General features: G+C 59.8%; 111 protein-coding genes, 1 pseudogene and 1 riboswitch (1 of these 113 running past the window's edge). Of the genes and pseudogenes, 56 read left to right on the plus strand and 56 right to left on the minus strand.

What is annotated here, in order from left to right:
* Positions 1-891: the 3' portion of an enterobactin transporter EntS gene (entS, locus tag WCL58_RS03210; RefSeq protein ID WP_336850479.1), read on the plus strand. 393 nt of this gene lie to the left of the window's left edge; the window shows 891 of its 1,284 coding nt (coding positions 394-1,284); its start codon lies off the left edge, out of view; the stop codon is at positions 889-891.
* Between the two features lie 4 nt (positions 892-895).
* On the opposite strand, the gene WCL58_RS03215 is transcribed toward entS, so the two are convergent.
* Positions 896-1,255 carry a winged helix-turn-helix transcriptional regulator gene (locus WCL58_RS03215; RefSeq protein WP_025302868.1) on the minus strand — a complete coding sequence of 120 codons (360 nt, stop codon included), beginning with the start codon at positions 1,253-1,255 and terminating at the stop codon, positions 896-898.
* Positions 1,256-1,359: 104 nt separating this feature from the next.
* Between WCL58_RS03215 and WCL58_RS03220 the strand changes: the two genes are divergently transcribed.
* Entirely contained in the window at positions 1,360-1,914 is a 555-nt protein-coding gene (locus tag WCL58_RS03220) for an NAD(P)H-dependent oxidoreductase (protein ID WP_336850480.1), read from the plus strand.
* Between the two features lie 37 nt (positions 1,915-1,951).
* Here WCL58_RS03220 and WCL58_RS03225 read toward each other — a convergent pair whose 3' ends face one another.
* Positions 1,952-2,728 (minus strand): NAD(P)H-dependent oxidoreductase, encoded by a 777-nt coding sequence (locus WCL58_RS03225; protein ID WP_336850482.1) that lies wholly within the window; start codon positions 2,726-2,728, stop codon positions 1,952-1,954.
* Positions 2,729-2,812: 84 nt separating this feature from the next.
* Here WCL58_RS03225 and WCL58_RS03230 point away from each other — a divergent pair, with 84 nt between their 5' ends.
* The gene (locus WCL58_RS03230) at positions 2,813-3,706 is read left to right on the plus strand and encodes a LysR family transcriptional regulator (RefSeq protein WP_060418861.1); all 894 of its coding nucleotides are present in this window, start codon (positions 2,813-2,815) and stop codon (positions 3,704-3,706) included.
* A 13-nt stretch (positions 3,707-3,719) separates the two neighbouring features.
* On the opposite strand, the gene WCL58_RS03235 is transcribed toward WCL58_RS03230, so the two are convergent.
* From WCL58_RS03235 to WCL58_RS03250, 4 genes are all read right to left on the minus strand, one after another.
* Entirely contained in the window at positions 3,720-4,199 is a 480-nt protein-coding gene (locus tag WCL58_RS03235) for a GNAT family N-acetyltransferase (RefSeq protein WP_336850484.1), read from the minus strand.
* Between the two features lie 110 nt (positions 4,200-4,309).
* A complete protein-coding gene (locus tag WCL58_RS03240) occupies positions 4,310-4,471 on the minus strand; it encodes a hypothetical protein (protein WP_162838235.1) in 162 nt (53 codons plus the stop codon).
* A gap of 141 nt (positions 4,472-4,612) precedes the next feature.
* A complete protein-coding gene (locus WCL58_RS03245; protein WP_443004955.1) occupies positions 4,613-6,679 on the minus strand; it encodes a TonB-dependent copper receptor in 2,067 nt (688 codons plus the stop codon).
* Between the two features lie 224 nt (positions 6,680-6,903).
* Complete coding sequence (locus WCL58_RS03250; protein WP_336850485.1) at positions 6,904-7,305, minus strand: DUF2946 domain-containing protein; 402 nt, start codon at positions 7,303-7,305, stop codon at positions 6,904-6,906.
* Between the two features lie 230 nt (positions 7,306-7,535).
* Here WCL58_RS03250 and WCL58_RS03255 point away from each other — a divergent pair, with 230 nt between their 5' ends.
* Positions 7,536-8,144, plus strand: a complete 609-nt coding sequence (locus WCL58_RS03255; RefSeq protein ID WP_060418869.1) for a class I SAM-dependent DNA methyltransferase — start codon at positions 7,536-7,538, stop codon at positions 8,142-8,144.
* Positions 8,145-8,185: 41 nt separating this feature from the next.
* On the opposite strand, the gene WCL58_RS03260 is transcribed toward WCL58_RS03255, so the two are convergent.
* On the minus strand, positions 8,186-9,487 hold the full coding sequence (locus tag WCL58_RS03260) for a PQQ-dependent sugar dehydrogenase (protein WP_336850486.1): 1,302 nt from the start codon (positions 9,485-9,487) through the stop codon (positions 8,186-8,188).
* Between the two features lie 10 nt (positions 9,488-9,497).
* Positions 9,498-9,923 carry a DUF2231 domain-containing protein gene (locus WCL58_RS03265; protein ID WP_336850488.1) on the minus strand — a complete coding sequence of 142 codons (426 nt, stop codon included), beginning with the start codon at positions 9,921-9,923 and terminating at the stop codon, positions 9,498-9,500.
* 168 nt (positions 9,924-10,091) lie between these two features.
* On the opposite strand from WCL58_RS03265, the gene WCL58_RS03270 reads away from it, so the two are divergent.
* Positions 10,092-10,550, plus strand: a complete 459-nt coding sequence (locus WCL58_RS03270) for a YbaK/EbsC family protein (protein WP_048233970.1) — start codon at positions 10,092-10,094, stop codon at positions 10,548-10,550.
* Between the two features lie 85 nt (positions 10,551-10,635).
* On the opposite strand, the gene WCL58_RS03275 is transcribed toward WCL58_RS03270, so the two are convergent.
* Complete coding sequence (locus WCL58_RS03275; protein WP_060418875.1) at positions 10,636-11,013, minus strand: VOC family protein; 378 nt, start codon at positions 11,011-11,013, stop codon at positions 10,636-10,638.
* A gap of 121 nt (positions 11,014-11,134) precedes the next feature.
* On the opposite strand from WCL58_RS03275, the gene WCL58_RS03280 reads away from it, so the two are divergent.
* The gene (locus WCL58_RS03280; protein ID WP_157800467.1) at positions 11,135-11,374 is read left to right on the plus strand and encodes a hypothetical protein; all 240 of its coding nucleotides are present in this window, start codon (positions 11,135-11,137) and stop codon (positions 11,372-11,374) included.
* Between the two features lie 138 nt (positions 11,375-11,512).
* Positions 11,513-11,746 (plus strand): GrpB family protein, encoded by a 234-nt coding sequence (locus tag WCL58_RS03285; RefSeq protein WP_157800469.1) that lies wholly within the window; start codon positions 11,513-11,515, stop codon positions 11,744-11,746.
* Positions 11,747-11,922: 176 nt separating this feature from the next.
* Here the strand turns inward: WCL58_RS03285 and bla are convergent, their stop codons facing one another.
* The 4 genes from bla to WCL58_RS03305 all read right to left on the minus strand — a co-directional run bounded on the left by bla (position 11,923) and on the right by WCL58_RS03305 (position 15,010).
* Positions 11,923-12,780 (minus strand): class A beta-lactamase, encoded by an 858-nt coding sequence (bla, locus tag WCL58_RS03290; protein ID WP_070914323.1) that lies wholly within the window; start codon positions 12,778-12,780, stop codon positions 11,923-11,925.
* Between the two features lie 201 nt (positions 12,781-12,981).
* The gene (locus tag WCL58_RS03295) at positions 12,982-13,362 is read right to left on the minus strand and encodes a nuclear transport factor 2 family protein (protein WP_060439932.1); all 381 of its coding nucleotides are present in this window, start codon (positions 13,360-13,362) and stop codon (positions 12,982-12,984) included.
* 85 nt (positions 13,363-13,447) lie between these two features.
* A complete protein-coding gene (locus WCL58_RS03300; RefSeq protein ID WP_060418879.1) occupies positions 13,448-13,960 on the minus strand; it encodes a hypothetical protein in 513 nt (170 codons plus the stop codon).
* Positions 13,961-13,999: 39 nt separating this feature from the next.
* On the minus strand, positions 14,000-15,010 hold the full coding sequence (locus WCL58_RS03305) for a LacI family DNA-binding transcriptional regulator (RefSeq protein WP_336850493.1): 1,011 nt from the start codon (positions 15,008-15,010) through the stop codon (positions 14,000-14,002).
* A 317-nt stretch (positions 15,011-15,327) separates the two neighbouring features.
* On the opposite strand from WCL58_RS03305, the gene WCL58_RS03310 reads away from it, so the two are divergent.
* The 3 genes from WCL58_RS03310 (at position 15,328) to WCL58_RS03320 (ending at position 18,446) form a co-directional block, all read left to right on the plus strand.
* Positions 15,328-16,251, plus strand: a complete 924-nt coding sequence (locus tag WCL58_RS03310; RefSeq protein ID WP_336850494.1) for a substrate-binding domain-containing protein — start codon at positions 15,328-15,330, stop codon at positions 16,249-16,251.
* A gap of 67 nt (positions 16,252-16,318) precedes the next feature.
* Positions 16,319-17,494, plus strand: coding sequence for a Gfo/Idh/MocA family protein (locus tag WCL58_RS03315; protein WP_060418885.1), 1,176 nt, complete (start codon positions 16,319-16,321; stop codon positions 17,492-17,494).
* Positions 17,495-17,504: 10 nt separating this feature from the next.
* Complete coding sequence (locus WCL58_RS03320; protein ID WP_070914331.1) at positions 17,505-18,446, plus strand: sugar phosphate isomerase/epimerase family protein; 942 nt, start codon at positions 17,505-17,507, stop codon at positions 18,444-18,446.
* Between the two features lie 36 nt (positions 18,447-18,482).
* Here the strand turns inward: WCL58_RS03320 and WCL58_RS03325 are convergent, their stop codons facing one another.
* Positions 18,483-19,415 (minus strand): AraC family transcriptional regulator, encoded by a 933-nt coding sequence (locus WCL58_RS03325; RefSeq protein WP_060418889.1) that lies wholly within the window; start codon positions 19,413-19,415, stop codon positions 18,483-18,485.
* A 166-nt stretch (positions 19,416-19,581) separates the two neighbouring features.
* On the opposite strand from WCL58_RS03325, the gene WCL58_RS03330 reads away from it, so the two are divergent.
* The 7 genes from WCL58_RS03330 (at position 19,582) to WCL58_RS03360 (ending at position 26,046) form a co-directional block, all read left to right on the plus strand.
* On the plus strand, positions 19,582-20,604 hold the full coding sequence (locus WCL58_RS03330; protein ID WP_319856982.1) for an MBL fold metallo-hydrolase: 1,023 nt from the start codon (positions 19,582-19,584) through the stop codon (positions 20,602-20,604).
* Positions 20,605-20,636: 32 nt separating this feature from the next.
* Positions 20,637-21,503: an oxidoreductase gene (locus WCL58_RS03335; RefSeq protein WP_336850496.1), complete on the plus strand. Its 867-nt coding sequence runs from the start codon at positions 20,637-20,639 to the stop codon at positions 21,501-21,503.
* Positions 21,504-21,530: 27 nt separating this feature from the next.
* Positions 21,531-22,391 carry an oxidoreductase gene (locus tag WCL58_RS03340; protein WP_043147473.1) on the plus strand — a complete coding sequence of 287 codons (861 nt, stop codon included), beginning with the start codon at positions 21,531-21,533 and terminating at the stop codon, positions 22,389-22,391.
* 156 nt (positions 22,392-22,547) lie between these two features.
* Positions 22,548-23,012 (plus strand): MarR family winged helix-turn-helix transcriptional regulator, encoded by a 465-nt coding sequence (locus tag WCL58_RS03345; RefSeq protein ID WP_336850498.1) that lies wholly within the window; start codon positions 22,548-22,550, stop codon positions 23,010-23,012.
* On the plus strand, positions 23,009-24,946 hold the full coding sequence (locus tag WCL58_RS03350; RefSeq protein ID WP_336850499.1) for an FUSC family protein: 1,938 nt from the start codon (positions 23,009-23,011) through the stop codon (positions 24,944-24,946). The genes WCL58_RS03345 and WCL58_RS03350 overlap by 4 nt, the downstream gene beginning before the upstream one ends.
* 1 nt (position 24,947) lies before the next feature.
* The gene (locus tag WCL58_RS03355; protein ID WP_336850500.1) at positions 24,948-25,160 is read left to right on the plus strand and encodes a DUF1656 domain-containing protein; all 213 of its coding nucleotides are present in this window, start codon (positions 24,948-24,950) and stop codon (positions 25,158-25,160) included.
* Positions 25,161-25,167: 7 nt separating this feature from the next.
* Positions 25,168-26,046: an efflux RND transporter periplasmic adaptor subunit gene (locus tag WCL58_RS03360; RefSeq protein WP_102984678.1), complete on the plus strand. Its 879-nt coding sequence runs from the start codon at positions 25,168-25,170 to the stop codon at positions 26,044-26,046.
* A gap of 26 nt (positions 26,047-26,072) precedes the next feature.
* On the opposite strand, the gene WCL58_RS03365 is transcribed toward WCL58_RS03360, so the two are convergent.
* Positions 26,073-27,158, minus strand: a complete 1,086-nt coding sequence (locus tag WCL58_RS03365) for an NAD(P)-dependent alcohol dehydrogenase (protein WP_049199629.1) — start codon at positions 27,156-27,158, stop codon at positions 26,073-26,075.
* Positions 27,159-27,472: 314 nt separating this feature from the next.
* On the opposite strand from WCL58_RS03365, the gene WCL58_RS03370 reads away from it, so the two are divergent.
* Positions 27,473-27,886: an energy transducer TonB gene (locus WCL58_RS03370; protein WP_336850501.1), complete on the plus strand. Its 414-nt coding sequence runs from the start codon at positions 27,473-27,475 to the stop codon at positions 27,884-27,886.
* A gap of 56 nt (positions 27,887-27,942) precedes the next feature.
* Here the strand turns inward: WCL58_RS03370 and WCL58_RS03375 are convergent, their stop codons facing one another.
* From WCL58_RS03375 to WCL58_RS03395, 5 genes are all read right to left on the minus strand, one after another.
* On the minus strand, positions 27,943-29,478 hold the full coding sequence (locus WCL58_RS03375; RefSeq protein WP_336850503.1) for a phospholipase D family protein: 1,536 nt from the start codon (positions 29,476-29,478) through the stop codon (positions 27,943-27,945).
* A gap of 86 nt (positions 29,479-29,564) precedes the next feature.
* Positions 29,565-30,356: an AraC family transcriptional regulator gene (locus tag WCL58_RS03380; RefSeq protein ID WP_070914368.1), complete on the minus strand. Its 792-nt coding sequence runs from the start codon at positions 30,354-30,356 to the stop codon at positions 29,565-29,567.
* Between the two features lie 357 nt (positions 30,357-30,713).
* Positions 30,714-31,031 (minus strand): cupin domain-containing protein, encoded by a 318-nt coding sequence (locus WCL58_RS03385; protein ID WP_038871643.1) that lies wholly within the window; start codon positions 31,029-31,031, stop codon positions 30,714-30,716.
* A gap of 237 nt (positions 31,032-31,268) precedes the next feature.
* The gene (locus WCL58_RS03390; protein WP_336850504.1) at positions 31,269-32,291 is read right to left on the minus strand and encodes an NAD(P)/FAD-dependent oxidoreductase; all 1,023 of its coding nucleotides are present in this window, start codon (positions 32,289-32,291) and stop codon (positions 31,269-31,271) included.
* 21 nt (positions 32,292-32,312) lie between these two features.
* Positions 32,313-33,485, minus strand: a complete 1,173-nt coding sequence (locus tag WCL58_RS03395) for an MFS transporter (protein ID WP_336850505.1) — start codon at positions 33,483-33,485, stop codon at positions 32,313-32,315.
* A gap of 181 nt (positions 33,486-33,666) precedes the next feature.
* On the opposite strand from WCL58_RS03395, the gene WCL58_RS03400 reads away from it, so the two are divergent.
* Positions 33,667-34,536 (plus strand): LysR substrate-binding domain-containing protein, encoded by an 870-nt coding sequence (locus WCL58_RS03400; protein WP_100395794.1) that lies wholly within the window; start codon positions 33,667-33,669, stop codon positions 34,534-34,536.
* A 12-nt stretch (positions 34,537-34,548) separates the two neighbouring features.
* Here WCL58_RS03400 and WCL58_RS03405 read toward each other — a convergent pair whose 3' ends face one another.
* The 3 genes from WCL58_RS03405 to WCL58_RS03415 all read right to left on the minus strand — a co-directional run bounded on the left by WCL58_RS03405 (position 34,549) and on the right by WCL58_RS03415 (position 37,808).
* On the minus strand, positions 34,549-34,956 hold the full coding sequence (locus WCL58_RS03405; RefSeq protein ID WP_060418907.1) for a DUF2000 family protein: 408 nt from the start codon (positions 34,954-34,956) through the stop codon (positions 34,549-34,551).
* Positions 34,957-35,008: 52 nt separating this feature from the next.
* Entirely contained in the window at positions 35,009-35,857 is an 849-nt protein-coding gene (locus WCL58_RS03410; RefSeq protein ID WP_100395796.1) for an AraC family transcriptional regulator, read from the minus strand.
* Positions 35,858-35,927: 70 nt separating this feature from the next.
* Positions 35,928-37,808, minus strand: coding sequence for a diguanylate cyclase domain-containing protein (locus tag WCL58_RS03415; protein WP_169318423.1), 1,881 nt, complete (start codon positions 37,806-37,808; stop codon positions 35,928-35,930).
* Between the two features lie 181 nt (positions 37,809-37,989).
* Positions 37,990-38,065: riboswitch (Fluoride riboswitch) on the plus strand.
* A gap of 40 nt (positions 38,066-38,105) precedes the next feature.
* Between WCL58_RS03415 and WCL58_RS03420 the strand changes: the two genes are divergently transcribed.
* From WCL58_RS03420 to eno, 3 genes are read left to right on the plus strand one after another with little or no spacing between them, the layout of a single operon-like run.
* On the plus strand, positions 38,106-39,071 hold the full coding sequence (locus tag WCL58_RS03420) for a DHHA2 domain-containing protein (protein WP_336850508.1): 966 nt from the start codon (positions 38,106-38,108) through the stop codon (positions 39,069-39,071).
* 3 nt (positions 39,072-39,074) lie between these two features.
* Positions 39,075-39,503 (plus strand): universal stress protein, encoded by a 429-nt coding sequence (locus tag WCL58_RS03425; protein ID WP_046687045.1) that lies wholly within the window; start codon positions 39,075-39,077, stop codon positions 39,501-39,503.
* A gap of 16 nt (positions 39,504-39,519) precedes the next feature.
* Positions 39,520-40,803, plus strand: coding sequence for a phosphopyruvate hydratase (gene eno, locus WCL58_RS03430; protein ID WP_060418913.1), 1,284 nt, complete (start codon positions 39,520-39,522; stop codon positions 40,801-40,803).
* Here the strand turns inward: eno and WCL58_RS03435 are convergent.
* Positions 40,790-41,212 (minus strand): MerR family transcriptional regulator, encoded by a 423-nt coding sequence (locus tag WCL58_RS03435; protein WP_060418915.1) that lies wholly within the window; start codon positions 41,210-41,212, stop codon positions 40,790-40,792. The genes eno and WCL58_RS03435 overlap by 14 nt on opposite strands.
* 72 nt (positions 41,213-41,284) lie before the next feature.
* Here WCL58_RS03435 and WCL58_RS03440 point away from each other — a divergent pair, with 72 nt between their 5' ends.
* From WCL58_RS03440 to pqqF, 11 genes are all read left to right on the plus strand, one after another.
* Complete coding sequence (locus WCL58_RS03440; RefSeq protein WP_060439950.1) at positions 41,285-42,505, plus strand: NADH:flavin oxidoreductase/NADH oxidase family protein; 1,221 nt, start codon at positions 41,285-41,287, stop codon at positions 42,503-42,505.
* A 505-nt stretch (positions 42,506-43,010) separates the two neighbouring features.
* A complete protein-coding gene (locus WCL58_RS03445) occupies positions 43,011-44,393 on the plus strand; it encodes a diaminobutyrate--2-oxoglutarate transaminase (RefSeq protein ID WP_336850511.1) in 1,383 nt (460 codons plus the stop codon).
* Positions 44,394-44,411: 18 nt separating this feature from the next.
* The gene (locus tag WCL58_RS03450) at positions 44,412-45,881 is read left to right on the plus strand and encodes a pyridoxal phosphate-dependent decarboxylase family protein (protein ID WP_033638493.1); all 1,470 of its coding nucleotides are present in this window, start codon (positions 44,412-44,414) and stop codon (positions 45,879-45,881) included.
* 141 nt (positions 45,882-46,022) lie between these two features.
* Positions 46,023-46,949 (plus strand): LysR family transcriptional regulator, encoded by a 927-nt coding sequence (locus WCL58_RS03455; protein WP_060418919.1) that lies wholly within the window; start codon positions 46,023-46,025, stop codon positions 46,947-46,949.
* Between the two features lie 133 nt (positions 46,950-47,082).
* Complete coding sequence (locus tag WCL58_RS03460; RefSeq protein ID WP_087762829.1) at positions 47,083-48,132, plus strand: dipeptidase; 1,050 nt, start codon at positions 47,083-47,085, stop codon at positions 48,130-48,132.
* A gap of 117 nt (positions 48,133-48,249) precedes the next feature.
* The gene (gene pqqA / locus WCL58_RS03465) at positions 48,250-48,327 is read left to right on the plus strand and encodes a pyrroloquinoline quinone precursor peptide PqqA (protein ID WP_004937827.1); all 78 of its coding nucleotides are present in this window, start codon (positions 48,250-48,252) and stop codon (positions 48,325-48,327) included.
* Positions 48,328-48,385: 58 nt separating this feature from the next.
* Positions 48,386-49,297 (plus strand): pyrroloquinoline quinone biosynthesis protein PqqB, encoded by a 912-nt coding sequence (gene pqqB / locus WCL58_RS03470; protein WP_060418923.1) that lies wholly within the window; start codon positions 48,386-48,388, stop codon positions 49,295-49,297.
* Between the two features lie 9 nt (positions 49,298-49,306).
* Positions 49,307-50,062, plus strand: coding sequence for a pyrroloquinoline-quinone synthase PqqC (gene pqqC / locus WCL58_RS03475; RefSeq protein WP_336850514.1), 756 nt, complete (start codon positions 49,307-49,309; stop codon positions 50,060-50,062).
* Positions 50,062-50,340: a pyrroloquinoline quinone biosynthesis peptide chaperone PqqD gene (gene pqqD / locus WCL58_RS03480; RefSeq protein WP_016927749.1), complete on the plus strand. Its 279-nt coding sequence runs from the start codon at positions 50,062-50,064 to the stop codon at positions 50,338-50,340. The genes pqqC and pqqD overlap by 1 nt, the downstream gene beginning before the upstream one ends.
* Positions 50,333-51,469 (plus strand): pyrroloquinoline quinone biosynthesis protein PqqE, encoded by a 1,137-nt coding sequence (gene pqqE, locus WCL58_RS03485; RefSeq protein WP_060439955.1) that lies wholly within the window; start codon positions 50,333-50,335, stop codon positions 51,467-51,469. Before pqqD ends, pqqE begins: the two co-directional genes overlap by 8 nt.
* 2 nt (positions 51,470-51,471) lie before the next feature.
* The gene (pqqF, locus tag WCL58_RS03490) at positions 51,472-53,784 is read left to right on the plus strand and encodes a pyrroloquinoline quinone biosynthesis protein PqqF (protein ID WP_336850516.1); all 2,313 of its coding nucleotides are present in this window, start codon (positions 51,472-51,474) and stop codon (positions 53,782-53,784) included.
* A 406-nt stretch (positions 53,785-54,190) separates the two neighbouring features.
* Here pqqF and WCL58_RS03495 read toward each other — a convergent pair whose 3' ends face one another.
* The 6 genes from WCL58_RS03495 to WCL58_RS03520 form a co-directional block, all read right to left on the minus strand.
* Positions 54,191-55,576: a purine-cytosine permease family protein gene (locus WCL58_RS03495; protein WP_060418931.1), complete on the minus strand. Its 1,386-nt coding sequence runs from the start codon at positions 55,574-55,576 to the stop codon at positions 54,191-54,193.
* Positions 55,577-55,727: 151 nt separating this feature from the next.
* Positions 55,728-57,194 carry an aldehyde dehydrogenase gene (locus tag WCL58_RS03500; RefSeq protein ID WP_180548598.1) on the minus strand — a complete coding sequence of 489 codons (1,467 nt, stop codon included), beginning with the start codon at positions 57,192-57,194 and terminating at the stop codon, positions 55,728-55,730.
* 11 nt (positions 57,195-57,205) lie between these two features.
* Positions 57,206-58,243 carry an LLM class flavin-dependent oxidoreductase gene (locus tag WCL58_RS03505; RefSeq protein ID WP_049199552.1) on the minus strand — a complete coding sequence of 346 codons (1,038 nt, stop codon included), beginning with the start codon at positions 58,241-58,243 and terminating at the stop codon, positions 57,206-57,208.
* 19 nt (positions 58,244-58,262) lie between these two features.
* On the minus strand, positions 58,263-59,192 hold the full coding sequence (locus tag WCL58_RS03510) for a flavin reductase family protein (RefSeq protein ID WP_336850519.1): 930 nt from the start codon (positions 59,190-59,192) through the stop codon (positions 58,263-58,265).
* Positions 59,179-60,006: an alpha/beta fold hydrolase gene (locus WCL58_RS03515; protein WP_197779313.1), complete on the minus strand. Its 828-nt coding sequence runs from the start codon at positions 60,004-60,006 to the stop codon at positions 59,179-59,181. Before WCL58_RS03515 ends, WCL58_RS03510 begins: the two co-directional genes overlap by 14 nt.
* Positions 59,978-60,580: an amino acid synthesis family protein gene (locus tag WCL58_RS03520; protein ID WP_033648297.1), complete on the minus strand. Its 603-nt coding sequence runs from the start codon at positions 60,578-60,580 to the stop codon at positions 59,978-59,980. The genes WCL58_RS03515 and WCL58_RS03520 overlap by 29 nt, the downstream gene beginning before the upstream one ends.
* Before the next feature lie 338 nt (positions 60,581-60,918).
* Between WCL58_RS03520 and WCL58_RS03525 the strand changes: the two genes are divergently transcribed.
* Both WCL58_RS03525 and WCL58_RS03530 read left to right on the plus strand, forming a co-directional pair.
* Positions 60,919-61,713, plus strand: coding sequence for a GntR family transcriptional regulator (locus tag WCL58_RS03525; RefSeq protein WP_204275777.1), 795 nt, complete (start codon positions 60,919-60,921; stop codon positions 61,711-61,713).
* Between the two features lies 1 nt (position 61,714).
* A complete protein-coding gene (locus WCL58_RS03530; protein ID WP_060418938.1) occupies positions 61,715-62,011 on the plus strand; it encodes a DUF1330 domain-containing protein in 297 nt (98 codons plus the stop codon).
* Positions 62,012-62,085: 74 nt separating this feature from the next.
* Here the strand turns inward: WCL58_RS03530 and WCL58_RS03535 are convergent, their stop codons facing one another.
* On the minus strand, positions 62,086-62,400 hold the full coding sequence (locus WCL58_RS03535) for an AprI/Inh family metalloprotease inhibitor (RefSeq protein ID WP_060418940.1): 315 nt from the start codon (positions 62,398-62,400) through the stop codon (positions 62,086-62,088).
* 98 nt (positions 62,401-62,498) lie between these two features.
* The gene (locus WCL58_RS03540; protein ID WP_336850521.1) at positions 62,499-63,938 is read right to left on the minus strand and encodes a serralysin family metalloprotease; all 1,440 of its coding nucleotides are present in this window, start codon (positions 63,936-63,938) and stop codon (positions 62,499-62,501) included.
* Between the two features lie 933 nt (positions 63,939-64,871).
* Here WCL58_RS03540 and WCL58_RS03545 point away from each other — a divergent pair.
* Positions 64,872-66,965, plus strand: coding sequence for a putative bifunctional diguanylate cyclase/phosphodiesterase (locus WCL58_RS03545; protein WP_159318018.1), 2,094 nt, complete (start codon positions 64,872-64,874; stop codon positions 66,963-66,965).
* Here WCL58_RS03545 and WCL58_RS03550 read toward each other — a convergent pair.
* Positions 66,962-68,157: pseudogene (locus WCL58_RS03550) on the minus strand (MFS transporter). The gene WCL58_RS03545 and the pseudogene WCL58_RS03550 sit on opposite strands and share 4 nt — an antisense overlap.
* 149 nt (positions 68,158-68,306) lie before the next feature.
* Between WCL58_RS03550 and WCL58_RS03555 the strand changes: the two are divergent.
* Positions 68,307-69,224 (plus strand): ABC transporter substrate-binding protein, encoded by a 918-nt coding sequence (locus WCL58_RS03555; RefSeq protein ID WP_102984707.1) that lies wholly within the window; start codon positions 68,307-68,309, stop codon positions 69,222-69,224.
* A gap of 55 nt (positions 69,225-69,279) precedes the next feature.
* Here WCL58_RS03555 and WCL58_RS03560 read toward each other — a convergent pair whose 3' ends face one another.
* Entirely contained in the window at positions 69,280-71,058 is a 1,779-nt protein-coding gene (locus tag WCL58_RS03560; protein WP_197756553.1) for a sigma-54-dependent Fis family transcriptional regulator, read from the minus strand.
* Positions 71,059-71,333: 275 nt separating this feature from the next.
* Between WCL58_RS03560 and exaC the strand changes: the two genes are divergently transcribed.
* Complete coding sequence (gene exaC, locus WCL58_RS03565; protein WP_060418971.1) at positions 71,334-72,854, plus strand: acetaldehyde dehydrogenase ExaC; 1,521 nt, start codon at positions 71,334-71,336, stop codon at positions 72,852-72,854.
* Positions 72,855-72,921: 67 nt separating this feature from the next.
* Here the strand turns inward: exaC and adhP are convergent, their stop codons facing one another.
* The 3 genes from adhP to WCL58_RS03580 form a co-directional block, all read right to left on the minus strand.
* On the minus strand, positions 72,922-73,938 hold the full coding sequence (gene adhP, locus WCL58_RS03570; RefSeq protein WP_004928541.1) for an alcohol dehydrogenase AdhP: 1,017 nt from the start codon (positions 73,936-73,938) through the stop codon (positions 72,922-72,924).
* 196 nt (positions 73,939-74,134) lie between these two features.
* Positions 74,135-75,424, minus strand: coding sequence for a bifunctional sulfur transferase/dioxygenase Blh (gene blh, locus WCL58_RS03575; RefSeq protein WP_060418973.1), 1,290 nt, complete (start codon positions 75,422-75,424; stop codon positions 74,135-74,137).
* 17 nt (positions 75,425-75,441) lie between these two features.
* Positions 75,442-76,227 carry a sulfite exporter TauE/SafE family protein gene (locus WCL58_RS03580; protein ID WP_336850522.1) on the minus strand — a complete coding sequence of 262 codons (786 nt, stop codon included), beginning with the start codon at positions 76,225-76,227 and terminating at the stop codon, positions 75,442-75,444.
* Positions 76,228-76,418: 191 nt separating this feature from the next.
* Between WCL58_RS03580 and WCL58_RS03585 the strand changes: the two genes are divergently transcribed.
* Together WCL58_RS03585 and WCL58_RS03590 are read left to right on the plus strand one after the other, a co-directional pair.
* Positions 76,419-77,786 carry an NAD(P)/FAD-dependent oxidoreductase gene (locus WCL58_RS03585; RefSeq protein ID WP_336850523.1) on the plus strand — a complete coding sequence of 456 codons (1,368 nt, stop codon included), beginning with the start codon at positions 76,419-76,421 and terminating at the stop codon, positions 77,784-77,786.
* Complete coding sequence (locus tag WCL58_RS03590) at positions 77,783-78,076, plus strand: SelT/SelW/SelH family protein (RefSeq protein WP_004928553.1); 294 nt, start codon at positions 77,783-77,785, stop codon at positions 78,074-78,076. Before WCL58_RS03585 ends, WCL58_RS03590 begins: the two co-directional genes overlap by 4 nt.
* Before the next feature lie 22 nt (positions 78,077-78,098).
* Here the strand turns inward: WCL58_RS03590 and WCL58_RS03595 are convergent, their stop codons facing one another.
* Positions 78,099-78,755, minus strand: coding sequence for a CPBP family intramembrane glutamic endopeptidase (locus WCL58_RS03595; RefSeq protein ID WP_336850525.1), 657 nt, complete (start codon positions 78,753-78,755; stop codon positions 78,099-78,101).
* A 215-nt stretch (positions 78,756-78,970) separates the two neighbouring features.
* Here WCL58_RS03595 and WCL58_RS03600 point away from each other — a divergent pair, with 215 nt between their 5' ends.
* The 6 genes from WCL58_RS03600 (at position 78,971) to WCL58_RS03625 (ending at position 82,286) form a co-directional block, all read left to right on the plus strand.
* Positions 78,971-79,465: a TIGR00645 family protein gene (locus WCL58_RS03600; RefSeq protein WP_033648490.1), complete on the plus strand. Its 495-nt coding sequence runs from the start codon at positions 78,971-78,973 to the stop codon at positions 79,463-79,465.
* 189 nt (positions 79,466-79,654) lie between these two features.
* Positions 79,655-80,110 carry a 3-hydroxyacyl-ACP dehydratase FabZ gene (gene fabZ, locus WCL58_RS03605; protein WP_038873003.1) on the plus strand — a complete coding sequence of 152 codons (456 nt, stop codon included), beginning with the start codon at positions 79,655-79,657 and terminating at the stop codon, positions 80,108-80,110.
* Positions 80,111-80,140: 30 nt separating this feature from the next.
* Positions 80,141-80,929, plus strand: coding sequence for a spermidine synthase (locus tag WCL58_RS03610; protein ID WP_336850527.1), 789 nt, complete (start codon positions 80,141-80,143; stop codon positions 80,927-80,929).
* 79 nt (positions 80,930-81,008) lie between these two features.
* Complete coding sequence (locus WCL58_RS03615; RefSeq protein WP_038872997.1) at positions 81,009-81,203, plus strand: ribbon-helix-helix domain-containing protein; 195 nt, start codon at positions 81,009-81,011, stop codon at positions 81,201-81,203.
* Between the two features lie 142 nt (positions 81,204-81,345).
* Complete coding sequence (locus tag WCL58_RS03620) at positions 81,346-81,747, plus strand: VOC family protein (RefSeq protein ID WP_048321551.1); 402 nt, start codon at positions 81,346-81,348, stop codon at positions 81,745-81,747.
* Positions 81,747-82,286 carry a dihydrofolate reductase family protein gene (locus WCL58_RS03625; RefSeq protein ID WP_336850529.1) on the plus strand — a complete coding sequence of 180 codons (540 nt, stop codon included), beginning with the start codon at positions 81,747-81,749 and terminating at the stop codon, positions 82,284-82,286. Before WCL58_RS03620 ends, WCL58_RS03625 begins: the two co-directional genes overlap by 1 nt.
* Here WCL58_RS03625 and WCL58_RS03630 read toward each other — a convergent pair.
* The 3 genes from WCL58_RS03630 to WCL58_RS03640 all read right to left on the minus strand — a co-directional run bounded on the left by WCL58_RS03630 (position 82,271) and on the right by WCL58_RS03640 (position 85,608).
* A complete protein-coding gene (locus WCL58_RS03630; protein ID WP_102984711.1) occupies positions 82,271-83,665 on the minus strand; it encodes an MFS transporter in 1,395 nt (464 codons plus the stop codon). The genes WCL58_RS03625 and WCL58_RS03630 overlap by 16 nt on opposite strands.
* A 113-nt stretch (positions 83,666-83,778) precedes the next feature.
* On the minus strand, positions 83,779-84,846 hold the full coding sequence (locus WCL58_RS03635) for an oxidoreductase (protein ID WP_102984712.1): 1,068 nt from the start codon (positions 84,844-84,846) through the stop codon (positions 83,779-83,781).
* A gap of 12 nt (positions 84,847-84,858) precedes the next feature.
* Positions 84,859-85,608, minus strand: a complete 750-nt coding sequence (locus WCL58_RS03640; RefSeq protein WP_336850531.1) for a DeoR/GlpR family DNA-binding transcription regulator — start codon at positions 85,606-85,608, stop codon at positions 84,859-84,861.
* A gap of 147 nt (positions 85,609-85,755) precedes the next feature.
* On the opposite strand from WCL58_RS03640, the gene WCL58_RS03645 reads away from it, so the two are divergent.
* Complete coding sequence (locus tag WCL58_RS03645) at positions 85,756-86,631, plus strand: alpha/beta hydrolase (protein ID WP_336850533.1); 876 nt, start codon at positions 85,756-85,758, stop codon at positions 86,629-86,631.
* Here the strand turns inward: WCL58_RS03645 and WCL58_RS03650 are convergent.
* The gene (locus WCL58_RS03650) at positions 86,558-87,775 is read right to left on the minus strand and encodes an MFS transporter (RefSeq protein WP_336850535.1); all 1,218 of its coding nucleotides are present in this window, start codon (positions 87,773-87,775) and stop codon (positions 86,558-86,560) included. The genes WCL58_RS03645 and WCL58_RS03650 overlap by 74 nt on opposite strands.
* Positions 87,766-88,932 (minus strand): serine hydrolase domain-containing protein, encoded by a 1,167-nt coding sequence (locus WCL58_RS03655; protein WP_087762843.1) that lies wholly within the window; start codon positions 88,930-88,932, stop codon positions 87,766-87,768. The genes WCL58_RS03650 and WCL58_RS03655 overlap by 10 nt, the downstream gene beginning before the upstream one ends.
* A gap of 121 nt (positions 88,933-89,053) precedes the next feature.
* Here WCL58_RS03655 and WCL58_RS03660 point away from each other — a divergent pair, with 121 nt between their 5' ends.
* Complete coding sequence (locus tag WCL58_RS03660; RefSeq protein WP_180548585.1) at positions 89,054-89,941, plus strand: LysR family transcriptional regulator; 888 nt, start codon at positions 89,054-89,056, stop codon at positions 89,939-89,941.
* An 83-nt stretch (positions 89,942-90,024) separates the two neighbouring features.
* Here the strand turns inward: WCL58_RS03660 and WCL58_RS03665 are convergent, their stop codons facing one another.
* From WCL58_RS03665 to WCL58_RS03675, 3 genes are all read right to left on the minus strand, one after another.
* Positions 90,025-90,159, minus strand: coding sequence for an AcrZ family multidrug efflux pump-associated protein (locus WCL58_RS03665; RefSeq protein ID WP_033643027.1), 135 nt, complete (start codon positions 90,157-90,159; stop codon positions 90,025-90,027).
* Between the two features lie 193 nt (positions 90,160-90,352).
* Positions 90,353-90,823 (minus strand): Rrf2 family transcriptional regulator, encoded by a 471-nt coding sequence (locus WCL58_RS03670; protein WP_048321542.1) that lies wholly within the window; start codon positions 90,821-90,823, stop codon positions 90,353-90,355.
* A gap of 131 nt (positions 90,824-90,954) precedes the next feature.
* Positions 90,955-91,350: a DUF427 domain-containing protein gene (locus tag WCL58_RS03675; RefSeq protein ID WP_180548584.1), complete on the minus strand. Its 396-nt coding sequence runs from the start codon at positions 91,348-91,350 to the stop codon at positions 90,955-90,957.
* 231 nt (positions 91,351-91,581) lie between these two features.
* Here WCL58_RS03675 and osmB point away from each other — a divergent pair, with 231 nt between their 5' ends.
* The gene (osmB, locus tag WCL58_RS03680; protein ID WP_004940700.1) at positions 91,582-91,794 is read left to right on the plus strand and encodes an osmotically-inducible lipoprotein OsmB; all 213 of its coding nucleotides are present in this window, start codon (positions 91,582-91,584) and stop codon (positions 91,792-91,794) included.
* A gap of 155 nt (positions 91,795-91,949) precedes the next feature.
* Here the strand turns inward: osmB and WCL58_RS03685 are convergent, their stop codons facing one another.
* On the minus strand, positions 91,950-93,494 hold the full coding sequence (locus tag WCL58_RS03685; protein ID WP_336850554.1) for a methyl-accepting chemotaxis protein: 1,545 nt from the start codon (positions 93,492-93,494) through the stop codon (positions 91,950-91,952).
* 413 nt (positions 93,495-93,907) lie between these two features.
* Here WCL58_RS03685 and WCL58_RS03690 point away from each other — a divergent pair, with 413 nt between their 5' ends.
* From WCL58_RS03690 to WCL58_RS03700, 3 genes are all read left to right on the plus strand, one after another.
* Entirely contained in the window at positions 93,908-95,146 is a 1,239-nt protein-coding gene (locus WCL58_RS03690; RefSeq protein ID WP_336850537.1) for a hypothetical protein, read from the plus strand.
* Between the two features lie 49 nt (positions 95,147-95,195).
* Complete coding sequence (locus WCL58_RS03695) at positions 95,196-95,591, plus strand: polyketide cyclase (protein ID WP_060439980.1); 396 nt, start codon at positions 95,196-95,198, stop codon at positions 95,589-95,591.
* A gap of 226 nt (positions 95,592-95,817) precedes the next feature.
* Positions 95,818-96,021 carry a hypothetical protein gene (locus WCL58_RS03700; protein WP_223294866.1) on the plus strand — a complete coding sequence of 68 codons (204 nt, stop codon included), beginning with the start codon at positions 95,818-95,820 and terminating at the stop codon, positions 96,019-96,021.
* Positions 96,022-96,093: 72 nt separating this feature from the next.
* Here the strand turns inward: WCL58_RS03700 and WCL58_RS03705 are convergent, their stop codons facing one another.
* Together WCL58_RS03705 and mrdA are read right to left on the minus strand one after the other, a co-directional pair.
* Positions 96,094-97,812, minus strand: coding sequence for a penicillin-binding transpeptidase domain-containing protein (locus tag WCL58_RS03705; protein WP_038875183.1), 1,719 nt, complete (start codon positions 97,810-97,812; stop codon positions 96,094-96,096).
* 107 nt (positions 97,813-97,919) lie between these two features.
* Positions 97,920-99,845, minus strand: a complete 1,926-nt coding sequence (mrdA, locus tag WCL58_RS03710) for a penicillin-binding protein 2 (RefSeq protein WP_336850538.1) — start codon at positions 99,843-99,845, stop codon at positions 97,920-97,922.
* Between the two features lie 294 nt (positions 99,846-100,139).
* On the opposite strand from mrdA, the gene WCL58_RS03715 reads away from it, so the two are divergent.
* Complete coding sequence (locus WCL58_RS03715; RefSeq protein WP_141959174.1) at positions 100,140-100,421, plus strand: YjcB family protein; 282 nt, start codon at positions 100,140-100,142, stop codon at positions 100,419-100,421.
* 37 nt (positions 100,422-100,458) lie between these two features.
* Here WCL58_RS03715 and WCL58_RS03720 read toward each other — a convergent pair whose 3' ends face one another.
* Positions 100,459-100,908: a MarR family winged helix-turn-helix transcriptional regulator gene (locus tag WCL58_RS03720; RefSeq protein WP_141959172.1), complete on the minus strand. Its 450-nt coding sequence runs from the start codon at positions 100,906-100,908 to the stop codon at positions 100,459-100,461.
* Positions 100,909-101,159: 251 nt separating this feature from the next.
* Here WCL58_RS03720 and WCL58_RS03725 point away from each other — a divergent pair, with 251 nt between their 5' ends.
* Positions 101,160-102,359 carry a multidrug efflux MFS transporter gene (locus tag WCL58_RS03725; protein WP_060439983.1) on the plus strand — a complete coding sequence of 400 codons (1,200 nt, stop codon included), beginning with the start codon at positions 101,160-101,162 and terminating at the stop codon, positions 102,357-102,359.
* A 171-nt stretch (positions 102,360-102,530) separates the two neighbouring features.
* Here WCL58_RS03725 and WCL58_RS03730 read toward each other — a convergent pair whose 3' ends face one another.
* The 4 genes from WCL58_RS03730 to WCL58_RS03745 form a co-directional block, all read right to left on the minus strand.
* On the minus strand, positions 102,531-103,022 hold the full coding sequence (locus tag WCL58_RS03730) for a nuclear transport factor 2 family protein (RefSeq protein WP_060419002.1): 492 nt from the start codon (positions 103,020-103,022) through the stop codon (positions 102,531-102,533).
* A 9-nt stretch (positions 103,023-103,031) separates the two neighbouring features.
* Positions 103,032-103,484, minus strand: a complete 453-nt coding sequence (locus WCL58_RS03735; RefSeq protein WP_204275775.1) for a MoaF-related domain-containing protein — start codon at positions 103,482-103,484, stop codon at positions 103,032-103,034.
* Between the two features lie 310 nt (positions 103,485-103,794).
* Complete coding sequence (locus tag WCL58_RS03740; RefSeq protein ID WP_084827828.1) at positions 103,795-104,229, minus strand: glyoxalase; 435 nt, start codon at positions 104,227-104,229, stop codon at positions 103,795-103,797.
* 17 nt (positions 104,230-104,246) lie between these two features.
* Entirely contained in the window at positions 104,247-105,116 is an 870-nt protein-coding gene (locus tag WCL58_RS03745; protein ID WP_089185950.1) for a helix-turn-helix domain-containing protein, read from the minus strand.
* Positions 105,117-105,297: 181 nt separating this feature from the next.
* Between WCL58_RS03745 and WCL58_RS03750 the strand changes: the two genes are divergently transcribed.
* Positions 105,298-106,215, plus strand: coding sequence for a DMT family transporter (locus WCL58_RS03750; protein ID WP_070915567.1), 918 nt, complete (start codon positions 105,298-105,300; stop codon positions 106,213-106,215).
* Positions 106,216-106,269: 54 nt separating this feature from the next.
* Entirely contained in the window at positions 106,270-107,166 is an 897-nt protein-coding gene (locus WCL58_RS03755) for a PhzF family phenazine biosynthesis protein (RefSeq protein WP_141959171.1), read from the plus strand.
* A gap of 355 nt (positions 107,167-107,521) precedes the next feature.
* Here WCL58_RS03755 and WCL58_RS03760 read toward each other — a convergent pair whose 3' ends face one another.
* Together WCL58_RS03760 and WCL58_RS03765 are read right to left on the minus strand one after the other, a co-directional pair.
* Positions 107,522-107,992: an Imm26 family immunity protein gene (locus WCL58_RS03760; protein ID WP_228011804.1), complete on the minus strand. Its 471-nt coding sequence runs from the start codon at positions 107,990-107,992 to the stop codon at positions 107,522-107,524.
* Positions 107,992-108,755: RHS repeat-associated core domain-containing protein (locus WCL58_RS03765; RefSeq protein ID WP_336850541.1), on the minus strand; the 764-nt coding region annotated here is incomplete at its 5' end. The genes WCL58_RS03760 and WCL58_RS03765, both read right to left, overlap by 1 nt.

Here is a 108,755-nt window from a genome sequence, read left to right on the forward strand (position 1 = left end):
ATGGCGGTGATCCCGCTGCTGGTCGGGCGCGAAAACCTGGCGGCGGCGGGGGCCTTGAGTATGGTGACGGTGCGCATCGGCGCGATCCTGGCGCCGGCGCTGGGCGGGATTATCATCGTGTTCGGCGGCGTGGGGCTGGCGTTCGCCGTGGCCGCCGCCGGGACGCTGGGCACCCTGATCCCGCTGGTGCGCCTGCCGACGCTGTTGCCGCAGCAGCAGGAGCCGGAACACCCGCTGCGCGCGCTCGCCAGCGGCTTCCAGTTTGTCTGGCGCAATAAGGTGGTGGGGTCGGTGGTGTTGCTGGGGATGCTGATGAGCATCGTCGGCGCCGTCAGGGTGCTGTTCCCGGCGCTGGCGCAGGACGCTTACCACGTCGGCGCGTCCTCTATCGGCCTGATGTATTCCGCGGTGCCGCTCGGCGCGATGCTGGGCGCGCTGACCAGCGGCTGGGTGGGGCGATACGCTCGTCCCGGCGTACTGATCCTGGTCGCCGCCATCGTCGCGTTTACCGCTATCGCTTCGCTGGGGCTGTTCAGCCACCTGGCGCCGGCGCTGCTGGCGCTGGTGTGCTACGGCTACGCCAATGCCATCGCCTCGCTCCTGCAATTCATGCTGATCCAGAGCAACACACCGGATCATCTGCTGGGGCGGGTGAACAGCCTCGGCACCGCGCAGGACGTAACCGGCGATTCGATCGGCGCGCTGGGGCTCGGCGTACTGGGCAGGGTGTTTACTCCGTTGATGAGCGTGCTGTCGTTCGGCGCATTCGCCGCCGTGCTCGGCGTGCTGGTGGCCTTCAGCGTGCGCACGCTGCGCCAGTGCCGGCCGGCGGACGCGTTGGTCGAGCACGATGAGCCCGCTGCGGCAACCTCAGCGGCGGCAGACAACTAACCCCTCACGGCACCGGCTGTTCCGGCCGGTGCTGCTCCCCCCAGTTGCACATCATGTCGATCACCGGGATCAGCGAACGCCCGCGCTCGGACAGGCTGTACTCCACCTTGGGCGGGATCTGCGGATACTCCTTTCTCACCACCAGGCGATCTTTTTCCAGCTCTTTGAGCGTCGAACTCAGCGTTTTGTACGAAATGGTGCCGATGCAGCGCTGCAGCTCGTTGAACCGCAATACCGGCTTATACAACGCCAGCCAGTAGAGAATAATCATTTTATATTTGCCGTTGATCACCGACAACGTATAGCCATAGCCGGTGTCTTCGAGGCTGATGCCCGTTGGGCTGCAGTGGGATTCGGCGGTCATTAGGTACTTTCTCCAGGGTAAGTATGTGTCGCGAGTGTGCGTATTTTACATTGTTCCAGCATAACCTATGATGCGCCGATAGACACCTGACTGGAGAAATCGATATGAAAACCTTGGTGGTGGTGACCCATCCCGATATGGCGAACTCGGTGGTCAACAAACGCTGGCTGGAGGAGCTGCGGCGCTATCCGGAGCGGTATACCGTGCACGAACTGCATCAGGCCTATCCGGATTGGCAGATCGACGTCGCCCAAGAGCAGCGGCTGATTGAAGCCCATGACAACCTCGTGCTGCAGTTCCCGATTTTCTGGTTCAGCAGCCCGCCGCTGCTGAAAAAATGGCTGGACGACGTGCTCACCTACGGCTGGGCCTACGGTTCCCGCAGCGGCTACAAGATGCAAAACAAGAAGCTGGCGTTGGCGGTCACGGCGGGGGTGCGTGCAGAGGATTATGCGCGCGACGGGCGCTATCGTTATTCGCTGGAGGAAATCTTCCGGCCGTTTGAAGTCACCGCCGGCTACGTGCGGGCCGACTATGCCTCGTTCTTCGCCTTTTACGGCAAGGAGGCCGCGTCGGACGGGACGGTGGAGCCGCTGCAATCCCACGAATTGGATCGCAGCGCGCAAGGCTACCAGGCATTTCTCGCCGCCCTGAATTAACGCCGCGCCCCGGATGCGCCCGGGCGTGCGCATCCGGCTACTCGATGTGAACGCCGAAACCGTCTTGCCCCGGCGCGAGATGCGCTTTCAGCGTCAGCTGCGGGATCAGATAGTCACCGGCGTTCTGCCGCCGAAAGCGGATTGGCTCGGCGTTCCGCAGATTATCCAGCCGCTGCCCGAGCTGCTCGCACAGGGCGGCAAAGCGTTCTTCATCGGTTTTGCCGGCGCGGTAGGTGACGAACGGCGGCAGCACCTCGAACCCTGGGTAGTGCAGCATGCCGTGCTGGATCGGGAACAGGATATCGTCGATCGGCCCGTTGATGCCGCGCGGGGCGTAATGAGACTCCCAGCCGCCGGCGGTGACGATCAGCATCGCCCGTTTGCCCGCCAGCGTCCCCTCGCCGTAACGGTCACCCCAATGGGTGTCGGAATGCTCACCCACGCCGTAGGCAAAACCATAGGCATAGACACGCTCTACCCAGCCTTTGAGGATCGCCGGCATCGAGAACCACCACAGCGGAAACTGCAGCAGCACCGCGTCCGCCCAGCGCAATTTTTGCTGCTCCCGTTCGATATCGGCGCTCTGTATGCCGTTGGCGAACGCGCGCTGCGAATCCAGCGAAGGATCGAAACGAGCCGTTGCCGGGCCTTCCAGACTGTCGTCAGCGTCGAGCGCCGCTTTCCACTTCATGGCGTACAGGTCGGACACCTGTACCTGATGGCCGGCCTGCGTCAGGCGTTCAACGGCGAAGTTTTTCAGTGAGCCGGTCAGCGACAGCGGCTCCGGGTGGGCGTAAACAATCAGCACATTCATAACAGCTCTCCTTGGTGTGAGAGCTGCAGGTTAGGGCGTTAGTCGGTATATTAGAAATGAATTACCGTTATTCCAGGTATAACTATGAATAATTTAAGGCGGCTGGATCTCAACCTGCTGGTGACGCTCGACGCGCTGCTGGCGGAGCACAACGTCACGCGCGCGGCACAGCGGCTCAATTTCTCCCAGCCGGCGGTCAGTGTGCATCTCGCCAAACTGCGGGCGATCTTTGACGATCCGCTGCTGTTGCCCGGCCCGCGCGGCATGCGTCCGACCGCCAGAGCGGAACAGCTGCGGGAACCGTTACGTCAGGCATTGGCAGCGCTCGAGTTGGCGGTGACGCCGGCGACGCCGTTCGATCCCGCCGTGGCGACCGATACCTGGCGCGTGGCCGCCTTTGACTACGGCGAATCCACCATCGTGCTGCCGGCGCTGAACGGTTTACGCACGGCGGCGCCCGGCACCCGGCTGGCGGTGCTGGAGATCGCCCCGGCGCGCCTCGCCAAACGGGCGGAGCAAGGGGAAATCGACCTGGCATTTCATACCCGAGAAGGTGCGCCATCCGGCCTGCGGCAGCGCACGCTGTTTAGCGAACGCTATGTGCTGGTGGGCCGGGTCGGCCACCCCAAGCTGCATGCCAGGCTGACGCCGGCGCAATTTTGCCAATTGGAGCAGGTGATGGTCTCGCCGGACGGCGGCGGGTTCTATGGCATGACCGACAGGGCGTTGGCGGACGTGGGGCTGACGCGGCGGGTGGTGCTTTCCGTGCCACATTTTCTGTTCGTTATCTCGGTGCTGACGCAGTCCGATTTGGTGGCGATGCTGCCGGAGCGGCTGGTGCGCAACCAGCCTTTATTACAACGGCTCGAGCCGCCGCTGGCGGTGCCGGGCTTTGAAATGACCATGCTGTGGCACGAACGATCGCACCGGGATCCCGCTCACCGGTGGCTGCGCGAACATATCGTGCGTTCAGTGTGAGCGGGTTGGTGGGTTAAAGGGAGAAGCGTTTTTTGACTCTGTCGATCGGCGTGCCATCGCTGAGCGGCACCTGCGGCAAACGGTCGTAATCGCGAAAGCCCATTTTGTGATAGTAGGCGAGGCCACCGACGTTATCCGCCCGAATGGTGGCGTTGATGTGCTTGAAACCGTGCGACTTCGCCGCCGCTAATGTGGCAGGGAACAACGCACTGCCGACGCCGCGCACCTTCGGCGACAGGCGGGAGAAGGTGGCAATATCTGCGGTATCGGGCGGCAGGGCATCATCTGCGCTCAGCGCCTGGAAGCCCACCAACAGCCCATCCACCTCCGCGACCTGGCAGCTCAGCGCATTGCTGCCGCTGATGAACCATTCGCTGAATTCGGCGGGGGTGAGGGGTGTTTCTATCGCCGTCGTGCCGCCGGCGGCGATCACGTCATTCAATAACTGCGTCAGGGCTTCAGCGTCTTGCGGGGTTACCGTTCTGATCTTCATTGCGTTGCTATCTCCTATGATGAATCGGCTGGAACCATCGAAAGAAGATAGACGCAGGCGTCCGATAATGAAATATCGGAACGTGCCGGACCAAAAGACAGTGAGGGGAATTACATGAACAGGAAGCGGTCGGCCAGCGGAACCCCACGTTCGAGGCGCGGCGGCAACGCGTCGTCGCGATCGTCAGGCTGAGCAGCCTGCGGCGCGGCGTCTTCGGCTTTTTCAATCATCAGCTCGCCGAGCAGGGCCAGAAAACGAGTGAGCTTTTGCATATTCCCTCCGGATCCTTGATTAGATTGAGAGTGATACTAATCGCCGCTCAACCGAATGGGAAAAACTTAAAACTCATATCCTAAGAACCGGATCGCATATCGCCTGACCGGGCGACGGTTGCCCATCGCCCGGTGTACGGTTTAGAAGGTGACGTTAACCTTGGCCCACAGGGTGCGGCCCGGTTCATTCACCGCGCTATTGGCCGAATACCCGAAGGCGCTGTTGCCCGCCAGGTTGAGGTGTTCGCTGTAGGTCTTGTTCAGGATGTTATCCAGACCGGCGCTCAGCTTGACGTTCTTATTCACCTTGTAGGCGGCGTTGGCGGAAAGCACGCCGAAGCCGGCGCTTTCGGAAAAGTCTTTGCCTACCACGTTGCCTTCGTTGATCGCCACGCGGTGTTGGCTGCTGACCAAACGCCACAGGCCGGTGCCGCTCCAGTCGCCGTACTCATAGGTGAGCCCCAGACGCGCCTCCAGCGGCGGGATCTGCGGCAGCGGCCGGCCATCGCTGGTGTTTTTGCCCCAGGAGTAGGCCAGGCTGGCGTCGGTTTTCCAGTGCTCGCTCAGCTGGTAACCCATGCCCATTTCACCGCCCATGATGTTGGCGTTGACGTTATCGGCCTGGCTGAGACGCGCGTTGTGCGGATCGTATTTGAACAGGATGAAATCATCGACGCGGCCCACGTAAGCGGAAACCCAGCCGTTGAAGCGTTTGCCGTTGTACTGCGCGCCGATGTCGAGCTGCGTGGTTTTTTCGCTCTTGACGCTGGAGAACGGATCCTTGCTGCCGTTCGGGCCGAGCTTCGGCGAGAACAGCTCCCAATAATCCGGGAAGCGCTCGGTATAACCGACGCCGGCATACAGCATCAGCGGCAGGTCGGCCAACGTATGCTCAAGACGCATAAAGCCGCTCGGCAGGGTATCCGAACGTTCCCCGTCGCTGCCGCTGCGGAAATTCTCCACCAGGGTGCGGTCAAGACGCGCGCCGCCGATCAGTTTATCCTGTTCGCTGGTGGACCAGGTCAGTTCACTGAAGGCGCCGTAGCTGTTGAACTGGGCGTCTTTTTCCCAGCTGCCGCGGCTCATGCTGCGATGGGTGTTGGTTTGGGTGTCCAGGCCGCTTTCAAGCTTCACGTCCTGCCACTGCCAGGTGCCCATCACGCGGCCGCCGACGGTGCGGCGATCGAGCTGCATCGTCATGCCGGAGGACATCATGTGCCCGCCGTGGCCGCCCATGTTCATAGCGCCATGGCCCCCGTGGCCACCCATGCCGCCGCTGCCCGGCGAGCGCAGGGTAACGTTGTCCATCACGTGGTTGGCGTAGTTGTAGTAGACCTGCGCTTCCAGCTTATCCAGCACCTCGCCGATGTTGGATTTTTCCACTCGCATGCCCAGGCTTTCGCGCTTGAACTGCGAACCGTCCATGCTGCGGCCGGCATAGCGCGCTTCGCCGTTGCCGCGGCCCATGGTCACTTCCAGCAGCGTGTCGTTGCCCGGCGTCCAGCCGAGCGCCAGATCGCCATTCCACTTGTCCCAGCGTGACGGCACGCGCGTATTCGTTCCGTCCTGATAGTCGTTGGAGCGGGATTTGTTGGCCATCACCCGCAGGTAGCCTTGTTCGGCACCGAGGCTGGCGTCGATATTCTCGTCCCAGCGGCCGTTGGAGCCGGTCAGTACGCTGGCGCTGCCCTTGATGCCCGGCTTGTCGAAGCGCGGGCGCTCGCGCTCGAAACGCACCGTGCCCGCCGACGATCCCGGCCCCCACAGCACCGTCTGCGGCCCCTTGGTGATGGTCAACAGATCGAAGCTTTCCGGCGAGATGTAAGAGGTCGGCGCATCCATCCGCGATGGGCAGGCGCCCAGCATTTCCGAACCGTCGGTGAGGATCTTCAACCGCGAACCGAACATGCCGCGGAACACCGGATCGCCGTTGGTGCCGCCGTTGCGGATTTGCGAAAAGCCGGGGATGGTTTTCAGGTAGTCCGAACCGTCGCTGGCCGGCACCGGCTGGCGCGGGGTTTTCGGCGAGGTGACGATGGTCAACGGGGAGTAGAGCGGCGCGGTGACGGTGATCACGTCGCCATCATTAACCTGTGCGTCGGTAGGGTGCTGATGCGCCTGCGCCGCGTGGCCGGCCAGCAGGAACAGCGGCATGGCGGTGGTGATGGCGCGGGTAACGGCGTTCTTTTTATAAGTCGGTTTAAACATCATCTTTCCTTAAGCTAACTCTTTTCCGTTCTTGGCCGTGGGATTATTCAGGCGTGGGGCGGCCTGGCGAAAATCACCATCGGAAAATACGGGGTTAATTCCATCAACGTGGAAATAACCGGATTAATAATGTCGTCTCGGTGATTAACCGTTGGGCGAATTAATTCCGCCGGGTTGAAGCGATCAACGGCAATACAGAGAACGGCAATGGGCTTATTGTTAAATCAGAGGAAAGAGACGGGGGGCGCGCGCGGCTGTAATTCGGTGTGAACGATGTGGGCAAACAGGGGAACGAGATAGTGAATCGGCGGCGGGCGCGAAGCCAGCGACTGGGACCAGAACAGCGGGGCGTGGCTCACGTCCAGCAGCGGCGCGTGCAGCAACAGCACGCAGTAGCCGCAGGCGCTGTCGTCCATCATCATCGCCATGTTGTGATGGCCGCCGCCGTGCTGCATCAGCGGCTGTGCGGCTTTTTCAGGCTCAGGCGGCGGCGAGTGCATCCCGTGATGCATCGGCATCTCCATGCCGCAATCCGCCATGACGGTCGTCCCAGCACTTCCGGCGCGTACATGCTCCAGGGATCGCGAGACCACCGGCGCAATGAACAACATCAGAATGGCAAACATCCCTAACCAGGCGGCGGCCCGATGTCGCGATGCAGAGCGCTGAATTAACGACACAATCAACCTAAAAAAAGGGTTAACACAGGGTAGGGAATTGTACTGGTTTATGTCGAAATGTTAAAACCTTTTATTTCTGGTCAACGGTCTGTTGATGAATATATTATCGAATAAGCGCTTTAATTCTGACCAAAGGCTATTTTTTTTGCGCCAATCACGTGACGGGGACAATATTAATGACGGAAAAACTGGCGAGCACCATTATCCCACTTTATGACGAACATGCCGCCGCCTGGGAACGCCTCAGACCCACCACGCTGTTTGAACGGCCGTGGCTCGATCGCTTTTTGCAGCTCACCCCGGCCAATGCGCGGCTGCTGGATCTCGGCTGCGGCAATGGCGCGCCGATCGCCGCCTATTTTATCGAACAGGGGTATCGGGTCACCGGCGTCGACGGTGCGCAGGCGATGATCGCGCGCTGCCGGCAGCGTTTTCCTCAGCAGGAGTGGCGACAAATGGATATGCGCCAGCTGGATTTGGCGACGAAGTTCGACGGCCTGCTGGCCTGGGACAGCTTCTTTCATCTGGCGCGCAACGATCAGCGCCGCATGTTTCCGCTGTTCAGACGGCATGCCGGGCCGCACGCCGCACTGATGTTCACCAGCGGCCCAGCCGACGGCGTGGCGATCGGCAGCTTCGAAGGCCAGCCGCTGTTTCACGCCAGCCTGGCGCCGGAGGAGTACAGACGTTTATTGCAGGAGAACGGCTTCCGCGTGGTCGACCATGTGGTGGAAGATCCCGCCTGCGGGGGAAGAACGGTCTGGTTGGCGCAGGGTGTTGAGTGACAATGTCACGGGCAGATCCCCCAAGAACCTGCCCGTTAACGTTATTGAGCGCTGACGCGCCAAACGGTGTTGCCCACGTCATCCGCAATCAGCAGGGCGCCGGCCTTGTCGACCGTTAATCCTACCGGTGCGCCATAAAGTTTCTTCTCGTCGTCGGAGACAAAGCCGGTGACCACCGCTTTGAGTTTGCCGACCGGTTTGCCTTGCTCAAACGCCACGTAGCTGACCCGGTAGCCGTTCAGCGGCGAGCGATCCCAGCTGCCGTGCTCACTGACAAAGGCGCCGCCGCGATACTCGGCCGGCAGTACGTTCGCGGTATAGAACAGCAGCCCCAGCGGCGCGACGTGCGAGCTGAGGGCGTAGTCCGGCTTGATGGCTTTCGCCACCCGGTCCGGCCGCGCCGGCTGCACCCGCCGATCGACGTGCTGGCCGAAATAGCTGTAAGGCCAGCCGTAGAAGCCGCCGTCCTGCACCGAGGTCAGGTAGTCCGGCACCAGATCGGCGCCGATTTCGTCACGCTCGTTGACGATGGCCCACAGCTTGCCGCTGTGCGGTTCCCACTGCAGCCCGGTTGGGTTGCGCAGGCCGCTGGCGAAGACGCGGCTGGCGCCAGAGGCGGTGTCCACTTCCAGCACGGCGGCGCGCCGGTACTCTACGGCCAGGCCGTTTTCGGTGATGTTGCTGTTGGAACCGACGCCGACATACAGCTTTTTACCGTCCGGGCTGGCCAGCAGGGCCTTGGTCCAGTGGTGGTTGATGGTGTCCGGCAGATCGGCCAGCTCTTTACCCGCATCGCTGATGCGCGTTTCGCCCGGCTGATAGGCGTACTGCATGATGTTGCCGGTGTTGGCCACGTACAGGGTGTTGCCAATCAGCTGGACGCCGAACGGGGAATCGAGCCCCTCGAGGAAAACATGCTTTTCCCAGCTACCGTCGACGGTTGGACGCAGCAGGGTGATGCGGTTACCGCCTTTGCCCCCTTTACCGGACTGGCCTTTCACCAGCCCGGCGATCAGCTGCTTGGGCGTGCTCACCGCCTCCGTACCCGGCCCGTTGGCTTCCACCACCAGGACATCGCCATTCGGCAGTGTAAGCAGCTGGCGCGGATGCAGCAAACCGTCCGCCACCTTATCGATTTTCAAACCCTCGGCCACTTTCGGCATCTGGTTCTGTTGCCAGCCGACGCCCTTTGGCACCTGCATCGGCGGCATCAGGAAGTCTTGCGCCGCCGGCAACATCGGATCCGGCCCCATTTGTTGTTCCGGCGAAATGACGGCGCTGTTATCGCAGCCGGCCAGCGCCAGCACGGCGGAAAGCGCAATCGCGGTGGATGATAGCCTCATGAAAACCTCCTTATTTTGCGCGGGCGCCCACGGCCAGCAGAATGTTGGCGAGGCTCAGCAGCGCGACCACGATCGCAGACAGCACCAGGCCTTGCGGCACCACGGCATACGCATCCCGGCTATGCACGAAAGCGTTAATGATGGCGAGAACGATGGCGATCAGATTCAACCAGAAATGGAGCTTGACCGGTGAGCCCTGCAGCCGGCCGCTACCGAACCACACCTGAACCAGGTTAATCAGCCGGGGAATAATGGCAAAAACCAGGCCGATGGCGATCAGCCAGCTGGCACCATTGACCCACTGAATATTCGCCGTGCAGTCATAGATGATGTCGAAAATCAGCGCCGCGGTGAAAAATCCGTAGGGGAGCGGATTGAGCCATTCATAGACGGCCACCGCGGCCGCTGAAGGCCTTGCTGTGGTTTGCGTTGTCATGCAGGTATCTCCATGAAAAATGATAGGTAAAAAAGGCGTAGGCCCCTTAAAGCTTTGTTCAGATTCACCGATTTGAACAATTTTGATTCTCATTTTTAGCATGCGATGTTAAAACCTGAACCCTCACTGCGGCATTATCAATGGCTTAGCAACATCGGGAGAAAGGGCATGAGTATAGAGCGCGTTCAGCGATTTCTGGCCGAGCACGCCCCGGAAACGGCGGTGACGGTGCTCACAAAGAATACCGCCACGGTGGCGCTGGCGGCGGAAGCCTTTGGCGTGGAGAGCGGACAGATCGCCAAGACGCTGTCGTTTCGCGTGAACGATGGCGTGGTGCTGTTGGTGATGGCGGGAACCGCCAGAATCGACAACAAGAAGTACAAACAATTCTTCGGCGTAAAGGCGCGCATGCTGCCGGCGGAGGAAGTGGAGGCGCTGACCGGCTATCCGCCCGGTGGCGTTTGCCCCTTTGCCGCACCGGCAGCGGTGAGAATTTACTGCGATCGCAGCCTGTGCAGCTACGGTGAAGTGCTTCCGGCAGGTGGCAGCGATAACTCAGGCGTGAGAATTGCGCCACAACGCCTGGCCAGCATCACCGGAGCAGAGTGGATTGACGTGACGGGGTAACGTTAAGTGACGGCGTCACAATTGCATTATGTTAAATTCAATGTGTTAACTCGTGATTAATATACTGTTTTAACTGGAAAAATCACTAGCTCATCGGGTTATGGCAAACCGCTTCGATATTGTGGCCATCCGGGGCGATCACAAATGCCGCATAGTAGTGGGCATGGTAATTGGGCCGTAAACCGGGTGCGCCATTGTCTATGCCGCCGGCATTTAGCGCAGCGTGGTAGAACGCATCGACCTGTTCACGGCTGCTTGCGGCAAATGCCAGGTGCAGGTGTGCCGGCTTTTCATCGGTTTGAAACAGGCACAATGACACGTTACCCCGATCGGGACAAAGTTCGACGCCATAGCCGGGCTCGCCTTCGGCAACGATCTTTACGCCCAGCGGCGCCAGCGCATTGAGGAAAAACGCTTTGCTAAGGGCAAAGTCGCTGACGCCAAATTTCACATGGTCAAACATGGAGAGGCTCCTGGAGCATGGAAGAATATTCCCATTCAGTATAGCCAACGCCGTGGTGGGCGCCGAAAGCGATACAAACGCACGCCAATGCGTATTTAGCATACAAATAGTGCCCGTTTAAGTGACGCGTTTGGGAGAAATCTGCAGTATCTTAGCCGCCACGTTTTATCAGATTTCACGTAGCGCGATCAAAAAAGCAGGGGATTTCTGGCCAATATCGGCAGGTATGCGCCTTAGAAAATCATGTCCGGTCATCATTACTGAAACGGGAAATGGCGCACGCAGCATCATGGTCGAGGGCTATGAGACGCAGTGGCTGGAACGTTATCAAGATGAAGCGTTGAAACTACGCGAGATGTAGGCTGGCGTATTAACGGCAATTCATCATATCGGTAGTACAGCAGTGCCAAACCAACGATTGATATCTTGCTGGAGATTGAAAGCCTGGCGGCGTTGGATGGTGTGAATGACAAGATGCATGATATGAGATCTACGCCGCGTGGCGAGAACAGCATTACTGGCAGGCGTTGCTGCAGCAAGTGAACAGGCGATCAAACAGTTGGCGTTCAGAGATTTTCTGCGCAAGCATCATGGTATTGCTGAGCAACACAAACACCAGGCAGCAGAAGACCGTCGGCAAAACCCGGCGGCTTATGGCCGGTTGAAAAACGAATTAGTTCAGCGGCATGAGCAGCCGGCGCCGGCATGGCTAGCCACAGGAGAAAGCCCATGAATCAGGCCCGGACGGCAGAATCCACATATCACCACCTTGGTGCGCATAATGTATATTATGTTAAATTAAACCTGATGAATGCTAACCGCCATGGCGTGGAGCTTTCCTGAGTACGTAACTCTCTGCTGCTTATCGGGGCTCTTCCATAGAACCCCTAACCTCTTACTACTATCCTCTTAGTGGCTAAGGTATTCGTCAAATATATGCGAACCTAAAGTACGGATCACCGCTGAGCGTTCATCCAAAGAGGTATCCGCTTTTCTCACATAGATGCTGATGAATACAGGATCATGATTATTTGACCAGACCATCGACGTTATCCCTCTGACACCATAATCACTTGCACCTGACCTATCGGCGATTTTCCATCCTTTAGGAAGAGACGCTCTAAGCATATTATCAGCGACTTTGTTATTGACCATCCATTCTTTCAATTGCGCTTTTGATGCATCGCTGAGAACTTCGCCGGTCAAAATTTTCTTGATACTCTTGCTCATCGCATCAGGAGTCGTTGTATCTCGCAAATCATCCACGGGATTGACCGTCAATTCTGGCTCATATCGGTCAGAGCGAGTAACCGTATCTCCTATAGATCTCATAAATTCGGTCAGAGCTTCTGGTCCTCCACCCGAAAAAATAGCAAAATTAGCTGCTGTATTATCACTGTATTCATTGGCCGCTTTGCAAGCTTGCTCAAGCGTAAATGGCTTGTTCATATAATCTTTAGCAACGGGTGAATAGGTCACAATATTTTTTTCAGTCACTACCATAGAATGATTTAATGAAAGCTTCTTTGCATCAACCTTTGCCAGGACATTGGCACAAGCAATTGATTTAACTGTGCTATCTAAAGGAAAGCGTTGGTTTCCATTTATAGAAATCGTTTTATCATCTGAAGATAGAATTGACAACCCTACCTTCCAGCCCTCTTTTTCGTACTGTTTAACTTGATCTTGTAAAGTCAAAGCAAAAGCAGAGGGTGCCATAGGCATGCTTAATACCAATGTGGCAAATATTGTAAGTCGCAATTTCATAGCAAACCTTTTATAGTCAATGTTTATATAATGAAATTATTCCAGCATAAATATAAGGTTTAATTTATGCAGGGTTTTGTTTTTCCTCATGATTATATTTTATTTTTTATGGTTAACAAATGATGATAATTTTTAGTAGCCTATAGAAAAACTTATAGCGTGAGTTAAATGACTCCATTCGATCAGCTTTTTAAACTCTGCTCAATCCTCTGCCGGCGTACCTTGATGAAAGCGCATCTGCCAACCCGCCTTTTCCGTCAGCAGCCAAATCGATGAGCGTTCAGTGCAACGAACGGCGCGGCCCTGCGCATCACGCTGAAAACTTTTGTACGTTAGCAACACGGCGCCTTCACTGATTTTCGCCAGCTTAAAACCTTCGGCGAAAATTGGCTGATAATCCGTTTCCATCTCCAGCGCCGCAACGGTTTGGCATTTGTCATAACGTAGGCCTGAACGACCAATCTCTTCAAAGTCTTCATGCAACAATGCCGCGACATGTTTCGGATCGCAGCGCGTTGTTGGCTGGTGCAGTTCAACCTCAAGCGCCTGAATTTGGCTAAGCCACTGTGCAAAATGGGTCAAAATGCCCTCCTTTTTGATCGCGCTACGTGAAATCTGGCAAACTTCGGCAGTCAATCTACATCTGAATGACACTCGTGAAACCTGACTATTCCCAGGATTCCTTCTCATAGGGTTTTTGCCAGTTTTTTTCCGTGACGGGCACCAGTTCCCCGTTGAACGTATAGGTACAACAGCGGCATCTCACCGGCACATCTTCTGCGGTGAATGCCGGGTTCACTTTCTGCAGTATCCCGTGCTCATCTATGCATAGCCCGCTGTAATAGCTCGACTCACCACAGCAGACATAGCTCTGCCAGTTTTTACGGTGCAGCGCCACCAGGTAAAAAATAGGTGCTTCTTTATCCAACCGACTAACCGCTTCGCTGTGCACTTCACTCCAGGGTTGGCCCACTTTACTGAGCAAAAATTGAAATAGCGGCGTGTAATCCATGCCATGTTGTATCCGCCCATGCATGCTTTCACGCAGCGGCAACTGCTCATCATCCAGCTGTTTGCTATGCCGTTCCCAGCGGTACTCACCACCGCTGGCTATGGGCCCTCTGGATGTCACGCTTTCTCTTCTATAGAGTTTTTTCTTTCTATCTCGATGTGCTCTCATCAAGCCTCAATAGTGACATTGTCACACAAAAAGAAATCCTTACGCCGGTTTCCCAGCCAAATGCGACCGCCGAACCCGCAACTCTCCGTGCCGCCAGGCGCCGTCTGCCGTGGCGCGATTGTCGATCAGGCGATTCAAAGCCTCCTCGACCAGCCGGTCGATGCGTTGGCTGTAGCTGGTCAGCGCCCAATTGGCTGAGCCGGCTTCATCGATATCGTCGAAACCGACCACGGCCATCGCGGACGACGGCGCCGTTTGCCTGAGCGCTTCGAGCGCCCCCAGCGCCAACACGTCGTTCTCGCAGAACAGCGCCTCAACCCGCTCGCTTTCCGGCGTTGCCTGCAGGTATTCGCTCATCAGCTGGAAACCGCGTTGGCGATCGTAGTGGCCGGCGGTGAGCACCCGATCCAACTGAAAGCCGGCAGCCATCAGTTTGTCGCGGTAGCCTTCCATGCGCAGCAAATGGCTGCTTTGCGTGTCCGGCCCCTTCATGTAGCCAAAGCGCCGATGCCCTTGTTCTATCAGCAACTCAGCGATCTCTTCGCCGGCGCGGTAACCGTCGATATTGACCACATCAATGTGTTCACTTTCCGTATTGCGGCACACCTGCACCAGCGGGATCTGATGCAGGTCTTGCGCGATCGCCGCCCACTCTTGGGTTAACACCGTCGCCAGGAACAAAATGCCATCGACCTGCAGCTGATCGGCCATCGCCATCACCGCCCGGTAGTTTTCCCCGGCGGTGATGTTCAGCAGCAGCGCCATATAGCCGCGGGTTTGCAGCTGTTTGGTGACCATATCGAGCATCATCATCGAATGCGGGTTCTTCATCTCGTCGATGGCCACGCCGATGATTTGCGTGCGTTTTTGCGACAGGCTGCGCGCCAGCAGGTTTGGCCGATAGCCCAACTCGGCCGCCGCCGCCAGTACGCTTTCACGCGCGCTGTCCGAGATCGACGCGCCGGGCGTAAAGGCGCGCGATACCGTCCATTTAGAGACGCCGGCCTTTTCGGCGACGTCGCTGGCGGTGGCTTTGTGGTGTTTTATCATGGTTGCGTCGATCCCGGCTTCGATGAAGTCAAACTATACCCTGCTCGCTCAGATCCCCTAAGCGCCCGTCGGCATTCCTGCTGCAATTATGTCCCGTTTTTGCACCCGATTGCAATTTGTTGTGCAACCGGGTGCAAAAGGTAAAGAGTTTGTGATCGTCCACGCTGTTTTCACCTTTCCCCAGTTGACCGAATTTTATCCATAGCCAACATTCACGGTGGCATTCAGAGACTCATCGCCGTCTTGTCTCTTGTTTTGCACCCGGTTGCAAATACACTGCTTTAACACAACACCTCTCATCTCGACAGGATACCGTAATGAAAAAAACCAGACTGCTGTTGATGTTAGCCTGCTCGCTGTTTGTCGTGACCGCCCAGGCCAAGACCTACCAGGTCGGCGTGGCGCTGGCCAACTTCGATCTCAACTTCGTCTCCATCCTGCGCAGCCAAATGGCACGAGAACTGGCTGCGCAGCAGCTGCAGGGCCAGTTCGTCGATGCCAAGGGCGATGTCGCCCTGCAGGTGCAGCAGGTAGACGATCTGATTAATCAGGGCGTGGATGCCATTATCCTCAACCCGGTCGATACGCAAGGCGTCCAGCCGATGATAGCGGCCGCCCAACGTGCCGCGATCCCCCTCATCTTCGTCAACCGCAAACCCGAAGTGCCGCTGACCGGCGCGACGGCCTACGTCGGCTCCGACTCGGCGCTCAGCGGCCGCCTGCAGATGGAGGCGCTGGCGAAAAAAATGAATTACCGCGGCAACGTGGCGATCCTGATGGGCGCCCTCTCCAACGAAGAAACCCGCGAACGTACCCGTGCGGTAGAGGCGGTAATCGCCACACACAAAGACATGAAAGTGGTAGAGAAACAGACCGCCAAATGGCAGCGCAATGAAGCGGTCGACGTGGTTTCCGGCTGGTTGCTGAACGGCACGCCGATCGATGCGATCGCCGCCAACAACGATGAAATGGCCATCGGCGCGATCATGGCGCTGAAGCAGGCCAAAAAGAATGGCGTGCTGGTCGCCGGTATCGACGGCACGCCAGACGGCCTGCAATTTATCAAAAGCGGCGACCTGGCGGTGACCATTTTCCAGGATGCCAAAGCCCAAGCGATCGGCGCGGTGAAAGTGACCCGAGCGATGTTGGATCACACTAAAACCGAGCCTTACAACTGGGTGCCTTATGCCGCCGTGACGCGAGAAAACTACCCGCAATTTGCACAGATGAACCAGAAATAAACCGTTGCCACTCTCTTTTTCAACCCATTTTGCACCCGAGTGCAAAACCACAGTATCAGGAGTCAGCATGTTAAATGGTGAAAGAAGCATCCCTCGCCCGCTGCGTTGGGCGATGATCGGCGGCGGCCGCCTCAGCCAGGTGGGCTACAAGCACCGTTCCGGCGCACTGCGCGACAACACCGCTTATCGGCTGGTTGCCGGCGCTTTTGATATCGACGCAGCGCGCGGACGTGAGTTTGGCGTCAACCTCGGCGTGCCCGCCGAACGCTGCTATGACAACTATCAACAGCTGCTGGATCAAGAAGCCGACCGCGAAGATGGCGTTGAGGTGGTGACCATCGCCACCCCCAACGGCACCCATTATGCAATCACGCGCGCCGCGCTGAATGCTGGCCTGCATGTCATCTGCGAAAAGCCGCTGTTCTTCACCACGGCGGAGGCGAGAGAAATCAAGGCGCTGGCGGCGGAGAAAGGCCTGATCGTCGGCGTAACTTACGGCTTCTCCGGCCATCCGCTGCTGATGCAGATGCGCGCCATGATTGCGAACGGCGACATCGGCGAAATACGCATGGTCGAATTGCAATACACCCACGGTTTCAATGCCAACGAAAGCGCGGACACGTTCGAGGCGCAAAAGTGGCGCGTCGATCCGAAAATCGCTGGCCCCTCTTTTGTGCTGGGCGACATCTCCACCCATACCTTCTACATCTCGCAGTTGGTGATGCCCGATATGAAGATTGCCTCCCTGCTGTGCGATCGCCAGAGCTTTATTCCTTCTCGCGCCCCGCTGGAAGACAACGCCATGGTGCTGATGCACTACGAAAACGGCGCCGTCGGCCGCATGTGGGCCTCCGCCGTCAATGCAGGCGCAATGGACAGCCAAAGCATCCGCGTGGTGGGCTCGCTCGCCAGCCTGCAGTGGAGCGACGCTGCCCCCGGCGAATTGCGCCATGAGATCCAGGGGCGGCCCAACCAAACGCTGCACCACGGCATGCCCTATCTGGACGACAGCGCCCTGGCCGAAGAGCGGCTCGGTGCGCTGCATACCGAAGGGCTGGCCGAATCCTGGGCCAATATCTACCTCAAGTTCGCCATCGCCATCAGCGCCAGCCAGCGCGGCGATCGGCAGACGCTGGCCACGCTGATCTATCCGGATATCGACGCCGGATTGGAAGGCGTGCGCTGGATTGAAAACTGCGTTCGCTCCGCCGACAACGGCGCCACCTGGGTTAATTACCAATAAGGAAAGCACCATGAAACTTTCATTCTGTACCGACAGCCTGGGTCATTTACCCTTCGAGCAGATGCTGGATCGGCTGCTGGAGCTGGGGGTGAGCGGCGTGGAAATGACCACCGGCGGCTGGTCTCCGGCGCCCCATCTGGATACCGACGATCTGCTGGCTAACCCCGCCAAACGCCGGCAGCTGCAGCAGGCGCTGGCCAGCCGCGGCATGGAAATCGCCGCGCTCAACGTCTCCGGCAATCCGCTCGATCCCGGCGAACTGGGGCAACGCCATCAGCGCCAAACCGACAATACGCTGGAGCTGGCCGGGCTGCTGGGGGTGAAAAAGATCGTTATGATGAGCGGCCTGCCCCCGGCCAGCCCGCATGACACCATTCCCAACTGGATCACCTATACCGTCAGCTGGCCGCCGACGGTGAAAAACTGTCTGGACTATCAATGGAATGAAGTGGCAATCCCCTATTGGCAGGCGCTGGTCGCTCGGGCCAAAGCGTGCGGCGTCGAGCGCTTTGCGCTGGAAAACTTCAGCGCCATGCTGGTGTGGAACCCGGAAACGCTGTTCCGGCTGCGCGAGGCCGTTGGCCCGATGGTGGGCCTGAACCTCGATCCCAGCCACCTGATCTGGATGGGTGCGGATCCCATCGCGGTGGCCCGCGCCCTCGGCCCCGCCATTCACCATGTGCACGGCAAAGACGTGCGCCTTGAGCGCGGCGTCGTTGAGGTTAACGGACTGCTGGAGACCAAACCGATCGACGACGTGGCCCGCCGCGCCTGGAACTATGTCGCCGTCGGCTGCGGCCGGGATCTGCAGTGGTGGAAGGCGTTCTTCTCGGTGGTGCGCATGATGGGCTACAACGACTGGGTGTCGCTGGAAATGGAAGACCTGACCATGTCGGTCGATGCCGGCATCGTTTCCTCCGTTCAGGCGCTGCAGCAGAGCATCAGCCAGTAAAGCCAGGCGCGGCGGTCACGGCCGCTGCGCCCCCTTTCACTCCGGTTCACTCGCCCCGGCCGGCATTTGCCGCCGATACTGCGACGGCGACTGCGCCATCACCCGTTTGAAGGCGGTGCTGAACGCGCTTTCCGAGCCGTATCCCAACGAGTAGGCGATCGACGCGACGTTTTCTTTACCGGCCCGCAGGCGATCTGCCGCCTGCAGCATACGCCAACGCGAGAGGTATTCCATGGCGGTGCTGCCAACCAGCCCTTTGAAACGTTGAGCGAATACGGTGCGGGAAATGCCGGCGATGCGGGCCAGCTCTTCCAGCGTCCAGTTGCGCGCCGGCTCGGCGTGCATGGCGGCGATCGCCAGGCTGATCTGGCGGTCGGTCAGCGCCAGAAACCAACCTTTCGGCAGCCCATGGGCCGTTTCGAGGAACTGGCGAAACACCTGCACCAGCATCAAGTGCGCCAGGTGGGTCGACATCAGCGCACCGCCGAGCTGCGGGTGACGCAACTCGTTCGTCCACTGTTCGAGCGTCCAGCGCAAAACGCCCGCCTGGCTCGAGGCTTTGGGGATGTTGATGATCGGCGGCAGCGCATCAAACAGCAGCGCCGCATGCTGGCCGGAAAAACCGAAACGCCCGCTGATCAAAAAGACCTCGCCACCGCCGTTATGCACGGCGATGCCGTCGCGCGTCGCCTCGGCCATGATCTGCTCCCCTCCCTGCGGCGGCAACGCCGGATCGGACGCGACCCTGAAGCGCCGCCGACTGTTCAGCAAAAAGCAGTCCCCTTCGCGGAAATGGATCGGCTGCGTCAGATCGTCGGTCATGCCCCAGCAGGCGCCGCGCATCACCGCCGTGAATTTGATGCCTTCATGAGGGGGAAACTCGAACGACCAGTCCCCGGCGGCGTCGAAACCGGCGTAAAACTGGTTTTGGGGTTGCAGCAGCGACAACACGTCTGACAGCGGGTCCATGATGAAATCCGTACTCTTGATAAACAAACAAGTACTTTAGCGCATGGATCGTCCGTCCCTCAAGGCTTATTCTTGACGACAAGTTTTATCGCGTCGTGCGGGCAAAGGCGACCTGAACCGCGCCGCTGCCCGAATCATCCATTGCTGTGCTGAGGGAATTCTGACTTTGAGCCGTTGTTCCAAATTGCGCCCGACATCGGGCGGCTATGCTTCATCGCCACAATGGCGCGATCGGCGCTTTAACAATCAGCGGCCGCCGGCGCCGGGTGATCTGCCCGAGTCCACCCTGCGCGTGTGGTGGGACGTATTTTTCAACAAACCCAAAGGCACGGTGCCGGCGACGCCGGTGCCGATTCAGCGCCTGTCGCGCGCCGAGCTTGAAGCGGCACCCGATCGTAGCCTGTACCGTCTGGGGCATTCCACGGTGTTGCTCAAGCTGCGCGGCCAATGGTGGCTGACCGATCCGGTGTTCTCCGAGCGGGCCTCGCCGCTGCCGTTCGCCGGGCCAAAACGCTTTCACGCGCCGCCGATCGCGATCGAGGAGCTGCCGCCGATCCGCGCCGTGATCCTCTCGCACGATCATTACGACCATCTGGACCGGGCCGCCATTCGGGCGCTGGACGGCAAGGTGGGCCAGTTCGTCGCACCGCTCGGCGTGGGCGATCGCCTGGCGGCCTGGGGCGTGGCGCCGGAAAAAATCCGCCAGTTCGACTGGTGGCAAGGCACGGAAATCGACGGCCTGCGGCTGACGGCTACCCCGGCCCAGCACTTTTCGGGCCGGAGCCTGACCGACGGCAACCGCACGCTGTGGTGTTCCTGGGTGATTGAAGACGATGAGCTGCGGATGTTCTTCAGCGGCGACAGCGGCTATTTCACCGGTTATGCCGAGATTGGCCGCCGTTTTGGCCCCTTTGACCTGACGCTGATGGAAACCGGCGCCTACGACAAACGCTGGCCCTATGTGCATATGCACCCTCAGCAAACCGTGCAGGCGCATCGGGATTTGCTCGGCCGCTGGCTGCTGCCGATCCATAACGGCACCTTCGATCTGGCGATGCACGCCTGGCAAGACCCGTTCGACCAGGTACTGCGCCATGCCGCTCCCTTTAGCGTGCAGGTCGCGACGCCGATGATCGGCGAACGTGTCGATATCGTTCGGCCGCACCCCGGCAGCCGTTGGTGGCGCTAAGCGCCGTTTTATTTATTCGCAGGAAACCTGAAATGAACAATGACCATAAAGTGTGGCTGATCACCGGCGCCTCGTCGGGCCTGGGCAAAGCCCTGGCGGAAGCGGCCATCGCCAACGGCGATCGGGTGGTGGTGACCGCCCGCCGTCTCGACCGCCTGCAGGCGCTGGCTAAGGGCCAGGAGGATCGCGTGCTGCCTTTGGCGGTGGACGTCACGGATGCCGCCGCGCGCGATAAGGCGGTCGCCGATACCCTGGCGCGGTTCGGCCGCATCGACGTGCTGGCCAACCTGGCCGGGCGCGGTGTAGCCGGCGCCTGCGAAGAGTTCAGCCTCGAACAGCTGCGCGAGCAGATGGAGCTGAATTTCTTTGCGGCGGCGGAGATGACCCGCGCCGTGCTGCCGCAGATGCGGCGCCAGGGCAGCGGCAACGTGATCACCGTAAGCAGCATCGCCGGTCTGGTGGCGATGAACGCCGCCGGCCCCTATTGCGCGGCGAAGTTTGCCCTCGAAGGCTGGACGGAGTCGCTGGCCATCGAGGCCAGGCCGCTGGGGATCCACGTGACCCTGGTCGAGCCCGGCGCCTTCCGCACCGAATTCGCCGGCGACGTGAACATGCGGCCGACGCAGCGCATCGAGGCCTACCGCCCGTCGATTGCACCGTTTGAAACCTACCTGGCGCAGTCCGCCGGCCGACAGATGGGCGATCCCGCCAAAGCGGCGCAGCGCATGCTGGAGTTGATCACTCTCACGGCCCCGCCGGTGCGCCTGATGCTGGGGCGCGACGCTTACGCCATGTGGGACACCACCCTCGCCAAACGCCAGCAGGAGCTTAACGCCTGGCGCGAACGGGGTGAAGACACCGCCTTTGATGGCGCAGAACTCACTGAAATTCAACTGTAACTCTCCACGATAACGAGGAATCTCGATATGAACAAAACCTGGTTTATTACAGGCGCATCTTCCGGCTTCGGCCAGGCTTTGGCTGAAGCCGTGCTGGCCAAGGGCGACAACGTGGTGCTCACCGCCCGCCGCCTGGCGCCGCTGCAGGCGATCGCCGCCGGCCACGGCGAACGCGCGCTGGCTCTGCAGCTGGATGTGACCGATCCTGCGGCGCGCGCCGCCGCCCTGAAGAAGACCGTAGAAACCTTCGGCCGCCTCGACGTACTGGCCAACATCGCCGGCGCCGGTTCTTACGGGGCGCTGGAAGAGTTCACTTCCGAACAGATCCGCGCCCAGATGGAGCTGAACTTCTTCGCGGCCGCCGAGCTGTCGCGTGAAGTGCTGCCGCAGATGCGTGCTCAACGGTCCGGCCATATTCTCAATCTGACCAGCATCGCCGGCCTGGTGGCCTTCCCCGGCAGCGGCCTGTACAACGCCACCAAATTCGCGTTGGAAGGGTTTACCGAAGCGCTGCACCACGAGGTCAAGCCGCTGGGGATCCACGTCACGCTGATCGAGCCGGGCGCCTTCCGTACCGGTTTCGCCAGCAGCGCCGCCATGAAGGCCGAACGCGAAATCGCGGCCTATGCGCCACTGGATGCCGGCATGGTGGAGTATTACCGCACGCAGAACGGCAAACAGATGGGCGATCCGGTTAAGGGCGCTCGCGTGATCGTCGATATGGTGGCCAGCGCCACCCCGCCGGTGCGTTTGATGCTCGGTAAGGACGCGTATCAGCTGTGGGACAGCGCGGTAGCCTCCCGCAGCCGCGATCTGGCGCCGTGGCGTGAACGCGGTGAAGATACGGCCTTCCCCGGCGCTGCGATGAATCCCGTTCAGGCGCTGTAATACCCACCTTTCAAACGGGCTGCCTATGTAGCCCGTTTGTTTTATGTGACGTCGTCACGTATGTCTTACCTTTTGTTTCTCAGTCGAGCGTTCAAAACTAATTGCCAAAGCAACTGTTGCCATTTAACCTATATACACTGTTTGCCGAGGTATCCCATGTCATCGAAAGAAAAATCCCTCTATGCCCTCACCAACGCCCTGCAACCGGTTCGCCGGGTGTGGAAACAGGCTGCGACGCTGGCGATCGCCAAATCCGGCATCTCCATGTCGTTGGCTACCGTCGTGGTTCTGGTGCATCGCAATCCGCAGGGCATCAATCAGCGCAACCTGGCGGAAGAAGTCGGCGTCAATCCCGGTGCGCTGGTGCGTCTGTTGGATCAGGCCGCCGCGTTAGGCTTCCTCGAGCGGCAGGAGTCGGCCGGCGATCGTCGGTTTAAAACCCTGCGCATTCTGCCCGCCGGCGCCGAATTGGCCAAAAAGGTCGAAACCGCGGCCGATAAGCTGCGAGTCGAGCTGATGCACGACGTGCCGTTGGAAGATATTGAAACCGCCACGCGCATTCTGCGCCTGTTTGAAGAGCGCGCAGGCCACTATCTGCAACAGGCCGGCAATGAGCCATGAAAATCGGTAAACCGCAGCTGCAGTATGCCGCGAAACTGTTTATTTCCGCCATGCTGGCCTTCGCGCTGGCGGAAAGCATCGGCCTGCAAAATCCCTATTGGGCGATGGTGACCTGCTGCGTGCTGAGCAATCCGGTCAGCGGCGCCGTACGCGCCCGTGCCACCTACCGTTTTTGCGGCACGCTGTTCGCCGGCGTGCTGACGCTGGGCCTTTCGGCCTGGCTTAGCAACACGCCGGTGCTGTTGATCGTCGCCGCTGGGCTGTCATCGTCACTGATGCTGGGCCTCTCCTATCTCGATCGCACGCCACGCGCTTACTTTTTCCATCTGGGCGCCATCACCATGATGCTGGTCGCCATCGCCTACATCAATCACCCGGACACGATGTTCACTATGGTCGTCACGCGGGTGACGGAGATCTGCCTGGGTATTTTGGCGGTGACGCTGGTAGACAGCGTGCTGTTCCCATCGTCGCTGGCGCCGGTGTTGCGCACGCGGCTGAAAGGCTGGCTGGCTGACCTGGCGCGTTGGCAGGAGGACAGCCTCGACGGCAAGGGCAGCGACGCCCAGGCCGACGCGGACCGTATCCGTTTGCTGGGCGACATCGCCTCGTTCAATCAGATGATGACCACCCTTGGCTATGACAGTTCGGTCGATAAGCCCACCCGTCAGGCGGCGATTTCGATACAGCAACGCGTACTGCAAATCGTGCCGCTGCTCTCGGCCATCGGCAGCAGCATCGCCGCACTGCCGGTCGGCCTGCGCCCCCGCCTGCAGCCGTGGCTGAATGAGGTCCGGCGGCAGGCCGTTGAACCCGCACCGCACGCTGCGCCCTCGGTAAGCTTGTTGCCGCCTGCGGCGTCGCTGTCGCCGTGGGAAACGCTGATCGTCGACGAGCTGGCTGAACAGGTTGAGCAGTGGTTAACTCTGTGGGCCGAGGTACAGCAGTTGAACGCATTCCTGGACGGCGAGCCGCTGCCCGCGGCGCTGCAGGCGCAGATGATGCGCAGCCGCGTCTTCTCGCCGCCGCCGGATATCGGCATGGCGGTGCGCATGTTCGCCGGAATTTTGACGACCTACGCCCTGCTGTGCGGCCTCTGGTATTTCACCGGCTGGGAACAGGGCGCCAATATGGTGCTGATGGGGATCGTGGCCATCGCCTTCTTCGGCGCCGGCGACAATCCCGGTGCCACCATCGCCACTTTTGGCCGCTTCGCCGCTATCGCTATGGCCCTCGGCGCCCTGCTCAGCTATGTGCTGCTGCCGCTGGCCGGGGATTACGGCAGTTTCCTGATCGTGATGGGACTGTTTTTGCTGCCGCTCGGCGTGTGGGCGGCGAGCAACCCGCTGGCAACGTTGGCGATCGCCCTGTCGCTCAGCAACGTCAACTTTCAGGGGCACTATGCGCCGAACAATATGGGGCTGTATCTGGAAAGCACTACCGGCACGCTGATCGGCGTCTATTTCGCATTCCTGTGCGCCGCGCTGTTCCGCCGCTGGGGCACCGATCAGGTGGTGGCGCGGCTGATGCGGCAGGATGCGCAAGAGATGCTGCGCCTCAATCGCCACGTCACGGAGCGCGACTTACAGCGCTATCAGGCCCGCGCGTTGGATCGCATCACCGCGCTGGGTAGCCGCCTGGTCGCCGTTGGGCAAGCCGATCGCAGCCCACAGCTGTTGATGCGCTTAAAAACCGCTATCGACCTGATTCGTCTGCAGCAGGCCGGCGCTCTCAGCCCTGGCGCTTCGCCGAACGCCGGTCTGCCGGCGGCGTTCCGCCAACTTTCTCTGCACGCTGAGGCCCCCTCCGCGCTGCTGGGCCAGATCGACGTCGGTCTGCAACAGGCCTGGCGGCAGAACGATCGGCGCGCGCTGCGGCCGCTTACCCGGCTACGGCTGCTGCACTTCCCCACGGCTTTGCACTGGAATCCCTGACATGATCGGTGAAATCAACATTGACGGCGTGTTCATCTCGCCCTTGCTGCTGTGCCTGGTGTGCGCATTCTTCTCGCGCATGGCGCTTTCCTGGGCGCTCAGCGCGGTAGGCGTCTATCGCTGGGTCGCGCAGCGCCCGCTGTTCGACACTGCCCTGTTTCTTATTCTGGCCGGGCTGTTTTTCCACGGCCTGAAATGGCTTACCACCCCCTGAGGACCCCATGTTTCGTGAACGTACCCTTGTTCTGCTGCGCCCCGCGCTGACCCTGATTGCCGTTTTGATCGCGGCAGGCGTGCTGTGGCAGCTTTATCTCTATTACACCTATGCCCCGCAAACGCGCGACGGCAAGATCCGCGCCGACGTGGTGCCGCTGGCCACGGATGTTTCCGGCAAGGTGGACGCCGTGCACATTCACGACAACCAGGTGGTGCATAAAGGGCAGCTGCTGCTCAGCCTGGACAAAGTACGGCTGCGCAATGCGCTGGATCAGGCCGAGGCCGCCGTGGAACGCGCCAACGTCCAGTTGGCGTCATCCCAGCGCGAAAACCGGCGCTATCAGGCGCTGCAGTCGGCTATTTCACAGCAGGAACGCGACAATCGCCGCGATGCCCAATCGCTGGCGAAGGCCAATCTGGATCAGGCCCTGGCGGATCGGGCGCTGGCGCGCATCAACCTGCAGCGCGCCGATCTCTATGCGCCGGTGGATGGCGTGATCACCAACTTCTCCCTGCGCCCCGGCGCTTACGCGACCGCCGGTCAGCCGATCATGGCGTTGGTGGATTCCAACAGTTTCTACATCGCCGGATACTTCGAAGAGACCAAGCTGGGCCGCATCCAGAACGGTGACAAGGTGGTGATCCGCATCATGGGGGAACGGCAGCCGCTCTATGGCCACGTCGACGGGCTTTCCGCCGGCATCAACGACAGCGAGCGCACCACCGCCGCCGGCAATCTGCTCGCCAACGTCAACCCGACATTCAGCTGGATCCGTCTGGCGCAGCGCATCCCGGTGCGCATCGCGATCGACACCATTCCCCACGGCGTCGAGCTGATCGCCGGCCGCACGGCGACGGTTAGTCTCAAGGATAACGGGGAATAATCTGCCGTTAACCGTATCGATGCACTTTATGGCGTGATGGCCAACTTAATCACGCCATCGCGTTTCTCCGCGAACAACGAGTAGGCCTCTGCGATATTCTCCAGCCGGAAGCGATGCGTCACGAACGGCGTGAGATCCAACCCACCATGCTGGATCACGTTCATCATTCTGCGCATCCGCTCCTTACCGCCCGGGCACAATGCCGTGCGAATAGTATGATCGCCCAGCCCATAGGCAAGCGCACTCACCGGCAGATGGAGGTCTTCGCTATAAACGCCAAGGCTGGATAAGGTGCCGCCGGGTTTTAACACCCGCAGCGCCTGATTAAAGGTGGTTTGCGTTCCCAAACACTCTATGCTGGCGTCCACACCCCGCCCGCCGGTAAGCCTGAAGATCTCCTCAACCGCATCGTGTTCCTTGTAATTCAGCAGGACGTTTGCCCCCATCTCGCCCGCCATTTTCAGCTTTTCGGGGGAACTGCTGACGGCAATGATCAGGCTGGCGCCTTGCAAACGCGCCCCGGCGGTGGCACATAATCCGATCGGCCCCTGGGCGAAAATGGCCACCGTATCGCCAATTTTAATGTTGGCATTTTCCGCACCTTTAAATCCGGTAGACATCACATCCGGACACATCAGCACCTGTTCATCGGTCAGCGCATCAGGGATTAACGCCAGATTTGCTTCGGCATCGGGTACCAACACATACTCAGCCTGCGTGCCATCGATAACATTGCCAAAACGCCACCCCGCCGTCGCTTTGTATCCGTGGCAACGGCATTCCGGCAAATAGGCACCGTCCTGAGCGGGAAAACCATCCTGGCAGGCATAGGACGTAAACGAGGGACAAATGGCGCCGGCCAGCGCTCGCTGCCCTTCTTTAAAACCTTTAACATTGCTCCCGAGCTTTTCGATAATCCCGACCGGTTCATGGCCCACGGTCAACCCGTGAGGCACGGCATATTCGCCCTTGAGAATATGAATATCGGTACCGCAAATTGTCGTCGTGGTTATTTTAAGCAAGGCATCATTGGGGCCGGGAGAAGGGATCGGTTTTTCAATGAGTTCTATTCTCCCCCTTTCGATAAAGGCGGCGGCTTTCATCATGCGCATGGTGGAAGACCCTTTGGTTTCTGTCGAGGTGATTACAAGAAAGAATAACCCAAGCGGTTATTTTTTCTATTTTAATACCTTGTAAAATAATCACTACCACCAATAATTCCAAGAGTGAAGTAAAATGAGGAATATAATTAACCGAAGAATTAACCCACCCCGGAAAACTATTTACCCTCATATTTTCGAATAGAGCATCGCTTAAGAAAAGAATGGTTAACACCCTAGCGAAAGCTGCATAATTTCTCTTCCTAAATACCCTGCGCTCAGCGAAAATATACGTTATCTGATTGATAAAACATGCAGGAAACGCCATGTCACGATTCACCCTCATCCCGCTGAGCCTGGCACTTGCCGGCTGCGCGCCATTGCAACCTGATGGCTGTGAAAAAGCCAGTGCGATGAACGATTGCGTCTATGCCTGGCGTGCAGGCAGCAATGTTCCAACGGTAAAGCAACCGCCTAACCTGGGATGCGACGGACAAGTCTTTTATGAGCGGCCATACTATTCTGCCTCTGCGAAGGCTGAAAAACGTGAAGGCGAAGTGAGCGCAACGTTTGATGTTGATGATAAGGGTAAAGCCAGAAATATCGTGCTAACGGGCACACCGGAGTTCTATCGCGACGCCAAAAGCGCTATCGCACGCAGCTGCTGGATACCAGGCAGCGTTAATGAAACGGCGTTGTTTACTTTTAAACTCTCTGGTGATGCTGAAGCCAACCGATAGCGTAGGATAGGTTCCTTTGCAACGGTTGACTCAACGGGTGGCGGCATTCGCTGCCGTTACAGCATCCACTCGATCGGCAGCCAGCCGGCCACGGTGAGAATAATGCGTTTTACCCAGCCGGCGCCGGGCTCTTGCTGATGCACCTCGGTGTGGCCGTCTTCGAAGGCTTCTTTCCACACCATTTTGCCCTCGGGCGTCAATACCGGGCGGTAGGCGGCGTACTCGAGCGGGCCATCAAACAGTTGGCGAGTGTCGGCCGCCAGCGTCGGGCTGTCGATCAAGAAGCCCATTTCGCAGTTCAGGTGCGCCGAGCGCGGATCGAAATTGAACGAACCGATAAACACCCGCTTATCATCGATGGCGAAGGTTTTCGCGTGCAGCGCCGCGCCGGACAGCCCCAGCGGCTTGAGTTCCTTGCGCCCGGTCGGTTGACCGGCGCGCAGCTTCAGCTCGAACAGTTCGACGCCCGCCTGCAGCAGCTCACGCCGGTATTTGGCGTAGCCGGCATGCACCACCAGCACGTCGGTGGTGTTCATCGCGTTGGTCAGCACGCGTATGGACTTCCCCTGTTTGGCAAGCGATTCAAAGAAGCTCGCCCCTTCCCGCCCCGGCACGAAATAGGCGGAAACCAGATCCAGCTGCCGGCCGACGCCGCCGATGATCTTGCCGAGCTGCGTCACCATCAACCGATCGCGCGACGCCTTGCCCAGCCCTTTCGCCGGATCGTCGGCCACCAGCTCTACCTGGGTGAATTCCGGCTGGACGGCGCCATCGCGAAAGCGCACCGCGCTGGTTTCCAGCTGCACCGCCAATTTGCGGGCCCGTTCGCTGCTTTCGGTCGCGGTGGCCTGCGTCAGGAAGGCAGAAAGATTACCTTTGCCCCGGATAATTTGCTCAACGCCGAACACCGACGCGCTGTTCCAGTAGCGATCGAACACCTCGGCCGTTTCTGCCACTACGCTGCCGACGCTCAGCACGTCGAGATCGAGGAAATAGTTTTCGTCGCCGACCTGGAAATACTCGTCGCCAATGTTGCGACCGCCGATGATCGCCACGGCGCCGTCGACAATGTAAGACTTGTTATGCATGCGGCGGTTCATACGCATAAAGTCAAAGGCGTAGCCGGCCAACTTCGGCGTGCGCACGGTTGATGGGTTGAACAGGCGGATCTCGACGTTTTCCTGGTCGTTCAGCGCCGCCAGGGTCTCGTCCATGGCGACGCCGTTATCGTCCAGCAGCAGCCGCACGCGCACGCCGCGTTGGGCGGCGTCATACAGGGTTTTCAGCAGGATCTGCCCGGAGGTGTCGTTATGCCAGATGTAGTACTGGGCGTCGATCGACCTTTCCGCCATCCGCGCCAACGCCAGGCGGCTGGCGAACGCATCGTGCCCGCTGGCCAGCGGCACCACGCCGCTCAGGCCTGGATGCGCCGCCATCAGTTCGGCGGCCCGCGCCGGTAACTGGGCGGCAGGATCCGCCGGCAACGCCGCCTGCGGCAGACGCTGGGAAATATCCGGCAAACGAAAGAGGACTCTTGCCGCAATAATGGCGATCGTCACGGCGAGAATCAGATACACGACAATTTTTATCACGGGAAGCGGCCTCGGAGGTTGACTGCTTTGCTTTATACGTCATTAGGTTGCTTCAATCTATAGGAGAAGCGCGCTATGCCATAAGGCTATAGCGTAAAGCGCGAAGGCGAAACGCCAAACAGTTTTTTGAACGCCACCGAATAGGCGCTGTGGCTCTCGTAACCGCTTTCGAAGGCGGCATGGATGATCGAGTTGCCGGCCAACAGCAGCGGAATGGACGACAGCAGCCGCAGGCGCTGTTTCCACTGGCCGAAGGTGATGCCGGTTTGTTGAGTGAAATGACGCTGGAAGGTTTTCGCGCTGATCGACAGTGAATCGGCCCAGGCCTCAATGCCGCGATCGTCGGCCGGCGTGATGACCAACAGCCGGCAAATCTCGGCCATTCTCGCCTCTGCCGGCCAAGGCAAATGCAGCGCCAGCTGCGGCTGCAGGCTCAGCTCCTCAAGGAACAACGCTCTGAGCAGCGTATTGCGTTTGGTCTCCGCCCCTTCGGGCGCCAGCGTCGCCAGCTGAGCGATCAGTTCTCGCAGCAGCGGTGATACCTGCAATACGCCGTCGCGCAGCGGCAAACGCGCGGCGGTGACTTCATCAACCAAAATCCCGTAAACGCAAATGTTACTCTGCATGACCAGCTGATGTTCTACCCCCGGCCGCAGCCAGACCGCGGTGGTGGGCGGCACGATCCAGCGCCCGCTGCTCGCCTCGACCGCCATAACGCCCTGCTGCGAATAGAGCAAATGGCTGCGTTTATGCGAGTGGTAAGGAATGACAAAGCCCGCCGGATAGTGTTTCACCAGCCCTGTCACCTCGAACGAGGAGTTTTCGTGGCTGCTGAGGTCGATGCGTTTCGTTTCGGCGTTGTCGACTTCGAATCCCATGGTCATTTGTCCCTTTTGATAACGCGAATGTCTTTTATTTGATAGAGGCGCCGCATGATCCTCCATATAGTGACGTTCTCGCAAGCCACACCAGGGGCCTTATGCGAAGAAACTCACTATTTACACCAAAATTTCATCGTTCTGCGTAAAACCAAGGCGATGACGTTGCGCATGCGCTGCGCGATGGCGGCTCGTTGCGGGGGCGACGTGGCCGAAAGTGGTGGAAAGGGAAAGCGCGGTGGCTTAAATCAGGAGGTAGACGCATCAATCAGCAGGTAGCTCAGCCAGGGGGGCGGCTTAATGCTGCTGGGATAGGGAGAGCGCCTAGGCTCTCCTCTATCCATTCGTGTTATCACCTCAACGGGCCAACTCGGCGCCGTCCAGCTCGGAAATCGCCAGACAAATCACTTCAGTAATGGCCTGTACCGTATAGGCGGTATTGGCAGGGATGATTAACATCTCATGGGGTTGCAACGTCTGATCGTCAACCTTCAGTTCACCGCTCAGCACCATCAGTTTCACCCACCCCGGATGAAAACGCGCCGGTTGTCGGCTGCCCGCATCCAACTTCAGCAACGCCGTATGGCCAGGCGTCTCCCGTTTCAAAATATGAAAACGCACCCCATCGTAAGGCATGTTTTCGTAATGCAGTGACGCCAGTGTTCTCTTATGCATGGTAAGTGTCCTCGTGACCTGTGAGTAGCTGCTCCGCCTTCGGTCGCCATAAAAACGATTGGCGGCTGTCCCTACCGAAAGCACAGGCTCGCAGCCTCTTGGCGAACGGATTTAACTGTCGTACTTGCAGCGGCCCGACCGACCGCCGTTTCATGCCCAACCTGCCTCAGGCATGCTACTAAATATATAAGAGCCTCGCCGACGGCGCAAAAAACCGCTGCCAGGTTGAGCGTATATTCATTTCCCGTCGTCAAATCGCTCGGGGCGATAAGCGTGCGGAATGGCAGGATTGACGCCATAAAGCAGCTCGTCGCTGACCAGCCGGCCAAGCGTTGGCGCGCACATCACTGCCGGGTGCATCACCGCCACATAGAGCCGGGTAGCGCCCAGTGGCCCGATGATGGGATAACCGTCGCGCGGCCGGGGCCGCATCCCCACCGAACACGCCTGCAGTTGCAAGGGTGCCGTATCCGGCAGGCGGTTTTTTATCGCCGATTGCGCGTCGTTTTCCACCCGTTTAACGTCCCCCTCCGGCGGGTAATCCTCCGCCGCCAGCAGATCGCCGTTTTGCGTATGGCGCACTTCAACGTCATCGCCCGCAATCAGCGTGTTCACTGCCAGCGCCGCCGCACGATAGCGTAACAGAATCGCCGGCGACGCCTCGATCGGCAGCGAGAACCCACTGCCATCCAGCAGCGCGGAGATTCCCGTGCCGCAGGCGAGCACCACCCGTTCGGCGGCAATCGCGCCTTCCTCGGTAACGATGCCGATTATCTGCCCTTCTTCACGCAAAAATCCGGTGACGGTTCGCCCCAGGAGCAACTCCCCACCCCACGCGCTAACGCACTCGAGCAGCCGCTGTGTCACTTCTTGCGGATCGACGGCGCCGTCACGCGCCGCAAAATAGGCTTGGCTATCGGGCTGCCTGAGCCCCGGTTCCAGCGCGTTCACCTCGGCGGAGGGCAAAAGCCGATTGTCGGGGTTTTGCGTCGCCGGCGCCTGGCCATAGCTGAGCGCGCCGGACCAATTCACCCAGAGATCCGGGATCTCCTGCGCCAGGCGCATCCAGTCAGCGACGATCTCGCGCCGCAGAAACGCGTCGGGAGCGCCCTCAGGCACGCCTTCGCTGATCCAGCCAAACGAGCTGCCTGTGGCCCCCGCCGCGGGATGCGCCTGCTCAACGACGACAACGTGCTGCCCCTGGCGCGCGAGATGATAGGCGACCGATGCCCCGACAATCCCGGCACCCACGATAACCATGCATGATGATGTTCCATTCATTTAATGATGTCCGTACCTCGTTTCAAGTGCTGCCGCCAGACAGGCTACTCCACCGCCGCAGGCCAATACGGCATAAGACGTGCCCCAGCTCTGGGTGGTATCCATCACGACGCCAAAGGATAAAGGGGCGAACGAACCGATGCCGAACCCCAGCAGCGATCGCCAGCCCATCACGCTACCGAGCTGTTGCGGCGGCACGTTGTCCGCCATCGCGGCCGACAGCACGCCGGAGTCGCCGAGGATGAAGAAACTGCCGATGCTGACGGCCAGCAGCGTCCAGCCCGGCCCCCAGTTCGCCGACCACCCCATCAGCAGCGATCCCAACGCGCCGGCGGCGCCCATAAACATCAGCACCGATGCACGGTTAAAATAGTCGGAAACGGTGCCGACAATCAGCGTGGCAACCATGCCGGCCAGGTGGATCACCGCCGCGACGATCAATCCGGCGCTGAGCGGATCCAGAGAGAAACCGCTCAACGCCTCGCTGACCAGGCTGGGCGCCCAGGCCCAGTTACCGAGCAGTTCCCAGCTGTGGGCGATATACCCGACCAGCAACAGCAGGGTCGCATAGGTGATAGCATAGCTTTCACGTTTCGTCTGCCTCCCCAGCGTACGCGGCTGCGGTTCCCGATAACCGACCAGGGCCAACGAACCGGCCAGCGCCCCCAGCAACGCACCGGCGGCACACAGGGAGAACGCCACGCCGGCCCCCCAGCGCATGGCGCTCCAACCGGCGATGAAAACCGACAGAAAATACCCCAACGAACTGGCCGCCAGCATCATGCCGATGGCGTAACCGCGCCGGGCCGGGCCGTTCATCCCCATCGCCAGCAGCAGCGCCGGCGTATAGGCGCCGCCCTGCGTCAGGCCGACGAAGGCCATCAACACCAGCGCGCCGGCATAAGAATGGGCAAACACGGCGAACAGCATCAGCGCAGCGGCGCCCAGCCAGGAAAACAGCAGGTAAACCCGGTGCGCCCCCAGCGAATCACACCACCAGGAAGCCACCAGCAGCGCCAGCGCGTTGGTCAGGCTAAATACCGTTTGCACCGTACCGGCGGAGGCGGCGTCGAGCTGCCACTCGCTTCTGATGGTCGGCAGTGCACCGGCGAACATCATGGTGCCCAGGCAGAGGCCGGCCCGGCTCACGCAAAGCAGAAAGAAAGCTCGCATCTCAGCGCCGTCTCCCTGCCCATCGAAGGGTGAGGATAATTCGACTAACACGAACGACAGACGGGGAAAATCGCTGCATGACACACTCGGAAAACCGGGAAAGATGCGTGATAATAGTGAGAAAAATCAACGGCTGACAAACGATCTTTCCTCGCTCATTTGGTTGAGCTAGACTCAACCAATGAAAAAAATTCACTCCCTGCCGCACCTGTCCGCTTTCGAAGCCGCCGCCCGCCTTGGCAGCTTCAGCGCCGCTGCGGATGAGCTGTTTCTCACCACCGGCGCGGTCAGCCGCCACATTCGCAGCCTGGAAGAACAGCTGGGTATCACACTGTTTTATCGCGGACACAAGTCCGTGCGGCTGACGCAGGCCGGCGAGAATTTCTCCCGCACCGCGTCCCGGGTGATAAGCGAACTGTATGCTGCGGAAAGCGCACTGAAAGCGAGCGCCGGCCGGCAGCGGCTGGTGGTGCACAGCCTGCCGACGTTCACCATGCACTGGCTGATGCCGAAGCTGGCGGCGTTCAATGAGATTCATCCGGAGGTCGCGATTGATATCACCACCAGCACAGGGGCCGTCGATCGCAATACGCCGTTTGATCTGGCGATCCGGCGCGATCCTGCGCACTTCTCCGGGCTGAAAGCGATCCCTTTTCTGCAGGAAGAGAGCCTGTTGGTCTGCAGCCAGAGCTACTTGCGCGCCATGCCGGTCAGTGCGCCCGGCACGCTGGCCGGGCATACCGCCATCCGTATCCGCGCCCGTGAGGATTTATGGCACAGCTGGCTGAATACCTACCCGACGGCGTTGGACGCCTCGCCGGCGCCGCTCACGCTCGACCATACCTTCGCCGCCATTCAGGCGGCCGAGGACGGCCTGGGGCTGGCCGTCGTGCCTTACCTGTTCTGCGCCAAGCATCTGTCGTCCGGTCGACTGGTGTCGCCTTTCCCGGCGTTGACTATCCGAACCGGCGTTTATTCCCTGCTGCTGCGCGATCGGGACGATGAGGTCGTGAGAAAGTTCGCCGCCTGGCTGCAGGCGTTTCAGGCTTAGGTCTCGGTAGCGTTAGCCGTGAAGCGCCAGGCCTTTTATCGCCTTATCCACCGCTTTTTTCGATCCGCGCAGCGCCAGACCGACCAAATCCAGATTGTCCGCGTCTTCAGCGAGAAAAACCTGCCGATTGGCTTCATCGTGCCCGGTCGAGAACATGGCGTGCACATAGGGGATCAACGTCAATTCCCGCTCCAACCCTTTGCGATGCACATTTTGCAGGCCCGGCAAATCTGCGGCGAAAATCAGCATCGGCTGCCCGGAAATACCGCCGTAGCGTCTGCCCTGCGCATCCACGTAACACTCGCCGATGATTTCCGGGGCGGCGGCGGCGATGCCCGTCGCCAGAAAGGCCACCACGTTCAGCCGCTGCCAGGTCTGCAGATCGTCGCGTACGATAAACGCAATCTTGGTATCAAACATCTTTCGCTCTACTCCGTTGTGCTGTTAAAAGCACATCATCGGAAATGGCAAATCAGCGGTATAGAACGTTTGTGCACTGGCGTTGATAGGCCGCCGGTGATAAACGGTAGGCGCGCTGGAACCAGCGACCCAAATGGCTCTGATCGGCAAAGCCCACCTGCATGGCGACCTGCGCCGGTTCTTGCCCCTGCGCCAACAACAAGCGTGCGGCCCGCAGCCTCAACCGAACCAAATACGCATGCGGCGACTGGCCAAAAGCCCGAGTGAATTGGCGAGTCAGGCGGAAACGGTCCAGACCACACTGAAGCGCCAGGTCATCCAGACTGGGATTATCCGCCATATGTGCATGCAGATAGTCCCGTAAGCGGTTCATCTCAACCAAAGCGTCGTCGTGTTGGGAATCCGGCCTGGCACGGATGTGCCGTGACAATAGCGTCAGCAGATGGTCCAGGCTTTGATCGCGCGCCAGTCGCCCCTCTCTATGATGCAACGAGAAAAAGGCCTGCTGTATCGCGGCCGCCAGCATAGGATCGTCGGTCAACGTGCTGTGGAAGGCGCCTTCCAGTACCGATGCATCCCCCAATCCGCGGCGATGCATCGCGTCGCATACCCAGCGCTGCGGCAGATAAAGCATCGCATAGGTAAATCCCTCGGCCTGCGGCGCATGGCCATCATGCACCGCCCCCGGTTCGATCAGCATGGCGCGCCCCGGCCGGCTGGTATGCAATGAGCGGTGGCAGTTGAAACGCTGTAAACCCTGCTGCGTGACACCCACCAGCATTTCATCATGATCGTGAGGATCGTAGGCATGTCCCTGAAAGTGGGCATTGACGCTCTCAATACCGGTTTCCTCATCGCGTCGCAGTTCGAGCCAATCTTTATGTTGATGATTTGACGCCATGCAATAAATCCGGAGTTCTGCTCACAGGAAAAGAAAAACAGCTTACCCTGAGACCGCCACCGTTGCACGCTCACAGCTCACAGATGGCGTAAGTGCCCTTTCCGGCCGATTTCGCCTGATACATCGCGCCGTCGGCGCGGGTCAGCAGCATCTCCTCGGTCACATCGCCGCGTGGGGAAATGGCCGCGCCGATGCTGGCGGAAAGCCGTACCTTCTGCGGCCCGATCTGCGTAATTTTGGCCAGATGCGCCAACACGTTTTCGCAAAACTCGCTGACTTCGCGCCGCGGATCCGTCAACGGCCACAGGATCACCGTGAACTCGTCACCGGCCAGACGCGAGACGCTGTGGCGCTCGCCGGCGCAGGTGCTGAGCAATGTGGCGAACGTCTTCAGGATCGCGTCGCCGAAGTCATGGCCATAGCTGTCGTTAAGGGTTTTGAACCCGTCGAGATCGATAAACAGCAGCGCCATCTGCCGCTGATGGCAACAGGCCTGCAGCGTGCCCGACAACCGGCGTAGAAACGCGCGGCGATTGGTCAATCCGGTCAACATGTCGTGGGTTGCGTCATATTCCAGCCGCTGCTGCAGCCGCTTCAGTTCGGTGATGTCCATGGCGAGAATGTAGAAGCCCTGCGCTTCGCACGGCACCAGCGTGGTGTGGATCATCAGCAGCCCTTGCCGGGTCTGCAGCTCATTCTCAAAACTCACCATTTCGCCCGCGAGGGCCCGCTCGATCATCGGTTTTGCTATTCGATAAACGCTTTCCCCCATGAAATCGCGCACCGTCATCCCCCTGAGGCTGGACTCCTCCAGACCGAACCAGGTTTTGTAGGCGCTGTTGGCGAACAGGTAGCGTTCATTGCCGTCGATCTGGCTGATTAAGGCCGGCATATTGTCGGTAATGGCGCGCAGACGCTCCTTCTCCGCACTGAGCTGATATTCGGCGAGCACCCGGGTCTCAATCTCTTCGTTGAGCTTTTTAACCACCACGTTCAGCTCCCGCGTGCGAATTTCGACGCGTTGTTCCAGCTCGTGTTGCAGAGCGAACAGATCGGCCTCGGCCGCTTTACGCTCGCTGATATCGACGATAACCGAGATGAAATGGTCCGGCTTGCCGTTCGGCAAACGATTGAGCGCCACCGTCAGCTGCACCCAAACGATCGAGCCGTCGGCGCGGAAATAGCGTTTTTCCATCGAATAGGTACTGATTTCATTTTTCAGCAGCTGCTGCAGCTTTTCCAGATCGGTGTTGAGATCGAGCGGATAGGTGATGTCCTGGAAGGTGCGATCCATCAGCTCGCGCTCGGAGTACTGAAGCATTTCGCAGATGCGCGGATTCACCCGCAGCCAATATCCTTGCAGCGAGACCAGCGCCATCCCTACCGCCGCCTGGGAGAAGGTTTGTTCGAACAGCGCCTCCGTGCGCTGCAGGTCGGATTTCAGGTTTTCGGTATAGACGAGGCGTTCAATGCTCTGCAGATATTCCTCCACCACGGCGGCGAAATCGTGCAGATCGGCCAGTTGAGCAGGAGAAAACGGCTGCGGGTGGCTGTCGATAATGCACAGCGTGCCTAGCGGCAAGCCATCGAGCGACAGCAGCGGCTGCCCGACGTAAAAACCGATCCTCGGCCCGCCGATCACCAGCGGATTATCGAAAAAGCGCGGATCCTTGGCGGTATCGGGCACCACCAGCGCTTCGCGTTGCAAGATGGCATGACCGCAAAACGAGATATTGCGCGGCGTTTCTCGGGCATCCAGACCGTAGCGCGATAAAAACCATTGGCGATCCCGGTCGATCAGCGACACCAGCGCAATGGTCACGCCGAAGTATTTCGCCGCCAACCGCGTGATGCGATCCAGTTTTTCCACCGAGTTCGAATCCAGCACGTTCAGTGAGTTCAATACCGACAGGCGTTCGGCTTCGTTTTCGGGGAAGCAGGGTTCGAGCATGTTGTCTCCCATTGTGTCACCCACGGACCCGGCATAGCCGGCGTGAGTCCGTTCAGCCTATCCGTCGGTTAGCGGCAAATAATATCCTTGTCCATCATAGACTCACTCACAGTATCAATCCGATTATGTATTCTCGCCAACTTTGCCGGGCGTTGCGTTTCCCCCCACGCTGCGCTACAGTCGTTCACAAGGTGATGGTGTTCCACCTTTCCCAACCGCCGCGTTCACTCGAACCGGATGATGACGCCTGATATACAACTTCGCTTTATTTTTTAGGCAGGTATGTCAGGAGTCGCTATGAATGAAATCTCAGGTTTTACCCCTTTTCCACTCCAGCCCGATGCCGTCGCGCGGGAAATGCCCCTGTACGTTTTCGGCCATAAAAATCCCGACAGCGACAGCATCTGCAGCGCGCTGGTGGTCGCGGACTGGCTCAATCACCTCGGCAAACCGGCCGTGGCTTTCCGCCTAGGCGACCTGACGCCGGAAACCCGCTACATACTGGCTGCCGCCGGCGTACAGGCGCCTGCGCTGCTGACAGAAGATCTCCGTGACCGCAAAGTCTGGCTGGTCGACTTTACCGATATCGAACAAGGCCCGGCCTCATTGCCCGACAGCGACGTGGTCGGCGTTATCGACCATCACCGGCTGGGCACGTTAGTCACCCGCAACCCGCCCGATGTCTGGGTGCGCACCGTCGGCTGTTGCGCCACCCTGATCCTGCAGATCCTGACGGCAGAAAAACCGATGCCACTTAACGCCGCGCAGGCCACGCTGCTGCTGGGCGCCATCTTGAGCGACACCGTCGCGCTCAGTGCGCCGACCACCACGGAACAGGATCGGCTGGCGGTCACCCGGTTGCGCGCAATCTCTCACGTCGACTATGACGCCTTCACCGCCGGGCTGCTTGCCGCCAAAACCGATCTCTCCGGGCAATCCGCCCCGCAGTTGCTGCAGCGCGACGCCAAGAATTACCGCATCCATACCGTTTCGCTGCTGCTGTCGCAGATAGAAGTGCGGGCCATGAGCGACATCGATCCGCTGTTGCCCGCGCTGCAACAGGCGCTCGAGCAGGCGAAGCAGGAAGCCGGGCTGGAGATGACCGCACTCCTGGTTACCGATATCACCCACCGCCGTTCCACCCTGTATTTCTCGTCGAACCGGGTGCTCGCCATTCGGCAGGTGTCGCTGCCCGGTATGACGAGCCGAAAAAAAGAGGTTTTACCGTGGTTAACCCTACAGATTGCTCACGCAGGGAGATAAGACATGCCGATCTACCAACACGCTTTACTGCTGGTACAGGATGAACGCGACGGCCGGCTGCTGTTGCGCCATGCCGAACGCCTCAATCAGCAGATGAATACGCGCATTACCGTGGCGCACATCAGCGCCGACTATGCCGAGCTGGACTACCTCAGCGATGCGCAAACCAAAGATCGCCAGTCCAGCGAGGTGATCGCCGCCAAAGCCATGCTCAGCCGCCTGGTGGAAGACTGCTCAATCCCCCTGGAGGTACGCGCAATGGTCAGCATCCATCGCTTCAAAGACGTCGAAGCCCTGATTGCCCGTGAAGGCGTCGATCTTTTGTTGCTCGGCCATCAGAACCGTCCGTTTGGCGTCTATGCCTCCTTCGGCTTCGAATTCATCAACCATTTATCCATCGACGTGCTGATAAAGCACGTTCCCACTCCCTAGAACGAGGTGACACCCCATGAACGATGAGATTGAAAGCGTAACCGCCAGAGAGATCCTGGATTCGCGCGGCAACCCGACCGTCGAAGTCGAAATGAGCGCGGCGGGCGTCGTGGCCCGGGCTTCGGTGCCTTCGGGAGCCAGCACCGGGTCGCGCGAGGCGGTGGAGCACCGCGACGGCGATCCGCACCGTTTCGGCGGCAAAGGCGTACTGGAGGCGGTGCACAGCGTCAAAACGGCGATCAACGAGGCGCTGCGCGGAGTGGATGTGCGCCAACAAGAGGAGATAGACCGCCGGCTGATCGCGCTGGACGGCAGCGAGAACAAGAGCCGATTGGGGGCCAACGCCCTGCTCGGCGTTTCTCTGGCCGCCGCCCGCCTCGCGGCGCAATTGTCGCAGCTGCCGCTGTATCGTTATCTGGGCGGCATCGGCGCCAACCTGCTGCCGGTGCCCTGCATGAATATCATCAACGGCGGCGTGCACGCCCGGTGGCAAGGGGCGGACTTTCAGGAGTTTATGATAGCTCCCCTGGGCGCGCCGTCGCTGCGCGAGGCCGTGCGCTGGGGCAGTGAAGTTTATCAGACGCTGCGCCAAATCCTGTTGGAAAAAGGCCTGTCGGTCGGCGTCGGTGACGAAGGCGGTTTCGCGCCGGCGGTCGCCTCAAACCGCCAGCCGCTCGAGCTGATCGTGCAGGCGATAGAGAAAGCCGGCTACCGGCCGGGAGAAGATATCGCGATCTGCATGGATCCGGCCTCGAGCGAATTCTACGCCGACGGCAAGTATCGCCTGCGCAGCGAGAACCTCGAGTTGGACGCAGCCCAGATGACGGCCTATTACCAACGGCTGGTGCAGGATTTCCCCATCGTGCTGATTGAAGACGGCTTGGCCGAGGACGACTGGGCCGGCTGGCGTATTCTGAGCGACGCCCTGGGCGACCAGGTGGAGCTGGTCGGCGACGATCTGTTCGTCACCAACGTGAAATACATCCAGCGCGGGATTGATGAACGGTTGGCCAATGCGGCGCTGATCAAGCTGAACCAGATCGGCACGCTGAGCGAAACCTTCGCCGCCGTACAGCTCTGCCAGGCGAACGGCTGGGGCACCTTTATCTCGCACCGCAGCGGTGAAACCGTCGACAGCTTTATCGCCGACATGACGGTCGCGATGCGAGCCGGCCATCTGAAAACCGGCGCGCCGAGCCGCGGCGAGCGAATCGAAAAATACAATCAGCTGATGCGCATCGAAGACCAGTTGGGCGCCGCGGCGGTGTATGCCGGTCGTTCCGCCTTTAAACGCCGCTAAGCTTTGCCGGCCGGGCCGGCGATGCGTCGGCCTGTTTTTCGCCCTTGGCTTGGCACAGCCCGGCGACACCGGACTCCAATAAGGTCAGCCGGGTCGTCAACAAGGTTTCTCGTTGTTCATTCAGCGTGGCCATCATCAGCTCGATCTCCGCTAGCCGTTCATCGACGCCGCGTATCAACCCATCCTCATAAGCGCTGCCCTGCAGCGCCAACACGCGTTGGATCGCCTGCAGCGAAAACCCCAGATTTTGGCCGATTTGGATCAGGTGCAATCGCTCCAGCGCGCTATCGCTGTAGACCCGATAGCCGTTGACGCCGCGCACCGGTTTCGGCAGCAACCCCAGCTGCTCGTAGTAGCGTATCGCCGAGGCGGCCACGCCGGCGCGCTGCGCCAATTCTCCGATCTTCATGCCCTATTGACCTTAAAGTTAACTTTAAACCTAGTATAGCGCCATTCCCCTTACGACAGGAGCGCAAAACCGATGTTTACCCCACTGACGCTGCCCAACGGCAGCCGCCTGACCAACCGTCTGGCCAAGGCGGCGATGGAAGAAAATCTGGCCGCCCCAGGCCAACTGCCCGGCCCGGCGCTGTGGCGCTTATACCGCTATTGGGCCGAAGGCGGCGCCGGCTTGATCATCACCGGCAACGTGATGATCGACGGCCGCGCCATGACCGGCCCCGGCGGCGTGGTGCTGGAACAAGACACGCCGCTCGCCGCGTTCGAAACCTGGGCCAAGGCCGCGCGCCAGGGCGGCGCGCAGGTGTGGATGCAGCTTAACCATCCGGGCCGGCAGGTGATGGCGAACATGGGCGGCAACGCATGGGCGCCCTCCGCCATCCCGCTGGCGATGGGCAAGCACAGCAAGCTGTTCGCCCAGCCGCAAGCGATGGATGAAGCGCAGATCGCCGAGGTTATCGCGCGCTTCGCCGCCAGCGCGCACGCTGCCGAACGGGCCGGTTTTACCGGCGTGGAGATCCACGCGGCGCACGGCTATCTGATTTCCCAGTTTCTCTCGCCGCTGACCAACCAACGCAACGATCGCTGGGGCGGCGAGTTGGCGAACCGCGCCCGCCTGCTGCTGGAGGTGGTGCGTGCGGTGCGCGAGCGCGTCTCGCCGGGCTTTTGCGTGGCGGTCAAACTCAACTCCGCCGATTTTCAGCGCGGCGGTTTTTCTTCGGACGATGCCCGCCAGGTGGTGCTGATGCTGAACGATCTGCCGGTCGATCTGATCGAACTGTCGGGCGGCAGCTACGAAAGCCCGGCGATGCAAGGCGAAACGGCGGACGGCCGCACCCTGGCGCGAGAAGCCTATTTTCTGTCCTTCGCCCGCGATCTTGCCGCGGTGGCCCGCATGCCGGTGATGACCACCGGCGGCATCGCCCGTCCTTCAGTAGCGCAGCAAGTGCTGGACAGCGGCGTCGCGGTTGCCGGCATCGCCACCGCCATGGCGGAAGTGCCCGATCTGCCGCGGCGCTGGCAAACCGGGGCAGCCCCCCATGCGCTGCCTGCCCCGGTCACCTGGCGCAGCAAAGCGATGGCGTCGCTCGCCCGCATGGCGTTGGTCAAGCGCCGGATGCGAGCGCTGAGTGACAATCGGCCACGCAGCGTGCGCTACTCCCCGCTGTTCACGCTGCTCGTCGATCGGTGGCGTACCCGCCGCATCCTGCAGCGCTACCACGCCTGGTTACGGCAACGTTAACGGCAACAGCGCCGGCGCACCGGCCGGCGCTGCGTAAAAATCGCGCTTTTTTGATCGCGCTACGTGAAATCTGAGAGAAATCACCGATCTGGATGCTGCGCTTTTAACGGTTGGCCATTTATATTCATCACAAATTTTGTGTATATAAACGCTATAGGACTTAAGGTGGTGAATAGATAAAAATAAGCCGTTAATTCCTATTTATGTTATTAAACGGAAATTCACCTTATTAATAAGCGTATTAAAGCCGTCTGCAGGTTGGCGACGGAAAGGATTTTTGTGCCATGTTAACGATATGTTGTTTTTTACCGGCAAAACCAACGGTCAATAAATCAACAACATATTGATGAGCCTAAGAAAAAACTAAACAATTCAAAACAAAATCGGCTATTGAGGCCCAGGCGAAAAAGCCATATATTGGTCGCGCTTTTCACAAGGCAGTTACTTTTCTAATTCATTAATTCAATCGGAGCGTGTTGAGACCTTCGGTTGTAGGAGAGATATGATGACGGATAAAGTCCGTATTGATACTTTAGTTGCAAACTCATTAAACGGAAACAATGAAACCTATTTGGCGCGCCAAGCCGAATTTGAGTCGAATGTTAGGAGTTATCCGCGCAAATTGCCGTTGGCAATTGCGAAAGCCCAGGGCGTTTGGATCACTGATGTTGAGAATAATCAATATCTTGATTGCCTGGCCGGGGCGGGAACGTTGGCTCTTGGACATAATCACCCCGACGTCCTGCAAAGCATCCAAAATGTCATTACCAGCGGCTTGCCGTTACATACTCTCGATCTCACGACCCCGTTAAAAGATCGTTTCTCCGATTACCTGCTCTCTATGTTGCCGGGCGAAGGCAAAGCCTATTGCCTGCAGTTCTGCGGCCCGTCCGGTGCCGATGCGGTGGAAGCCGCGCTGAAGCTGGCGAAAAAGCACACCGGCCGTTCCAGCGTGATCAGCTTCTCCGGCGGTTATCACGGCATGACCCACGGCGCGCTGTCGGTCACCGGCAACCTGTCGCCGAAGGCGGCGATCAACGGCATGATGCCGGAAGTGCAGTTCATGCCTTATCCGCATGAATACCGCTGCCCGCTGGGCATCGGCGGCGAAGCCGGCGTCAAGGCGCTGACCTACTACTTCGACAACCTGATCAACGACGTGGAAAGCGGCGTGCGTAAACCGGCGGCGGTGATCCTGGAAGCCGTTCAGGGCGAAGGCGGCGTTAACCCGGCACCGGCCGAGTGGCTGCAGCGCATCCGCAAAGTGACGCAGGAGCATGGCATTCTGCTGATCATCGACGAAGTTCAGGCCGGTTTCGCCCGTACGGGCAAGCTGTTCGCCTTCGAACACGCCGGCATCGAGCCGGACATCATCGTGATGTCGAAAGCGGTCGGCGGCGGCTTGCCGCTCGCGGTACTGGGCATCAAGAAAGAGTTTGACGCCTGGGAACCGGGTCACCACACCGGCACCTTCCGCGGCAACCAGCTGGCGATGGCCACCGGCCTGACCACCCTGCAATACCTGAAAGAGCACAAGGTCGCCGACAAAGTGGCCGCTCAGGGCGAATGGCTGAAAGGCAAACTGGCCGAGCTGCAGAAACGTTATCCGGTGATCGGTCACGTCCGCGGTCTGGGCCTGATGATCGGCATTGAGATCGTCAAGCCGAACGAAGCGCAGGATCACATGGGCTGCTACCCGGCCGATGGCGAACTGTCTGCGCTGCTGCAGAAGAAATGCTTCGAATCCGGCCTGATCCTGGAGCGCGGCGGGCGCAACGGCTGCGTGCTGCGCCTGCTGCCTTCGCTGCTGATCACCAACGATGAGCTGGGTATTTTCCTGGATAAATTTGAGCAGGCGCTGTTGGCCGCCGGCGTCAAGCCAGTCTGATTGGAGCGAATGACCGCGATGTCCAAGTTAAACCCGATTCTGGCTTCCTCGGCGCACAGCGCCGAGGCTTACCGCCAGGCGATCGCGCAGAGCAGTGAAGCTGTCGTGCAGTGGCTGCAACAGCCCGAGATGTATCAGGGCAAAAGCGTGGCCGAACTGCGCGAGCGCATCAAGCTCGACTTCACCCCGCAAGGCCTGGGCAACCAGGCGGCGATTGATCGCGCCATCGAGTACTTTTTGAAAGACAGCCTGTCGGTGCACCACCCACAGTGCGTGGCGCACCTGCACTGCCCGAGCCTGGTGATTAGCCAGGCTGCCGAAGTGCTGATCAACGCCACCAACCAGAGCATGGATTCCTGGGATCAAAGCCCGTCGGCCACGCTGATCGAAATGAAGCTGATCGAGTGGCTGCGTGCCCAGGTCGGTTACCAGCCCGGCGACGCCGGGGTGTTCACCAGCGGCGGCACCCAGAGCAACCTGATGGGGCTGATGCTGGCGCGCGATGCGTTCTTCGCGCGTCAGGGCCACTCCGTGCAGCAGGACGGCCTGGTGGGCGATCTGCGCAAGCTGAAGGTGTTCTGTTCTGAAAACGCCCACTTCTCGGTGCAGAAGAACATGGCGCTGATGGGCCTCGGCTATCAGTCCGTCACCCTGGTGAAAACCGATCGCTTCGCCCGTATGGACGTGAACGACCTGGCGGAAAAACTGGCACAGGCCAAGGCCAACGGCGAGCAGGTGATGGCGATTGTCGCCACCGCCGGCACCACCGACGCCGGTGCCATTGACCCGCTGCGCGACATCGCGCGGCTGGCGGCGCAGCAGCAGATTTGGGTACACGTGGATGCGGCCTGGGGCGGCGCGCTGCTGCTTTCCGAGCAGTACCGCGACTACCTGGACGGCCTGGAACTGGTGGACTCCATTACCCTGGACTTCCACAAGCAGTTCTTCCAGACCATCAGCTGCGGGGCCTTCTTGCTGAAAGACGAGCGCCACTATGAGCTGATGCGCTATCAGGCGGCCTACCTGAACTCCGAGTTCGACGAAGCGCAAGGCGTGCCGAACCTGGTGTCCAAATCGCTGCAGACCACCCGCCGCTTCGATGCGTTGAAGCTGTGGATGGGGCTGGAAGCGCTGGGGCAGAAGCAATACGCCGAGATCATCGATCATGGCGTGACGCTGGCGCAGCAGGTGGCGCGTTACATCGCCGATCAGGAATCGCTGGAACTGGTGATGCAGCCGCAGCTGGCCAGCGTGCTGTTCCGCTACCGTCCGGCGCAGCTGGCGGCGAACGGCGACGCGGCCGTCGCGCTGTTCAACCAGCGCATCGGCGACGCCCTGCTGGAATCGGGCCGCGCCAACGTCGGCGTGACCGAGTTCGATGGCGTGACCTGCCTGAAGATGACGCTGCTGAACCCGATCGTGACGCTGGAAGACATCAAGCTGTTGCTGGCGCTGGTCGAGAAAACCGCCCAGCAGCTGCCGGCGTAACGCCGCGCAGCCTGCCACCCAAGCCGATAACCTCCGTTATCGGCTTTTTTATTGCTCATCAATCGCAGGAGACGCAGCGTTTACGCTGATATACTGCAGCAAACGCCTTCCCCCATTTCCAGCACCACAGGACACCCACGCATGACCGATCCGGATTTCAACCTGTTGATCGCACTCGACGCGCTGCTGACGGCGGGCAGCGTCGTCGGCGCCGCACGGCGTCTCGGTTTAAGCGCCTCGGCGATGAGCCGCACCCTCAGCCGGCTGCGCGCGGCCACCGGCGATCCCCTGCTGGTGCGCGCTGGCCGCCATATGGTGCTGACGCCCTATGCCGAAACGCTGCGCGAGCGGGCGCGGCACGCGGCGTTCGAAGCGCGCGCGGTGTTGCGCCCGGCGCAGGGGGCATTGGATCCCGCCGTGCTGGATCGGACCTTTACGCTGCGTGCTAACGACGGCTTCGTCGAAGCCTTCGGCCCGGCGCTGATCGCCGCCGCGGCCGAACAGGCGCCGCGGGTGCGACTGCGCTTTGCGCCCAAGCCGGAGAAAAGCGACCGCCCCCTGCGTGAAGGGCTGGTCGATCTGGAGATTGGCGTGCTGGGTGACATGGGCCCGGAAATCCGCCTGCAGGCGCTGTTCCGCGATCGCTTCGTCGGCGTGATGAGAACCTCACACCCGCTGGCGCAGCAGCCGGCGATCGGCGCCGCCGACTACGCCGCCTGCGGCCACGTGGTGGCCTCGCGCAGCGGGCGCATCCTCGGGCCGGTAGACGCCGCGCTGGCGGAGCTGGGGCTGGCACGCCATATCGCCGCCGTGGTGCCGAGCTTTCCGGCCGCGCTGGCGGTGGCGCAAGCCTCGAACCTGCTGGCGTTGCTGCCCGCCTCGTTCCTGCATGCGCAACCGGCGGGCGGCCCGCTGCGCGTCTTCGAGCTGCCGGTGAAAACGCCGCCCATCACCGTGTCGCAAATGTGGCATCCGCGCCTGGACGCCGAGGCCGATCACCGCTGGCTGCGCCAGCTACTGCTGACGGTCTGCCGCCAACGCGTGCAGGAACCGTTTCGCGCAGAGTGACAATGTCACTAAATTTTGCCTTGCTGACGGCGAGTGATCCCGCCGACGGCAAAGCCCCCATAGCCTGAGGGTTGTTCCCCCTCGCGCGATGGGAGAACATAGCGTTCACGATGCCTGACTCAGTGAAGCGCCCATGACACTTCCCCCTCTCTGGCCGGTGTTCGACGGCCATAACGACCTGCTGCTCAACCTGTGGCTGCAGCATGACGACGATCCGGCCACCGCCTTCTATTCCCGCGTCACGCCGGGCCACCTCGATTTCGCCCGCATGCGGCGCGGCGGATTTTTCGGCGGGCTGTTCGCGGTATTTATTCCCCCGGTCAGCTATATCGCCCAGATGCGCCACCAAACGCAGGACGAGGCGCAGGCCACCTTCGATCCGCTGGCGATCGCCGAACGGCAAATCGCCATCCTGCAGCAGCTGGAGCAGGCTTCTCAGGGGCAGCTGCGCATCTGTCGCACCGCCACCGAGATAGAACAGTGTCGTCTCAACCGACAAATCGCCGCGGTGCTGCATATTGAAGGCGCCGGCATGATCGATGCGGAGCTGACGCAGCTGGAGGCCTTCTACCGGCTGGGCGTGCGCAGCATCGGGCCCTTCTGGAATCTGCCGAACGCCTTCGGCACCGGCGTCAGCGGGCCGTTCCCCGGCTCACCCGATACCGGCCCCGGCCTGACGCCGGCCGGCGAGGCGCTGATCCGCGCCTGCAACCGCCGCCGCATCATGATAGACGTCTCGCACATGAACGAGAAAACCTTCTGGCAAACCGCCGAGCTGAGCCGCGCGCCGCTGGTCGCCACCCACTCCAACGCCCACGCCCTCTGCCCGCAACCGCGTAACCTGACCGACGCACAGCTGGACGCCATCGCTCAGAGCGGCGGGATGGTCGGCGTCAATTTCGGTACCGCCTTCCTGCGTGCGGACGGCAAACGTGACAGTGCAACGACTGGCTTAACAGAAATTGTTAAACACGTTGAGTATTTGATCGCTAAACTTGGTGAAGATCGCGTGGGATTTGGCTCTGATTTTGACGGGGTCAACGTACCGCACCCGTTGGCAGATGTCGGCGGCCTGCCGCTGCTGACGCAAGCGCTGGCACAGGCCGGGTTCGATAACCGGCTGCTGGAGAAGCTGACCTGGCGCAACTGGCTGAACGTGCTCGCCACCACCTGGGGCGAATAACCCGGTTACGCTTTAAAGGTTGCGATCTCCGTCACATTTCGCCAACATTGGGCCGGCCGAATGCGAATGTTTCTCATTGGGCTCGAACTATTACGATGCATGCTAAGGAGCACCGCTATGACTACCTGGACTAAACCTGAATTTGTTGACCTGCGTCTGGGTCTGGAAGTGACGCTGTACATTTCCAACCGTTAATCGCCCGTCTGCCCGCCTTTCGCGCGGGCATTTCTTTCCCTCTCTTTCTGGTTTAGACATGCAGATAAAAGTTCTCGGCTCAGCAGCAGGCGGCGGCTTTCCCCAGTGGAATTGCAACTGCGACAACTGCCGGGGCGTTCGCGACCACAGCATCAACGCCACGCGCCGCACCCAGTCTTCCATCGCCGTCAGCGACGACGGTAAAAACTGGGTACTGTGCAACGTTTCCCCGGACATTTGCCACCAGCTGCTGGCCTCACCCGAATTGAATAATCCCGATGTGCTGCGCGGCACCGGTATCGGCGCGATCGTGTTGACCGACAGCCAGATCGATCACAGCGCGGGCTTGCTCAATTTGCGCGAGGGCTGCCCGCATCACGTCTGGTGCACGCCTGAAGTGCATGACGATCTCAGCACCGGCTTCCCGGTGTTTCCCATGCTCTCCCACTGGAACGGCGGGCTGATTCACCACCCGGTGACGCCCGGGGAGCCGTTCCACACGGCGGTCTGCCCGACCGTGCGCTTTACCGCCATTCCGCTACTCAGCAACGCGCCGCCCTATTCGCCGTACCGCGATCGCCCGCTGCCGGGCCACAACGTGGCGCTGTTTATCGAAGATACCGCGCGCGGGGTCGGGCTGCTGTACGCACCGGGCCTGGGTGAGCCGGACGAGGCGCTGATGCCGTGGCTGCGCCGCGCGGACTGCCTGCTGATCGACGGCACGCTGTGGCGCGACAACGAGCTGGCCAACGCCGGCGTGGGCCGCAATACCGGCAAAGACATGGGGCATCTGGCGCTGGCGGAAGAACACGGGCTGGCGGCCCTGCTCGCCACCTTGCCCGCCAGGCGCAAAATCCTGATCCACATTAACAATACCAACCCAATCCTCAATGAAGACTCGGCAGAGCGGCAAAGCCTGACCGCCGCCGGCATTGAAGTGAGCTGGGACGGCATGAATATCGAACTGTAGGGAACCGCCATGACGCAACCACTGCCCCTGACTCCGCCGGCATTTGAAGCGGCGCTGCGCGCCAAAGGCGCTTATTACCATATCCACCACCCGTACCACATCGCGATGCACAACGGTGAAGCAACCCGCGAGCAGATCCAGGGCTGGGTGGCCAACCGGTTCTACTACCAGACCAGCATTCCGATCAAAGACGCGGCGATCATGGCTAACTGCCCGCAGCAGGAAACCCGCCGCAAATGGGTGCAGCGCATCCTGGATCACGATGGCTACGGCGGCAGCGAAGGCGGCATCGAAGCCTGGCTGCGCCTGGGCGAAGCCGTCGGGCTGCAGCGCGACACCCTGCTCTCTGAAGCGTTGGTGCTGCCGGGCGTGCGCTTTGCGGTGGACGCCTACGTCAATTTCGCGCGCCGCGCCTGCTGGCAAGAAGCGGCCTGCAGCTCGCTGACCGAACTGTTCGCGCCGCAAATCCACCAGTCGCGCCTTGACAGCTGGCCGCAGCACTATCCGTGGATCGACGCCGCCGGCTACGACTATTTCCGCAGCCGCCTCGGCCAGGCCAACCGCGATGTGGAGCACGGCCTGGCGTTGGCGCTGGACTATTGCGACACCGTTGAAAAGCAGCAGCGCATGCTGGAGATCCTGCAGTTCAAACTGGATATTCTGTGGAGCATGCTGGACGCCATGAGCATGGCCTATACCCTGAACCGCCCGCCTTTTCACAGCGTGACCGCCGCGCGGGTATGGCACAACCAGAGGCTGGTGTAATGACGCTGAACCCTGAACACACCCCGGTCTTCCGCCGCGGCTACCGCCTGCAATGGGAGCAAGTGCAAAATAGCCACGTGATCCTCTACCCGGAAGGCATGGCCAAGCTGAACGACAGCGCCGCCGCCATCTTGCAGCTGGTCGACGGCCACACCACGCTGAACGGCATCATCGCGCAGCTGAACGCCCGCTTTCCCGGCGCCGAGGGGTTGGCGGATGACGTGCTGGAGTTTTTCCAGCGCGCCTACGAACAAAAATGGGTGACCTTCCGTGACTGAAGCACGCGCGCCGGCGGTGAACCCGCCGCTATGGCTGCTGGCGGAGCTGACCTACCGCTGCCCGCTGCAGTGCCCCTATTGCTCCAACCCGCTCGATTTTGCCGCGCAGGAAAAAGAGCTGACCACCGCGCAGTGGATTGAGGTGTTTCGCCAGGCGCGGGCGATGGGCAGCGTGCAGCTCGGTTTTTCCGGCGGCGAGCCGCTGGTGCGTAAAGACCTGCCCGAGCTGATCGCCGCCGCGCGCGATCTCGGCTTTTACACCAACCTGATCACTTCCGGCATCGGCCTGACCGAGAAGAAGCTGCAGACCTTCGCCGATGCCGGGCTGGACCATATCCAGATCAGTTTTCAGGCCAGCGACGAAACGCTGAACGCCGCACTGGCGGGCTCCGCCAAGGCGTTTCAGCAGAAGCTGGCCATGGCCAGGGCGGTCAAGGCGCTCGGCTATCCGATGGTGCTCAACTTCGTGTTGCATCGCCACAATATCGGTCAGATCGACCGCATTATCGAACTGGCGATCCAGCTGGACGCCGACGACGTCGAGCTGGCGACCTGCCAGTTCTACGGCTGGGCACACCTCAACCGCGAGGGCCTGCTGCCGACCCGCGAGCAGATCGCCGACGCGGAAGCGGTGGTAAAACGCTACCGCGAACGCATGGCCGCCGACGGCAAGCTGGCCAACCTGCTGTTCGTCACGCCGGACTACTACGAGGAGCGCCCCAAAGGCTGCATGGGCGGCTGGGGTGCGATCTTCATGAGCGTAACGCCGGAAGGCATGGCGTTACCCTGTCATAGCGCCCGTCAGTTGCCAATCGCCTTCCCGTCGGTGCTGGAGCACGATCTGCAGCATATCTGGTACCACTCGTTCGGTTTTAACCGCTATCGCGGCTATGACTGGATGCCGGAGCCCTGCCGTTCCTGCTCGGAGAAAGAGAAAGACTACGGTGGCTGCCGCTGCCAGGCGTTCATGCTGACCGGCAACGCCGACAACGCCGACCCGGTATGCGGCAAATCGCCGCACCACGGCACCATTCTGGCGGCGCGGGAAGCGGCGAATCGTTCGCAGATCGGTATCGATCAGCTGCGTTTTCGCAATCAAACCAACTCCCGTCTGATTTTCAAGGGTTGACGATGGCACTCGCCGGCGCCTCCTGGCAGCTCGACAACGGTTTGGCCGTCAAGGCGATAAGCGATCCTGCCGCCGCTAGCGCCGCCGCGCTGGTGCGCATTGAAGCGGGCAGTTTTCAGGCGCCCACCGCCTGGCCGGGCCTGGCGCATCTGCTGGAGCATATGTTGTTTCGCGGCAGCGCGAACTTCAGCGCGCAAGATAGTTTGATGGGCTGGGTACCGTCAGTGGGCGGCCGCCTGAATGCCACCACTCAGGCCACGCAAACCGCGTTTTTCTTCGAGGTGGGCGCCGATCATTTGGCGCAGGGGCTGGCGCGGCTGAGCGATATGCTCGCCGCCCCACAGCTGGCGGCCGAGGCGATCGCACAGGAGGTTGAGGTCATCGACGCCGAATACCGCCTGCTGCGCGCCGAGGTGGAAACCCGCTGCGAAGCCGCACAGCGGCAGATGTTCGCCGGCCTGGACGCCATGCACCGCTTTCATATTGGCAGCCGCGCCGCTTTCGGCAACGACATTTCCGCCCTGCAGCAGGCGCTGCGGCAGTTTCACCGGCGCTATTTTCGCGCGCCAAACCTGACGCTGTGGCTGCAAGGCCCACAATCGCTGGCGCAGCTGCATGTTCTGGCCCAGCGTTACGGCAGCCGCTTGCCATCGGGCAGCGCCATACCGCACAAAGCCTCACCGCCGCTGACCGCTGCGAAAGATTACACTCTGTCTCTTCCCGGCACGCCGCAGCTGAGACTGGTGTTTGCCCTGTCGCGCTCCCATGCGCGCGGTTGGCTGCGGCGGCTGGAGCGCCTGCTGCTGGACGAAGCCCCCGGCGGGCTGCTGGCGCGGCTGCGCGCTCAGGCGTGGTGCGATGCGGTTCGGCTTGATTATTCGCGCTGCAGCGAGAACAACGCGCTGCTGAGTTTTATCTTTACCGTCAATCACGGTTCAGCCACTGAAGCTGCCCACATCGAAAGCGCGTTGTTGGCGTGGCTGCAGGCGCTGCAGGTGCTGGCACCGGCTCAGCTTGCGCATTACGAACGGCTGGCCAATCGCGATCTCCACCGTTTGGCGCCGCTCGATCAACTACGCGCCAGAGCGTTTGGGTTGCCGCCGGCGGAGCCGAACGACGATTGGCCACGGCATATTGCGGCGCTGATTAGCGCGCCGCGCCGCCGCCTGGCCGTGCGGCCCGATGGCGGCGGCGAAACCCGTGAAATTCAAGGGCTGCCGCTGGCGCTTGGCCCCTTCGTCGGCGCCGCGCTGACGCCCGCAGCGGAACCTTTTCGCTTTTTCACCGCCTCGGCGGCGCTGCCGAGTCCGACTTTGCCTTCCGGCCTGGCGCCGCTGCGGCATCTGCTCCCTGGCGAAGCGCAGCCGGTGCTGTTGCTGCGGCCGGCGCCGTCCAGCCCCTTCAGCGATGAACAGGCCTGCGGCATACAGGCGGCGCTGCGCGCCGGGGCGGCCGAACTGGCGCATCAGGAGGGACATTTAAGCTTCGAACGCCACCAGGGCGTGTGGCTGCTGCAGTTGGCGGGCAGCCACTCGCTGATCTGCCGTGGGCTGAGCGTAGTAAACCGCGCGCTGGCGGTGTTGTCGCCGGCCGTGCTCAACGAGGCGGCGAGAAACCTGCGCCATACGCAGCGGAAAGCGCAAAACGATATCGCCATTCGCCGTCTGTTAGCCCAATTGCCGGCGGCGCTCAGCGCGCCAACCGCAGCGGCGCAATGGCATGCCACCTTGATCGGCGGCGATGGCGAGTTAAAACGGCAGCTGTCGCACCTGCTGTACGGTTTCCCCTATTCCGTGGCCGCGGAGCCGCCGCTGCCGACACATCACCATCATCGCCCCGTCACGCTGACGGAAAGCGGCGCCGAAAGCGCCTTACTGCAGTTTTACCCGCTGCCGAACGGCGAAGCCGAAGGCCGTTGGGCGCTGCGCGTGCTGGCTCAGCTTTACGCCCCGCGTTATTTTCAGCGGTTGCGCGTAGATCGCAACGTGGGCTATGTGGTGCAATGCGCCTTCCACCGCTGTGCCGATGCCGAAGGCCTGCTGTTCGCGCTGCAATCCCCGACGTTCAACGTTGAACAGCTGCGGCAGTTAACCGACGAATTCTTACTGCAGATGCGCCAAGAGCTGGCGCACGTTGGCGCTGGCGAGCTGGCGCAAATACAACAGGCGCTGCGGCAAGGCCTGCAGCGCCTCAGCACCGAATCGTTGCAGCGCGCCCGAGAAATTGCCTTGGAAAATCGCGCACTCATTGCCGCCAAGCCGATGACACTGACGCAACTGACGGATTGGCAGCAGCGGCTGTTCCCCGCAGGCTGATGTTGCGGCGATGCCAATCCGACGCGATATAAACGCAGCAAGACAAACAATCATCAGGAAAAGATATGTCTCAGAAAATCATGTTATCCCTGTAAAGCTTGCTCCGGAAAATTATTTAAATAAGAGCATGTTGATAAATCGCTTAACCGACTTCTTCCTTTTCCTTTTATACCAGGCATATATTCTTCGCTTTTTCATTCTTCTAAACTCATAAGCTAGAGATATATAAAACACCATGAGCAGCAACATTAATATAACAATCATAAGTTAGCCCAAATCCATTTAGCCATTTCATATGATTATTATCTAATTTAATAAATTAAAAAATTAGAAACATCCTGTTCTAAATATTACTTTATCACATCCCTCAAACCGGCCTTTTATGCTGGCCGGCGAGGCTCGAGAGTTATAATTGCACCGCCCAGTTAGCCCGTCGTGAACAACACAGTGGGTAAGCGATGCCGGTCAGCACCATGCTGATCACCCAGGAAATGTCTGCGCCCGGGATCAGATTGGCGTAAGGGCCGGAGAAGAACGCGTTCTCAACAAAAGGCACCTGCACCGCAATACCGCCGAAATAAACGCCGAGCGCGCGGGTGTTAAGCAGGCCGTAGCGCCCGCCGTCGGCGCTGAAAATGGCCGAAATGTCATAGCGTTGGCGGTTAAGCAGGTAAAAATCGATCAGGTTGATCATGCACCACGGGATCAGCACCGAGATCAAGGCAAAGATCAGGTTCAGGAACAGATGTACAAAGTTGGCCGAGGCAACCAACGCCACCCATACCGATCCCAGCAAAATCAATGCCGAGAACAGCGTACGTATCCGCGCATTAGGCATCCACTGCGGCAAGAAGGTTTGTACGGCGGTAATCAACGAGAGCACCGCACCGTACAAATTCATCGAGTTATGGCAGATGATGTTGATCAGAAACAGCACCATCAGCACCGGCCCCAACCCTCCCGTCGCCTGGCGTACCGCCTCCATGGCATCGTCGCTGCCGGCGACCAGATTGACCGCCACCATACCGAACACGAAGGCTAAAATGGTACCGCTGCAGGCGCCCAGATAGGTATACAGGAAGGGTTTGGCAATGCCGACTTCCGCCGGCAGGTAACGCGAATAGTCTGACGTGTAGGGCGAGAAACTGATTTGCCAGACGGCGCCGATGCAGAATGTGGCGAACCAACCGGCAATGCTGAACGATCCCCGCTGCCAAAAATCCGCCGGCAGCGGTTGAGAAAACATCAATACCAACCCGAGAATCAGCGCGCTGCCCATCACCCAGGCGCCGATTTTGTTGATCTTGTGGATGAAACGGTAGCCCACCACCCCGATCAGCGTCGCCAGCACCGCGCCAATCACCGTCGCCACGCCCATGCTCAATGATGGGATGACGTTATGGATGACCTTGCCCGAAAGCGTGATGTTGGAAATAAAGAACCCCAGATAGATCACCGTGGTGAACACGATCACCAACAGCGAACCATAGCGGCCGAACTGCGCCCGGCTCTGCACCATTTGCGGTATCCCGACCTGCGGCCCCTGGGCCGAGGTCAGCGCCAGAAAAATGCCCCCGAACAGGTGGCCGGCGACAATCGCGCTCAGCGCCGAGAGAATATCGAGATGAAACGTCTGCGTGGAGATGGCCCCGGTCACCACCGCCAGCGGCGCAATGTTGGTGCAAAACCACAGGGTAAACAGGCTGCGGGCATGGCCGTGACGCTCCGCGGCGGGAACAAAATCGATCGACTTGTCTTCAATAAACGCGGTCTGCTCTGGCTGAGAATTCATATATCCCCCGGTTAACGTGGATTCTTATTTTTTTACAGCGTGTAGGGTGCGAATAGGTCGAAAAAGCGTGCGTTTGCCCCGGCGCGCCTGTATCAACGCGATGAAAACAGAGCTGCCGGCGCGACCTGAGATCGCGCCTGATTACGCTGACTCAGCGCATGACGAAGGGATCGTCTATCGGATCGTCACTGGTGCGCAGCCACACCGTCTTGCTGGTGGTATATTCCAGCGCGGCGTCAATCCCGCCCTCGCGGCCAACCCCCGACTTGCCGTAGCCGCCGAACGGCGCCAGCGGCGATACCGCCCGATAGGTATTCAGCCACACCACGCCCACCCGCAGGCGTCGGGTCACCCGATGCGCACGCGTCAGGTTCTGCGTGAAAATGCCGGCCGCCAGGCCATAGGCTGAATCATTGGCAAGCTGAATCGCCTCCGCTTCGTCCCTGAAGGTCAACACCGACAGCACCGGGCCGAACAGCTCTTGCTTTACGCACTCGGCGTCGGGTTGCGCACTGCAGTCGACGATCGTCGGCGGGTAATAAAAGCCCTGTGAATCGATCGCCGCGTGGCCAACCACCAGTTTCGCCCCCTGCTCCAGCGAGCGGCTGACGATGGCGGCGATCCGCTCTTGCTGCTGCCGGGTACAAAGCGGCCCGAACTGGGTGTCCGGGCGATCCGGCGGCCCGATGCGAATACTGCGCACCTTCTCCGTCAGCCGGGCCAAAAACGCGTCTTTGATGCTTTCTGCCACCAACAGGCGCGAACCGGCTACGCAGCTCTGGCCCGACGCGGCGAAAATGGCCGCCACCTGCGCATTCGCCGCGCTGGTCAGATCCGCATCGTCGAAGACGATAAACGGCGATTTCCCGCCCAGCTCCAGCGAGGTGCTGGCGAGGTTTTCCGCACTGCCGCGAACGATGTGCTTCGCGGTTTCCGCGCCGCCGGTAAAGGCGATGTGGTCTACCTGCGGATGCGCCGTCAGCACCGCGCCGCAGTCGGCGGCAAAGCCGGTGATCACATTGCATACGCCGCGTGGAAAACCGGCCTCGTCTATCAGCCTGGCGAACGCCAGCAGCGGCGCCGGCGCGGTTTCCGCCGCTTTGACCACCAGCGTGCAGCCGGCGGCGATCGCCGGGCCGATTTTCACCGCCGCAAGAAACAGCTGGCTATTCCAGGGCACGATCGCCGCCACCACCCCGATCGGTTCTCGCCGCACCCAGGTTTCCATGTCAGGTTTGTCGATCGCCAGCACGCTGCCTTCCATCTTGTCGGCCAGGCCGGCGTAGTACCGGTAGTATTCCGCCACATAAGCGATCTGCGCCTGGGTTTCCCGGATGATCTTGCCGGTATCCAGCGTCTCCAGCCGCGCCAGCTCGGGAGCGTGTTGCTCCAGCAAATCGGCCAGCCGCAACAACAGCTTGCCGCGCGCGCCGGCGGTCATATCGCGCCATTCGGCTCCCTGAAACGCCCGGTGCGCCGCGGCAACGGCGCGATCCACATCCTGGGCGCGGGCTTCCGCCACCTGCGCCCAGGGTTCACCGGTCGCCGGGTTGAGCGAGGCGAAGGTCGCCGAACCGGCGTCAAACCGGCCGTCGATGTAGAGTTTGAATGATTCCATCAGCGCCTCCGTCAGTGAAATTCCGGCATCACGCAGCGAATGAACCGCTCCAGAGAGGCCTTTTTACGTGCAAAGCTCATGCCGCTGTCGATCCACAACGCAAACTCGTCATAACCCAGCGCCTCATATTTTTTCAGCCGCGTAATGACCTCATTGGCGGTACCGATAGCCAGGTTAGTGCGCATCATCTCGGCGGAATAATAGGTATTGGCGGCGATCTCTTCATCGCTCAGCGGCTGAATCAGCCCTTGCCGCACCGGCCGCTGGTTCTTGAACCAGGCGCCGAAGTAGTGGTAGAAACGGTTGAGCTCTTCCGCCGCCAGGCGGGCGTCCGCCTCGTCTTCCGCCACATAGCCATGCTGCAACAGCATGATCTTCAGCGGCTGCTCGGCGGCGAAGCGTGCACGCGCCTCGTTGAAACAGGTCACCAGCCGCACGATCTCCTCTTCCCCCTGATGCAGCGGCGTCACCTGAACGTTGCAGCCGTTTTGCACCGCAAATTCGTGGCTGTTGGGATCGCGCGCCGCCACCCAAATCGGCGGATGCGGCTGCTGTTTCGGCAGCGGCGAGGAGGTGGTCGCCGGGAACGACCAGTATTCCCCCTGATGGGCATAGTCGCCCTGCCAGAGTTTTTTTACCGCCGGGATCAGCTCGCGCATGCGCTGCCCCGCATCCCAGGCGGTCAAACCGGGCATCAGCCGTTCGTATTCATAGGAATAGGCGCCACGCGCGATACCCAGCTCCAGCCTGCCGCCGGTGATGATGTCGGTCATCGCCGCCTCGCCCGCCAGACGGATCGGGTGGTTGAACGGCGCAATGATGGTGCCGGTGCCGAGCCGCACCCTGGAGGTGCGCCGGGCAATGTCCGCCAAATTGATGAATGGATTCGGCGCGATGGTGAAATTCATGCCGTGGTGCTCACCGGTCCAGATGGCGTGCATGCCGCCGCGATCGGCGATTTCGCAGAGTTCGATCATCTCCTGGTAGAGCTTTTCCTGCGACTCTTCGGGTAACGTTCGTTCCATATGCACGAATAAAGACAGTTTCATCACACTCTCCCGTTCAGCCTCAACCGGCGAATTGCTTGATGGCACCGCTGTGCTCATCGCCATAATAGATACCGTAATTGCCCACGGCGTTTTCTTTGACGAACCGGCCCAGCATCGACCGCAGCGCCGGATCCTTGATCGGCAGCCGCGCCAGCGTCGGCATATCGAACCATTCCGCCGCGCTCAGCTGCGGCGTCAGGCTGCCGGCGTCGGTCGGCAGCGCACACAGAAAAACGATGTGCTGCTGGTGCTTCTGCCGGTCGTCATAGACGGAATAGACGAAACCCGGATGGGCGTTGATGCCCAACTGCTGCAGTAAATCCCCCAACGTTTCGCTGACGCTGCGTTTCTCCACCGCGCTGGACGGCAGCTGATAGCCGCCGTCGTTTTGCCGTACCATCACGGCATGCCCTTCAAACTCGATCAGCGCGCTCACCACCACCTGCGGCCCGCCAATCAGCGACTGCGCGTTTTGATACGGCGTGAAATAGGCACCGCGGTAATACCCCAGACCGGCGGTGGCGTTGGACTCGAACCCTTCGACCTGGCCGATCAGAATGGCATGGTCGCCGGCATCCACCACCTGATGCAGCGAGCAGTCGAACCACGCCGAACTGTTATCGATCAGCGGCACCCGTGACGCGCTCCAGCGCCAATCGATCAGCGCAAAGCGGTCTTCGTTCTTTTGCGCAAAAATGGTTGAAGCCTCTTTTTGCTGTTCCGCCAGAATATTGATGGCGAAGTGGCTGCACTGGGTGAAGTGTTCCAGGTTTGCCGAACGTTTATCGATGCTCACCAACAGCAGCGCCGGATCCAGCGACACCGATGAAAACGAATTGGCGGTGAAGCCAATCGGCCGCCCCTGCTTGTCCACCGAGGTCACAATGGTGACGCCGGTCATAAAGGCGCCGAAAGCGTCGCGCAACTGCCTGCGTTTATCCGCGTCCATTTGCCGCTCCTAAAGTCAAAGGTTGCTCTGCGGTCAGAAAATCGAGCATCAGCGCGTTGACGCGTTGCGCATCGGTCAGACTGACCATGTGTTTGGCGTTCTCAATGATCACCGCGCGCCCGTTCGGTGCGGCCTGCGCCATTTGCCGCGCCATCTCTGGGCTGGAGTTGGCATCGTGCTCGCCGGTCAATACCAACACCGGGCAGCGGATAAGGTGCCAACGCTGGGCATACACCCGATCGCCGGTAGCAAACGCCTGATACGCGCGGGCGTAGCCCGTGACGTCCACCTGTTGCAACCAGCCCCCCACCTGCCGGCGCAGACGCTGTTCGGCGGGATCGGCGCCAAACCACCGGCTCAGCGGCGAGTCGATCTGCGTCTGGCCGCTGGCCAACGCGCTGGCGCGTTGCGCAACCGCGGCACTGGCCTGGGCCGAGCGCTGGAACACGCCGCTCATCACCACGGCGCGTTTGACCCGTTCCGGATAATCGATCGCCAAACCGGCGGTGATCAACGCCCCCATCGAGTGCCCCGCCACCGCAACGCTCGGCGTCTCCAGGGTGTTTAAGAAGGCCGCCATCCAGCGCACGTAATCCTCCAGCGTCGCAGCGTGGGCGAAGCCTTCGCTTTCGCCGTGGCCCGGCATATCGACGGCGATGACCCGAAAGTGCGCGCTAAGCGCATCGAGCTGGGGATACCAGGTCTCCGCGTTCATGCCTACGCCGTGGATCAGCACCAGCGGCTCGCCACGCCCGGCCTCCAGATACCCCACCCGCAGAGCGGGCTCAGACAGCTGCCGGATTGTTCTGATCATGGCCCAGCTCTTTCAGATCCAAATAACGGTTGCCGATACGGTGATGCGGCCGCCCTCCCAGCGCCGCGCCCAGTGCGATGACGATTTCGTCGTCGAAAGGCGCGTCGTTGATGTTGAACTGGAATGTCAGGTAGTGCTCGCGGCTGCCTTCGTCGTTTTTCCCCATCATCGGGATCAGGATCGGCGCGTTGGCCGGCCCGCGGGTATTGTTGAACGCCAGATAGCTTTTACCGTTGACCGCCGAGCGGTAGTGGTTGCCGAAATGCAGCGTGTGAATCAGCGCCGAGGCGTGTTCCAACTCACCGCCCAGCCCCACCACTGCGCTTTTGCCGAAGGCTTCCACCCGCTCGCCGGAGCCGGCCTCTTTGAGGATCAAACCGGTCAGCAGCTCACCCAGCACCGGCGCCATTTCTCGAATCTTTGGCGCCAGATCCTCAACAAAGCCTTGCCCGGCCCAGGGGTTTTTAATCACCGCCGCCGCCGCGATCATCACCAGCGGTTTGCCCGCCGATTTGCCACCGTCGGCGTAGAGGGTTTCTGTGGAAACCAGAGTCTTACGGATGTCTTGATGCATAAGGGACCTCGAAAAGTAAATCAAATGTTAATCAGATGTCACGAGTCGAGGGTATAACATCGGGCAGATTGGCATGTCAAAATTTGGTATACCATAATACGGTATTCTTATTTTCATCTAAGACGGTAAAGGAAAATTGAAAATAACCGATATTAATCAAAAGCTTAATAAACCCGTATGGGCTTTGGCCGGGGGCGAAACGCCGGCCACGACCGCTTCCGCTCAGCGGCCGGTGCCCGTGCCGAACCCGTTGAGCCAGCGGGTATCGGCAACGAAAAGCGTTTTTTTTAGGCTATCTTTCGATTTTGTGAGCTGCTGCAACATTCGCCGTTTTAGCGATGCGGCGCGAAATCGGCCGCCGTTGCTTTGCAGGTTGGAAAGATGTTAATAGTACCGGGCAAACGGGAATACGCGTCGTTATCCGGATTAATGATGATCCACAAAAAATAGAGACAATTATGGTTCAGGCGTCATTGAAGATTGAGAATGCACCGGTCACCTTGCGCGAATTGGCATTGGCGAAAATTAGGCAGGCGATTATCTCAGGGTATTTTCAGGCCGGCGATCGTTTGGTGGAACGCAGCCTGTGCGAGGAGCTGGGCGTCAGCCGCAGCGTGGTGCGCGAGGTGATCCGTTATCTCGAAGCGGAGGGGCTCATTGAAACACTCGGCAAGAAAGGGCCGATTGTCGCTATTCTGACCTGGGAAATTGCCGAGCAGATTTATACTATTCGTCTGCTGCTTGAACAGGATGCCGCTCACGACTGCGCTTTGAAAGCCGGGCCGGAAGATAAAAAGAAACTGCATGAAAAATTAATTGCAATTAATCAGGCTTCGGCCGGGCAGGACGATATTCAGCGCGTTGAGGCGTCGCAGGCCTTTTATGAAACCATTTTCCAGGTGGCCCATCACGCCATCGCCTGGGAAATCGTTCAACGCCTGAATAGCCGCATCAGCCGCCTGCGCGCCCTGACCCTGAAAACCCCGGAGCGCCAGCTGGCCGGTTTCGAGCGCATGACGCGGATCTATCACGCCATCGAACAAAACAATCCGACGCAGGCCAGGCAAGAAGTCATCGATCACCTGACCGAGGCCGCCGCGCTGGCCAAGCGCATTCTGCAACAGGAGCCCTGAGATGCCCGCTTACTGGATTGCCCATGTCACCGTGAAAGATCCGCAGCAATATCAGCATTATATGGATTTGGCGCCTCAGGCGTTTCGCCAGTTCAACGCCCGTTTTCTCGCCCGCGGCGAACAGGCGCAAACGCTGGAAGGCCCGGCGTTTGTGAAACATGTGCTGATCGAATTCGACGACTACGCCACCGCCCTGGCCTGCTACCATTCACCGGCCTATCAGCTGGCGAAACAACAGCGGCGCCACGTAGCGGAAGCCATGATTACCATCGTCGACGGCTTGCCGACCTCCCCATAAAAGCCCCCCACCGTTACGGCGGAGGCTGGGTGGCGTGAGGTGGGATAACCGCCGGGTCAGGCCGGCGTTTTCCGCTAGTTATTTCTCTTCAGGATCTTTCCCGTCTCGGCCCAGATTTGACTGCGGTAATGATCGTCTTCCTGAGAGAAGAAAAGTACAGTCAGCCCTTCCTTGTCTAACAATGCAATGCCATCGGGTGCAGGACGCCACGCCACTGGCTCTTGCGGCAAGACGTCGGGCGTGCAATCAGACAAAAATTTTAGGCTATAGCCGCCGGCCGATTCCACACCCTCCGTGTTGAGCTGTACAACACAGGACTTTGATTTATCGCTGACCGTCCACTGCCCGGATAGCGTTTCGGCAGAAGGTAAAACCAGACTGCTTGCCATAGAGGCTCCTGAAAACAAGAATATTATTCCGACAAGAATAGATTTACACATAGCTGGCCCATGCAAAACGGTGGGCATCATCGCCCACCGTTGCCGTTTTATACGATAAAGTCAACAGCGACGTCAGCCTGCCCGACGATGTGCACCAGGAAGTCTGGATTTGCACCGCCATGGATGTTGAAGGCCAGTTCGCTCAGATTGCTTTGGGTATCATAGGACACCAGCGCCTCACCGGCCTGCCCGCTGAAATGATCGACAAACTGAATAAAATCACTGCCTTTATCGCGTTGGTTGAAGAAGGACAGATCGATCTTGTCCTTGCCTGACTCAAAGTCCCAAATTGTATCAGGAGCCCGAACAGGCGAGTCATTCAGGTCAGAGAAGACAAAAATGTCGTTACCTTGCCCTCCCCACAATTGATCCTGGCCCGCCCCACCGTAAATAACATCGTTACCGGCGCCGCCTTTGAGCACATTGTCTGCGTGATTTCCAACAATGACGTCATTACCTGCTCCCCCTATCGCGTTTTCGATGGTGGCGCCGGCAGCGATGGAAACATTCCCTTTTAATCCACCGACGTCGGAGAAAGCGCCTTCGTTCAAATTGATACGTTGATTTTGGCTATACCCCGAAAAATCGAGGGTATCATTGCCACCTGCATCCCAAACAGACATCACCAGCTTGTCGTGGCTGTCCTTGAGCGTATAGAAGTCTCGGCCTGTATTTGAATTAAACCCGTAAACGGTGTCGCCGGTTCGGGTAGTCATGTTGGCGCCGTAAAGATGCTGGATGGCCGCGATATCATCAACCAGCGGTGCAGCGGCATAGTAATGGCCATGATCCGCGTTGGTAATGGATTCATTCCAGTAACTCATTACGCTAAACTGCCGGGTATCTTCGGCGTAAACTGCCTTGGTATAATTTGGGCTGCCTTGCCCCGCATTATAAGTGCCCGGGTGATCTAACCCGAGAGTATGGCCAACTTCATGGGTAATGGTTAAGCGGCCGTAATTACCTAGCTCAGGATGCAAATTTTCGGAGTGATTCTTAATGTTGTACCAACTTTGCCCATCAGAATTGTACCCTCTGTAATCATTGCCATTATATGAGTAAGGTTTCAAGGCATACGCTTGTCCCGTCCCCTCATAATTCCCAAAGGTAATATTGGAAGGTTGACCTGAAGCAACTTCGACAAATTTGATGTTGGCAACATCGGCCCAGGATTGTAAAGACAGCTTCGCCTGTTCTTGCTGCTGTTGCGTGAACGCACTCAGCCCCGTATCACGTTCCGGGGAGCGGTGGCTCAGGTTCAGTTCGTTATAATCCCAATCTGGGAAGGAATAGGTCACCGTCGCCTCTTTTCCCGTGACGTGAACGCCATTCCAGGTTTTATCGCCGCGCGCTATCTGCAACCCCGCCTCATTTATGTCATAAGACGGTTTGTTATTTATCGTCAGGCCATTCCCGCGTTCATGGTAGTGAATAAGATCGTTAACACTGTCCCAACCCGTTTCGTTTCCATTCATGGTATTACCCATAACTTTCTCCACAAAGTAGCTAGTATTAATATGACATCCGAAATGTCTCTTAGGGATAATCAAAATCCGGAGAATAGCGATAACCCGATACGCCCACTCTTTTTCCTATCCCTTTACACCCAGAGAGTAAATTTACTTTTAACTACCCGAGCCTCCTTACCCATGATTGATAACTGATGCAACTGCATGAGATCGCGATGTGTCCGTGCAAAATGCGCGAAAGTAACAGGCCGCATTGATCCGGCAAGGGTGTGATTCCAGTGTCTGCGCGTTGAGGCTAAGTTGAGATGTCGCTCAAGAGGTCTAATGACAACGGCCGTCCGATGCATTGCCTCGTTGCCAGAGACCACATCAGACAGGCTCTTGTGCTGTGAATCTGGTCTGTTATCCGAACGGTTACCCGGAGATAATTGCGTGAATGCATTTGCGCCACCATCCAGTTTTGCTAATGATTATCATTCGCGAGGCTATCTCACGCGTAAGCAAAGTGTCAACAGATGAAACAAAACATTTCTTGATTTGCATCATGATTTTTCCGCTAAGCCCCAGTAAACGGGCGCTGCAGAGTGCATAAAATGGCGTTCACCGCCGTCTGAACTGCGGTTTTTGTCAGTATTACCGCATAGAGCAGGCAGAATAGCGCCAGGGAGTACATCATGGCGACTGAACATTTAGCCATAGAGAAACATCAAGAATGATTAATTTTCACGGCAATAACGCGGCGTGGTCCGATCACTTATTTTTCGCTGCAATATAAGGGATACTTATAAATAACAGGAGTATTCCTAATGCGTTCACGCTGGATGTATTCCATGCTAGCGGGCCGATTTTTAGCCGCGCCCGCTGGCTATTCCCATTTTCATTGGCAAGACTATATTGAAAGAAGCTCTGCTCTAGAGCGAGAATATGGGTAATTTTCCGAGGAAATACCGCATGACCCTGTTGCCCAAGCAGAGCAATAACAAAAATCCGATTGATCTCTATGGCGAAATCGTAGACGACTTGCCCGGCCTGATTTGCTTCGGCAACCGCCTTGGCGGTTACTTCAATAAACAGTGGCGCGACTATACCGGCGCTATCGCCGGTGAACACGGCGCCGCCGACTGGCTCGATGCTCTGCACCCCGACGATCGCGAGCGGCTGGCTGCGCAGTGGCGCCAGGCGATCGTGGCCCTCTCCTCGTTCGCCGGCGAGGCCCGCCTGTGCGATCGCAGCGGCACCTACCGTTGGTTTATGCTGGCGTTTAACGCCCGGCAGGACGGCATGGCGCTGGAGCCCAGCTGGTACCTGACGGCGACCGACATTCATCCGCAAATGCTGCAGCGCCAGCAAAACGTTCAGGCGCTGTCTATCCAGCAAGACATGCTGGACGCCAGCGTGGACTGCATTAAAGTGATCAATCACGACGGCACGCTGCGCCACATGAACCGCTCCGGCAGCCTGGCGCTCGGCCTTGATCCGGGGCAAAAAGAGTTTGGCATGCCCTGGCTGGGGCTGCTGTCGCCCGAGATCCGGCGCCGCGGCCGCAAGGCGCTGCGCAGCGTCAGAGCCGGAAAAAATGCGCGCTTCACGGGATTGAGCGTGACGCCGCAGGGCAAAAAACAGCACTGGGACAACATTCTCACGCCGGTCAGCGACGAACACGGCACCGTGGCCGAGATCTTGTGCGTGTCACGCGACGTGACTTCGCAACGCGTGATGGAACAACGCCTGTTGCTCGCCAGCGAATATGACGAATTGACCGGCCTGCCCAACCGGCGCCTGTTCAAGAAGAAACTGAAGCAAGAGATGAAGCGGGCCCTGCACGGCAACAAGTCGCTTGGGCTGATGCTGCTGGATCTTGACCACTTCAAGCTGGTGAATGACACGCTGGGCCACGCGGCGGGCGACCATCTGCTGCGGGTTTTGGGCAAAAGGCTCAGCGCCTGCATGAATACGCACTCGTTCGTCTCTCGCCTCGGCGGCGATGAGTTCGCCGTCGTGATCAGCGACGTCGAAAACGAGCAGGATATTTTCCGCATCGCCAACAAATTTCTGCTGCAGCTGGAGACGCCGATCACCCACGGCGGCAAGACGCTGCATTGCGGCATGAGCATCGGCGGCGCCATCTACCCCAAAGACGCACGCGACGCTTCGGAACTGATGAAATGCGCCGACACTGCGCTGTATGAACTGAAAGACGGCGGCCGCGGCGGCGTCTATATGTTCGACCGCAAAATGATGGACAAGGCGCGCGCCCGCGCCAGCCAGCTCAACTACGCGCGCCAGATCGTGCGCGACAACTGCATCCGCCCCAGCTACCAACCGAAGGTCAGCCTGACCGACGGCAGCATCGTCGGCTTTGAAGCCTTACTGCGCTGGCACTGCCCGATCAACGGCGTGCAGCTGCCGGCGACGGTGAGCGAGGCGTTCAACGACTACGAGCTGGCTACCAAGATCAGCGAAGCCATGCAGCTGAAGGTCTTCGCCGATATCGCCCGCTGGCGCGCGGCCGGCGTGGCGGTGCAGCCCATCTCGCTGAACGTGTCGCCGATCGAGTTTTTACGCGACAACTACGCCGAAACTTTCCTGCAGCGCCTGCTGAAGTTCCACATTCCCCACCACCTGATCGAACTGGAGGTGACCGAACACGCGTTCAACAAGCACGGTTCGAAGTACGTGCTGCGCGCGTTGCAAATGCTCAAGGAGATGGGCATCCGCATCGCGCTGGACGACTTCGGCACCGGTCACTCCTCGTTCAGCCATATCATGGATTATCCGCTGGACTGCATTAAGCTGGATTGCGACTTCGTTCAACGTATGAATACCGAACCGGCGATCCTGGCGATCGTGGAAAGCATCGGCATTCTCGGTCAAAAGCTGTCGATCGATATCATCGCCGAGGGGGTGGAAACCGAGCAGCAGCGGCAAACGCTGTGCGAAGCCGGTTTCCACATCGGCCAAGGTTTTCTGTTCAGCCGGGCGGTGGAATCCCAGCGGGTGCCCGAGCTGCTGCAGGCAGCACCGCAGCCTGTCGACGGCCGTTAAACGCCCTGCCGGTTATCGAACGGCGCCAGCTGCATGCCGATAAGCGTCACCACGCAGACGATCGCGCCGGCGTAAAAGGTGGAGGCGGAACCGACCAGCTCCCACAGCATGCCGGCCCCGAGACTCGCCAGCAGCAGCGCCACGCCGCTGACCAGGTTGAACATGCCGAACGCGGTGCCGCGCAGGTGCGCCGGCGCGGTATGCGCCACCATCGCCGCCAACAGCCCCTGCGTCATGCCCATGTGCACGCCCCACAGCGCCACGCCAAACAGCACGCACGCCCAATGATCGCTCAACGCCAGCACCACATCGGCGGCGATCAGCACCAGCAAACCGGCTTTTAACATTCCTTATGGCTCATGCGGTCGGACAGTTTACCGAACGGATAGGCCGAGCAGGCGTAGACCAGGTTCATGGCGACCATCACCAGCGGGATCAACGCCAGCGGCGTGCCGCCCTGCTGCGCCTTCAGCACCAGAAACGCCTCGCTGAAGCGCGCCAACGTGAAGACGGCGCCGATGCCCACTCCCCACCAATAGCCGCGCCCCAGCAGCCGCAGATTGGCGCGAGTAATCGGGTGGGTTCGCTTGTCGGTTATCACGGCGGCCGGCTCTTTCAGGCCGAAGAACAGCAGCGCGATCGCCAGCGCCGCCGGGATCGCCGCCACCCAAAAGATGGCGCGAAAATCGTTGTGCCACAGCAGCATCAGGCCGACGGCCAGCAGTGGCCCTAAAAAGGCGCCGACGGTATCCAGCGACTGGCGCAGCCCAAAGGCCGCGCCGCGAATTTCCGGCGGCGTCACATCGGCCACCAGGGCGTCGCGCGGCGCGCCGCGGATGCCTTTGCCCACGCGATCCAACAGGCGCGCGCCCATCACCATGCCGGATGACGACGCGACGGCAAAAAACGGTTTGCTGATGGCGCCCAGCCCGTAGCCCAGCAGCGCCAGCCCTTTACGCTTGCCGAGGTAATCGCTGAGCACGCCGGAGAACACCTTGACGATCAATGCCGTCGCCTCCGCCAGCCCTTCGATCAGCCCGATGACGATCACGCTGACGCCGAGCGTCGTCGCCATAAACAGCGGCAGCAGGCTGTGGATCATTTCCGAGGAAACGTCCATCAGCAGGCTCACCCCACCCAAGATCCACACGCCGCGCGGTATGCGGCCCAACGTAACGAAGCGCGACGACATGGTTCATCCTCGAAAGATTCAGCGCCACCGGCGGCGCATCATGATTTTTCCAAGATTGGATAGTTGATTTTGTTCGTTCACAGACCTTTAGCCTTCAGAGATAGTGCAACGACCCTGTGACAATCCTAATAATGAAGGTAATTAACATAATGATAGATAGCAAAAAGATGATAGTGATGGCGGCGCTGCTGAGCTTTTCCGCCGCGGCCGCGCCAGGGGTGGACATCGTCGCCAACGAAACGCCGATCCATACGGTGAAGAACGCCGAGGCGGTCGCCAAAATCCCCGCCGGTTTCAAGTTCGTGGAGCCCGGTACGCTGACGGTGGCCATTTCCCTGCTGGGCAGCGGCCCGCCGTTCGGCCTGTACGCCCGCGACAACAAAACGGTGATCGGCAGCGAGGCGGACATCGCGCGCCTGGTGGCCGACGGTTTGGGGTTGAAACTCAAGCTGGTGCCCACCTCGTGGGAAGACTGGCCGCTGGGGGTGGCCTCCGGCAAATATGACGCCGCGGTTTACAACATCACCGTGACCAACGAACGCAAGACCAAATTCGATTTCGCCACCTATCGCCAGGATACGCTGGGCTTCTACGTCAAATCCGACAGCAAGATCACCCAGATCAACACCGCGCCGGATATCGCCGGTAAAAAGATCATCGTCGATTCCGGCACCAACCAGGAAGCGGTGCTGCTGGCCTGGGACAAGGAGAACCGCGCCAAGGGGCTGGCGCCGCTGCAGCCGGTGTACGTCACCGACAAGGCCGCCTCCACGCTGGCCATTCAGTCCGGCCGCGCCGACGCCACCTTCGGGCCCAACGTCTCCGGCGCTTACCAGGCTCGGCTGACCGGCAAAACCCGGCTGGTAGGCATCGTGCCCGGCGGCTGGCCGAAAACCGCCAACATCGCCGTCACGCTGAAGAAAGGCAACGGCCTGGTGGACGCGGTGCAGGCATCGCTCAACAGCGCCATCGCCAACGGCAGCTATCTGCAGGTGCTGGATCGCTGGGCGGAGAGCGACGAGAAGATCGCCCATTCCGAGATTAACCCGCCGGGACTGGGAGACTAAGGCGTGAACCGGCCCCGCATCGAGGGGCCGGCTATTGATGGTCAATCATGATGTTTCATTCCGCCGCCGCTTTCTGCCTTCCCAGCTTGCGGTACAGCGTGCTGCGCGAAACGCCGAGCGCCTTCGCCGCCCGGCTGAGGTTGCCGCCCGCCCTGCCGATCGCCGCCTGCAGATCCTCCAGGCCGGTATCGTCGTTCTCCTGGCGCGGCGCCAGCACCGCGATGGACTGCGGCAGATCGTCCAGAGTGAGCACCGCATGATCGTCCGCCAGCGCCAGCAACACCTTGAGCGTACTCAACAGCTGCCGCACGTTGCCGGGCCACGGGTAGCGCGCCAGCATCGCCAGCGCCTCCGGCAGCAGGCGAATGTCGCGCCGCTCGCCGCCCAGCTCTCGCCACAGCTGCAAAATGAAGGCTTCCAGCTGCGCCCGCTCTCTGAGCGGCGGAATGAGCAGGCTGTATTCCTGGATGCGGTACAGCAAATCCTCGCGAAATGCCCCCGCCTGTACCTGCCGATGCAGATCGTGGTGCGTGGCGCAGACCAGCGCGAAATCGACCGGATAAGCGCTGCGGCTGCCGAGCGGCGTGACCGTTTTTTCCTGTAACACCCGCAGCAGCCGCGTCTGCAGGCCCGCCGGCATGTCGCCGATTTCATCGAGGAACAGCACGCCGCCGTCCGCCTCGCGGATCTTGCCGATATAGCCTTTCGGGTTGGCGCCGGTAAACGCCCCCGGGGCATAGCCGAACAGCTCGGACTCGATCAGCGGCTCAGGCAGCGCCGCGCAGTTGATCGCCACGAAGTTGCCGTTGCGCCAGCGGCTCTCTTGAAACAGGCGTCGGCTGAAGTGCTCCTTGCCGCAGCCGGTTTCGCCGGTCACGCACAGAGAAAGACCGGCATTGAGAATGCGCAGCGCCTTCTGATGCTGTTCGTCATGCCTTTCCGCCGGCGGCGGAACCGAACGCAGGGCGCTGACGCGGCGCTGCGGCGCCTCGAGCAGCGAATAATAATGCCGTTGATTGCCGGCCAGCGTCTGGTGCGGTGCGCCGTAGGGCTGCCGCAGCAGATCGGGGAACAGCTGGGCGAACTCAACCGAGCCGAATGCGGCCGGTGAAAGCTGGAACTCCAGCATCGCCAGCCGATTGGCGGCGACCAGCACTTCGTCGTGAAACACCAGCAGCAGCTCCTGCGCGCTGCCCAGGCTACCGGCGTCGGCGTGCAGGCGCAGCGTCCAGTGACGATCGGCGATCGCGCTTCTGACCCAGCGGTGTTCGATATGTCGCACCGCCTGCATGATCAGGCGCTGTGCATCGCGATACGGCCGCTGCGCGGGGGCGGAAAGATCCAATATCCCGGCAATGTGGCCATCCGGCCGGTAGATCGGCGCGGCGGTGCAGTTCAATCCGGCATTTTGGTTGAGGTAATGCTGGTCGCCGCGCACTTCGCAGAACGCGCCCAGCGCCAGCGCGGTGCCGATGGCGTTGGTGCCCCGCTCCGCTTCTCCCCACGGGTTGCCCGGCGCCAGCGCAAAGCGCGATGCCTTATGCAGAAAATCGGTATTGCCGCGGGTTTCCAGCACCAGCCCGTCGGCGTCGGCAATGACCACAATGGCGGGCTGGCGCGTAATTTGCGCGCCCAGCTGCTCGATCAGCGGCTGCACCCGTTGCGGCACCCAGTCGTTGCGGCTGCGCCGCTCTTCGAGCAACCCGGCTTTGATGAACGAGATGTGCTGATCGGCGCGCGCCAGGCCGTAGCCCCGGCTGCGCTGCCAGGATTCCGCCAGCGGATGGGTCAACAAACTGGCGCCCTCAGTGGGCAAGCGGTCGTCAGGCAACATGCGTTTCTCCCCCGTTCGCGAGTGTTGCAAATATGTATCACAGATGTGTATCAGGCGTTGCGACACGGGACACAAAAAATCATCGCCGGCGGCGGCACCGCTCGATTCCCTAAGCCATATCCGTTTTTAACACGCTAATAAATAAGCTCTTTTAACGAGCATCTTCGCCATTCATCAATCTGGCACGGGGCGTGCTTCTCCCTGCTGTGGCGGCATGCCGCACTCACAGGCGCAGCGCAATAGCGCCGGTTATCATCTGCAGAGAGGTGCTTCACATGAAATATGTCCACCCCGGTTTGCCTGGCTCGCTGGTTTCGTTCCGCAAACGCTATGGCAACTACATTGGCGGCAAATTCGTCGAACCGGTATCCGGCAACTACTTCACCAACACCTCGCCGGTGACCGGCCAGCCGATCGCCGAATTCCCGCGTTCCGACGCCAAGGACATCGAGCTGGCGCTCGACGCGGCGCATGCGGCGGCGGACGCCTGGGGCAAAACCAGCGTGCAGGAGCGCTCCAACGTGCTGCTGGCGATCGCCGATCGCATCGAAGCGCGGCTGGAGATGCTGGCGCTGACCGAAACCTGGGACAACGGCAAACCGATCCGCGAAACCCTGAACGCCGATCTGCCGCTGGCGGTCGACCATTTCCGCTACTTCGCCGGCTGCCTGCGCGCGCAGGAAGGCACCGCGGCGGAGATCGACCAGAACACCGTGGCCTACCATATCTATGAGCCGCTGGGCGTAGTCGGCCAGATCATTCCGTGGAACTTCCCTCTGCTGATGGCCGCCTGGAAACTGGCGCCGGCGCTGGCGGGCGGTAACTGCGTGGTGCTGAAACCGGCGGAACAGACCCCGCTTGGCATCAGCGTGCTGATGGAAGAGATCGGCGATCTGCTGCCGCCGGGCGTGCTCAACGTGGTGCAAGGCTTCGGCGCCGAGGCCGGCGAAGCGCTGGCGCGCAGCAAACGCATCGAGAAGATCGCGTTCACCGGCTCCACACCGGTCGGCCGCCATATCCTCGCCTGCGCAGCGGAAAATATCATTCCCAGCACCGTCGAGCTGGGCGGCAAATCGCCGAACATCTATTTTGAAGACATCATGCAGGCGGAGCCGGAGTTTATCGACAAGGCGGTTGAGGGGCTGGTGCTCGGCTTCTTCAACCAGGGCGAGGTCTGCACCTGCCCTTCACGCGCATTGATCCAGGAATCCATCTACCCGCAGTTTATGGAGAAAGTGCTCGCGCGCATCGCCACCATCCGCCAAGGCGACCCCTTCGACACCGACACCATGCTCGGCGCACAGGCGTCACAGGAGCAATACGATAAGATCCTGTCCTACATCGACATCGCCAAGAATGAAGGCGGCAACATCCTCGCCGGCGGCAAACGCACGCAGCACGGGGATGAATTGCAAAACGGTTTCTATCTGCAGCCGACGTTGATTACCGGCAACAACAGCATGCGCTTCTTCCGCGAGGAGATCTTCGGGCCGGTGATCGGCGTCGCCACCTTTAAAGACGAGGCCGAAGCCCTGGCGCTGGCCAACGACACCGAGTTCGGTCTGGGCGCCGGGCTGTGGACCCGCGACATCAACCGCGCCTACCGCATGGGCCGCGCGATCAAGGCGGGCCGCGTATGGACCAACTGCTATCACCTGTACCCGGCGCACGCCGCGTTCGGCGGCTACAAGAACTCCGGTATCGGGCGCGAAACCCACAAGGCGGCGCTGTCGCACTATCAGCAGGTGAAAAACCTGCTGGTCAGCTACGACGCCAAACCGCTGGGCCTGTTCTGATCCGGGCGTAACAACAAGAAGGCCACCCGCAGGTGGCCTTCTTATTTGGCATGGTTGATGGCGTGATTTATTTCGCCATGCCGAGATCGATCACCATGCGACCGCGAATGGTGCCCGCCTTCATCTCGTCGAAGATGGCATTGATATCGCCCAGTGGCCGTTTGGTCACTTTCGGCGTCACTTTGCCTTCGGCGGCGAACTGGAACGCCTCTTTCAGATCTTCACGCGTGCCCACCAGCGAGCCCACCACCTGAATGCCGTCCAGCACCAGGCGCGGAATGCTCAGATCCATGCTCTCCGGCGGCAGCCCCACGGCCACCACTTTACCGCCGGCGCGCACCGCATTCACCGCCGAGTTGAAGGCCGCTTTCGCCACCGCCGTCACCACCGCCGCGTGAGCGCCGCCGGTTTGCTGCTGAATGATCTCCTCCGCGTTTTGCGTTTTGGAGTTGATGGTCAGATCGGCGCCGATCTGTTTGGCGAACTCCAGCTGGCCGTCGTTGACGTCGATGGCGATCACCTTGGCGTTAAACACGTTCTTGGCATACTGCAGCGCCAGGTTGCCCAGCCCGCCCAGGCCGTAGATGGCGATCCACTGCCCCGGCTTGATATCGGAAATCTTCACCGCCTTGTAGGTGGTGACGCCGGCGCAGGTAATGCTGCTGGCGGCGAAAGAATCGAGCCCGTCCGGCACTTTCACCGCGTAGTCCGCCACCACGATGCACTCTTCCGCCATGCCGCCGTCAACGCTGTAGCCGGCGTTTTTCACCGAACGGCACAGGGTTTCGTTGCCGCTGACGCAGTATTCGCAATGGCCGCAACCCTGGTAAAACCAGGCGACGCTGGCGCGGTCACCCACTTTTAACGAGGTGACGCCCTCACCGACGGCGGAGACCACGCCGATGCCCTCATGCCCCAACGTAATGCCCGGCACCTCGCCGAAATCGCCGTTTTTCACGTGCAAATCAGTGTGGCACACCCCGCAACACTCCATTTTCAACGCCGCCTCGCCGTGCTTCAGCGGGCGCAGCACTTTATCCTGAATGTCTACGGTATGGTTTTTCGTCACTACGGCAGCTTTCATGGTGTTTTCCTTAGCAGAATGGGAAGTACAGTTGTTAATGTAGTGACTGTATTCGGTGAGGGCAAGCGCCGCGTGTTTTGTGTAAAAACAAATAATTAAATATGAATCAGCATGATTATTTCATAAAAAACAATTAACAGACGTCGCGATCCCAGGCGAATGATTTGCCTGTTCGCTGGCGCCACCATGACCTGATTCAGCCCTTAAATCGATTCACGGGGATTTTCAGATAGTGTTGCCCATCGTCTTCACAGTCAGGCAAAACGCCGCCGCGAATATTGACCTGCAGCGCCATCAGCATGAGTTCCGGGTGCGGCAGCGTGGCGTCCCGCTGTTTTCTTTGCGCAACGAACCGGGATTTATCCATGTTGACCACCCAGGGATTGTTCTCGCGCTGCTCTCTCACGGTGCTTTCCCAACGGGCCTCACGCCCCGCCGGGCGGTAATCATGGCCGGTAAACAGGCGGGTATCCGCCGGCAGGCTCAGGATCCGCTGCAATGAGTCCCACAAGGCTTCCGCATTGCCGCCAGGAAAGTCGGCCCTTGCGGTACCGCTGTCCGGCATGAAGAACGTATCGTGGATAAACGCCGCATCCGCAATGTGGTAAGTGACGGACGCCAGCGTGTGCCCGGGAGACAGCAAGACTTCAGCGCGCAGGTTGCCGATAAAAAAAACGTCCCCGTCCGCGAACAGCACATCCCAGACGGTCTTGGCCGCAGGCAGGTCTTTTAAATTATAGATCTCTTCCCACAGCCCCTGAACGGCGGTAATTTTTTCACCGATGCCGGTGAAGGCGCCGGTTTTCTGCGCCAGCCAGGTGGCAGCCGAAAAATGATCGGCGTGCGGGTGCGTATCCAACACCCAGGCCACTCCCCACCCCCGTTGATGGATAAAATTCAGAATGTCGTTGGCCTGTTGATGCGAGACCGTGCCCGATCGGCGGTCAAAATCCAGCACCGGGTCGATAATCGCACAGCGGCGCGCCTCGGGATCGGCAACCACATACTGCAGGCTGCCGCTTTCCGGCTCATAAAACGCGTGAACTTCCGCCGTGGCCCGCACGGACCGATGCTTGCCATACCAACTGAGCGCCTTATCGGCGTCCGCGCCGTATTCGTCGCATTGGCGGCGAAACTGCGCTTCATCTATCTGACCTTCGCGCAGCGCATACAGCAGGGAAAGGCAGGCAGATCGAGCCCCGCTTCTGCAGTGCGCCAGGGTCTTCCGGCCTTGCCGCAGCAGAAACTGGAAGGTGTAAACGGTCTCCCAGGTCAGCGTATCGAACGTGTAAGGGAGATAGACGTAACGCATCCCCCCTTGTTCAGCCAACGCTTTCTCTTGCTGATGATCAAGATACTCCCCCGGTTCCTCGTCCGGCCGATTGTTGACGATAAGGCGGTAGCCCTGTTGAGACAGCGCCTTGAAATCACTCGCTTCAGGCGCGCCCGAAAAGGAGAGCTGAGGGTGGTAAGTGCGGATGCGCATGTTTTTTTCCTTCTGTTTCATAGGCTTTTAAATAACATATACAGGGCCAGCGCCAGGAGCATGACGGCATAGAGCACATTGATAATGTCCTCGCGTTTTTTCAGGCGCTCGGCGAGCGCCACCCCCACCACGCCGCCCAGAACGCCACCGACGATGAGCCAGCACGTAATCGCGATCGAGACCTTTCCCGACATGGCGTAGCTGGCGCTGGTCGACAGCCCCATGGCCGCCACGACCACCAGTGAGGTTGCCACCGCTTCAACCATCGAGAAGCGGAAAAACCAGACCAGCACCGGCACAACCAAAAATCCGCCGCCGATGCCCAGAAAGCCCGCCAGCCCGCCCAGGGCCAGCACGCTAGGCCATACGATGGCGGGATGAACGGCAGCATGGGGGGACGGCAAGGGGGGGCCGGCAAGGCGATTTCTTTTCAGCGTCAATCCGGCGACAACCAGCATCAACAGGGAAAAAGGCAGGGTTAAGTAGTGCCCGTCCGTGATTTTTCCCATCTGAGATCCCGCCAGAGCGCCCATAACAGCGACCAGCGAAACGACAACCCCGGTCTGCCACCTGACGTTGCCTTTGGAGGCGTGCGCGGCCAGGTTGATCAGCGCGTTAATGGCCACGGACATGGCGCTGGTTCCTATAATCAAATGCGTATCCGGCACTTTCACCATATACAGCAATAACGGCACGCAGACGATTGACCCGCCGCCGCCGGTCAGGGCCAGGAGGAATCCCACAATTCCCCCGGTGACCACTAACAGCATCACGATATAAAAACTGAAATGGAAAAAATCCACTGCACTAATCCCTTAATGATGCTCATGCCATTTATTAACGATCAGTTCACCGGCAATGTCAAATAACTTATTTCGATTTGTTATTACATATATCAAAATGGAATATGTGAATTTTGATATAACCACAAGTTCTATGAATTCGCTTTTAATCTGGCCAGCAACCCCCTACTTTCTTATGAAAGGAGGCCTGCATGAAACCCGAAAAAATAAATACCCAGAAAAGCGTCGTTGTTATTGGCGGCGGCTCATCCGGAATAGGTATCGCGGCAAGCATAAGGAAGCGAATTAAAGACATCGATATAACGGTCGTGGAACCTAACGACTGTCATTATTATCAACCGGCATGGACCCTTGTGGGCGGCGGGCTCTTTGATATCAATAAAACACGGCGTTCCCTGCGCGCTGTCCTGCCCGCAGGAACCGCATGGGTACAGGATAGCGTTGTCAGGGTCGAGCCCAGTCAAAAATACATCGAGACTCGCCAAGGGCAGAAAATAAACTATGACTTTCTTATTGTTGCGTGCGGCCTCGTTTTACGCTGGGATAAAATAGAAGGCCTTGAAGACACCCTGGGATTAAACGGCGTCACCTCTAATTATCGCTTTGATCTTGCCGAATACACCTGGCAACTGGTTCAGGAAATGAAAGGCGGCCAGGCGATATTTTCTCAACCGGCACTACCCATAAAATGCGCCGGCGCACCGCAAAAAGCCCTGTATCTTTCATGCGACCACTGGCGCCGCCAAGGCATTCTGAATAATATTAACGTCAATTTCTGCCTTGCGGGCACGGCGATTTTCGGCATTCCGCAATTTGTTCCCCCGCTGAGCGAGTATTTGCAAAAATACCGTGCAAAGGTCAATTTCAATCATCATTTAATTCGTGTTGATGGCCCGAATCGGCAAGCAACATTTGCCGTAGAGACAAATGAAGAGGGAAAACGCGAGTTAACCCTGCCCTTCGATATGCTCCACGTGGTGCCGCCTCAATCGGCCCCGGCGTTTATTTCGCAAAGTGGGCTCGCAGAGGGATCCGGCTGGTGCGATGTGGATAAATTGACGCTGCAGCATAAGCATTGGCCGGATATTTTTGCGGTAGGCGACTGTTGCTCAACGCCAAACGCCAAAACCCTGGCGGCAGCCCGAAAGCAGGTGGTGGTGGTGGCGGAAAACGTCGCGGCGCTGATTCATGGCGCGCCTCTCACGGCCCATTATGATGGCTATGGTTCCTGTCCGTTGACGGTCGAGAAGGGCAAAGTTGTGCTGGCGGAGTTTGGCTATGACGGTAAGTTACTGCCCACGTTTCCCCTGCTCGACGCAACCCAGCCCAGCCGTCTGGCCTGGTGGCTGAAAGCCTGGTTTTTCCCCGGTTTTATTGGGCGGGCATGCTGCGTGGGGTTGAATGGTTTGCCGGCAGCAAGCGGCCGTGACGCACACTCGGCCCCCTTGCCACTCTGGCCGCAGCAGACGCTTGACTATTTGGCGAGACAAAGCCACCATCGCTTGCAGGTCCATCAGGCTGATTGCAAGCCGTTACCACTACCGGTCGATCATCGATGAAAAATGCCCCCGCAGTGACGATCCACTACTGTTCACAATGCAACTGGCTGCTGCGCGCCGGCTGGATGGCGCAAGAGCTGCTCAATACCTTCGGCGACGATCTCGCCTCCGTCACGCTGATGCCGGGCACCGGCGGGGTCTATCAAATCAGCGTCGATGGCGTGATGATTTGGGATCGCAAAATTGACGGCGGCTTCCCCGATGCGGCGCAGCTGAAGCAGCGGCTGCGCGATCACAGCTTCCCCGATCGTTCTCTCGGCCACAGCGACGGGAAGAAAGCCAGGCACTGAACATCCGGCGGCAAGCACAGCTTCAATTTAACGCATAGCTGGCCGCCATCACGACGCCATTCATGGTCATATGCAGCCCAATGGGCAAATAGATCCCTTTGGATCTTACTCGGGCGGCCGTTAACACCAGCGAGATGAGCACCAGGGCTGCCAATGTGCGCCAATCGGTGTACTGGGTATGCAAAACGGCAAAGATGACAGACACCGTTAACGCGGCCCAAATCACCTTATCGTTAAACCAATACATCAGTGCGTTAAACAGACAGCCGCGAAATACGTCATAGACGGGGACGACGAAAACCAACAAAGCGGCATTGAGCGCCAAAATCTCGCCGGGCAATGCCACCTGCTCCGTCACCCAGGTTTCCGTTTTTTCCACGCCCATCAAGCGCGGGAAAATAAACTGAATCACCAACAGCGCGAACAGCAGCAGCGCAAAATCGTTGCGTTTAACCTCGCCTTTGCCCAATCCTTCTCTACGGCGGAAAAAGAGCAGGTATAACGAAAAGATAGCGACAAATTCCATTCCGTACAGCAACGGCAGCAATAGCCCTTGTCGCATCAAGGCGGCTCTGTTCTCAATGAACAACGGAATAAATGTAATCAGGAACATCAGCAAAAACATGGAAAAGCAGCCATTAACGGCTCGCGTTCTCGCGATAAACGCATTGTCGACCATATAACCATCCTTAGTTTTGAGCAGCGATTGACGGAACGGTAGCAAGGCAAGAGACCGCGGCAGTTTATCCCTATGCGATATCATTGTCATGAACCCGTTCGCAGCGAACGTCCATTCGCAAATTTCTCCAAGCCATTGGCACGCGGTTGATTTCGCCCGGGTCTCCTGCGTTATACTGAGCGCTCTTTTAGCCACGTAATTAATAAAATTTTATGATTGAACGCTTGCTCGAAAACACGATGTACGCCTCCCGTTGGCTGCTCGCACCGGTTTATGTCGGCCTTTCACTGGCTCTGGTCGCCCTGTCGATCAAGTTTTTTCAGGAGATCCTGCACGTCCTGCCCAACATTTTTTCTATCGCCGAAGCCGATCTGATCCTGACCCTGCTGTCGCTGGTCGACATGGCGCTGGTGGGCGGGCTGTTGGTCATGGTGATGTTCTCCGGGTATGAAAACTTCGTCTCGCAGCTGGATATCACCGAAGGGAAAGAAAAGCTGAGCTGGCTGGGCAAAATGGACGCCACCTCGCTGAAAAACAAAGTCGCCGCCTCCATCGTCGCCATCTCTTCCATTCACCTGCTGCGGGTGTTTATGGACGCCAAGAACGTGCCGGACAACAAGCTGATGTGGTATGTGATCATCCATCTCACCTTCGTGCTGTCCGCTTTCGTGATGGGCTATCTGGACAAGGTCACCCGTTCCAAGCACTAACCACGCGCTACCACACCCGATCGCCAGCATCGGGTGCCTCCTTCCTCTCCATTCTGCGCCTGTTTCTCCGCCATCATGTCTTTCATCTGGCACATCTGATGATAATTTTATTATAATTCTATTACACTCACCATGGACTGAACGCCGGCCATCGCACCGGTTTCGCCGCAGACAGGATCACGCGCCCCCATGCCATTGAATGGTCATCCCCTGCAATTCAACGATATTCAGGCGATTTTGCCTCATCGCTATCCCTGCCTGTTGGTCGATCGCGTGCTGCCCGCCGGCACCTGCATTGCCGAAGGGCGGCTGAGCGCCATCAAGAACATCACCGCCAATGAGCCGACGTTCTGGAGCGGCCACGCTCACTTCGCCGGTTTTCCCGGCGTGCTGTTGGTAGAAGCGCTGGCGCAAAGCACCGGCCTGCTGGCCCATTACTATCTCGGGGCGCTGAACGAAGGGGAACACTACTATTTCGCCGCCATCCAGCGGGCGCGTTTTTATCGCGCCGCCCGCCCCGGCGATCAGGTGCTGATGGAGGTCGCCTTTGTGCGCCGGCGCGGGGCGATCGCCCGCTTTACCGGCCGTGCCAGCATCGACGGCCAACGCATTTGCACCGCCGATTTCATGTGCGCCCGTAAATAGGCCGCTTGCCAAAGGAGCCCTGCGAATACCATGTCTCTGGTTGACAGCTTACTCAGAACCCTCGATTTCTCTCCGCGCGGCCAGGTGATCGCCCGCGAAGCCGACGCCTGGGGCGAAATCATCGTTTCCGATCACAAGGACTACCGCACGCTGCGGTTTGACGGCATCTGCGAGCAGAGCAAGATGAGCCTCAGCAACCCCGCGCAGCCGATCCACAACTACATCAAAGCGATGCTGATGGCGGTGGCCTGGCAGCCGCCGACGTCGGCGTTGATCCTGGGGTTGGGCGGCGGCAGCCTACTGCGTGCGCTGCACGCCCTCGATCCGACGATGCGCCTGGACGTGGTCGAGCTGCGCGCCGCGGTGATCGCCATCGCACGCCGTTATTTTACGCTGCCGGTCACCGACACCATCAGCCTGCGCACCGCCGATGCCATGGACTTCGTGCGCCCGCCCGCCGAGACGCGCTACGATCTGATCTTCTCCGATCTCTATTCGGCGTTTGCCATGGATCCGCAGCAAGGCAGCCAGACCTTCCTGGAAAACTGCGCCGCACGGCTGAACGACGGGGGCTGGCTGGTGCTGAATTACCACGATCTGCCCGACGAAAATAGCCTGCTGTACCACAGCCTGCACCGGGTATTCAACACCGTGCTGTTTTGCGTCGCCCCCAGCGGCAACGTCATTATTTACGCCACGCTAGCCCGGGTGACGCTGCCGCTGAGCGCGCTACGCAATCTGGCCGCTGGCAGCGGCGAACTGTTCAACTGCGAGCTCGGCTATCTGTCGCGCAAAATAGAGCGGCTGCATTTCCGCTAAAGGCGGGGGCGACGCGGTCTGGCTGGCCGCTTCGCCCACGTGGTATTATCATTCAGTTATCATTCTCTGGAGGATCCTGATGGAAAAGAAAACGGCGCGGCTAACGGTGCTGATTGACCCGGACAAGAAAAAAGCCCTGGAAGACCTGTGCCTGCAGCAGGACGTCACCCCTTCCCAGGTGGTGCGCCAGCTGATCCGCGATTACCTGCATAAGCATCAGGTGGACTATCCCAGCCAGCCGACCCACGCCAACCCGCGCGTAGAGAGCAATTGAGCGGCGGCCTGCCCCGCATACCGTGAAGCGCGCTATCCCCCCTGCGCGCGTCCCTAATCCGAATCCTCCGTTGCGCTCTGTCCATTCGGCAGCATCGCTGCTACTGTTTGATGCGTTCATCCCTCTTCGGAAAGGAAGCGCCATGTTCAGCCATATTACCGTCGGCGTCAGCGATCTGGACGCCGCCGCCGCATTCTACGACGCCATTCTGTTGCCGCTGGGATTACAGCGGCGGGAAGTGACGCCGGACGGCGGCCCCGCCGCCCGCTGCTGGGTGATGCCGGGGCAAACGCTGCCGCGTTTCTATGCCTACCAACCCTTCGACAGACAGCCTGCCAGCGCCGGCAACGGCAGCATGCTGGCCTTTCTCGCCGCCGATGAGCTGGAGGTCAAGCGCGCCTACGCCGCCGGCCTGCTGGCGGGCGGCAGCAGCGAAGGCGAACCCGGCGAACGCGCGCACTACGGCAAAGGCTATTTCGGCGCTTACCTGCGCGATCCCGACGGCAACAAGGTGCATGTGGTTTACCGGGGAGATCTCGCCTGATGAAATGCTCGGTTTACATCGCCACCAGCGTGGACGGCTTCATCGCCGTAGCGGACGGCGACATCGACTGGCTGCTGCGGCCCGAGTACGCGGTTTCATTGCTCAACGGGCTAAGCTATGAGGCGTTTATCGCCGACATCGACGCGCTGGTAATGGGGCGCCATACCTATGAGAAAGTCCGCGCCTTTCCCGAGTGGCCCTATGGCGAACTGCCGGTGGTGGTGCTGTCGACGCAGCCGCCCGCACAACAAGATACCGGGCACATTCGCTGGATGACTGGCGAACCGGCGGCCATCGTGGCGCAGCTGGCCGATCAAGGCTGCCGTCACCTGTATATCGACGGCGGCCAGACCGTCCAGCGCTTCCTGCAGGCCGGGTTGATCGACGAGCTGACTATCACGCGCGTGCCGCTGCTGTTGGGCGGCGGCATTCCCTTGTTCGGCACCGATGGCCCGGAGCAGCGCCTGCGCCTGCTCGCCGTCACCCCCTCGGACAACGGCTTCGTGCAAGAACGCTACGCGGTTCAGCGCGCGTCGTAACGCAGCATCAGCCGGCGGCCGCCGAAGGCGATGAGCAACGCCGCCAGCGCCAACAGCGCCGCCGTCCCGTAGGTCACACGCATACCGTAAGCCGCGGCGGCGGCGGTTCCCACCACCCGCTGCGAAGCCAGATAAAACAGCGCCCCCATCGCCGAAGCACCGGTGATCGCCCCGAGATTGCGCGCCAGATTGACCATGCCGGCGATCAAACCGCGCCGTTCAGGAAACAGATCCTTCATCAGCATGGTGTTGTTGGCCACCTGAAACAGCGCATAGCCGGCGGTCAGCAGCGCGATGGGTGCCACATAGCCGAGCACGCCGGCGCGGCTAAGCAGCGACAGCAACGCCGCACCGGCGGCCACCGCCGCCAGCCCAAACTGGGCGATGCGCTGCGATCCAAAACGATCCACCAGATAACCGGCCGGAATGCCGGTCAGGATCGCCACCGCCGGCCCCGCCGACATCACCAGCCCGACCTGCGCAGCGCTTAACCCCAGCGCGCGTGACAGATAGAACGGCCCGACGACCAGCGTGGCGGTCATGACCGTCATCACCAGCGCGCTGGCCGCCAGCCCCGCCGTCAGGGCCGGATGGCGGAACATCGTCGGCGCCAACAGCGGCGATGCGGCGCGGCGCTCCACGCCGATGAACAGCGCCCCCGCCAACAGGGCCCCCAGCATCAACGCCAGGTTGAGCGCGCCGAAATTGCCGCGCCCCAGGGTCATCGCCAGCGAATAGCAGAGCAATGCGCCGCCCAGCAGCAGCGTACCGGCGCGATCGAACGGTTCCTGGCGCGCGGCCGGGCGCGCCCCCTCCGGCAAGTATCGCCAGGCGAGCCACAGCGCCAACAGGCCCAGCGGCAGATTGATCAGAAACATCGCCCGCCAGCCGAAACCGGCGATCAGCGCGCCGCCCAACGACGGCCCCAACGCGGTGCCCACTGCCGACATGGTACCGAGCAGCCCCATCGCGCGGCCGATTTTTTCCGTGCCCAGCGCCTCGCCCGCCAGCGCCATGGCGATCGACATCATGACCGCGCCCCCCAGCCCCTGCGCCATGCGCGCCGCCAGCAGCAGCCAAAGCTGCGGGGCCAGCGCACAAGCCAGCGAAGCGGCGGTAAACAGCGCGATACCCGCCAGCAGCAGGCGGCGGCGATTAAGGCTGTCGCCCAAGCGACCGATGCCGATGATGCAGGTGGTGACGGCCAGCAAATAACAGAGCAATACCCACTGTACCGCCTGGAACGAAGCATGGAACGCGGTGGCGAGCGCCGGCAGCCCGACGTTGGCGATGCTGATGCCGAGTGATGACAGCAGCATGCTCAGAGACAGTGCGGCCAGTATGCCGCGGACGCCCTGCGGCGTAGGATGGGATAACATGATAAACACTCCTGACATAGACTGAGGGATAGCCTATGCCAGGGGTTGGGATGGCGGAAGACGCACGACATGCACTGTATCCATGCGTCTGACGCCTTATCTGACGCGAGCCGTTACCAGGCGGCGATCTCCGCCTCGGTGAGCGGCAGGGTTTGGGTGACGCCGGTTTCCGCCGCCAAGGTGGCCGCCTCCAGCACCGCCATCACCGCCAGCGCCTGCGCAGCGGTAACCGGGTTGGCGCCGGCGCCGCGCAGCGCGTCGCGCACCTGGACATAATACTGACGCTGGTCGCCATCCGGCGTCGGCAGCGTGCGCACCGGCTCCGTGCCGATAAACAGGCTCATCGCGTCGTCGTCTTTGCCCCACTCCGCCGAGCCCGGCGTCACACCGGCCAGCAGCTGGCTTTCCTGCCCGTCGGCGCGCGCTTTGACTACGCTGCCTTTCTCGCCGTGCACGGTAAAGCGCGCTACGCCCCCCGCCACCAGCATGCTGCCGTGCAGGATCACGCGGTGCGTCGGGTAGTTGAGCACCACGTGGGCCCAGTCGTTAACCTGCGCGTTGGGGCGCAGCGTGGCGATGTTGGCCTGCACGCTGTGCGGCAAACCGAACAGCTGCAGCGCCTGATCGACCATGTGCGGCCCCAGATCGAACCACAGCCCGCTGCCCGGCAGATTCTGTTCACGCCAGCGCACCCGCACTTCAGGGCGGTAGCGATCGATGTGCGACTCAAAGTGCGTCACCTTGCCGATCAGCCCCTGTTCGATCACCTGCTTCACGCCCAGGTAGTCGCTGTCCCAGCGGCGGTTCTGGAACACCGACAGCAGGCGATCGTGTTTTTCCGCCGCCGCAATCAGCGTGCGCGCCTGCGCCAAATCCAGCGTAAAGGGCTTATCCACCACCACGTGCTTGCCCGCTTCCAGCGCGGCCAGCGCCAGCGGCGCATGGGTATCGTTCGGCGACGCGATCACCACCAAATCCACCTCCGGCCGGCGGATAGCCTCCAGCGGGTCGGCGATCACCTGCGCGTACGGCAGATCGGCATGCACCTTGGCGGCATCGCGCGAAGCCACCACGCTCAGTTCCAGCCCCGGCACCGCGTTAATCAGCGGCGCGTGAAACGCCTTGCCGACAAAGCCGTAGCCAATCAGTGCCACCTGCAACGGTCGAGCGGTATCGTTCATCAGTGTTCTCCTCTAGCGGTCGTCGGCGACGACACAAAGTTCAATCAGTGATTGTTCGTCCAGGTTGTCCCACTGGCGATCGGTAAACAGCCGTTGGATCTGCGCCAGATCCGCAACGTGATGCGGTTCGCAGCGATCCAGCTTCATATGGTCGGCCACCAGCCAGCGCTCGCCGCTGTTGGCCAGCATGGCGCGTTTGACCTCGGCATCGGCCTCCTCGCCGGCGCTCAGCCCCAGCTGCGCATGCACCGCGCAGGCGCCCAGCAAGGCGATGTCCGCGCGGTAGCGCGCCAGCAACGCCAGGGTGGCGCCGCCGGCGAACAGCCGCTGGCGCGCATCCCATTGGCCGCCAAGCAGAATCAGGTTGATCTCCGGCCTGTCGCTCAGGCACTGCGCGATATCCAGTGAAGCGGTGATCACCGTGGCCGGCCCACGCAGCGCCTGCGCCACCGCCAGCAGCGTACTGCCCGCATCCAGCATCAGGGTGCTGCCGGGTGGGATCTGCGCGGCCACCGCGCGACCGAGCCGCTGCTTGACCTGCGGCAACAGCGCCGCACGCGCCTGGCGCGGCATGTCGGACGGTTCGAGCGCGATCGCCCCGCCGTGATGTTTCTGCGCCAACCCTTGCCGTTCGAGATCGGCCAGATCGCGGCGCACGGTATCGACCGAAACGCCGATGGCGCCGGCCAATTCCGCCACCGCCGCCTGCCCGCGTTCGCTGAGCAAATCCAGTAAATGGCGCTGTCGTGCCGCTTTGTGCATGGGTTTATTCCGCAATAAAAGCATAAAACAGCAATATACAGCAGAAAACAGCATCAGAGAAGCCGCAATGATGCGCACCGGAGATCAAACATCTTTTCGCCTGCGGGACGATGATGAAGGCATAACGCATAACAATCCGGAGAAGTGATGAGCATCGATCTGACGTTTGAAGACCTGAGCGCGCGCGCCGTGCAATACAACGCCCGCGCTTCGGTGGAAGATTTTGACGCCTGCATGGCGGAATACGCCGCGCTGGCCCAGCGCGCCAAGGCGCAGACACCCGGTATTTACGATCTGCGCTACGGCATGAGCGCCGCAGAGCGCCTCGATCTGTTCCCGGCCTGCACGCAGCCCGCCCCGCTGCTGATCTTTATTCATGACGGCTACTGGCATTCGCAGCGCAAAGAGGAAGCCTGTTCGATGGCCGCCGCGTTTGCCCGCCGCGGCGTGGCGGTCGCCACGCTGGAATACACGCTGGCACCGGAAGCGACGCTGGCGGAGATCGTGCACGAGGTGCGCAGCGCCGTCGCCTGGCTTTATCATCACGGGGCGCCTTTCGGCATCGACCCGGCACGCATTTTCGTCAGCGGCAGTTCGGCCGGCGGCCACCTGTGCGGCATGCTGATCGCCGACGGCTGGCAACCACGCTATCGCCTGCCGCCCAACGCGATCAAAGGCGCGTTGGCGCTGAGTGGCCTCTACGATCTGCGCCCGCTGTGCGATATCTACATCAACGACTGGCTGCACCTGACGCCCGAGCAGGCGCAAACCCTTAGCCCGCTGTTTTTACTGCCGGCGAAGGAACATGCGCCGCAGATATTGCTCGACGTCGGCCAGCGGGAAACCCAAGGGTTTAAAAACCAGACGCAGGCCTATTATGACGCCTGCCTGGCGTGCGGCCTCGACGTCCAGCTGCTGGCCGATCGCCACTGCAACCACTTTACACTGGTCAACGAACTGGCCGATGCGGAAAGCGCGATGTTTCGGCAGGTGATGGCGATGATTGACGCAACGCAAGCGTAGCCTGCCGTTGCAGCCACAGCCTGGCGGCGATCGCGATCGCCGCCAGTGCGGCAAACATGGCCCCACACAGCAGGCTGCCCTGTAGCCCCCAGGCAGCGATAAACCAACCGCCCACCAGCGACCCCACCGCCACGCCCAGGTTGATAAAGGCGATATACAGCCCGGTGGCGAACGCCTGCGCTTGCGGCGCTTCGGAGGTCAGCCAGACCTGCGTCACGATCAAACCGCTGGTGTGCGCCGCCCCCCAATACAGACAAAGTGCCGTCATCGCGCCAATATTCGAGCTGCCGTAGCGATACAACAGCGCATAAGCCGCAATCAAGGCTATCGGATGCAGCAGCACCGTCACTGCGCGATGGCGGCTCAACCCCTTGCCGGCCAAAAGGTTCCCCGCGACGCCGCCCACACCGAACGCCACCAGAAGCCAGCCGATGGCGGCGTCGCCAATACCGGCTTCACGGCTGAGGTACTCGGCTGCGTAAGCGTAGACGGCAAACATGGCGGCAAAGATCAGCACGCAGGTAGTGATATTCAACCACAGCGTGCCGCTGCGCAGGATTGCCAACTGCTTGCCGTAGCTGAGACGCTGCACGGCCGCATCAGGCAAGCGCCACAGCAATCCCAGCGCCGCCAGCAGGTTGACCAGCGCGCAAAATCGGAACGATGCCTCATAGCTGAACTGCCCGGCGATCCATTGCGTCAGCGGTATGCCCAATACCATCCCCATGCTGGTGCCGATAAACGCATAAGCGGTTGCTTTGGTGGCCAGATGCGGCGGATAAAGCGCCGCGGCCGCCACCATGGCCAGTGAAAAGTAGATCGGATGAAACAACGCCGGCAAAATACGCAGCAGCATCAGCATGGCAAAGCTGTCCGCCTGAGCGGCCAGCGCGCTGGCTGCCGTAAATACGGCCAACGCGATCAACAACATGCGTTTGCGATTGAACCGCGACGCCAGCAACACCAACAGCGGCCCGAACAGCGCAATGGTCAGGGCGAAGACCCCGACCAGCCAGCCGGCCTGCGCCGTGGAGATGCCATAGCGCGCGATGATCTGCGGTAAAATACCCACCACGCCGAACTCGATGCAGTAAACGCCGAACAGCCCCAGCGCGATGAAGAAAATCGGTGGCATCAGGCCCATGACGGCACTCCCGTGGCGGCATAAACCGCCTGACAAATCTCGCCGACAAAGGTGCCGGACATTCCTTCCAGCGCCGTGTTGGTAAATGCCACCACGCTGAGCTGCCGGGCAGGATCGACGAACCACGAGTGGCCATAGGTGCCGCCCATCCGCCAGCTGCCCACAGACTCCGGCGTTTGCGCAGCGACGGGATCTTTCAGCACGGTGATGCCCAGGCCGAAGCCGCGCCCTGGCCAAAACGGCATCGGCAGATCGCCGATTTGGTTGGTGGTCAGCGCCGTCACCCAATCAGTTGGCAGTACCGGCTTTCCTCCCTGGCGCAACGTTTCCAGCAGGCGCAGGAAATCCGCCGCCGAACCGACCATGCCGGCGCCGCCGGAGGCGTACGCCTGCGGATCCAGCGCACGCGCCGGCGACAGATGAAAACCGGCGCTGCCGTCGATGAAGGGTAAACGATCCGGCTGGCGCAGGCGGCGTGGCTCGCCGGGATGATCAGCGTAAGCGGCCGCCAGGCGCGCGGCGTCCACCGCCAGGAAATCGGTATCCGTCATCGCCAGCGGCCCGGTCACCCATTTTTTGACCGCCTGCGCCAGCGGCAGGCCGCTCGCCCGTTCAATAACCGCGCCCAACACATCGGTGGCGATGGAATAACGCCACTCCGCGCCGGGCGGTGCCAGCAACGGCGCGGAGGCAATGCGCCGCACATTTTCCGGCAGGCTGAGCGCCGCCTCATCCATCCCGTCGGAGACGCCCAATCGGGCGTAGCATCCGCCTTCCGGCTGAAAAAAACGGTAGCTTAACCCGGCGGTGTGGGTCATCAAATGGCGCAGCGTCAACAACGGGACGGTGCCGTCCGCCAGCCGCGGACGAAAATCCGGCAGCCAGCGGGTAACGGGATCGTCCAACCGCATGTCTCCTCGCGCCATCAGCGCCAGCGCCGCCGTGGACACGATCGGTTTGGACACCGAAGCTAACCTGAACAGCGTATTGCACGCCATCGGTTTGCCCGCTTCGCGATCTGCCATGCCCGCCGCACGTCGATAAACGATCTCACCGCCCTGCGCCACCAAAACGACCGCGCCAACCAATCGTTTTTCGCGCAAGGCTTTCTCTATCGCGCCGTCGATCGCGTTGGCGGAGGATCCGTATTCACTCATCTTTATTGCTCCAGGTAGTCAGCCCATGCTGTCGCCACCGAGCATAGAGCGTGGCGATTAACGGAAAAACAGGCTAGATTTCCTTTCATAGCGGACAATTTCGTCCGCAATGAGGCAAGCAATGGATAATCTGTCTGGGGTGAGCGTCTTTGTGCAGGCCGCGGAGACGCTGAGTTTCGTTGAGGCCGGCCGCGTGCTCGGCATTTCTGCCTCCGCGGTGGGGAAAAGCATCGCCCGCCTGGAAAATCGGCTGGGTGCACGCCTGTTCCACCGCAGCACGCGCAGCATGACGTTGACCGCCGAAGGCCGGCTGTTTCTGCTCCGCTGCCAGCGTATTCTCGGGGAATTAGCGGCGGCGGAACGGGAAATCAGCGATACGCACAGCGCGCCGCGCGGCAAGCTCCGCGTCAGTTTGCCGTTAGTGGGCGGCCTGTTGAATCCGGTGCTGGCGGAGTTCGTCCGGCGTTACCCGGAGATTGAGTTGGAAACCGATTTTTCCGACCGCCGGGTCGATGTCATCGAAGAAGGCTTTGATGCCGTAGTTCGCGTCGGCGAGACCGAGGACTCACGGCTGATGAGCCGCCAGCTGGGCACGTTTCAACTGCAGCTGGTGGCCTCGCCGGATTATTTGCGCCAGATGGGGATCCCGCATCAACCGGCGGAACTGCAAGGCCATGCCTGCCTGCTGTACAAATTTCCCTCGACCGGCAAAGTGGAACCCTGGCCGATCGCCGGATGGGAAAAGCTGCTCGCCGAGGGGATCAACACCCGGCTGGTCTGCAACACCGTCGATACCCTGATTTACCTGGCGGAAAGCGGCCAGGGCATCGCCTGTTTGCCGGATTTTGCCGTGAAGCGCGCACGGGAACAGGGGCGATTACAGCAGATATTGCGCGAGCATAGTCACCACAGCGGCAGCTTTAAAGTCCTGTGGCCTTCCAGCAAGCACCTGACGCCGAAACTCAGGGTGTTCATCAATACGCTGAGCGCCCGACTTTTTCGGGAATAGAGGGGTATTTACGCTATAGAAGCAAGGAGGGTGCAGGATAATTCGGGGGAGCCGGAGGACGAGAACCGCCCCCTGGCGTGCCATCAGCCGTTTTTGCGGCCAATAGCGGAAAAGACGTTGAACACTTCACCCAGGCCGTAAATCGCGCCGAGCAAGACGGCCACCATTACCGGCACCAGGACCACCACGGTGGCCAAGCTTTCAATCATTTCTAACATCGTTCTCTCCTGGTTTATAAGCACAGCGAATCTGCGCCGGAAGAAAAGGTTTCCGGCCAATCGGTTGAGTATCGTGGGGAGGCAGTCTAAAACGTGAGCTACATCACACTTGATGCGAGCTAATGTAACTTACACAATTACATTAAAGCAATGCAAAAAATGCTCTGCGCGTAGCGGGAATTGGCGTGGGTTTTTATTGCGTATCCGCTTGATATTGCGGTGAACAAGGGACAAAAGGATAGCCTGCGCGCCGCTCGACCTGCCCGGCCATTTCGGCGATGCTGGTTTGCGCCAGGCTGGCTTCCAGCGCGTGACCGACGCGCGCGAACTCTTGCTCCAGCACCGGGGTAATCGCGTGGCCGATATAGCACGCATCGTTAGGCCGGGTACGGTGCAGCATGAAATACGGTTGATCCTCTACCGCGCGATACACGTCCAGCAACGAGATCGCTTCCGCCGGCCGCGCCAGCAGCGCCCCGCCGCCTTGCCCCATCTGTGAATAGGTCAGCCCGGCCTCCGCCAGCGCGCCGAGGATGCGCCGCACCACCGTCGGGTTGGTGTTGACGCTGCGCGCGATATCTTCGGAACGCACCGTCTGGCCGCGACACAGCGTGATGTTGGTCAGAATATGGATGGCAACGGCAAATCGCGTAGAGGTAGACACCTTGGCACCTGCTCAGAGTTTCGTTTATGTCGGATTAAAACATAAGGAAAGCGTATCAATTTCCGGTAATACACATAATGAGTAGGGACAATGAGAATGTCAACCTGCCCACGCCCGATGGCGGCGGCGGCTCATGCTTCGGTGCGGATCTCCGCCACTTTATCGGGATAAAATGCCAGATGATCCTTGATTGCTACCACGGCGTTGTAGGGCATTTCATAACTCCAGGCCACATTGGCCTCCTGTTCGCCGTTAAACATAAGAGAGAAATAACTGCAGTCGCCCTTATAAGGGCAGTAGCTGACGTACTCGTTTTTCTGCAACAGCGCCCGATTCACATCCTCACGCGGAAAGTAAAACACCGGCGGATAGGTGGCTTCCTGCAGGATGAGCACGTTGCGGCTGTCGGCCAGGGTCTGACCGGCTGCACGCACGACAACCCGCGCCGGATGGCGGGTCAAGGTGATTGGGTGGGCCGGGCCGGGGATTTTCACCGGTTTGCCGGATGCGGAAACGAGATCGGACATGGCGGCCTCCAGAGTGTGCGCCCCGCACCCCGCGAGGCGTCTTTCCAGTATAGACCCACGATTTTACCGGCGGCCGCACATTCGGCGAGCAATCGCTTTTCACCGCTGCAAAATTAAGAATTTTTACCTGTTCGATTTTCTTACGGAGGAATACATTCATCCCAACTTCTACCGGCAGGTTAATCGGATTATTTTTAATCCATTAATCAGTCAATTTACCAGGAACTCATTATGAATATTAAACGTGCCGCAGGTGTGTTGGTGGTGGTGATGGCAACGCTTTCCGTTACCGCATGTGGGCATATGTCCAATCGCGATCGCAACACGGCGATCGGCGCGGGCGTGGGCGCCGTCGGCGGCGCGGTGCTGACCGACGGCAGCACGCTGGGCACCCTTGGCGGCGCAGCGCTCGGCGGCATTATCGGCCACCAGACCAGCCGTTAATCATCCCGTCAAAAATAATCTCTGCAGGCCGATGTTTTTTTAATCCATAAGCGTCGGCCTGCGCTTTTATTTAACCGCTGAACTTTCTCAGGGCACGAAAATAATAAATAACGTTAAGCGCAGCTTTATTATTCATTAACCTGCATCGGAAGTATTTATTGCGCCGGCAGCCTGAAACGCGCCATCGCTTTTTCCAACCGTTCCGACTCGCCCTGCAACAGCTGCGAGGCCTCGGTCACCGCGTTCACCACCGTGCCGGTTTGGCGCGCCACCTGATTCAGCGCCGAGATGCGCGCCGTCACGTCCTGAATGCTCTCCCCCTGATTGAGCGATGCCAGGGAAATGTCCCCCATCAGCGCACTGCATTTGTTCACCAGATCGATAATCTGGCGCAGGTTGCCCGTCAGTAGATCCACCGCCTGCGAACCTTGATCGATTTGCTGCAGCGAACGGTTGATCAACTGCTGAATATCGCGCGTCGAATGGCTGCTTTTTTGCGCCAGCAGCCCCACCTCTTTGGCCACGATGGCAAAGCCGCGGCCATGAACGCCGGCGTGCGCCGCCTCGATTGCCGCATTCAGCGCCAGAATATTGGTCTGGAACGCCACGCTGTCGATCAGCGCGACGATGCCGCGCATTTCGGCCGATTGGTTGACGATCCCTTGCATCGAAACATTGACGGTTTCCATCGTCTGCTCACCGGCGCCGGCGCACTGCCGGGCCTGTTCGGTTCGTTGGCTGGCCTGCTGCGCGTATTGACCGTTCTCTTCCACCCGCGCCGCCAGCTGCTGCACGTGCTCGGTCGCCAACTGCAATTCACCGTTCTGCTTCGCCGACTGCGCCGTCAACTGTCGATTGCCGTCCGCCAGCCGCCCGACGCCGTTCAGGATCCCGCTCGCCGCATCGCGCACCTCGCTGACCAGGCGCTGCAGGCCGCCCTGCATGTGGCCAATGCTGGTCTGCAGCTGGTGCATCTCGCGGTTGAATGCCCGCTCAGGCGGCAGCGGCCGCGAAAGATCGCCGGCGGCCAGCACGTTGAGGTGCGCGATTGCCCGCCGCAGCGGTGCGATCACCCAGCGAGAGACGCCGACCCACACCCCCACGGCGATCAGCGCCAGCGCGGCCAGCGCGCCGAGCGCAAAGGTCTTGGCTTGCTCCAGCGCCGCCAATTGCCGCACGTTGACATCATCGCCACGCCGCTCATTCAGCGCCTGGTAAGCGAGATACTTCTCGTTGAAATCCGCCTGAAATGCCTGGATCGGCACGGCGAAAAACGCATCGATGCTGCTGCCCTGCAACCCTTGCGCCTGCTCTTTCAGGCCGTCATAGAACAGGCGATAGCTGTCTTTCAGGGCGCCCGCCGTCTCGGGCGCCTCCGCGCTCAGGCGCTCGAACTGGGCGAAGGCCTGCTCTGAGGCCTGCAGCGCCGCCAACGACTCATCCAGCAGGCTGTGCCAACTGCCGTCGGAGCCGGTGGCTTTGTCCTGCAGGTAGTAAATGCCCGCACGGTTCAGACTGTCGCTGGCCGTCAGCAGCGACAGTCTGGCGCGATCCATCGTCGCCTGCTGGCGATGCAAGCCATCGCCCGCCACCAGGTTAGCCTTGGCGTCGCGCAGAATATTAGAAATAAATACGGTGGAAAACAGTTGCAGCAGAGAAAATAGCGCGATAACGCAAATTACGCCGCTTAATAAGCCCATGCTCTTGCCGAAGCCAAACGCGCGCGGCAGCGCCGCCGCAGATTTTACCCTGCGGCCCAGTGTCAGTTTTATGTTCATGATTTTTAGTCAGTAATACCAGGATGCCGCGAGTCTAACGGGCATTGATGACACTAATATTTCAGCCTGCTGTGTGCCGCCGCCGCCGACCAAAACAACCAATAATCGGTATTGCCCGTCAACTCTCATTTTTATTTCTTGACTTGTTTAATACCGGATTTATAGTTTTCCCATTAAAAAAGAAACAAAGTTTCATATATTAACCGGCGCTAAATTTAATATATGAAACGCTCGATAAAATCGTCTCAAATATAAAACCGATGAGCGTAAGCACCCTGTTCACAGGTGAAACTCGCTCGCCTTAATAAACAGTCTACTTTCTTCAGGGGCCTGGCATGCGCAAAATTTCGCTTTGTTTTTTCCTTGTTTCACCAGTGAGTTATGCAACCGTCGCCGCAATACCCAACGACGTTGCCGCCACCGTGGCACCGGTAAAAAAAAGCCGCCCGGCATTTCCGCATATTCATTGGCAAAGCGAGGATAATAAAAAGAATATTGATATCGGTGGCGCACTGCGCGCCAATTATCGCTATGAAGACTGGCACAGCAGCAATTATCGGAATCCTCCGCATTTACGCTTTGACGCCTTTCGCATCGATGCCGCCGGCCAGGTAAACGACGCGTTTTTCGATAGCGGATTCTGGTTTCAGGATCGGCGCAAATACGCCATCGACCGCGCCTATGTCGGCTACCACCTGTCTGAGCATTCCGCCGTGCAACTCGGCGCGCCGTTCAAACCGTTCGGCCTGATGCCCTACCCGCAGTTCGGCTGGTCGTACGGCATTCCGTTTTACCTCGGCTTTGGCGTCAACACCGGGCTGGGCGCCAAATACCAATACCAGCATGACGATTGGGCCTTCGACGCCGCCTACTACCCGCGCATGATGCCGACCGGCGTGCGTTACGCCCCCGACGTCGCCAGCTACGACGATCTGAAAAACACCAACTACGCGTCACAGCACCTGCAGCGCAACGAAAAACGCGATCAGGTAAACCTGCGGCTGACGCGCGCTTTCCATCAGGGCGGCTGGAACAATGAGCTCGGCGGTTCGCTGGCGGCCTCGCGGCTCTACAACCAGGCGACCGGCGATAACGGCAGCTTCTGGGCGGCAGGCTTACATACGCTGGTGAATTACGATCCCTGGCATCTGTCCGGCCAGGTGATCCGCTACGGTTACGACGCCAAAGGCCCGGCCGGGGCCAACAATTCGGTGATCCTGATGGGGGGCAACGGCCTGACGCCGGCCTATCTGATCCCGTCGCAGGCCACCACCGCCGCCATCAACCTGGCGCGCGACGTCGACGTGCCCTGGGGGCCGGTGAAAAAGCTGCGGTTCTACAACGATTACAGCGTGCTCTGGAAGGACAGGCACGGCGGCTCCGACTCTAAAATGAACACGCTGGGGGTACAAGCGTTCGCCATGCCGGTGATGCTGTGGGTGGATCTGACCTGGGCGCAGAACGCCAACCCGTGGGGCGGCGTAGAAAATGCCACCGGCTGGACCGGCACCCAGTCCCCCGGCAGCAATAAATGGTATTTTCGCACCAACGTGAACATCGGTTACTACTTCTAAGCGCGGCGGGATCTACACTGAAGTATCGCCGCCAACCGGAGAAACCACGATGCTGAGCGCACAAACGCTGCATGTTACCATCAACCGCCCCTGTGACGAGGTGTATGCCTTTCTCAGCCAGCCGGAAAACTTCCCCTTGTGGGCCAAAGGGTTAGCCAACAGCTTGCGGCGGGAAGATGAAGACTGGGTGGCGGACACCCCGCAGGGGCGGATCCACATTCGCTTCAGCGCGCCAAATGCCTTCGGCGTGCTGGATCATTGGGTGACGCTGCCGGACGGCGGCGTGGTCTACGTGCCGCTGCGCGCGCTCGCCAACCGGCGCGGCACCGAGGTGATCTTCACCCTGTTCCGCCAGCCGGATATGGACGATGCGCTGTTCGCCCGCGACGCCGGGCTGGTGAACGCCGATCTGCAGGCGCTGAAGCATTACCTTGAGCCCAGCTAACCGCTTGTTGGAACATTTATTTCAATGAAAGACAGCAATTGCGTTCGGGAAAATAAATGTTGTTTTTAGATGTTGATATAAATATTCAATATAAATATTAATCAATGAATCAGGGCGCATCCATAATGAAATCTGCCGTAGACGTTATACCAACAAATTAATACTCTCATTAGCGCTCGTCGTGTAACGGCAAGCATGTAACTCTATTTTAATTAATTAAGGAAGAATGATGAAGTTATCAAATCTGATGCTGCTCACAGCGATTTTAGCCACCACCGTTAGCCTCCCTCTCACCGTTAATGCTACCGAACGCCCGGCAGGCTACTGCTCAAGAATCTACTCACCGGTACCTTATATCACCAAAGAAGGTAAAACTATTCAGGCACCCAATGCTTGCGTAGCGAAATGGTGGGCAACCCAAGGGAAATAACGCGTAAGTCAGACTCGTTGCATTAAATATTGGGTCAGAGATTCTCTGGCCCAATATTTCCCGCTTAAATCATTACCCCTTGACCGACGACACCACGTTAAGCGGCTGGGCATCCGGCAGAATATTCATGTGCTCCAGCACCTGGGCCATGATCTTGCCGAACACCGGCCCGGCCACCGAACCGCCGAAGTGCTTGCCGGCTTTCGGGTTGTTGACCATCACCACCAGCGCCACCTGCGGATCGCTGGCCGGCGCCACGCCGGCGGTGTAGTTGATGTAGCCGCCGTCGTATTTGCCGCTCGGGCCCATTTTCTCGGCGGTACCGGTTTTGATCGCCAGCCGGTAACCCGGCACCGCGGCGCTCACCCCGCTGCCGCCCGGCAAGGCGTCGCTCTCCATCATATGCACCACGGATCGTACCGTATCCGCCGGCAGAATACGCTGCCCCATCACCGGCGGCGTCACCTTGGTGATCGACAGCGGCCGATAAATGCCGAAGGAACCGATAGCGGCGTACTCGCGCGCCATCTGCAGCGGCGTCACGCGCAGCCCATAGCCGAAGGAGAAGGTAGCGCGTTCGATATCGGCCCAGCGTTCACGATGCTGCGGCAGATAGCCGCTGCTCTCGTTGCCGATGCCAAGCTCGGTCGGCCGCCCCAGGCCAAAGCTGCGATAGACCGCAGGCAGCACCGTGGCCGGCAGCGCCAGCGCAATGTGCGATACCGCGATGTCGCTCGATTTTTGCAGCACGCCGGTGATGGTCAGCTTCGACCAGTGGCCGACGTCTTTGATCAGGTGACCGTTCACCCGATACGGCGTGGTGTCCAGCACCGTATCCGGCCGGATCAGCTTATGCTCCAGCCCCACCATCACCACCACCGGTTTCACCGTCGAGCCCGGCTCGAAGCTGTCGCTGCTGCACACGTTGCGTATGTCTTTCGCTGGGGTGCTGCCATAGTTGTTCGGGTTGAACGACGGGTAGCTGGCCATGCCGAGGATTTCGCCGGTGTCGATCTTGACCAACACCGCACAGCCGGAGTCGGCCTGGTTGGCCACCACGCCGTCGCGGATCTGCGCATAGAGCACATACTGGATAAATTTGTCGATGCTGAGCGTCACGTTCGGCGGCGGCACCGGATCCACGCTTTTTAGCACGCCGATCACCGCGCCGCTGCCGTCCTTCTGATAGACCCGCAGGCCGTTTTTGCCCTGCAACAGCGGGTTGAAGCCCAGCTCGATGCCCTCCAGCCCCTGATTGTCCTGGCCGACGATGCCGATCAGCCCGGCGGCATCCTGGCCCATCGGATAAAATCGGCTGAAATCCTGCTCGGTGCTGACGCCGGTCAGATGCAGTTTGCTGATGTAGGCGGCGTTGTCGTCCTCCACTTTGCGCGCCAGATAGACGAAACGCTTATGCGCGTTGCTCTGGATCAGATGCTGCACGTCCGCCAGCGGGATCTTCAGCACGTTGGCCATGCTCTGCCAGCGTTCGTTGCCGGTGTCGGTCTGGGTATCGAGAATGTGTTTCGGATCCAGCACGATGTCTTTGGACGACACGCTGACCGCCAGCGCCTCATCGTTGCGATCGGTGATCATGGCGCGGTTGGTCGGCACCACCTGGGTGCGGATCGAGCGCTGGTCGGCCTGATCCGCCAACTGCTGGTGTTCCAGCAGTTGCAGATAGCCGACCCTGAACGCCAACAGAAAAAAACAGACCAGCATGCCGGCGCAAATCCAGCCGAAACGAACTGTGGAATAGGTTTTACCGCTTTTTTTGGTCGATGGCGCCACTGTTGTGTTAACCCTGCGTTTTTATTCGGTTTATGGTGTTATTTCAGTCTACCTTGCCGGAAATGGTCAGGAGATTGCAGTTTGTAAGAAAGTAAAAACAAACCGCATCACCGTTGCACATCCGCACTGTCGTTTAACTGCGGTTTACTTTGCGCCGGATCGCCGGGCTGCGGCGCGTTGGCCGGGTCAAAAATGTGGTCGAGGATCGCGCGGGCGGTCGGCCCCGCCACCACGCCGTCGCCGCCGCCGTTTTCCAGGATCAGCGCCATCGCCACCCGGGGGTTTTTGTAAGGCGCGAACAGCGTATAGAAGATGTGATCGCGCAGCCGCACCGGGATCATTTTGGCGTTGTAAGTCTGGTTTTGCTTCAGGCTGAACACCTGCGAGGTGCCGGATTTGGCGGCGATCTGGTATGGCGCGGTGTGGAACAGCTTGTAACCGGTGCCATTCGGCAAGTTGGCCATGCCGTACATGCCGTTACGCACGATGCCCCAGTAAGGCGAGTGGGGATCGCCGATCTGCGCCGCTTGCGCCGGCGGCTGGTAGCGCGTCACCCGGTTGCCCTGCTGCAACGAATACAGCAGGTGCGGCGTTTTCACCTGGCCGTTGTTGATCAGCGTGGTCAGCGCTTTTACCATCTGGATCGGCGTCGCCACCCAATACCCCTGGCCGATGCCCACCGAAACCGTATCCCCCTGATACCAGCCCTTTTTATGCACCTTCAGCTTCCAGTCGCGGCTCGGCAGCACGCCGCGGTACTCTTCGTTCAGATCGATGCCGGTGGACTGGCCGTAGCCGAACTGGCTCAGCCAGTGGTGGATACGGTAGATACCCATCTCATACGCCACCTGATAAAAGAAGGTGTCGGCGGATTCCTCGATCGCTTTGGTGACGTTGAGCATGCCGTGGCCGGTTTTCAGCCAGTCGCGGTAGCGGCGTTCGGTGCCGGGCAGCGTCCAGGTCGGCGCGCCGAAAAAGGTGGTGGTGGGTGTGATCACCCCGGCGAACAGCGCCGAAACGGCCATGTAGGGCTTCACCGTCGACGCCGGCGGGTACAAGCCCTGAGTGACGCGATTGATCAGCGGCAAATCCGGGTTGGTCAGCAAGGTCTTATAGGCCTGATAGCCGATGCCTTTGACGAAAGGATTGGGATCGTAGCTGGGGCTGGAGACCATCGCCAGGATGCCGCCGTCGCGCGGATCTTCCACCACCACCGCGGCGCGCTGCCCCTTCAGCACCGATTCGATGTACTGCTGCAGCGGTAAATCCAGCGTCAGATAGATGTTCTTGCCGGCCTTCGGCGGCTGCTCCTTCAGCAGGCGGATCACCCGCCCGTGGTTATCCACCTCCACCTCCTGATAGCCGGTGGTGCCGTGCAGTTCGGACTCGTAATAGGCCTCGATGCCCTGTTTGCCGATGTTGCGGTCGGCGGCATAGTTCTCGCTCAGCCCGGCCTTGTCCAGGCGTTTGAGATCGTTGTCGTTGATCTTCGACACATAGCCCAGCACGTGCGCCAACTGGGCGCCGTAAGGATATTCACGCTGTTGATAGGTATCGATCGTCACCCCGTCGAAACGGTATTGATTGACGGCAAAGCGCGCCACCTCGGTGTCGCTCAGCCCGGCTTTGAGCGTCACCGGTTTGTAGCGGCTGTTGTGGTGCATGTCGTCGCGAAACGCGCTGATGTCCTCCGGCGTCAGGTCGACGATCGGCGTCAGCGCCTGCAGCAGCGCCGCCATGTTGCTGATTTTGCTGGGCGTGATCTCGATACGATACAGTGTCACGTTTCGCACCAGCGGAATGCCGTTGCGATCGAAGATCAGCCCGCGGCTGGGGGCGATCGGCAGCATCTTGATGTCGTTCTGGTTGGAACGCGTCTGGTAAAAGCCGTGCTGGCGGATTTGCAGCCGGTAGAGATTGACGATCAGCACGCCGAAACAGACCACCACCAGTGCCAGCGCTACGCCGGCCCGGCGGATAAACAGCCTCTCTTCCGCAGAGTGGTCGCGAATTTTTTCTTTTAACAGGGCCATGCGGTGCCGATACCTTTTGCGTCACATTTCCCCGCAAAATCAGGGAACTGAAAAGCCGGCAAGCATAGCGTTATCGGGCGCACCGCCCCATGAAAAGGTTGCTAATGAAATGGCATAACTGTTTCAGCATATTGGAATGTTACCGTCGGCGTTTTTTTCACCGCGCTTCCCATTGAGCCGCCGTTCGCCCCAATGCTACAATGTGATCTTAATCACACTATTCCCGATATTCCCCCGCATTTCCCTGTCGGCGCCCTGCCGGATGCGGCTTTTTGTTACATAGGATCGAGTTCGATGAGTACCATTGCCACCGGTTTAGTCATGATGCGCTGGGAGTTGCTGAGCGCCGTGATGATGTTCTTCGCCAGCCAGTTAAACGTCATTTGCCGTAAGACCAGCCGTAACGGCATGGCGTTCATGTTCAGCAGCCTGGGCCTGTTTACCGCCTGCTGGTTCGTGATGGGCCTGATGGGCATCCACCTTACCCTGGAAGCCTTCACCCAATTCTGGTCTTCGGCCTGGGATCGCTACGTGGACGTGGTCAGCACCATGCCGGTCGATTGGCCGATGCCGTAATCTCGCCGCAGGGGCGGCGCACCGGCCGCCCCGCCGATTATTCCGTTTCCGTTGACGGCGCCGCCGCCAGCCGCGCCATCAAGCCCCCCGCCTCAATCAACAGCGCCTGCTCCCGCTCCGTTAAACAGCTCTCCATCGCCGCCAGCAGCCACGCCTCGCGACGGCTGCGGCTTTGCTGCAGCAGGCCCAGCCCGGCGGGCGTCAGGCGCACCCGCACCCGGCGTTTGTCTTCGGCGTCCGGCGTGCGCACCAGCAAGCCATCGGCCTCCAGCTCACGCAACGCGGCCGCCAGGTTAGAGGAACGCATGCGCTCCGATTCCGCCAGCAGCGACGGCGTCGCCTCGCCGCCGTGGCGATCGATAGCCCCCAACAGCATCAGTTGGGCCCAGGATTTTTCGTCGCTGCGCGATTCGCGCCGTAAACGGCGCACCAGCGACATTAACTGCGTGCGCAGCAGCGTCACGTCTTCAGGATGATCTTTCTTCATTGGCATCAATCTAGCGTTCAGTTTATCCCTGCTTTCACACCGCCGGATCGCGCGGTGCCCTTCCTGGCTACCGCGCCGCTCTGGCTTAACCTAGTTACCTATGATAATATAGCTATTAATATATAGCAAAAAAGACACTGCATCGGCAGGGTTACGTTTGCTCACGCATTTGCCCCTCGCCGATTAATTTGCAGTGTTATTATTATTTTGCTTAATAAATCCCTCCTTATTCAACGTGGTACGGTAAGCCGATGGAAGCGTGGAAAGTCAATCTGATCTCGGTCTGGCTCGGGTGTTTCTTCACCGGGCTGGCGATGAGCCAAATCCTCCCTTTTCTGCCGCTGTACGTCGAACAGCTCGGCGTCAGCGATCACCAATCCCTCAGCCTGTGGTCCGGGCTGGTGTTCAGCGGCACCTTTTTGGTCTCGGCGGTAGTCTCACCGCTGTGGGGCAGCCTGGCCGACCGCAAAGGCCGCAAGCTGATGCTGCTGCGCGCCTCGCTGGGCATGGCGATTGTCATCGCGCTGCAGGGGCTGGCCACCAACGTCTGGCAGCTGTTCGCGCTGCGCGCCCTGATGGGGCTGACGTCCGGCTATATTCCCAACGCCATGGCGCTGGTCGCCTCGCAGGCGCCGCGCGATAAAAGCGGCTGGGCGCTGGGCACGCTCTCTACCGGACAGATCTCCGGCGTGATCGCCGGGCCGCTCTTGGGCGGGCTGATGGCCGATCATCTGGGGCTGCGGGTGGTATTTTTCGTCACCGCCGGGCTGATGTTCGTCAGCTTCCTGGTGACGCTGTTCCTGATTAAAGAGCGGCGCATCACGGTGAAAAAAGCGGATCAGCTGAGCGGCAAGGCGGTATTCCGTTCGCTGCCCTATCCGACGCTGATCGTCACCCTGTTCGTTTGTACCCTGATGATCCAGCTGGCCAACTCGTCCATCAGCCCGATCCTGACGCTGTTCATCCGCGAGCTGTCCGGCGACGTCAGCAATATTGCCTTTGTCAGCGGCATGATCGCCGCCGTGCCCGGCATTGCGGCGCTGATCTCGGCGCCACGCCTCGGGCGCCTCGGCGATCGCATCGGCACCGCGCGCATCCTGATCGCCGCGCTGCTGTTCACCACCGGGCTGTTCGCCGTGATGGCTTGGGTCAATACGCCGCTGCAGCTGGGCATTCTGCGCTTCCTGCTAGGCTTCGCCGACGGCGCGCTGATGCCGGCGGTGCAGGCGCTGCTGCTGAGGTATTCCTCCGATCAGGTGACCGGGCGCATCTTCGGCTATAACCAATCCTTTATGTACCTGGGCAACGTGGTTGGCCCGCTGCTGGGTTCGGGCATTTCGGCGATGATGGGGTTCCGCTGGGTGTTCGCGGTGACGGCGGTGTTGGTGCTTTGCAATGCGCTGCAGCTGCGCCATCAGTTCAAAAAAGTGGAGAGTCAACGCGCGGGATAACGGGAAATGCGGGGAAACGCCTCAAGCAGTGGCGGGACAATGACGCCCATCAACCGTGCCACCACTGCCAAAGGCGGCCGTAGCCTACTCGACGCGGCGGTCATTTAATATTTATGTAAGTAAATAAAGTGTTGCGGGCGTGTTGAGGGCCGCCGCAGCGGCCCTTGCGGATCAGAACATGGTATTGTCGTTGGCCGATTTTTCCGGCACATCCTGATTGACGTCCCAATGCTCGGTGATTTTCCCCTGATCGTTCACCCGATAAATATCCACGCTGGCGGTGCCGCGATCCTGCGGGTTATTTTGGTATTTGACGTGAACATAGACCAGATCGCCGTTGACCGCGCTGCGGTATATTTTGGCGCTGTACTGCGGATTGTCCTTAAAGGTCTGGCTGAAGAAATCCAGGAACGGCTTGATGCCGTCGCCGACGAACGGGTTATGCTGCTTGTAGTTTTCCACAATCAGCCTCTGCGCCACGCCGATGTCGTGGCGGTTGAAGAAGCCCGCGTACAGATCTTCCACCACCTTCAGCTTCTGCTGGGCATGATGATAACCGCCTTTGCCGGTCGATTTGTAAGACGCCGCCTGATCCGTTGACAGCGCCGGGTAACTCGCCAGCAAGCCGCCGACGATCGCACAGGTGATCAATGCCTTTTTCATAACTGCTCCTTATTTTCCTGAGTGACCTACGATTTTCAGCTGCCCTTTCAGATGGGTGAAGCTGCCGTCCTTGGCGGCGATGTTGGTGTACACCTCGCCGCGCTCAAAGTCCTCGATATGCGTCACGTTGTCGCCGGACTGAGGTTCGTGCCAATAGACCATATAGACCTTCGGCCGAATCTCCACCGCAGTGTATTGCACGGTATCGGTGATGCCCTGCGACGCCTCGCCGATGCCGGTGAAGGTCATGGTCTTGTCATCGGTAAAATCCAGCTTGAAGGCGAAATCGCCGAAGGTCACCTGCACCACTTTACCGACCGCAATGAACTGCCCGTGTTTTTCCGTCATCGTTGCCGCCTTACTGTTAGTCAGGGAGGGTTGCGCCGCCGTAGCGGCGGGCAATGCCAGGGGGAAAGTCAGGGCTATCGCCAGCGCGATGCCCGTTCGCTTCACTGTTTTCATCGTTCCTTCTCCTTTCCGTGGTTGAAAACGAGAATCATTATTATTTCTTAAGGGTTGGCGGAAATATAAGAATAATCTCTATTCCCATCAGGCACCTGGCGGCAAAAAAAGACGGGGGAAAATCGCCGTAAAATGGCATGGCAATAGCGCGTTCTGGCCATTGGTTTTTACGCAATGAACGGAATTTCTGCTTACAGGAAGGGAAACCACTCGGGGATTTGATGGGTCTATAGCGCAGACCGCTTTAAGCTAATGCGTATTTGTTCTTAAGCCGCTCACCGCCGGCAGGCGGCGGCGAACGGCGTGGCGTTTACCGCAGCCAGGGCGTATAGGTGACACCGACCAGCAACCCTTCCGGGCTGAGCAAACGGGTAACGCTCTGCCCCCACGGCTCTTCGCGGTTGGCGACCAACAGCCGATAACCGCGATCGACCAGCCCCTGGGTGGCGGCCGCCATGTCGGCCACGTCGAACTCGATCCACGCCTGCGGCACCGCGAGATCCGCCGGCCAGCGATCGTCGCCAAAGCAGGACTGCGCCGCCTGCGCCAGCGGCCACAGGGCGAAATGCTTCACCCCGTCCAGCGCGCCTTGCTCCGACAGCAGATAGGTTTCGTTGCCCGGCATCGGCTTGAGCGGCAGCCCCAGCGCCTCGACATAAAACGCCTTGCTCTCGTCGCTCTCACGCGTGATGGGCCCGAATCCGGCGACAAACAACACGCCCAGCCCGGCAAACTGTTGATCCATGCTGCACTCCCTTTCGGTTAGCGCCCCAGCCGCACCTGCAGCGGAGCAAATCCATAGGCCGCCTTGAAGCGGTTGCTGAAATGGCTGGCGGAGCTGAAGCCGCACGCCAGCGCGATCTCGGTGATCGGCTGTTGGCTGTGCCGCAGCAGCCGTTCCGCGCGTTGCAGCCGTGCGCGCATCACAAACTGGTGCGGCGCCAGCCCGGTGGCGTGCTTGAACATGCGGGCGAAATGGTATTCGCTCAACCCGGCCTGCGCCGCCAGATCCGCCAACAGCAAAGGCCGTTCAAGGTGGTTTTCGATATATTCCCGCACCCGCCTGGCCACCGCAGGCGCCAGGCCGCCGCGCGCCTGCGGCAGCTTCCACTGCAGCTGGCTGTAACGCTGGATCAGATGCGACATCAGCAGGTTAGACGCGCTGCTGAGCGCCAGCAGGTTGGCGCTGTCCCGCCAGTCGCAGTTGAGCAAAAACTGGCGATACAGCAGCGTGATCTGCGGATCTTCGCCGAAGCTGCGCGGCTCTACGTTGATCGCCGCCGGGCTGCGATCCCAGGTCTGCTCCGCCAGCTGCCGCAGATGCCCGTCGGTGCAATACAGATGCACGAACGACAGATCACTGCGCACATCCCAGGTGGAGGCGTATTGGCGCGGCATGATGCAGAACCGATCCGGCCCGCCGCCGTTGCGCCAGCCGCCCGGCACCTGCTGATAGCACTCATAGCCGTCGGCGACGTACAGGCTCAGGGTATGGTGGTCGGCGCTTTCCTGCGTGACGCGATCGTTGCAGTTGGACCAGGCAGCCAGCTCCACGCCGGTGCCCAGCAGCACGCTGCCGTGCAGCCGCGCCTTGTGCTCACGCAGTGTTTCAAACGCCTGATAGTTGGACATCGCCGGCCCCGTTGTTCGACATGCCGACAGTGTAAAGAGTGGCGCCGCCGCATACCAGCCGCCGCCCCGCGCTTTTGGCAAAAAAAGCGCAAGAATATGCAACTGAGCGCAAAGCGCTGCAAGCGCCGCCGCGCGCCAAAGCGGATACTGCGCCATCGGTTTTTTCGGAGTAACAAATAGAATGAATGCGCTGTTGTACCTCGCCGTGGTGCTGATTTGGGGCACCACCTGGATTGCGATCACCCTGCAACAGGAAGGGCCGGTGGCCATTCCCGTCTCGATCGCTTACCGCTTCGCCATTTCCGCCGCGGTGATGTTCGCCGTGCTGCTGCTAACGCGCCGCCTGCGCCGCCTCGCTCCGCGCGATCATCTGTTCTGCGTGCTGCAGGGCTGCTGCGTGTTCGGCTTCAACTTCTTCTGCTTCTACCACGCGGCGGCCTACATCAGCAGCGGGCTGGAATCGGTGATTTTCTCGATGGCGGTACTGTTCAACGCCCTCAACAGCCTGCTGTTTTTCCGCCAGCGCCCCAGCCCCAACCTGCTGCCGGCGGCGCTGCTGGGGTTGACCGGCATCGTGGCGCTGTTTTGGCAAGATCTGGCCGCCACCCGCATGGCGCCGGAGCTGCTCAAAGGCATCGGCCTGAGCGCGCTCGGCACCTACGGCTTCTCGCTGGGCAACATGATCAGCACGCGCCATCAGCGTCGCGGGCTGGATATCTTTTCCACCAACACCTACGCCATGACCTACGGCGCGCTGTTGATGGCGCTGATCGCCTTGGCGCAGGGCGCCTCGTTCCAGATGGAATACAGCAGCCGCTATATCGGCTCCCTGCTGTACCTAGCAATTTTCGGATCGGTGATCGCCTTCGCCGCTTACTTCAGCCTGCTCGGCCGCATCGGCGCCGGCGCGGCGGCCTACAGCACCCTGCTGTTCCCGCTGGTGGCGCTGACCATCTCAACGATCTACGAAGGCTATCAGTGGCACTTCAACGCCGTGCTGGGCCTGTGCCTGATCCTGCTGGGCAACCTGGTGATGTTCGCCAAGCCGGGGCTGAAATGGCGACGGACGGGTATCTCAAAACAAAACTCAACCCTTTGAAGCCATTGGCGAATATCGTTATCATCAGGTTTTGTTGATAACGGATGATGGCAAATGCTCAGAAGTGATGATGTGACACCCCGCACCTACAAACAGGTGGACGTGTTTACCCGTACGCCGCTGCAGGGCAACCCCGTGGCGGTCGTGCTGGAGGCCGAGGGGCTGAGCAGCGCGCAGATGCTGGCATTGGCCCGTTGGACCAACCTTTCGGAAACCACCTTTGTACTTAAACCGACGCACCCGGCGGCGGATTATAAGGTGCGCATTTTCACCACCGAAAAAGAGCTGCCCTTCGCCGGCCACCCAACGCTGGGCACCGCCCACGCCCTGCTGGAAGCCGGATTGACGCCCAAACGGCCTGGAACGGTGATGCAGGAATGCGGCGTCGGCCTGGTGGCGGTCAATATCCAGCCGGAAGGCATATTGGCGTTCGCCGCACCCGAAGTTGAGTTTCGCCCAATGGCGGCTGAGGAAACAGAACGGCTGATGGCCGCTTTACGGCCCGCGGTGATTGAAGGAGGCCCCCTGCCGGTGATTGCCGAGATGGGCATTCGCTGGCTGATGGTGCGCCTGCCGGACGCACAATCCTGCCTGGCGGTAACGCCGGATCAGGCCACGATTAAACGGTTGCAAACGGCTTGCGATGTGGATGGCGTGGTGATCTATGGCGCCTGCACCACGGCCGAACCGGCCGATTACGAAATGCGCGCGTTTATGGTGGAATGCGGCGCCTTGATTGAAGATCCGGTAACCGGCAGCGCCAACGCCTGCCTGGCGCGCTTATTGAAGGCCAACCGCTTTCCCGACGGCGGCCAGACCGCACAGGGCTACCTGGTGCGCCAGGGCACCCAACTGAATCGAGATGGCCGCGTGAGCGTGCGCTTTATTGACGGCGAACCCTGGATCGGCGGGCACTGCCGCACCCTGATTAATGGCACTTTGGGTATTTAGTTTGTCGGCGCTCGGCGCCAGCGGCAGGTGCGCGTCGATGTCGCTCTGCGGGCAGCGCTCGCCCAGCAGGTTATCCGCCAGATCGTACACCAGCCGCGCGCCCGGTTTGCCCTGATTGGGTTCGCAGTGTTGCAGCAGGCGGCCTGCCATATAATCTTAACTATTTGATTTTATAAAAATTTTTAAAGAGCTAAATATTAACTTTTCACGATTTATTTCACCGAAAATCAGCTGAGAATGGACTGATGTGAATTTCGCTGACACATCATCCAGATATTCCGTCACCCCATTCGAGCCACCCTCATACTTAGATGGCTCTCAATTGAATAATCTATTAGACATCATCATTTGAAAATTAAATGGCTAGCAATTTTCGCACGTGCATGTCATTACTAGGCATATATGGCGGATAATGTTCCGAGTCTTTATCAGAAATATTTTCACTATTCCCATACATATCTACTTTCTTTCTATTCCCTAAAGCCCCATACACAAAATAGGTATTTTCGAATTTTTTAACCAGCCCTTCCTGATGACCTATAATTCTCCACTCACCAGAGATTTTTTTATCAAACAGACTATATGCATCCAAAATTATTGGGTGTGATCCCACTTGTGGATTTGAGAACAGACCATCTGGCACTTTTGGCTCTTTAGAGAATACATCAAATATTTCTGCCGAGTGACCAATGCTAACCTTAGATATAATCCGCCCAAAACCATACTTTTCATCTGTTAGCTTAAAGCAGAATACATCACCCGGTTTAATAAATCTGAGCATTGTCCTTGGTTTCTTTTCCCAACCCCAAAACTCTAGTTTATTCATCAACATTTACCTCCTAACCTTTTCTTATTCCCATAAGCATCTTTAAATGCTACTGCGCGAGGATCTGTACGGCCATGATCGAATGAATTATATTTATTCCCTCTATTGGTCGAAGATATTTCCTCACCTATAACGCCAGTGCGGGTTTTATACTTTTCTATATAATACTGCTCATAACCACGGGCTTGACCATACTTCACGTTTTCATCTAAAGGAATCATACCCGTATTGCCACCTAAACGACCAGTATCTAAATGTTCTGCTGAACGTCTAGGTAAATCATTGGTGATGCCAACATAGTATGGGTCACCGACTGGCATGCCATTCACATCTAAATTATATAGCCCATACACATGATAACCAGAAGCATCAATTGCCGTTAAACCAAACGGATCCACCCACATCAGCGGGTTCGGCGCATACTGATACAGGTTCAGCCCGCCGCGCAGCCCTATCGGATCCTGCGTGGTGAAACGCCCCACCTCGGGTTCGTAGTAGCGGAACAGGTTGTAGTGCAGGCCGCTTTCGTCGTCCTGATATTGCCCGGCGTAGCGCAGCGGCTGCTGGTATTGCGCACCCTGCCGCTTCGCCGCGCCGGCCACCGTCTGGCCCTGCAGCTTGCCGAAGGTGTCGTATTGCCCGGACCAGCACAGGTTGCCCGCCGCGTCGGTCACTTCCAGCGGCGCGCTGTTCAGATCGGTGTGATACCAGTAAATATCTGCCGAGCGGCTGTCGCCCGCCTGCTCCAGCGCCGCCAGTGGGC

Source organism: Serratia sp. TMDUHS_CL (assembly GCF_037137105.1).
GTDB classification, from domain to species: Bacteria; Pseudomonadota; Gammaproteobacteria; order Enterobacterales; family Enterobacteriaceae; genus Serratia; species Serratia nevei.

Excerpts from the sequence above, each read along its gene's own strand:
- WCL58_RS03215 (WP_025302868.1), bottom strand. The coding sequence starts at position 1,255 with ATGACCGCCGAATCCCACTGCAGCCCAACGGGCATCAGCCTCGAAGAC.
- WCL58_RS03220 (WP_336850480.1), top strand. The coding sequence starts at position 1,360 with ATGAAAACCTTGGTGGTGGTGACCCATCCCGATATGGCGAACTCGGTG.
- WCL58_RS03225 (WP_336850482.1), bottom strand. The coding sequence starts at position 2,728 with ATGAATGTGCTGATTGTTTACGCCCACCCGGAGCCGCTGTCGCTGACC.
- WCL58_RS03230 (WP_060418861.1), top strand. The coding sequence starts at position 2,813 with ATGAATAATTTAAGGCGGCTGGATCTCAACCTGCTGGTGACGCTCGAC.
- WCL58_RS03235 (WP_336850484.1), bottom strand. The coding sequence starts at position 4,199 with ATGAAGATCAGAACGGTAACCCCGCAAGACGCTGAAGCCCTGACGCAG.
- WCL58_RS03240 (WP_162838235.1), bottom strand. The coding sequence starts at position 4,471 with ATGCAAAAGCTCACTCGTTTTCTGGCCCTGCTCGGCGAGCTGATGATT.
- WCL58_RS03245 (WP_443004955.1), bottom strand. The coding sequence starts at position 6,679 with ATGTTTAAACCGACTTATAAAAAGAACGCCGTTACCCGCGCCATCACC.
- WCL58_RS03250 (WP_336850485.1), bottom strand. The coding sequence starts at position 7,305 with ATGTTTGCCATTCTGATGTTGTTCATTGCGCCGGTGGTCTCGCGATCC.
- WCL58_RS03255 (WP_060418869.1), top strand. The coding sequence starts at position 7,536 with ATGACGGAAAAACTGGCGAGCACCATTATCCCACTTTATGACGAACAT.
- WCL58_RS03260 (WP_336850486.1), bottom strand. The coding sequence starts at position 9,487 with ATGAGGCTATCATCCACCGCGATTGCGCTTTCCGCCGTGCTGGCGCTG.
- WCL58_RS03265 (WP_336850488.1), bottom strand. The coding sequence starts at position 9,923 with ATGACAACGCAAACCACAGCAAGGCCTTCAGCGGCCGCGGTGGCCGTC.
- WCL58_RS03270 (WP_048233970.1), top strand. The coding sequence starts at position 10,092 with ATGAGTATAGAGCGCGTTCAGCGATTTCTGGCCGAGCACGCCCCGGAA.
- WCL58_RS03275 (WP_060418875.1), bottom strand. The coding sequence starts at position 11,013 with ATGTTTGACCATGTGAAATTTGGCGTCAGCGACTTTGCCCTTAGCAAA.
- bla (WP_070914323.1), bottom strand. The coding sequence starts at position 12,780 with ATGAAATTGCGACTTACAATATTTGCCACATTGGTATTAAGCATGCCT.
- WCL58_RS03300 (WP_060418879.1), bottom strand. The coding sequence starts at position 13,960 with ATGAGAGCACATCGAGATAGAAAGAAAAAACTCTATAGAAGAGAAAGC.
- WCL58_RS03305 (WP_336850493.1), bottom strand. The coding sequence starts at position 15,010 with ATGATAAAACACCACAAAGCCACCGCCAGCGACGTCGCCGAAAAGGCC.
- WCL58_RS03310 (WP_336850494.1), top strand. The coding sequence starts at position 15,328 with ATGAAAAAAACCAGACTGCTGTTGATGTTAGCCTGCTCGCTGTTTGTC.
- WCL58_RS03315 (WP_060418885.1), top strand. The coding sequence starts at position 16,319 with ATGTTAAATGGTGAAAGAAGCATCCCTCGCCCGCTGCGTTGGGCGATG.
- WCL58_RS03320 (WP_070914331.1), top strand. The coding sequence starts at position 17,505 with ATGAAACTTTCATTCTGTACCGACAGCCTGGGTCATTTACCCTTCGAG.
- WCL58_RS03325 (WP_060418889.1), bottom strand. The coding sequence starts at position 19,415 with ATGGACCCGCTGTCAGACGTGTTGTCGCTGCTGCAACCCCAAAACCAG.
- WCL58_RS03335 (WP_336850496.1), top strand. The coding sequence starts at position 20,637 with ATGAACAATGACCATAAAGTGTGGCTGATCACCGGCGCCTCGTCGGGC.
- WCL58_RS03340 (WP_043147473.1), top strand. The coding sequence starts at position 21,531 with ATGAACAAAACCTGGTTTATTACAGGCGCATCTTCCGGCTTCGGCCAG.
- WCL58_RS03345 (WP_336850498.1), top strand. The coding sequence starts at position 22,548 with ATGTCATCGAAAGAAAAATCCCTCTATGCCCTCACCAACGCCCTGCAA.
- WCL58_RS03350 (WP_336850499.1), top strand. The coding sequence starts at position 23,009 with ATGAAAATCGGTAAACCGCAGCTGCAGTATGCCGCGAAACTGTTTATT.
- WCL58_RS03355 (WP_336850500.1), top strand. The coding sequence starts at position 24,948 with ATGATCGGTGAAATCAACATTGACGGCGTGTTCATCTCGCCCTTGCTG.
- WCL58_RS03360 (WP_102984678.1), top strand. The coding sequence starts at position 25,168 with ATGTTTCGTGAACGTACCCTTGTTCTGCTGCGCCCCGCGCTGACCCTG.
- WCL58_RS03365 (WP_049199629.1), bottom strand. The coding sequence starts at position 27,158 with ATGCGCATGATGAAAGCCGCCGCCTTTATCGAAAGGGGGAGAATAGAA.
- WCL58_RS03370 (WP_336850501.1), top strand. The coding sequence starts at position 27,473 with ATGTCACGATTCACCCTCATCCCGCTGAGCCTGGCACTTGCCGGCTGC.
- WCL58_RS03380 (WP_070914368.1), bottom strand. The coding sequence starts at position 30,356 with ATGGGATTCGAAGTCGACAACGCCGAAACGAAACGCATCGACCTCAGC.
- WCL58_RS03385 (WP_038871643.1), bottom strand. The coding sequence starts at position 31,031 with ATGCATAAGAGAACACTGGCGTCACTGCATTACGAAAACATGCCTTAC.
- WCL58_RS03390 (WP_336850504.1), bottom strand. The coding sequence starts at position 32,291 with ATGGTTATCGTGGGTGCCGGGATTGTCGGGGCATCGGTCGCCTATCAT.
- WCL58_RS03395 (WP_336850505.1), bottom strand. The coding sequence starts at position 33,485 with ATGCGAGCTTTCTTTCTGCTTTGCGTGAGCCGGGCCGGCCTCTGCCTG.
- WCL58_RS03400 (WP_100395794.1), top strand. The coding sequence starts at position 33,667 with ATGAAAAAAATTCACTCCCTGCCGCACCTGTCCGCTTTCGAAGCCGCC.
- WCL58_RS03405 (WP_060418907.1), bottom strand. The coding sequence starts at position 34,956 with ATGTTTGATACCAAGATTGCGTTTATCGTACGCGACGATCTGCAGACC.
- WCL58_RS03410 (WP_100395796.1), bottom strand. The coding sequence starts at position 35,857 with ATGGCGTCAAATCATCAACATAAAGATTGGCTCGAACTGCGACGCGAT.
- WCL58_RS03415 (WP_169318423.1), bottom strand. The coding sequence starts at position 37,808 with ATGCTCGAACCCTGCTTCCCCGAAAACGAAGCCGAACGCCTGTCGGTA.
- WCL58_RS03420 (WP_336850508.1), top strand. The coding sequence starts at position 38,106 with ATGAATGAAATCTCAGGTTTTACCCCTTTTCCACTCCAGCCCGATGCC.
- WCL58_RS03425 (WP_046687045.1), top strand. The coding sequence starts at position 39,075 with ATGCCGATCTACCAACACGCTTTACTGCTGGTACAGGATGAACGCGAC.
- eno (WP_060418913.1), top strand. The coding sequence starts at position 39,520 with ATGAACGATGAGATTGAAAGCGTAACCGCCAGAGAGATCCTGGATTCG.
- WCL58_RS03435 (WP_060418915.1), bottom strand. The coding sequence starts at position 41,212 with ATGAAGATCGGAGAATTGGCGCAGCGCGCCGGCGTGGCCGCCTCGGCG.
- WCL58_RS03440 (WP_060439950.1), top strand. The coding sequence starts at position 41,285 with ATGTTTACCCCACTGACGCTGCCCAACGGCAGCCGCCTGACCAACCGT.
- WCL58_RS03445 (WP_336850511.1), top strand. The coding sequence starts at position 43,011 with ATGACGGATAAAGTCCGTATTGATACTTTAGTTGCAAACTCATTAAAC.
- WCL58_RS03450 (WP_033638493.1), top strand. The coding sequence starts at position 44,412 with ATGTCCAAGTTAAACCCGATTCTGGCTTCCTCGGCGCACAGCGCCGAG.
- WCL58_RS03455 (WP_060418919.1), top strand. The coding sequence starts at position 46,023 with ATGACCGATCCGGATTTCAACCTGTTGATCGCACTCGACGCGCTGCTG.
- WCL58_RS03460 (WP_087762829.1), top strand. The coding sequence starts at position 47,083 with ATGACACTTCCCCCTCTCTGGCCGGTGTTCGACGGCCATAACGACCTG.
- pqqA (WP_004937827.1), top strand. The coding sequence starts at position 48,250 with ATGACTACCTGGACTAAACCTGAATTTGTTGACCTGCGTCTGGGTCTG.
- pqqB (WP_060418923.1), top strand. The coding sequence starts at position 48,386 with ATGCAGATAAAAGTTCTCGGCTCAGCAGCAGGCGGCGGCTTTCCCCAG.
- pqqC (WP_336850514.1), top strand. The coding sequence starts at position 49,307 with ATGACGCAACCACTGCCCCTGACTCCGCCGGCATTTGAAGCGGCGCTG.
- pqqD (WP_016927749.1), top strand. The coding sequence starts at position 50,062 with ATGACGCTGAACCCTGAACACACCCCGGTCTTCCGCCGCGGCTACCGC.
- pqqF (WP_336850516.1), top strand. The coding sequence starts at position 51,472 with ATGGCACTCGCCGGCGCCTCCTGGCAGCTCGACAACGGTTTGGCCGTC.
- WCL58_RS03495 (WP_060418931.1), bottom strand. The coding sequence starts at position 55,576 with ATGAATTCTCAGCCAGAGCAGACCGCGTTTATTGAAGACAAGTCGATC.
- WCL58_RS03500 (WP_180548598.1), bottom strand. The coding sequence starts at position 57,194 with ATGGAATCATTCAAACTCTACATCGACGGCCGGTTTGACGCCGGTTCG.
- WCL58_RS03505 (WP_049199552.1), bottom strand. The coding sequence starts at position 58,243 with ATGAAACTGTCTTTATTCGTGCATATGGAACGAACGTTACCCGAAGAG.
- WCL58_RS03510 (WP_336850519.1), bottom strand. The coding sequence starts at position 59,192 with ATGGACGCGGATAAACGCAGGCAGTTGCGCGACGCTTTCGGCGCCTTT.
- WCL58_RS03515 (WP_197779313.1), bottom strand. The coding sequence starts at position 60,006 with ATGATCAGAACAATCCGGCAGCTGTCTGAGCCCGCTCTGCGGGTGGGG.
- WCL58_RS03520 (WP_033648297.1), bottom strand. The coding sequence starts at position 60,580 with ATGCATCAAGACATCCGTAAGACTCTGGTTTCCACAGAAACCCTCTAC.
- WCL58_RS03525 (WP_204275777.1), top strand. The coding sequence starts at position 60,919 with ATGCGGCGCGAAATCGGCCGCCGTTGCTTTGCAGGTTGGAAAGATGTT.
- WCL58_RS03530 (WP_060418938.1), top strand. The coding sequence starts at position 61,715 with ATGCCCGCTTACTGGATTGCCCATGTCACCGTGAAAGATCCGCAGCAA.
- WCL58_RS03535 (WP_060418940.1), bottom strand. The coding sequence starts at position 62,400 with ATGGCAAGCAGTCTGGTTTTACCTTCTGCCGAAACGCTATCCGGGCAG.
- WCL58_RS03540 (WP_336850521.1), bottom strand. The coding sequence starts at position 63,938 with ATGGGTAATACCATGAATGGAAACGAAACGGGTTGGGACAGTGTTAAC.
- WCL58_RS03545 (WP_159318018.1), top strand. The coding sequence starts at position 64,872 with ATGACCCTGTTGCCCAAGCAGAGCAATAACAAAAATCCGATTGATCTC.
- WCL58_RS03555 (WP_102984707.1), top strand. The coding sequence starts at position 68,307 with ATGATAGATAGCAAAAAGATGATAGTGATGGCGGCGCTGCTGAGCTTT.
- WCL58_RS03560 (WP_197756553.1), bottom strand. The coding sequence starts at position 71,058 with ATGTTGCCTGACGACCGCTTGCCCACTGAGGGCGCCAGTTTGTTGACC.
- exaC (WP_060418971.1), top strand. The coding sequence starts at position 71,334 with ATGAAATATGTCCACCCCGGTTTGCCTGGCTCGCTGGTTTCGTTCCGC.
- adhP (WP_004928541.1), bottom strand. The coding sequence starts at position 73,938 with ATGAAAGCTGCCGTAGTGACGAAAAACCATACCGTAGACATTCAGGAT.
- blh (WP_060418973.1), bottom strand. The coding sequence starts at position 75,424 with ATGCGCATCCGCACTTACCACCCTCAGCTCTCCTTTTCGGGCGCGCCT.
- WCL58_RS03585 (WP_336850523.1), top strand. The coding sequence starts at position 76,419 with ATGAAACCCGAAAAAATAAATACCCAGAAAAGCGTCGTTGTTATTGGC.
- WCL58_RS03590 (WP_004928553.1), top strand. The coding sequence starts at position 77,783 with ATGAAAAATGCCCCCGCAGTGACGATCCACTACTGTTCACAATGCAAC.
- WCL58_RS03595 (WP_336850525.1), bottom strand. The coding sequence starts at position 78,755 with ATGGTCGACAATGCGTTTATCGCGAGAACGCGAGCCGTTAATGGCTGC.
- fabZ (WP_038873003.1), top strand. The coding sequence starts at position 79,655 with ATGCCATTGAATGGTCATCCCCTGCAATTCAACGATATTCAGGCGATT.
- WCL58_RS03610 (WP_336850527.1), top strand. The coding sequence starts at position 80,141 with ATGTCTCTGGTTGACAGCTTACTCAGAACCCTCGATTTCTCTCCGCGC.
- WCL58_RS03615 (WP_038872997.1), top strand. The coding sequence starts at position 81,009 with ATGGAAAAGAAAACGGCGCGGCTAACGGTGCTGATTGACCCGGACAAG.
- WCL58_RS03620 (WP_048321551.1), top strand. The coding sequence starts at position 81,346 with ATGTTCAGCCATATTACCGTCGGCGTCAGCGATCTGGACGCCGCCGCC.
- WCL58_RS03625 (WP_336850529.1), top strand. The coding sequence starts at position 81,747 with ATGAAATGCTCGGTTTACATCGCCACCAGCGTGGACGGCTTCATCGCC.
- WCL58_RS03630 (WP_102984711.1), bottom strand. The coding sequence starts at position 83,665 with ATGTTATCCCATCCTACGCCGCAGGGCGTCCGCGGCATACTGGCCGCA.
- WCL58_RS03635 (WP_102984712.1), bottom strand. The coding sequence starts at position 84,846 with ATGAACGATACCGCTCGACCGTTGCAGGTGGCACTGATTGGCTACGGC.
- WCL58_RS03640 (WP_336850531.1), bottom strand. The coding sequence starts at position 85,608 with ATGCACAAAGCGGCACGACAGCGCCATTTACTGGATTTGCTCAGCGAA.
- WCL58_RS03645 (WP_336850533.1), top strand. The coding sequence starts at position 85,756 with ATGAGCATCGATCTGACGTTTGAAGACCTGAGCGCGCGCGCCGTGCAA.
- WCL58_RS03650 (WP_336850535.1), bottom strand. The coding sequence starts at position 87,775 with ATGGGCCTGATGCCACCGATTTTCTTCATCGCGCTGGGGCTGTTCGGC.
- WCL58_RS03655 (WP_087762843.1), bottom strand. The coding sequence starts at position 88,932 with ATGAGTGAATACGGATCCTCCGCCAACGCGATCGACGGCGCGATAGAG.
- WCL58_RS03660 (WP_180548585.1), top strand. The coding sequence starts at position 89,054 with ATGGATAATCTGTCTGGGGTGAGCGTCTTTGTGCAGGCCGCGGAGACG.
- WCL58_RS03665 (WP_033643027.1), bottom strand. The coding sequence starts at position 90,159 with ATGTTAGAAATGATTGAAAGCTTGGCCACCGTGGTGGTCCTGGTGCCG.
- WCL58_RS03675 (WP_180548584.1), bottom strand. The coding sequence starts at position 91,350 with ATGTCCGATCTCGTTTCCGCATCCGGCAAACCGGTGAAAATCCCCGGC.
- osmB (WP_004940700.1), top strand. The coding sequence starts at position 91,582 with ATGAATATTAAACGTGCCGCAGGTGTGTTGGTGGTGGTGATGGCAACG.
- WCL58_RS03685 (WP_336850554.1), bottom strand. The coding sequence starts at position 93,494 with ATGGGCTTATTAAGCGGCGTAATTTGCGTTATCGCGCTATTTTCTCTG.
- WCL58_RS03690 (WP_336850537.1), top strand. The coding sequence starts at position 93,908 with ATGCGCAAAATTTCGCTTTGTTTTTTCCTTGTTTCACCAGTGAGTTAT.
- WCL58_RS03695 (WP_060439980.1), top strand. The coding sequence starts at position 95,196 with ATGCTGAGCGCACAAACGCTGCATGTTACCATCAACCGCCCCTGTGAC.
- WCL58_RS03700 (WP_223294866.1), top strand. The coding sequence starts at position 95,818 with ATGATGAAGTTATCAAATCTGATGCTGCTCACAGCGATTTTAGCCACC.
- mrdA (WP_336850538.1), bottom strand. The coding sequence starts at position 99,845 with ATGGCCCTGTTAAAAGAAAAAATTCGCGACCACTCTGCGGAAGAGAGG.
- WCL58_RS03715 (WP_141959174.1), top strand. The coding sequence starts at position 100,140 with ATGAGTACCATTGCCACCGGTTTAGTCATGATGCGCTGGGAGTTGCTG.
- WCL58_RS03720 (WP_141959172.1), bottom strand. The coding sequence starts at position 100,908 with ATGAAGAAAGATCATCCTGAAGACGTGACGCTGCTGCGCACGCAGTTA.
- WCL58_RS03725 (WP_060439983.1), top strand. The coding sequence starts at position 101,160 with ATGGAAGCGTGGAAAGTCAATCTGATCTCGGTCTGGCTCGGGTGTTTC.
- WCL58_RS03730 (WP_060419002.1), bottom strand. The coding sequence starts at position 103,022 with ATGAAAAAGGCATTGATCACCTGTGCGATCGTCGGCGGCTTGCTGGCG.
- WCL58_RS03735 (WP_204275775.1), bottom strand. The coding sequence starts at position 103,484 with ATGAAAACAGTGAAGCGAACGGGCATCGCGCTGGCGATAGCCCTGACT.
- WCL58_RS03740 (WP_084827828.1), bottom strand. The coding sequence starts at position 104,229 with ATGGATCAACAGTTTGCCGGGCTGGGCGTGTTGTTTGTCGCCGGATTC.
- WCL58_RS03745 (WP_089185950.1), bottom strand. The coding sequence starts at position 105,116 with ATGTCCAACTATCAGGCGTTTGAAACACTGCGTGAGCACAAGGCGCGG.
- WCL58_RS03750 (WP_070915567.1), top strand. The coding sequence starts at position 105,298 with ATGAATGCGCTGTTGTACCTCGCCGTGGTGCTGATTTGGGGCACCACC.
- WCL58_RS03755 (WP_141959171.1), top strand. The coding sequence starts at position 106,270 with ATGCTCAGAAGTGATGATGTGACACCCCGCACCTACAAACAGGTGGAC.
- WCL58_RS03760 (WP_228011804.1), bottom strand. The coding sequence starts at position 107,992 with ATGAATAAACTAGAGTTTTGGGGTTGGGAAAAGAAACCAAGGACAATG.